At 69.9% G+C, this 111,674-nt stretch carries 121 protein-coding genes, 1 tRNA gene and 1 pseudogene (1 of these 123 cut by a window edge); 41 read left to right on the forward strand and 82 right to left on the reverse strand.

Features of this window, described 5'->3' with window-relative positions:
- Nucleotides 1-37 precede the first annotated feature (37 nt).
- Nucleotides 38-577, forward strand: coding sequence for a CGNR zinc finger domain-containing protein (locus HC028_RS03835; RefSeq protein WP_168072813.1), 540 nt, complete (start codon nt 38-40; stop codon nt 575-577).
- Between the two features lie 15 nt (nt 578-592).
- Here the strand turns inward: HC028_RS03835 and HC028_RS03840 are convergent, their stop codons facing one another.
- On the reverse strand, nt 593-1,390 hold the full coding sequence (locus HC028_RS03840) for a sugar phosphate isomerase/epimerase family protein (RefSeq protein ID WP_168072815.1): 798 nt from the start codon (nt 1,388-1,390) through the stop codon (nt 593-595).
- 78 nt (nt 1,391-1,468) lie between these two features.
- Nucleotides 1,469-2,392 carry a Ppx/GppA phosphatase family protein gene (locus HC028_RS03845; protein WP_168072818.1) on the reverse strand — a complete coding sequence of 308 codons (924 nt, stop codon included), beginning with the start codon at nt 2,390-2,392 and terminating at the stop codon, nt 1,469-1,471.
- A 60-nt stretch (nt 2,393-2,452) separates the two neighbouring features.
- Between HC028_RS03845 and HC028_RS03850 the strand changes: the two genes are divergently transcribed.
- Nucleotides 2,453-3,247 carry a DUF3109 family protein gene (locus HC028_RS03850; RefSeq protein WP_168073368.1) on the forward strand — a complete coding sequence of 265 codons (795 nt, stop codon included), beginning with the start codon at nt 2,453-2,455 and terminating at the stop codon, nt 3,245-3,247.
- Nucleotides 3,248-3,259: 12 nt separating this feature from the next.
- Here the strand turns inward: HC028_RS03850 and HC028_RS03855 are convergent, their stop codons facing one another.
- A complete protein-coding gene (locus HC028_RS03855) occupies nt 3,260-3,943 on the reverse strand; it encodes a response regulator transcription factor (protein ID WP_168072820.1) in 684 nt (227 codons plus the stop codon).
- A 12-nt stretch (nt 3,944-3,955) separates the two neighbouring features.
- Nucleotides 3,956-5,239: an ATP-binding protein gene (locus HC028_RS03860; RefSeq protein ID WP_373313834.1), complete on the reverse strand. Its 1,284-nt coding sequence runs from the start codon at nt 5,237-5,239 to the stop codon at nt 3,956-3,958.
- Nucleotides 5,240-5,432: 193 nt separating this feature from the next.
- On the opposite strand from HC028_RS03860, the gene phoU reads away from it, so the two are divergent.
- Nucleotides 5,433-6,077 carry a phosphate signaling complex protein PhoU gene (phoU, locus tag HC028_RS03865; RefSeq protein ID WP_168072830.1) on the forward strand — a complete coding sequence of 215 codons (645 nt, stop codon included), beginning with the start codon at nt 5,433-5,435 and terminating at the stop codon, nt 6,075-6,077.
- Nucleotides 6,078-6,219: 142 nt separating this feature from the next.
- Here phoU and HC028_RS03870 read toward each other — a convergent pair whose 3' ends face one another.
- Complete coding sequence (locus HC028_RS03870) at nt 6,220-6,972, reverse strand: phosphoglyceromutase (protein WP_168072832.1); 753 nt, start codon at nt 6,970-6,972, stop codon at nt 6,220-6,222.
- A 159-nt stretch (nt 6,973-7,131) separates the two neighbouring features.
- On the opposite strand from HC028_RS03870, the gene HC028_RS03875 reads away from it, so the two are divergent.
- On the forward strand, nt 7,132-8,388 hold the full coding sequence (locus HC028_RS03875) for an MDR family MFS transporter (RefSeq protein ID WP_168072834.1): 1,257 nt from the start codon (nt 7,132-7,134) through the stop codon (nt 8,386-8,388).
- Between the two features lie 30 nt (nt 8,389-8,418).
- Nucleotides 8,419-9,546, forward strand: coding sequence for an MFS transporter (locus HC028_RS03880; protein ID WP_373313828.1), 1,128 nt, complete (start codon nt 8,419-8,421; stop codon nt 9,544-9,546).
- On the opposite strand, the gene HC028_RS03885 is transcribed toward HC028_RS03880, so the two are convergent.
- The 4 genes from HC028_RS03885 to mshA all read right to left on the reverse strand — a co-directional run bounded on the left by HC028_RS03885 (nt 9,547) and on the right by mshA (nt 14,499).
- Nucleotides 9,547-11,112: a beta-N-acetylhexosaminidase gene (locus HC028_RS03885; protein WP_168072836.1), complete on the reverse strand. Its 1,566-nt coding sequence runs from the start codon at nt 11,110-11,112 to the stop codon at nt 9,547-9,549.
- 76 nt (nt 11,113-11,188) lie between these two features.
- A complete protein-coding gene (locus HC028_RS03890) occupies nt 11,189-12,322 on the reverse strand; it encodes a CaiB/BaiF CoA transferase family protein (RefSeq protein WP_168072838.1) in 1,134 nt (377 codons plus the stop codon).
- Nucleotides 12,323-12,664: 342 nt separating this feature from the next.
- The gene (locus HC028_RS03895; RefSeq protein WP_168072840.1) at nt 12,665-13,165 is read right to left on the reverse strand and encodes a type III secretion system chaperone family protein; all 501 of its coding nucleotides are present in this window, start codon (nt 13,163-13,165) and stop codon (nt 12,665-12,667) included.
- Entirely contained in the window at nt 13,162-14,499 is a 1,338-nt protein-coding gene (gene mshA / locus HC028_RS03900; protein WP_168073374.1) for a D-inositol-3-phosphate glycosyltransferase, read from the reverse strand. The genes HC028_RS03895 and mshA overlap by 4 nt, the downstream gene beginning before the upstream one ends.
- Before the next feature lie 157 nt (nt 14,500-14,656).
- Here mshA and HC028_RS03905 point away from each other — a divergent pair, with 157 nt between their 5' ends.
- Complete coding sequence (locus tag HC028_RS03905; RefSeq protein ID WP_168072842.1) at nt 14,657-15,424, forward strand: SDR family oxidoreductase; 768 nt, start codon at nt 14,657-14,659, stop codon at nt 15,422-15,424.
- The gene (locus tag HC028_RS03910) at nt 15,421-16,215 is read left to right on the forward strand and encodes a class I SAM-dependent methyltransferase (protein ID WP_168072844.1); all 795 of its coding nucleotides are present in this window, start codon (nt 15,421-15,423) and stop codon (nt 16,213-16,215) included. The genes HC028_RS03905 and HC028_RS03910 overlap by 4 nt, the downstream gene beginning before the upstream one ends.
- A gap of 38 nt (nt 16,216-16,253) precedes the next feature.
- Here HC028_RS03910 and HC028_RS03915 read toward each other — a convergent pair whose 3' ends face one another.
- The gene (locus HC028_RS03915) at nt 16,254-17,339 is read right to left on the reverse strand and encodes a UDP-N-acetylmuramate dehydrogenase (RefSeq protein WP_373313830.1); all 1,086 of its coding nucleotides are present in this window, start codon (nt 17,337-17,339) and stop codon (nt 16,254-16,256) included.
- Between the two features lie 66 nt (nt 17,340-17,405).
- Between HC028_RS03915 and HC028_RS03920 the strand changes: the two genes are divergently transcribed.
- Nucleotides 17,406-18,167 carry a maleylpyruvate isomerase family mycothiol-dependent enzyme gene (locus HC028_RS03920; RefSeq protein WP_168072847.1) on the forward strand — a complete coding sequence of 254 codons (762 nt, stop codon included), beginning with the start codon at nt 17,406-17,408 and terminating at the stop codon, nt 18,165-18,167.
- Nucleotide 18,168: 1 nt separating this feature from the next.
- On the opposite strand, the gene HC028_RS03925 is transcribed toward HC028_RS03920, so the two are convergent.
- The 12 genes and pseudogenes from HC028_RS03925 to HC028_RS03980 form a co-directional block, all read right to left on the reverse strand.
- On the reverse strand, nt 18,169-18,693 hold the full coding sequence (locus HC028_RS03925) for an O-acetyl-ADP-ribose deacetylase (RefSeq protein WP_168072849.1): 525 nt from the start codon (nt 18,691-18,693) through the stop codon (nt 18,169-18,171).
- Nucleotides 18,686-19,459 carry an EI24 domain-containing protein gene (locus HC028_RS03930; RefSeq protein ID WP_168072852.1) on the reverse strand — a complete coding sequence of 258 codons (774 nt, stop codon included), beginning with the start codon at nt 19,457-19,459 and terminating at the stop codon, nt 18,686-18,688. The genes HC028_RS03925 and HC028_RS03930 overlap by 8 nt, the downstream gene beginning before the upstream one ends.
- 66 nt (nt 19,460-19,525) lie before the next feature.
- Complete coding sequence (locus HC028_RS03935) at nt 19,526-20,428, reverse strand: alpha/beta fold hydrolase (protein WP_168072855.1); 903 nt, start codon at nt 20,426-20,428, stop codon at nt 19,526-19,528.
- Nucleotides 20,428-20,739: a DUF2516 family protein gene (locus HC028_RS03940; RefSeq protein WP_168072857.1), complete on the reverse strand. Its 312-nt coding sequence runs from the start codon at nt 20,737-20,739 to the stop codon at nt 20,428-20,430. The genes HC028_RS03935 and HC028_RS03940 overlap by 1 nt, the downstream gene beginning before the upstream one ends.
- Before the next feature lie 84 nt (nt 20,740-20,823).
- Entirely contained in the window at nt 20,824-21,330 is a 507-nt protein-coding gene (locus HC028_RS03945) for a hypothetical protein (protein WP_168072859.1), read from the reverse strand.
- On the reverse strand, nt 21,327-22,010 hold the full coding sequence (locus tag HC028_RS03950; protein ID WP_168072861.1) for a helix-turn-helix domain-containing protein: 684 nt from the start codon (nt 22,008-22,010) through the stop codon (nt 21,327-21,329). The genes HC028_RS03945 and HC028_RS03950 overlap by 4 nt, the downstream gene beginning before the upstream one ends.
- A gap of 106 nt (nt 22,011-22,116) precedes the next feature.
- The gene (locus HC028_RS28650) at nt 22,117-22,356 is read right to left on the reverse strand and encodes an asparaginase (protein ID WP_344121124.1); all 240 of its coding nucleotides are present in this window, start codon (nt 22,354-22,356) and stop codon (nt 22,117-22,119) included.
- A pseudogene (locus HC028_RS28355) lies at nt 22,307-22,444 on the reverse strand (asparaginase); the annotation flags it as partial. The pseudogene HC028_RS28355 and the gene HC028_RS28650, both read right to left, overlap by 50 nt.
- 37 nt (nt 22,445-22,481) lie before the next feature.
- Nucleotides 22,482-23,315, reverse strand: coding sequence for a beta-keto acid cleavage family enzyme (locus HC028_RS03965; protein WP_168072863.1), 834 nt, complete (start codon nt 23,313-23,315; stop codon nt 22,482-22,484).
- Nucleotides 23,312-23,746, reverse strand: coding sequence for an NUDIX hydrolase (locus tag HC028_RS03970; protein WP_168072865.1), 435 nt, complete (start codon nt 23,744-23,746; stop codon nt 23,312-23,314). The genes HC028_RS03965 and HC028_RS03970 overlap by 4 nt, the downstream gene beginning before the upstream one ends.
- 3 nt (nt 23,747-23,749) lie before the next feature.
- A complete protein-coding gene (gene ygfZ / locus HC028_RS03975; protein ID WP_168072867.1) occupies nt 23,750-24,829 on the reverse strand; it encodes a CAF17-like 4Fe-4S cluster assembly/insertion protein YgfZ in 1,080 nt (359 codons plus the stop codon).
- A complete protein-coding gene (locus HC028_RS03980) occupies nt 24,826-25,302 on the reverse strand; it encodes a Fur family transcriptional regulator (protein ID WP_239075298.1) in 477 nt (158 codons plus the stop codon). Before HC028_RS03980 ends, ygfZ begins: the two co-directional genes overlap by 4 nt.
- 33 nt (nt 25,303-25,335) lie before the next feature.
- On the opposite strand from HC028_RS03980, the gene HC028_RS03985 reads away from it, so the two are divergent.
- On the forward strand, nt 25,336-26,175 hold the full coding sequence (locus HC028_RS03985) for an aminotransferase class IV (protein ID WP_168072869.1): 840 nt from the start codon (nt 25,336-25,338) through the stop codon (nt 26,173-26,175).
- Between the two features lie 13 nt (nt 26,176-26,188).
- Here the strand turns inward: HC028_RS03985 and HC028_RS03990 are convergent, their stop codons facing one another.
- Both HC028_RS03990 and mtfM read right to left on the reverse strand, forming a co-directional pair.
- Nucleotides 26,189-26,785, reverse strand: a complete 597-nt coding sequence (locus HC028_RS03990) for a heme-binding beta-barrel domain-containing protein (protein WP_168073380.1) — start codon at nt 26,783-26,785, stop codon at nt 26,189-26,191.
- A 38-nt stretch (nt 26,786-26,823) separates the two neighbouring features.
- Complete coding sequence (mtfM, locus tag HC028_RS28055) at nt 26,824-26,928, reverse strand: small membrane protein MtfM (protein WP_275408218.1); 105 nt, start codon at nt 26,926-26,928, stop codon at nt 26,824-26,826.
- A 62-nt stretch (nt 26,929-26,990) separates the two neighbouring features.
- Between mtfM and HC028_RS03995 the strand changes: the two genes are divergently transcribed.
- Entirely contained in the window at nt 26,991-27,353 is a 363-nt protein-coding gene (locus HC028_RS03995) for a DsrE family protein (RefSeq protein ID WP_168072872.1), read from the forward strand.
- A gap of 19 nt (nt 27,354-27,372) precedes the next feature.
- Here HC028_RS03995 and HC028_RS04000 read toward each other — a convergent pair whose 3' ends face one another.
- The 6 genes from HC028_RS04000 to HC028_RS04020 all read right to left on the reverse strand — a co-directional run bounded on the left by HC028_RS04000 (nt 27,373) and on the right by HC028_RS04020 (nt 31,779).
- A complete protein-coding gene (locus HC028_RS04000) occupies nt 27,373-28,233 on the reverse strand; it encodes a hypothetical protein (protein WP_168072874.1) in 861 nt (286 codons plus the stop codon).
- Between the two features lie 180 nt (nt 28,234-28,413).
- Nucleotides 28,414-28,725: a DUF1416 domain-containing protein gene (locus HC028_RS04005; RefSeq protein WP_239075299.1), complete on the reverse strand. Its 312-nt coding sequence runs from the start codon at nt 28,723-28,725 to the stop codon at nt 28,414-28,416.
- 11 nt (nt 28,726-28,736) lie between these two features.
- On the reverse strand, nt 28,737-29,585 hold the full coding sequence (locus HC028_RS04010; RefSeq protein WP_168072876.1) for a sulfurtransferase: 849 nt from the start codon (nt 29,583-29,585) through the stop codon (nt 28,737-28,739).
- A gap of 194 nt (nt 29,586-29,779) precedes the next feature.
- A complete protein-coding gene (locus HC028_RS28360; protein WP_338091265.1) occupies nt 29,780-29,884 on the reverse strand; it encodes an Ms5788A family Cys-rich leader peptide in 105 nt (34 codons plus the stop codon).
- An 86-nt stretch (nt 29,885-29,970) separates the two neighbouring features.
- Nucleotides 29,971-30,753, reverse strand: coding sequence for an LmeA family phospholipid-binding protein (locus HC028_RS04015; protein WP_168072879.1), 783 nt, complete (start codon nt 30,751-30,753; stop codon nt 29,971-29,973).
- A 48-nt stretch (nt 30,754-30,801) separates the two neighbouring features.
- On the reverse strand, nt 30,802-31,779 hold the full coding sequence (locus tag HC028_RS04020) for a hypothetical protein (protein WP_168072881.1): 978 nt from the start codon (nt 31,777-31,779) through the stop codon (nt 30,802-30,804).
- A 191-nt stretch (nt 31,780-31,970) separates the two neighbouring features.
- On the opposite strand from HC028_RS04020, the gene HC028_RS04025 reads away from it, so the two are divergent.
- The 6 genes from HC028_RS04025 (at nt 31,971) to pstB (ending at nt 38,084) form a co-directional block, all read left to right on the forward strand.
- Entirely contained in the window at nt 31,971-32,702 is a 732-nt protein-coding gene (locus tag HC028_RS04025) for a winged helix-turn-helix transcriptional regulator (RefSeq protein WP_168072884.1), read from the forward strand.
- 30 nt (nt 32,703-32,732) lie between these two features.
- Nucleotides 32,733-33,701: a mycothiol synthase gene (mshD, locus tag HC028_RS04030; protein WP_239075300.1), complete on the forward strand. Its 969-nt coding sequence runs from the start codon at nt 32,733-32,735 to the stop codon at nt 33,699-33,701.
- Nucleotides 33,702-34,020: 319 nt separating this feature from the next.
- Nucleotides 34,021-35,130: a phosphate ABC transporter substrate-binding protein PstS gene (gene pstS, locus HC028_RS04035; protein WP_168072886.1), complete on the forward strand. Its 1,110-nt coding sequence runs from the start codon at nt 34,021-34,023 to the stop codon at nt 35,128-35,130.
- A gap of 17 nt (nt 35,131-35,147) precedes the next feature.
- Nucleotides 35,148-36,146: a phosphate ABC transporter permease subunit PstC gene (pstC, locus tag HC028_RS04040; RefSeq protein WP_239075301.1), complete on the forward strand. Its 999-nt coding sequence runs from the start codon at nt 35,148-35,150 to the stop codon at nt 36,144-36,146.
- 76 nt (nt 36,147-36,222) lie between these two features.
- Entirely contained in the window at nt 36,223-37,296 is a 1,074-nt protein-coding gene (gene pstA, locus HC028_RS04045; protein ID WP_168072888.1) for a phosphate ABC transporter permease PstA, read from the forward strand.
- 11 nt (nt 37,297-37,307) lie between these two features.
- Nucleotides 37,308-38,084, forward strand: coding sequence for a phosphate ABC transporter ATP-binding protein PstB (pstB, locus tag HC028_RS04050; RefSeq protein WP_168072891.1), 777 nt, complete (start codon nt 37,308-37,310; stop codon nt 38,082-38,084).
- A 62-nt stretch (nt 38,085-38,146) separates the two neighbouring features.
- On the opposite strand, the gene HC028_RS04055 is transcribed toward pstB, so the two are convergent.
- The 4 genes from HC028_RS04055 to HC028_RS04070 all read right to left on the reverse strand — a co-directional run bounded on the left by HC028_RS04055 (nt 38,147) and on the right by HC028_RS04070 (nt 41,421).
- Complete coding sequence (locus HC028_RS04055) at nt 38,147-38,947, reverse strand: NUDIX hydrolase (protein ID WP_239075302.1); 801 nt, start codon at nt 38,945-38,947, stop codon at nt 38,147-38,149.
- 65 nt (nt 38,948-39,012) lie between these two features.
- The gene (locus tag HC028_RS04060; RefSeq protein ID WP_168072893.1) at nt 39,013-40,020 is read right to left on the reverse strand and encodes an inorganic phosphate transporter; all 1,008 of its coding nucleotides are present in this window, start codon (nt 40,018-40,020) and stop codon (nt 39,013-39,015) included.
- A gap of 3 nt (nt 40,021-40,023) precedes the next feature.
- Complete coding sequence (locus tag HC028_RS04065) at nt 40,024-40,650, reverse strand: DUF47 domain-containing protein (RefSeq protein ID WP_168072904.1); 627 nt, start codon at nt 40,648-40,650, stop codon at nt 40,024-40,026.
- Nucleotides 40,651-40,887: 237 nt separating this feature from the next.
- Nucleotides 40,888-41,421 (reverse strand): DUF402 domain-containing protein, encoded by a 534-nt coding sequence (locus HC028_RS04070; RefSeq protein ID WP_168072907.1) that lies wholly within the window; start codon nt 41,419-41,421, stop codon nt 40,888-40,890.
- Nucleotides 41,422-41,784: 363 nt separating this feature from the next.
- Between HC028_RS04070 and HC028_RS04075 the strand changes: the two genes are divergently transcribed.
- Nucleotides 41,785-43,650: an ATP-dependent DNA helicase gene (locus HC028_RS04075; protein ID WP_168073390.1), complete on the forward strand. Its 1,866-nt coding sequence runs from the start codon at nt 41,785-41,787 to the stop codon at nt 43,648-43,650.
- On the opposite strand, the gene HC028_RS04080 is transcribed toward HC028_RS04075, so the two are convergent.
- On the reverse strand, nt 43,643-44,923 hold the full coding sequence (locus HC028_RS04080; protein WP_239075303.1) for an AI-2E family transporter: 1,281 nt from the start codon (nt 44,921-44,923) through the stop codon (nt 43,643-43,645). The genes HC028_RS04075 and HC028_RS04080 overlap by 8 nt on opposite strands.
- An 85-nt stretch (nt 44,924-45,008) precedes the next feature.
- On the opposite strand from HC028_RS04080, the gene HC028_RS27315 reads away from it, so the two are divergent.
- Entirely contained in the window at nt 45,009-45,353 is a 345-nt protein-coding gene (locus HC028_RS27315; protein ID WP_239075304.1) for a GroES family chaperonin, read from the forward strand.
- Here the strand turns inward: HC028_RS27315 and HC028_RS04090 are convergent.
- The 5 genes from HC028_RS04090 to HC028_RS04110 form a co-directional block, all read right to left on the reverse strand.
- Entirely contained in the window at nt 45,344-46,783 is a 1,440-nt protein-coding gene (locus HC028_RS04090; RefSeq protein WP_168072912.1) for a PrsW family intramembrane metalloprotease, read from the reverse strand. The two genes, HC028_RS27315 and HC028_RS04090, sit on opposite strands and share 10 nt — an antisense overlap.
- Nucleotides 46,784-46,847: 64 nt before the next feature.
- Nucleotides 46,848-48,257 carry a DHA2 family efflux MFS transporter permease subunit gene (locus HC028_RS04095; RefSeq protein ID WP_168072921.1) on the reverse strand — a complete coding sequence of 470 codons (1,410 nt, stop codon included), beginning with the start codon at nt 48,255-48,257 and terminating at the stop codon, nt 46,848-46,850.
- A gap of 52 nt (nt 48,258-48,309) precedes the next feature.
- Nucleotides 48,310-48,855, reverse strand: a complete 546-nt coding sequence (locus HC028_RS04100; RefSeq protein WP_168072923.1) for a TetR/AcrR family transcriptional regulator — start codon at nt 48,853-48,855, stop codon at nt 48,310-48,312.
- 32 nt (nt 48,856-48,887) lie between these two features.
- Entirely contained in the window at nt 48,888-49,787 is a 900-nt protein-coding gene (gene ligD / locus HC028_RS04105) for a non-homologous end-joining DNA ligase (RefSeq protein ID WP_168072925.1), read from the reverse strand.
- Complete coding sequence (locus tag HC028_RS04110) at nt 49,780-50,772, reverse strand: ATP-dependent DNA ligase (RefSeq protein ID WP_373313833.1); 993 nt, start codon at nt 50,770-50,772, stop codon at nt 49,780-49,782. Before HC028_RS04110 ends, ligD begins: the two co-directional genes overlap by 8 nt.
- A gap of 196 nt (nt 50,773-50,968) precedes the next feature.
- Between HC028_RS04110 and ku the strand changes: the two genes are divergently transcribed.
- Nucleotides 50,969-51,958 (forward strand): non-homologous end joining protein Ku, encoded by a 990-nt coding sequence (ku, locus tag HC028_RS04115; RefSeq protein WP_168072927.1) that lies wholly within the window; start codon nt 50,969-50,971, stop codon nt 51,956-51,958.
- Nucleotides 51,959-52,035: 77 nt separating this feature from the next.
- On the opposite strand, the gene HC028_RS04120 is transcribed toward ku, so the two are convergent.
- Complete coding sequence (locus HC028_RS04120) at nt 52,036-53,676, reverse strand: fatty acid--CoA ligase (RefSeq protein ID WP_168072929.1); 1,641 nt, start codon at nt 53,674-53,676, stop codon at nt 52,036-52,038.
- 12 nt (nt 53,677-53,688) lie between these two features.
- Between HC028_RS04120 and HC028_RS04125 the strand changes: the two genes are divergently transcribed.
- Nucleotides 53,689-55,104: a PQQ-dependent sugar dehydrogenase gene (locus tag HC028_RS04125; RefSeq protein ID WP_338091266.1), complete on the forward strand. Its 1,416-nt coding sequence runs from the start codon at nt 53,689-53,691 to the stop codon at nt 55,102-55,104.
- A gap of 4 nt (nt 55,105-55,108) precedes the next feature.
- Here HC028_RS04125 and HC028_RS27320 read toward each other — a convergent pair whose 3' ends face one another.
- Nucleotides 55,109-55,504: a DUF4190 domain-containing protein gene (locus HC028_RS27320; RefSeq protein WP_203981152.1), complete on the reverse strand. Its 396-nt coding sequence runs from the start codon at nt 55,502-55,504 to the stop codon at nt 55,109-55,111.
- 426 nt (nt 55,505-55,930) lie between these two features.
- On the opposite strand from HC028_RS27320, the gene HC028_RS04135 reads away from it, so the two are divergent.
- Nucleotides 55,931-56,104 carry a hypothetical protein gene (locus HC028_RS04135; protein WP_168072931.1) on the forward strand — a complete coding sequence of 58 codons (174 nt, stop codon included), beginning with the start codon at nt 55,931-55,933 and terminating at the stop codon, nt 56,102-56,104.
- 55 nt (nt 56,105-56,159) lie between these two features.
- Here the strand turns inward: HC028_RS04135 and HC028_RS04140 are convergent, their stop codons facing one another.
- The 4 genes from HC028_RS04140 to HC028_RS04155 all read right to left on the reverse strand — a co-directional run bounded on the left by HC028_RS04140 (nt 56,160) and on the right by HC028_RS04155 (nt 60,126).
- The gene (locus HC028_RS04140; protein WP_168072933.1) at nt 56,160-56,414 is read right to left on the reverse strand and encodes a Smr/MutS family protein; all 255 of its coding nucleotides are present in this window, start codon (nt 56,412-56,414) and stop codon (nt 56,160-56,162) included.
- Nucleotides 56,415-56,706: 292 nt separating this feature from the next.
- Nucleotides 56,707-57,060, reverse strand: coding sequence for an STAS domain-containing protein (locus HC028_RS04145; protein ID WP_168072935.1), 354 nt, complete (start codon nt 57,058-57,060; stop codon nt 56,707-56,709).
- A 254-nt stretch (nt 57,061-57,314) separates the two neighbouring features.
- Nucleotides 57,315-59,210 (reverse strand): bifunctional sugar phosphate isomerase/epimerase/4-hydroxyphenylpyruvate dioxygenase family protein, encoded by a 1,896-nt coding sequence (locus HC028_RS04150; protein ID WP_168072937.1) that lies wholly within the window; start codon nt 59,208-59,210, stop codon nt 57,315-57,317.
- Entirely contained in the window at nt 59,197-60,126 is a 930-nt protein-coding gene (locus tag HC028_RS04155; RefSeq protein WP_168072939.1) for a shikimate dehydrogenase, read from the reverse strand. The genes HC028_RS04150 and HC028_RS04155 overlap by 14 nt, the downstream gene beginning before the upstream one ends.
- A gap of 152 nt (nt 60,127-60,278) precedes the next feature.
- On the opposite strand from HC028_RS04155, the gene HC028_RS04160 reads away from it, so the two are divergent.
- From HC028_RS04160 to HC028_RS26965, 3 genes are all read left to right on the forward strand, one after another.
- Nucleotides 60,279-60,953: a TetR/AcrR family transcriptional regulator gene (locus HC028_RS04160; RefSeq protein ID WP_239075306.1), complete on the forward strand. Its 675-nt coding sequence runs from the start codon at nt 60,279-60,281 to the stop codon at nt 60,951-60,953.
- A gap of 279 nt (nt 60,954-61,232) precedes the next feature.
- A complete protein-coding gene (locus tag HC028_RS04165; RefSeq protein WP_203981153.1) occupies nt 61,233-62,600 on the forward strand; it encodes an MFS transporter in 1,368 nt (455 codons plus the stop codon).
- A gap of 119 nt (nt 62,601-62,719) precedes the next feature.
- On the forward strand, nt 62,720-63,046 hold the full coding sequence (locus tag HC028_RS26965; RefSeq protein WP_203981154.1) for a hypothetical protein: 327 nt from the start codon (nt 62,720-62,722) through the stop codon (nt 63,044-63,046).
- On the opposite strand, the gene HC028_RS04175 is transcribed toward HC028_RS26965, so the two are convergent.
- Together HC028_RS04175 and HC028_RS04180 are read right to left on the reverse strand one after the other, a co-directional pair.
- Nucleotides 63,034-63,405: an avidin-fold protein gene (locus HC028_RS04175; RefSeq protein ID WP_205861014.1), complete on the reverse strand. Its 372-nt coding sequence runs from the start codon at nt 63,403-63,405 to the stop codon at nt 63,034-63,036. The genes HC028_RS26965 and HC028_RS04175 overlap by 13 nt on opposite strands.
- 70 nt (nt 63,406-63,475) lie before the next feature.
- Nucleotides 63,476-64,324 carry an SDR family oxidoreductase gene (locus tag HC028_RS04180; RefSeq protein WP_168072946.1) on the reverse strand — a complete coding sequence of 283 codons (849 nt, stop codon included), beginning with the start codon at nt 64,322-64,324 and terminating at the stop codon, nt 63,476-63,478.
- A 107-nt stretch (nt 64,325-64,431) separates the two neighbouring features.
- Between HC028_RS04180 and HC028_RS04185 the strand changes: the two genes are divergently transcribed.
- On the forward strand, nt 64,432-64,824 hold the full coding sequence (locus tag HC028_RS04185) for a winged helix-turn-helix transcriptional regulator (protein WP_168072948.1): 393 nt from the start codon (nt 64,432-64,434) through the stop codon (nt 64,822-64,824).
- Nucleotides 64,825-65,007: 183 nt separating this feature from the next.
- Here HC028_RS04185 and HC028_RS04190 read toward each other — a convergent pair whose 3' ends face one another.
- Nucleotides 65,008-65,742, reverse strand: a complete 735-nt coding sequence (locus HC028_RS04190; protein WP_168072950.1) for an HU family DNA-binding protein — start codon at nt 65,740-65,742, stop codon at nt 65,008-65,010.
- 161 nt (nt 65,743-65,903) lie between these two features.
- Between HC028_RS04190 and HC028_RS04195 the strand changes: the two genes are divergently transcribed.
- Entirely contained in the window at nt 65,904-66,086 is a 183-nt protein-coding gene (locus HC028_RS04195) for a GntR family transcriptional regulator (RefSeq protein WP_168072952.1), read from the forward strand.
- A 326-nt stretch (nt 66,087-66,412) separates the two neighbouring features.
- Here the strand turns inward: HC028_RS04195 and HC028_RS26970 are convergent, their stop codons facing one another.
- From HC028_RS26970 to HC028_RS04210, 3 genes are all read right to left on the reverse strand, one after another.
- The gene (locus tag HC028_RS26970; RefSeq protein ID WP_168072954.1) at nt 66,413-66,775 is read right to left on the reverse strand and encodes a nucleotidyl transferase AbiEii/AbiGii toxin family protein; all 363 of its coding nucleotides are present in this window, start codon (nt 66,773-66,775) and stop codon (nt 66,413-66,415) included.
- A complete protein-coding gene (locus HC028_RS04205; RefSeq protein WP_168072957.1) occupies nt 66,772-67,371 on the reverse strand; it encodes a type IV toxin-antitoxin system AbiEi family antitoxin domain-containing protein in 600 nt (199 codons plus the stop codon). Before HC028_RS04205 ends, HC028_RS26970 begins: the two co-directional genes overlap by 4 nt.
- A 153-nt stretch (nt 67,372-67,524) precedes the next feature.
- A tRNA-Thr gene (locus HC028_RS04210) sits at nt 67,525-67,600 on the reverse strand.
- A 226-nt stretch (nt 67,601-67,826) separates the two neighbouring features.
- Here HC028_RS04210 and HC028_RS04215 point away from each other — a divergent pair.
- Complete coding sequence (locus HC028_RS04215; RefSeq protein WP_239075445.1) at nt 67,827-69,488, forward strand: metallophosphoesterase family protein; 1,662 nt, start codon at nt 67,827-67,829, stop codon at nt 69,486-69,488.
- A 1-nt stretch (nt 69,489) separates the two neighbouring features.
- Here the strand turns inward: HC028_RS04215 and HC028_RS27325 are convergent, their stop codons facing one another.
- The gene (locus tag HC028_RS27325) at nt 69,490-69,681 is read right to left on the reverse strand and encodes a hypothetical protein (protein ID WP_240939808.1); all 192 of its coding nucleotides are present in this window, start codon (nt 69,679-69,681) and stop codon (nt 69,490-69,492) included.
- A 4-nt stretch (nt 69,682-69,685) separates the two neighbouring features.
- On the opposite strand from HC028_RS27325, the gene HC028_RS28655 reads away from it, so the two are divergent.
- A complete protein-coding gene (locus HC028_RS28655; RefSeq protein WP_420850166.1) occupies nt 69,686-69,907 on the forward strand; it encodes a recombinase family protein in 222 nt (73 codons plus the stop codon).
- Here the strand turns inward: HC028_RS28655 and HC028_RS04225 are convergent.
- The 6 genes from HC028_RS04225 to tmk all read right to left on the reverse strand — a co-directional run bounded on the left by HC028_RS04225 (nt 69,810) and on the right by tmk (nt 75,403).
- On the reverse strand, nt 69,810-70,643 hold the full coding sequence (locus HC028_RS04225) for a PSP1 domain-containing protein (protein ID WP_168072963.1): 834 nt from the start codon (nt 70,641-70,643) through the stop codon (nt 69,810-69,812). The genes HC028_RS28655 and HC028_RS04225 overlap by 98 nt on opposite strands.
- 66 nt (nt 70,644-70,709) lie before the next feature.
- Nucleotides 70,710-71,348: a hypothetical protein gene (locus HC028_RS04230; protein ID WP_168072965.1), complete on the reverse strand. Its 639-nt coding sequence runs from the start codon at nt 71,346-71,348 to the stop codon at nt 70,710-70,712.
- Nucleotides 71,345-71,647: a hypothetical protein gene (locus HC028_RS04235; RefSeq protein ID WP_168072967.1), complete on the reverse strand. Its 303-nt coding sequence runs from the start codon at nt 71,645-71,647 to the stop codon at nt 71,345-71,347. Before HC028_RS04235 ends, HC028_RS04230 begins: the two co-directional genes overlap by 4 nt.
- An 11-nt stretch (nt 71,648-71,658) precedes the next feature.
- Nucleotides 71,659-71,973 carry a YbaB/EbfC family nucleoid-associated protein gene (locus HC028_RS04240; RefSeq protein ID WP_168072969.1) on the reverse strand — a complete coding sequence of 105 codons (315 nt, stop codon included), beginning with the start codon at nt 71,971-71,973 and terminating at the stop codon, nt 71,659-71,661.
- Nucleotides 71,974-72,098: 125 nt separating this feature from the next.
- Nucleotides 72,099-73,286, reverse strand: coding sequence for a DNA polymerase III subunit delta' (locus tag HC028_RS04245; RefSeq protein ID WP_168073401.1), 1,188 nt, complete (start codon nt 73,284-73,286; stop codon nt 72,099-72,101).
- A 14-nt stretch (nt 73,287-73,300) separates the two neighbouring features.
- Nucleotides 73,301-75,403 (reverse strand): dTMP kinase, encoded by a 2,103-nt coding sequence (gene tmk, locus HC028_RS04250; RefSeq protein WP_168073400.1) that lies wholly within the window; start codon nt 75,401-75,403, stop codon nt 73,301-73,303.
- Between the two features lie 408 nt (nt 75,404-75,811).
- Here tmk and HC028_RS04255 point away from each other — a divergent pair, with 408 nt between their 5' ends.
- Together HC028_RS04255 and HC028_RS04260 are read left to right on the forward strand one after the other, a co-directional pair.
- Nucleotides 75,812-76,783, forward strand: a complete 972-nt coding sequence (locus tag HC028_RS04255) for an SAM-dependent methyltransferase (protein ID WP_168073402.1) — start codon at nt 75,812-75,814, stop codon at nt 76,781-76,783.
- Nucleotides 76,784-76,847: 64 nt separating this feature from the next.
- Nucleotides 76,848-77,933: an NADH-quinone oxidoreductase subunit D gene (locus tag HC028_RS04260; RefSeq protein ID WP_239075444.1), complete on the forward strand. Its 1,086-nt coding sequence runs from the start codon at nt 76,848-76,850 to the stop codon at nt 77,931-77,933.
- A gap of 5 nt (nt 77,934-77,938) precedes the next feature.
- Here the strand turns inward: HC028_RS04260 and HC028_RS04265 are convergent, their stop codons facing one another.
- The 4 genes from HC028_RS04265 to HC028_RS04280 form a co-directional block, all read right to left on the reverse strand.
- Nucleotides 77,939-79,243, reverse strand: coding sequence for a hypothetical protein (locus tag HC028_RS04265; protein ID WP_168072971.1), 1,305 nt, complete (start codon nt 79,241-79,243; stop codon nt 77,939-77,941).
- A gap of 153 nt (nt 79,244-79,396) precedes the next feature.
- On the reverse strand, nt 79,397-80,383 hold the full coding sequence (locus tag HC028_RS04270; RefSeq protein WP_373313903.1) for a glycine betaine ABC transporter substrate-binding protein: 987 nt from the start codon (nt 80,381-80,383) through the stop codon (nt 79,397-79,399).
- 187 nt (nt 80,384-80,570) lie between these two features.
- A complete protein-coding gene (locus HC028_RS04275; RefSeq protein ID WP_168072975.1) occupies nt 80,571-81,239 on the reverse strand; it encodes an ABC transporter permease in 669 nt (222 codons plus the stop codon).
- Nucleotides 81,236-81,919, reverse strand: a complete 684-nt coding sequence (locus HC028_RS04280; RefSeq protein WP_168072978.1) for an ABC transporter permease — start codon at nt 81,917-81,919, stop codon at nt 81,236-81,238. Before HC028_RS04280 ends, HC028_RS04275 begins: the two co-directional genes overlap by 4 nt.
- A gap of 2 nt (nt 81,920-81,921) precedes the next feature.
- On the opposite strand from HC028_RS04280, the gene HC028_RS04285 reads away from it, so the two are divergent.
- Nucleotides 81,922-82,908 (forward strand): ABC transporter ATP-binding protein, encoded by a 987-nt coding sequence (locus HC028_RS04285; RefSeq protein ID WP_168072988.1) that lies wholly within the window; start codon nt 81,922-81,924, stop codon nt 82,906-82,908.
- Nucleotides 82,909-82,927: 19 nt separating this feature from the next.
- On the opposite strand, the gene HC028_RS04290 is transcribed toward HC028_RS04285, so the two are convergent.
- The 7 genes from HC028_RS04290 to folP all read right to left on the reverse strand — a co-directional run bounded on the left by HC028_RS04290 (nt 82,928) and on the right by folP (nt 87,439).
- Nucleotides 82,928-83,383, reverse strand: coding sequence for a hypothetical protein (locus HC028_RS04290; RefSeq protein ID WP_239075439.1), 456 nt, complete (start codon nt 83,381-83,383; stop codon nt 82,928-82,930).
- Nucleotides 83,384-83,472: 89 nt separating this feature from the next.
- Nucleotides 83,473-83,769, reverse strand: a complete 297-nt coding sequence (locus HC028_RS04295) for a hypothetical protein (RefSeq protein WP_168072992.1) — start codon at nt 83,767-83,769, stop codon at nt 83,473-83,475.
- A 24-nt stretch (nt 83,770-83,793) separates the two neighbouring features.
- A complete protein-coding gene (locus tag HC028_RS04300) occupies nt 83,794-85,029 on the reverse strand; it encodes an ABC transporter permease (RefSeq protein ID WP_168072994.1) in 1,236 nt (411 codons plus the stop codon).
- A 106-nt stretch (nt 85,030-85,135) separates the two neighbouring features.
- Nucleotides 85,136-85,687, reverse strand: a complete 552-nt coding sequence (locus HC028_RS04305; protein WP_168072996.1) for a DUF3180 domain-containing protein — start codon at nt 85,685-85,687, stop codon at nt 85,136-85,138.
- A complete protein-coding gene (gene folK / locus HC028_RS04310) occupies nt 85,684-86,220 on the reverse strand; it encodes a 2-amino-4-hydroxy-6-hydroxymethyldihydropteridine diphosphokinase (RefSeq protein ID WP_168072998.1) in 537 nt (178 codons plus the stop codon). The genes HC028_RS04305 and folK overlap by 4 nt, the downstream gene beginning before the upstream one ends.
- Nucleotides 86,217-86,609, reverse strand: coding sequence for a dihydroneopterin aldolase (gene folB, locus HC028_RS04315; protein WP_168073000.1), 393 nt, complete (start codon nt 86,607-86,609; stop codon nt 86,217-86,219). Before folB ends, folK begins: the two co-directional genes overlap by 4 nt.
- On the reverse strand, nt 86,606-87,439 hold the full coding sequence (gene folP / locus HC028_RS04320) for a dihydropteroate synthase (RefSeq protein WP_203981307.1): 834 nt from the start codon (nt 87,437-87,439) through the stop codon (nt 86,606-86,608). The genes folB and folP overlap by 4 nt, the downstream gene beginning before the upstream one ends.
- Nucleotides 87,440-87,727: 288 nt before the next feature.
- On the opposite strand from folP, the gene HC028_RS04325 reads away from it, so the two are divergent.
- From HC028_RS04325 to HC028_RS04355, 7 genes are read left to right on the forward strand one after another with little or no spacing between them, the layout of a single operon-like run.
- Nucleotides 87,728-88,024, forward strand: coding sequence for a hypothetical protein (locus HC028_RS04325; protein ID WP_168073002.1), 297 nt, complete (start codon nt 87,728-87,730; stop codon nt 88,022-88,024).
- 43 nt (nt 88,025-88,067) lie between these two features.
- Nucleotides 88,068-88,433, forward strand: coding sequence for a hypothetical protein (locus HC028_RS04330; protein WP_168073004.1), 366 nt, complete (start codon nt 88,068-88,070; stop codon nt 88,431-88,433).
- Nucleotides 88,430-91,480, forward strand: a complete 3,051-nt coding sequence (locus HC028_RS04335) for an ATP-binding protein (protein ID WP_239075438.1) — start codon at nt 88,430-88,432, stop codon at nt 91,478-91,480. The genes HC028_RS04330 and HC028_RS04335 overlap by 4 nt, the downstream gene beginning before the upstream one ends.
- Before the next feature lie 3 nt (nt 91,481-91,483).
- Nucleotides 91,484-93,415 carry a DMT family transporter gene (locus tag HC028_RS04340; protein ID WP_168073006.1) on the forward strand — a complete coding sequence of 644 codons (1,932 nt, stop codon included), beginning with the start codon at nt 91,484-91,486 and terminating at the stop codon, nt 93,413-93,415.
- A 6-nt stretch (nt 93,416-93,421) separates the two neighbouring features.
- Nucleotides 93,422-93,955 carry a hypothetical protein gene (locus HC028_RS04345; RefSeq protein ID WP_168073008.1) on the forward strand — a complete coding sequence of 178 codons (534 nt, stop codon included), beginning with the start codon at nt 93,422-93,424 and terminating at the stop codon, nt 93,953-93,955.
- Nucleotides 93,952-95,121, forward strand: coding sequence for a M23 family metallopeptidase (locus tag HC028_RS04350; RefSeq protein ID WP_168073010.1), 1,170 nt, complete (start codon nt 93,952-93,954; stop codon nt 95,119-95,121). Before HC028_RS04345 ends, HC028_RS04350 begins: the two co-directional genes overlap by 4 nt.
- The gene (locus tag HC028_RS04355) at nt 95,118-95,729 is read left to right on the forward strand and encodes a hypothetical protein (RefSeq protein WP_373313901.1); all 612 of its coding nucleotides are present in this window, start codon (nt 95,118-95,120) and stop codon (nt 95,727-95,729) included. The genes HC028_RS04350 and HC028_RS04355 overlap by 4 nt, the downstream gene beginning before the upstream one ends.
- On the opposite strand, the gene HC028_RS04360 is transcribed toward HC028_RS04355, so the two are convergent.
- The 7 genes from HC028_RS04360 to HC028_RS04390 form a co-directional block, all read right to left on the reverse strand.
- Nucleotides 95,730-96,278 (reverse strand): hypothetical protein, encoded by a 549-nt coding sequence (locus tag HC028_RS04360; protein ID WP_168073012.1) that lies wholly within the window; start codon nt 96,276-96,278, stop codon nt 95,730-95,732. It lies immediately after the preceding gene.
- Between the two features lie 90 nt (nt 96,279-96,368).
- Nucleotides 96,369-96,575 (reverse strand): hypothetical protein, encoded by a 207-nt coding sequence (locus tag HC028_RS04365; protein WP_168073015.1) that lies wholly within the window; start codon nt 96,573-96,575, stop codon nt 96,369-96,371.
- 91 nt (nt 96,576-96,666) lie between these two features.
- The gene (locus tag HC028_RS04370; protein WP_168073017.1) at nt 96,667-97,005 is read right to left on the reverse strand and encodes a hypothetical protein; all 339 of its coding nucleotides are present in this window, start codon (nt 97,003-97,005) and stop codon (nt 96,667-96,669) included.
- A gap of 172 nt (nt 97,006-97,177) precedes the next feature.
- Nucleotides 97,178-97,795 carry a GTP cyclohydrolase I FolE gene (folE, locus tag HC028_RS04375; RefSeq protein ID WP_168073406.1) on the reverse strand — a complete coding sequence of 206 codons (618 nt, stop codon included), beginning with the start codon at nt 97,793-97,795 and terminating at the stop codon, nt 97,178-97,180.
- A 104-nt stretch (nt 97,796-97,899) separates the two neighbouring features.
- Complete coding sequence (ftsH, locus tag HC028_RS04380) at nt 97,900-99,921, reverse strand: ATP-dependent zinc metalloprotease FtsH (protein WP_168073020.1); 2,022 nt, start codon at nt 99,919-99,921, stop codon at nt 97,900-97,902.
- Between the two features lie 253 nt (nt 99,922-100,174).
- On the reverse strand, nt 100,175-100,747 hold the full coding sequence (gene hpt, locus HC028_RS04385) for a hypoxanthine phosphoribosyltransferase (RefSeq protein ID WP_168073033.1): 573 nt from the start codon (nt 100,745-100,747) through the stop codon (nt 100,175-100,177).
- A gap of 64 nt (nt 100,748-100,811) precedes the next feature.
- A complete protein-coding gene (locus HC028_RS04390) occupies nt 100,812-100,964 on the reverse strand; it encodes a hypothetical protein (protein ID WP_168073043.1) in 153 nt (50 codons plus the stop codon).
- 143 nt (nt 100,965-101,107) lie between these two features.
- Here HC028_RS04390 and HC028_RS04395 point away from each other — a divergent pair, with 143 nt between their 5' ends.
- Nucleotides 101,108-102,064: a GlxA family transcriptional regulator gene (locus tag HC028_RS04395; RefSeq protein ID WP_168073045.1), complete on the forward strand. Its 957-nt coding sequence runs from the start codon at nt 101,108-101,110 to the stop codon at nt 102,062-102,064.
- Here HC028_RS04395 and HC028_RS04400 read toward each other — a convergent pair.
- From HC028_RS04400 to dacB, 4 genes are read right to left on the reverse strand one after another with little or no spacing between them, the layout of a single operon-like run.
- Nucleotides 102,061-103,719, reverse strand: coding sequence for a gamma-glutamyltransferase family protein (locus HC028_RS04400; RefSeq protein WP_168073047.1), 1,659 nt, complete (start codon nt 103,717-103,719; stop codon nt 102,061-102,063). The two genes, HC028_RS04395 and HC028_RS04400, sit on opposite strands and share 4 nt — an antisense overlap.
- 9 nt (nt 103,720-103,728) lie before the next feature.
- Nucleotides 103,729-104,715: a tRNA lysidine(34) synthetase TilS gene (tilS, locus tag HC028_RS04405; RefSeq protein ID WP_168073060.1), complete on the reverse strand. Its 987-nt coding sequence runs from the start codon at nt 104,713-104,715 to the stop codon at nt 103,729-103,731.
- A gap of 5 nt (nt 104,716-104,720) precedes the next feature.
- Nucleotides 104,721-105,782, reverse strand: a complete 1,062-nt coding sequence (locus HC028_RS04410; RefSeq protein ID WP_168073062.1) for a zinc-dependent metalloprotease — start codon at nt 105,780-105,782, stop codon at nt 104,721-104,723.
- A gap of 49 nt (nt 105,783-105,831) precedes the next feature.
- A complete protein-coding gene (gene dacB, locus HC028_RS04415) occupies nt 105,832-107,244 on the reverse strand; it encodes a D-alanyl-D-alanine carboxypeptidase/D-alanyl-D-alanine endopeptidase (protein WP_168073073.1) in 1,413 nt (470 codons plus the stop codon).
- 120 nt (nt 107,245-107,364) lie between these two features.
- Between dacB and HC028_RS04420 the strand changes: the two genes are divergently transcribed.
- A complete protein-coding gene (locus tag HC028_RS04420; protein ID WP_168073075.1) occupies nt 107,365-107,913 on the forward strand; it encodes an inorganic diphosphatase in 549 nt (182 codons plus the stop codon).
- A gap of 67 nt (nt 107,914-107,980) precedes the next feature.
- Here HC028_RS04420 and eccD read toward each other — a convergent pair whose 3' ends face one another.
- Entirely contained in the window at nt 107,981-109,366 is a 1,386-nt protein-coding gene (eccD, locus tag HC028_RS04425) for a type VII secretion integral membrane protein EccD (RefSeq protein WP_168073084.1), read from the reverse strand.
- Nucleotides 109,367-109,506: 140 nt separating this feature from the next.
- Between eccD and eccCa the strand changes: the two genes are divergently transcribed.
- A protein-coding gene (eccCa, locus tag HC028_RS04430) for a type VII secretion protein EccCa (RefSeq protein WP_168073086.1) crosses the window boundary here: on the forward strand, nt 109,507-111,674 show its 5' portion. Its footprint extends 1,801 nt past the window's final position; only the first 2,168 of its 3,969 coding nucleotides appear in the window; its start codon is at nt 109,507-109,509; its stop codon lies beyond the right edge, outside the window.

Genomic DNA, 111,674 nt, shown 5'->3' on the forward strand with positions numbered 1-111,674 from the left:
ACTAGGGCCTGGCGTATTTCTTGTCTACCTTTGTCGCGTGGACTTCGACGCGTACGCCCGGACGGCCGTCGACATCGTCAACACACCGCTGACGGAGTTGGCCGACCTGACGGAGTTGTTCGGCGAGCAGGAATGGATGGCTGAGGAAGCCACCGAGCGAGACTTCAACGTGATCAAACGCGCCCAGAAACGCCTGCGGGACGTGTTCGAGCACGGCTCCGCCGGCCGCGACGGCGAAGCGGTGAAAGAGCTGAACGCGCTGCTCGAGGCGTACCCGATCCGGCCGCGGATCTCCGGCCACGACAGCAATGACTGGCACATGCACGTGACGGGCCGGGGCTCGGCGGTCAGCTCCGAACTTCTGGCCGGCGCGGCGTGGGGCCTCGCGGTCTGGCTGTGCGAGCACGGGAGTTCCCGATTCGGCATCTGCGCCGACGAGCGCTGCGGCAACGTGTACCTCGACACCTCGTCGAACTGCTGCCGCCGCTTCTGCTCCGAGCGCTGCGCGACGCGCTCGCACGTCGCCGCCCACCGGGCCCGCAAGCGGGCCGCCGAGTCGGAGCCGATCCCCGCGTAGCTCGACCGAAGGGGCTCAGGCGTCCACAACGGACGGCGTGCCCAGGTGCTGGCGGGCGAACGCCAGCGACTCGGCGAGGTCGGCCTCGCGCTCGGCACGGCTGGCGGCCCGGCGGGTGGAGACCTCCACCGCAACCGATCCGGCGAAGCCACGCCGGACGAGCGACTCCAGCAACTCGGCGCAGGGCTGGCCGCCGCGGCCGGGCACCAGGTGCTCGTCGCGACCCTCGCCGGTGCCGTCACCGAGGTGCACGTGGCTGAGCTGGTCACCCATGGCATCGGCCAGCACGAGCGCGTTCGTCCGCGAGGCGGCGCAGTGCGACAGGTCGAGGGTGTAGTCGTCGAACCCGGCGACCGTCGGGTCCCACCCCGGCGAGTAGGGCACGAACTCCCGGCCGGCCATCCGCACCGGATACATGTTCTCGACCGCGAACCGGATCGACGGATGGTTCTTCGCCGCCCGGCGGATGCCGGTCTCGAACCCCCGGGCGTACTCGCGCTGCCAGGTGAAGGGCGGGTGCACCACGACCGTCGGCGCATCGAGGGTCTCGGCCAGCTCAGCCGCGCGCCGAAGCCGCTCCCACGGGTCGGCGCTCCACACCCGCTGGGTCACCAGCAGGCACGGCGCGTGCACCGACAGGACCGGCACCCCGTAGTGCTCGGACAGCCCGCTCAGCGCCCCCGCGTCCTGGCTGACGGCATCGTTCCACACCATGACTTCGAGCCCGTCGTAGCCGAGCGTGGCCGCTACCTCGAATGCCGCGGCGGTGGGCTCGGGGAACACGGACGAGGTGGAGAGCAGGACCGGGGTCACCGCTTCAGCCTAGCCGCCAATACGACAACCGAACCCAAACGCACCCACTAATGACTGACCCCGGTCGGGTATCCGCGCTCAGGAAGAGAGGATGTCGAGGCGGCGTAAAATCACGCCCTCGCGCAGCGCCCACGGGCACATGTCGACGGCTTCGATGCCCAGCCTGCGCATCGCCGTCTCGGCGACCACCGCTCCGGCGAGTAGCTGGTGCGCCCGACTGGCGCTGACCCCCTCCATCTCGGCCAGCGCGGCGGACGGCATCCGCCGGATGAAGCCGAGCACCTGGTGCAGACCGGTGAGCGCGAGCTCCCGGTGCACCCACCGACCGGCGCTCGACGGGGCAGCGCCGGCGAGGCGGGCCAGCGTACGGAAGGTCTTGGAGGTCGCGACCGCCCGGTCCCAGCGCTCGGGCAACTGCCCCAGCGCCTTGCCGATCTGCTCGTCGACGTATTCGTACAGCTTCTCGACCTGTGCCGCGGTCGGCGGATCCCCGCGCAGCCATTCACGGGTGAGCCGACCGGCGCCGAGCGGCAACGAGAGCGCCACGTCAGGCTCCTCGTCGATGCCGGACGCGATCTCCAGCGAGCCGCCGCCGATGTCGAGTACGAGCAGTCGCCCGGCCGACCAGCCGAACCAGCGGCGCACGGCGAGGAACGTCATGATCGCCTCGGCTTCGCCCGAGAGCACCTGAAGGTCGACGCCGGTCTCATCGCGTACCCGGCGGAGGACCGCCGCCGAGTTGGTGGCGTCCCGGACCGCCGAGGTGGCGAAGGCCAGAAGATCTTCCGTCTCGTACGTCGCGGCGGCGTCCCGGGCCTTGGCGACCGCCTCGACCAGCGCGTCGGCGCCGGCCCGGCTCAGCTTGCCGTCCGCGCCGATCTTCTCGGCGAGCCGTAACTCGGCCTTCTCCGAATACGCCGGCCACGGGTGCGCACCGTGGTGAGCATCGACTACGAGGAGGTGAACGGTGTTAGAACCGACATCAAGTACGCCGAGTCGCATCCGCATACCGTAATTCCCACCGGGTAGCCGCGTACCGTAGGTCACGTGGTGGTGGAGATTATGGTCCAGACAGGCAAGCCGGACGACCCCCGCAGCCGTGAGGTCGAGCTTGACTTCCCGCGTGAGTGGGTGGAGTTCGTGGACCCGGCCGACGCGAAGCACCTGATCCGGGCCGACCTGACCTGGCTGCTGTCCCGGTGGACCTGCATCTTCGCCCGCGGCTGCCACGGCGTCGTCGGCGGGCGTGCCGCCGACGGCTGCTGCTCGCACGGCGCGTTCTTCACCGACCCCGACGACGAGAAGCGGGTACGGGCGGCGGCGAAGAAACTGACGCCGGAGACCTGGCAGCACTTCCGGCGCGGCTTCAAGAACTACACCGAGATGGACACGATCGACGGAAATACACCCGCACGGCGTACCGCCACCCGCGGGCCGGACCAGCCGTGCGTGTTCCTCAACGACGCGTCGTTCCCCGGCGGGGGCGGCTGCGCGCTGCACGGGCAGGCGCTGCGCGACGGCGTGCACCCGCTGGAGTACAAGCCGGACGTGTGCTGGCAACTGCCGATCCGCCGGGAACAGGAGTGGATCAAGCGCCCCGACGGCACGAAGATCCTGCAGTCCGTACTCGGTGAGTTCGATCGCCGCGGCTGGGGCGAGGGCGGCCACGACCTGCACTGGTGGTGCACCTCGTCACCCGAGGCGCACGTCGGGACCAAGCCGATGTACCAGGAGTACGGGCCGGAGCTGACGGCCCTGATCGGCAAACCGGCGTACGACAGGCTGGCCGAGATCTGCGCCCGCCGGCTCGAGCTGGGCCTGGTCGCCAAGCACCCGGCGTCGCCGCCCGACGCCTGAGCGGTTCGCGGCTTACGGCTCGAACTTGTACCCGAGGCCGCGCACCGTGACGATGTAGCGCGGCGCCGACGGCTCCGGCTCGATCTTGGAGCGCAACCGCTTGACGTGCACGTCCAGCGTCTTGGTGTCGCCGACGTAGTCCGCGCCCCAGACCCGGTCGATGAGCTGGCCACGGGTGAGCACCCGACCGGCGTTGCGCAGCAGCAGTTCGAGCAGCTCGAACTCCTTGAGCGGCAACTGCACCGCCTCGCCACTCACGGTCACCACGTGCCGGTCGACGTCCATGCGTACCGGCCCGGCGGACAGGGTCGGCGGGGTGAGCTCCGTGGCGTCGCCGACCTGCCGGCGCAGCACCGCCCTGATCCGCGCCACCAGTTCACGGGGCGAGTACGGCTTCGTCACGTAGTCGTCGGCGCCGATCTCCAGCCCGACGACCTTGTCGATCTCGCTGTCCCGGGCGGTCACCATGATGATCGGCACGTGCGACTTGGCCCGCAACTGCCGGCAGACCTCGGTCCCCGACATCTCCGGCAGCATCAGGTCCAGCAGCACGATGTCCGCACCCGTACGGTCGAACTCGGTCATCGCCTCCGTGCCGGTCGCCGCCACGGAGACCTCGAAGCCCTCCTTGCGCAGCATGTACGACAGGGCATCGGAGAACGACTCCTCGTCCTCAACCACCAGCACTCGCGACAACGTACGTCCTTCCTAAACAACCGAACTCGGTTTGATCTCAACCGACTGCGGTAGCGGCACGGAGGCCTCTGGCGGACGGCCAGGAAGCCGCAGGGTGAACGTAGACCCCACACCGGGGGTACTGCTCACATCGACCCGACCGGCGTGATTCGTGGCGATGTGCTTGACGATCGCCAGGCCGAGGCCCGTGCCGCCGGTCGCCCGTGAGCGTGCCCGGTCGGCCCGGTAGAACCGCTCGAAGATCCGGTCCAGGTCCCGCGGCTCGATGCCGATCCCCTGATCGACCACGGAGATCTCCACCGTGCCGACGGTCGTCTTGGTGCCCAGGGTGACCCGGGTGTTCTCTGGGGAGTACGCGATGGCGTTCTCCACCAGGTTCGTCACGGCGGTCACGAGCTGACCCTCGCTGCCGTACACGGTCAGCGCCCGGTCGCCACTGACCAGCACTTCGATGTTCTTGGCCGAGGCCGGCGTACGCGTACGGTCGATGACCTCGGCGATGATCCGGTCGACCGCGACCGGCTGCGGCTCGGGCAGCGGCTCGGCGCCCTGCAGGCGCGACAGCTCCAGCAGTTCGCTGACGAGCCGCCCGAGCCGGGTCGACTCCTTCTGGATGCGCTCGGCGAACCGGCGGGCCGCCGCCGGATCGGGCGAGGCGTCACCGCCTTCGGTGTCGGTCGCCTCCAACAGCGCCTCGGCCAGCAACTGCAGGGCCCCGACCGGCGTCTTCAGCTCGTGGCTCACGTTGGCGACGAAGTCGCGGCGCACCCGGGCCACCCGGTGCGCCTCGGTCACGTCGGCGGCCTCCACCACCACGTGCCCGTCCTCGGCGGCCGACGCGCGCACGTGCACACCGAGCAGTTTTGCGCCGCCACCCTCGATGCTGCGCGGACGGGGCAGGTCCAGCTCGACCTCGCGGCACTCCCCCGTCCGGCGCACCTGGCCGGCGAGGGTACGCACGATGCTGTGCGCGTCGGCTCCGGCGTCGCCGCGCCCCCGCACGAGCCCCATGTCCCAGGCTGCGGGATTGGCCAGCACGGGACGGTCGTCGGCGTCGAGGACCAGCACGCCCACCCGGAGCGCCTCCATGGCAGCCTGGGCCAGTGGAACGCCGGCGGGCTGCAGGATCGGGAGGTCGAGAGATTCAGGTGATTTCGCCAGCGGGCCGCCATCGGAGCCGAGTCCCGCGGGCTGCCCATCCTTTGCAGCTGGTGACACGACCATGAGGGTACGCCGCGACCGGAATGCCGCCATGACGACGGCCGCTGCGACCAGGCAAAGTAGCGCAGCACACATCGCGAGGAGCTCATTGGACGGCACACGCCGATCGTAGGTGCCCGGTACGCCTGCTGATCAGGTCTGATGCCACAATCCCAGCACAGCTTCGTCGACTGTTCACCGACGCGCCCGGACCAGTTCACATATCTATCGCACGAGATAGCCGACCCGACACATAATGTGGGCGGCCAGCCCCAGTGTCAGGAGTGTAATGCGCGAAGAGTTCCGGTCCGACCTGACGCAGGTCGGCCGCACGTTGGTGGCCATGGCGGAGGCGGTCCAAGTGGCCATGCGTCACGCCACCGGAGCACTACTCAAAGCTGACCGGACCGAAGCCGAGCAGGTGTGCGACCGGGACGCCGAGATCGACGCCCTGTACCGCATCGTCGAAGACAAGGTGTACGACGTGATCGCCCGGCAGGCGCCGGTCGCGTCGGACCTGCGGGTCGTCCTGACCGCGCTGCACGTCGCCGGCGATCTGGAGCGGATGGGTGACCTGGCCGAGCACGTGGCGAAGGCCGCCCTGCGCCGACACCCGGCACCGGCGATCGGGCCGGAGCTCACCTCGGTGGTCGAGCGCATGGGCGAGGTGGCCGACCTGCTGGCCGGCAAGATCGCGAGCGCGCTGACCAATCTGGACGCCGTCATGGCCGCACAGCTGGAGCGCGACGACGACGAGATGGACGAGCTGTACCGCCAGCTGTTCAAGATCGTCCTCAAGGCCGACTGGCCACACGGTGTGGAGTCCGCGGTGGACGCCGCCCTGCTGGGCCGCTTCTACGAGCGGTACGCCGACCACGCGGTCAACATCGGCCAGCACGTCATCTTCCTGGTCACCGGCGAGAACGCCCCGTAACCGCTTTGCGAAGGGCGCCCCTGTTCGGGACGCCTTCGGGAAGATGGCGCCCCTCTCCCGGAATAGACCGTAAGACCGGAATAGACCGTAAGAGGGGCGCCCTCCGCAGAAACAGGGGCGGTTTCCTCAGAAACCTGGATCGTCAGCGGCCCTGGTTCGCCACCGCCGCAGCGGCCTCCTTAGCCGCCTCCGGGTCGAGGTAGGTACCGCCGGGCGTGATCGGTCGCAGGTTGCGGTCGAGGTCGTAGCGCAGCGGGATGCCGGTGGGGATGTTCAGGCCGGCGATCGCCTCGTCGGAGATGCGGTCGAGGTGCTTGACCAGCGCGCGAAGCGAGTTGCCGTGCGCGGCGACCAGGACGGTCTTGCCCTCCAGCAGATCCGGCACGATCTGGTCGTACCAGTACGGCAGCATCCGCTCGACCACGTCCTTGAGGCACTCCGTCCGCGGCATCAGCTCCGGCGGCAGGTACGCGTAGCGCGGGTCCCCGAACTGCGAGTACTCGTCGTCGTCGGAGATCGGCGGCGGCGGGGTGTCGTAGGAGCGCCGCCATAGCATGAACTGCTCTTCGCCGTACTGCTCGAGGGTCTGCTTCTTGTTCTTGCCCTGGAGCGCCCCGTAGTGGCGCTCGTTGAGCCGCCACGACCGGCGCACGGGGATCCAGTGCCGGTCGCAGGTGTGCAGGGCGATCTCGCCCGTACGGATGGCACGGCGCAGCACCGAGGTGTGCACCAGATCGGGAAGTAGGTCGTGCTCGCGCAGCAGCTCGCCGCCGCGACGCGCCTCCGCCTCTCCCTTGGCGCTGAGGTCGACATCGACCCAGCCGGTGAACAGATTCTTGGCGTTCCACTCACTCTCGCCGTGGCGCAGCAGCACCAGCGTCCCGACTTCGCTCATGCCCACATCTTCGCCTACCCGGGCGGGCGGCTCTGCGCGTACCCATAGGGCGGGCGCGGCAGTGACCGCCGCCACGGGAAAAGCAGTGTCGTGACGATCTCGCACCACTCTATGGTGTAAGGCACGCACGGGCGTGCGGGCATTACGAGGGGATGTCACATGGAGCGGCTGCGACGGGCGGCACGAGGCGCGACCGGCGGGCTCCCGAGCCAGTTCTGGGCCATCTGGGCCGCGACGCTCATCAACCGGGCGGGCAGCTTCGTCATCCTCTTCCTCGCGCTCTACCTGACGACCCAGCGCCACTTCTCCCCTGGTGTAGCCGGCTTGGTGGTCGGGCTCTACGGGGCCGGCGGCGCGGTCGGCGTGACCATCGGCGGGTTCCTGACCGACCGGTGGGGCCGGCGCCCCACGGCGCTCCTGTCACTGGGTACGGCATCGGTGCTCATGGTGCTGCTCGGGCTCGCCAACCAGCCGCTGACGATCATGGCCGCGGCGACGGCGCTCGGGTTCGCGGCCGAGGCCGCCCGCCCTCCCCTGGGCGCGATGATCGCCGACATCGTCCCGGACGCCCACCGCATGCGCGCCTTCTCCGCCTACTTCTGGGCGGTCAACCTCGGCTTCGCCGGATCGGCCATCCTCGCCGGATTCGCCGCCCAGGCGGGCTACCTGATGTTGTTCATCCTCGACGCGGTGACCACCGCGGCGGCGGCGATCCTGCTCGCCGTCAAGGTGCCCGAGACCCGGCCCGCCGCCCAGACCGGCGGCGAAGACAAGGCCGGCAGCCTCCGCACGGTCCTCGCCGACCGGACCTTCATGAGCTTCGTCGTCTGCAACCTGATCCTCATGGTCGTGCTGATGCAGCACGCGTCGATGCTGCCGATCGCCATGGGCCGGGACGGGCTGTCGAGCCGGACCTTCGGTCTGGTGATCGCCCTCAACGGCATCCTCATCGTGCTCGGCCAGATGTTCGTGACCCGCCTGCTGCGTGACCGGCGACCCGCCCGGGTGATCGCCGTCTCCGCCGTTGTGATGGGCGCCGGCTTCGGGCTGACCGCCGTCGCACACACGCCGCTCTGGTATGCGGCCACGGTCGTGGTCTGGACGTTCGGCGAGATGCTCAACGCGCCGTCGAACGCGACGCTGCTGGCGTCCCTGTCACCGGTCGCGATGCGCGGGCGCTACCAGGGCGTGTACAGCCTGTCGTGGCAGATCGCCAGCTTCGTGGCGCCGGTGCTCGGCGGTTACGTGCAGCAGGAGGCGGGCGGACCGGCGCTCTGGCTCGGCTGCCTCGCGCTCGGCCTGATCGCGGGGGCGTGGAACCTCGCCGCCGCGCCCGCCCGCGAGCGGCGCGGCGACGCGCTCCGCGTCGCGACCGCCGCTGGCGTCGGGCCCAACACGGAACTCGCTAGGATCTAGCTTTTAGTACTCCTAACTAAAGGAGTTTCCGTGCGGACCTGGTACCGGGCGAACGTGGGCGGCCTGCCCCGCACCTACTGGTACCTGTGGACCGGCATGCTGATCAACCGCCTCGGCGGCTTCGCGGTGCTGTTCCTGTCGCTGTACCTCACCAGCGCCCGGGGCCTGTCCCCGACAACCGCCGGCCTGGTCGTCGGCGCACACGGCCTCGGCGGGGCCGTGGGCGTACTGGCCGGCGGGGTGCTCGCCGACCGGTGGGGCCGGCGCTCGACCCTGCTCACCTGCCACGCCGCCGCGGCCGTACTGCTGTTCAGCCTCGCGTTCGTGACCTGGCTTCCACTGCTCGCGGCGATCACGGCACTGGTCGGCTTCGCCCAGCAGATGGCCAGCCCGGCGCTCGTGGCCGCGATCGTCGACGTCGTACCCGAGCCCGACCGCACCCGCGCGTTCAACCTCCAGTTCTGGGCGTTCAACCTCGGCGTGGCGGGCGCCTCGCTGCTCGCCGGCATCGTGGCCGAGGTCAGCTTCACGCTGCTGTTCACCATCGACGCGGCGGCCACGCTGATCGCGTTCCTGCTCCTGCTGCTGCGGGTACCGGAGACCGGCGCCACCCGGGACCCGGGAAGAGCACAATCCGGCAGCCTGCGTACCCCGCTCACCGACCGGACCTTCCTGACCTTCGTCGGGCTGACGTTCGTCCTGGCGGTGCTCAGCATGCAGGCGTCGACGATCCTGCCGCTCGCGATGCGCGCGGACGGGCTGCGACCGTCGGCGTACGGGCTGCTCGGCCTGGGCACCGGCGCGGTGGCCGTCTCCGACACCGTGCCGGCGTACCTCGTGGCCGCGGCGGTGTGGACGGTCGGCCAGATGCTCGCCGCCCCGCCGAACGCCGAGATCATCGCCGAGCTGTCCCCTCCGGCGCTGCGCGGCCGCTACCAGGGCGTGTTCTACCTGACGTTCCCGGCGGCCGGGTTCGTCGCGCCGGCCGTCGGCGGGTGGGGCCTGCAGCACCTGGGTGACCGGTTCTGGGCGCTGGGTGGCCTGACCGGCGTGCTCGCGGCCGCCGGCCATCTCCTCGCCGCACCGGCCCGCGAGCGCCACCTCCAGCGCATGCTCACCGAGAGTTCTCGGGCCTATAGCACCCAAGAGTCTCGGTGATCATGGGAAGACTTGGGATGAGCGGTAGAAGTTGATGCCCTGCGCCTCCCACCGTGGGCCCTGGGTGGCCAGTCGGGCACGGAAGGACGTCCAGTCGTGCGCCGACGCCGGCGACCACCCCAGCTCGGCGATCGCCGGCAGCCGCGGGAACGCCATGTACTCGATGTCGGCCAGCGTCGCGATCGTCTCCGTCCACAGCGGAGCCTCCACGCCGAACACGGACGATTCACTGACGCCGTCGAGGTACGCGCCCGGGTCCCAGTCGTACGCGTCCTTCACCTCGACGTACCCCGCCCAGCTCAAGCCCAGCGGCGTGCTGGGGTCGTACTTCATGTCCAGGTACGCCTTGTTGGCCGGCGAGAGCAGCAGTTTCGTCCCGCGCCCGGCGGCGGCCGCGACGTCCGGCGCCGACCGGGTGGTGCCCCAGTACTGCCCGACCGTGGACGGCAGCGGCGTCGCGTTCACGACCTGGTGCCAGGCGAGCGCCGACTTGCCGTGGGCGGCCACGATCTTCTGCACCCGATCCATGAAGGTCGCGTAGTCGTCGGGCTTGGTGGCGTGCGCCTCGTCCCCGCCGATGTGCAGGTACGGCCCTGGCGTCAAGGCGACCAGCTCACGCACCACGTCGTCGATGAACCTGTACGTGATCTCCTTGGACACGCACAGGGAGCTGAAGCCCACGTCGATCCCGGTGTACAGCGGCGGGGCCTTACCGTCGCAGTTCAGCTCGGCGTACGAGGCGAGCGCGGCGTTGACGTGGCCCGGCATGTCGACCTCGGGCACGACCGTGATGTAGCGGGACTTCGCGTACGCGACGATCCGCGCGTAGTCCGCCTTGGTGAAGTACCCGCCCGCGCCGCCGCCGACCTGCGTGCTGCCGCCGTAGGCGGACAGCCGCGGCCAGCTGTCGATCGCGATCCGCCAGCCCTGGTCGTCGGTCAGGTGCAGGTGCAGGTGGTTGATCTTGTACAGGGCGAGTTCGTCGATATAGCGCAGGACGGTGCCGACCGGGTGGAAGTGGCGGGCCACGTCGAGCATCGCGCCCCGGTAGGCCAGCCGTGGGCGGTCGACGATCTGCCCACCGGCGATGACCCACGGCCCCTTGCGCACTATTGCCGACTCGATGGCCGGCGGGAGCAGTTGGCGCAGCGTCTGGACCCCGGCGAACAGGCCCGCCGGCCGCTGCGCCCGGATGACCACCGCCTTCGACGTGACGTCGAGTCGGTACCCCTCGTCGCCGACGCTCGGGTCGGCGCCGGTGAGCAGCAGTGAGATCCCCGGCCCGGAACCGGAGACCACCGGCAGCCGGTACCCGGTGGAGCGGCGCAGGACACCCGCGAGATAGCCGCCGATGTCGCGGGCGTCACCCGAGGCGAAGATCGGAGTACCGGGCCGGAGAGTAAACGTCGTGCCGCCCGCCGGCTTGACCGTGAGCGGGGCCGGGACCACGTCCCGCATCGAAGACACTGCCGGGGCGGCGGCAGTCGCCGCCTGCGGACCGACCAGCGCGACGGCTACCGCGAGGACAACTGTCAGGACGGCAGCGCGAACCCGTGATCCACCCATAGCGCCTCCCAGCCAGAGCTACTGTTAAGAAAGCAGGCCAATAGGCTATGGTCTATGCGGCGGTGCGGACAAGAGCTCAGGCTTGAATCGCCACAGCTGCCGCGATGAGCGCGTTGACGTCGTCCACGCCCCAGTCGGCCAGCGCCTCCCGGGTGTGCTCGCCCGGGTGCGGCGGCGGCGCGGTCAGTGCGGCCGGCGTGGCCGAGAACCGGGGCGCCGGGGCAGGCTGGGTGACCCCGTACGACTCGACGAACGTGCCCCGCGCGGCGAGGTGCGGGTGGTCGGCCGAGGCCGCCTCGGACAGCGAGAGCACCGGCGCGACACAGGCGTCCGAGCCGTCGAAGACCGCCAGCCACTCGGCCCGGGTACGCGTCGCGATCCGCTCGGCGATCCGCTCCCGCAGTGCCGGCCAGCCGGCCGGGTCGTACGGGTCACCGTCCACCCCGACCCGCGCGGCGAACTCGGCCCAGAACTTCGGTTCGAGGGGCCCGACCGCGAGGTGGCGGCCGTCCGCCGTGGTGTAGACGCCGTAGTTCGGGGCGCTGCCGTCGAGCAGGTTGCCGCCCCGCCGGTCGGCCCACAGGCCCTGGCGCATCAGCCCGTGCACCTGCGCCGAGAGCAGGGCCGCGCCGTCCACGATGGAAGCGTCGACGACCTGGCCGACTCCGGCCTGGCGCGCGCTCAGCAGCGCCGCGAGGACGCCGAACGCGAGCAGCATCCCACCGCCGCCATAGTCACCCACGACGTTGAGCGGCGGCACCGGCGGCCCGTCCGCCGGACCGATGGCGTGCAACAGCCCGGACAGCGCGAGATAGGTGATGTCGTGGCCGGCGGTATTGGCGAGCGGCCCGTCCTGCCCCCAGCCCGTCATCCGCCCGTACACCAGAGCGGGGTTGACCGCCTGGCAGTCCTGCGGGCCGATCCCCAGCCGCTCGGCGACGCCCGGGCGGAAGCCCTCGATCAGGATGTCGGCGCGGGCGGCCAGGTGCCGGACGACCTCCGCCGCCCGTGGCTGCTTGAGGTCGAGCGCAACAGAGCGCTTGCCGCGGCCGAGCACATCGAGACCCGGATCGCCGGGGTGCCCGTGGACGCCGGGCCGGTCCACGCGCAGGACCTCGGCGCCCAGATCCGCCAGCAGCATGCCGGCGAACGGCCCGGGGCCCATCCCGGCCAGTTCGACAACCCGTACACCGGTCAGGGGTCCAGCCACGTCGGGACGGTAACACCGTCGACGGCGGGCGGTGCGGACCCCCACGTCCGCGCCGCCCGCCTGCGCCCGGCCCCCGTATCACCGGCGCGGGTCCTCCGCCGTCGACCCATCCCCCAGGGATCCCCAAAATGCGGGTCGATCTGCGGATCACCGTCGGATCAAAGCATCGACGGTCGTGCGCGTTACGTCTGTCATCCGGCTCACAGTGTGAGTGACCGCTAATGGACAGGTGACAGTGGTCACTTCCCGGCTCAGCCGAAGTGCTGGAACTCCGGCCACAGCTGCGCCCACGCGTCGACGGGAGTTGGTGCGTACGCCGTCGACTCGGCCACGAGAGCTACCTCAATCCGTACGTTTCACGAAGTGTTCGAATGCGCGCAGGTTGTCCAACGGCTCGCCGCGCTTGACCCGCCACTCCCACTCGCGCCGGATCGCCGTACCGAAGCCAATCTCCAGCATCGGATCGAAGCTCTCATCCGCGTAGGTGAGCACCGAGCCGAGCAGCCGGTCAAGCTCGTCCGCCGTGATCGCGCGAAGCGTGATCCGGCCGGTCAGGTAAATGTCACCGACGTCATCGATCGCGAACGCCACGCCATACATCCGGGCATTTCGCTTCAGCAACCAGGCCCACAGCTCTTCGCGGTTCTCGTCGGGCTGGCGCATCACGAACGCCTCGACCCGCAGCGCGTGCTCGCCGACGATCAGGTTGCAGTTCGTCTTCAGCTTGTGCGCGCCGGGCAGCGTCACCACAAAGGAGTGGTCGCCGGTGCGCTCGACCGGCACCTCACGCTCGGCGCAGACGGACTCGATCAGATCGCTGACCCGCTTGCGTTCGTCACTCATGAGCACACTCCGGTCGAGATGGCAGCGGCCCGACGGTCCCGGTGCTCGCTCAACGCATCGCGGTAGACGTCGAGCAGGCCGCAGGCGGTGCGGTTCCAGGAGAAGTTGCGGGCGTGCGCGACCGCGCCGCGCGCAAACCGCGCCCGTTCGCCGGGCGCCCGCAACAGACGCCCGATCGTACGGGCCCAGTCGGCCGGGTCGTGGCCGTCGACCAGCACGCCGGAGACGCTGTCCCGTACCGCGGTCACCAGGCCACCCACGGCGGCGGCAACGACCGGCGTGCCGCACGCCTGCGCCTCCAGGGCGACCAGGCCGAAGGACTCGTTGTAGCTGGGCACGGCGACCAGGTCGGCGGCCCGGTACAGGTCGGCGAGGGCGTCCCGGGGCTGCGGCTCGATGAACCGCACGGCGTCGGAGATGCCCAGTTCGGCGGCGAGTTCGATGAGGGCGGTGGGCCGTTCGAGGCCGGTGCCACTGGGCCCGCCGCAGACAGCGACCACGAGCCGCCTGGCCGTCTCGGGGTCGTGCGTACGCAGCTCGGCGACCGCGCGCAGCAACACATCGGGGGCCTTGAGTGGCTGGATGCGCCCGACGAAGGCCACCACGTGCGCGTCCGGAGGCAGGTTGAAACGGCGTCGTGCGGTCGCGCGGCCACCCTCCGATGGGCTGAATCGGTCGAGGTCGACCCCGGGCGCGACGACGGCGACCCGGCCGAGGTCCGCGCCGTAGAGGTCGATCAGCTCGCGCGCCTCGGTCGGCGTGTTGGCGACCAACCGGTCGGCCTCGGCCACGACCTGCTCCTCGCCGATCACCCGAGCCTTCGGCTCGGGGGTGTCACCCTCGGCCAGCAGCAAATTCTTTACTTTCGCCAGGGTATGAGCGGTATGTACGAACGGGACGCCCCAGCGGTCCTTGGCCAGCCAGCCCACCTGACCGGACAGCCAGTAGTGGGAGTGGACCAGGTCGTACCAGCCCGGCGCCTGGGCGGCCTCGGCGCGCAGCACCCCGTTCGTGAAGGCACACAGCTGCGCCGGTAGCTCCTCCTTGGCCAGCCCCTCGAACGGGCCGGAGATCACGTGCCGGACGAGCACGCCGGGCGCCATCTCCACCACCGGCGGCAGGTCGCTCGCGGTCGCCCGGGTGAAGATCTCCACCTCGACGCCGGCCTCGGCCAGGCGCTTGGCGACCTCGACGATGTAGACATTCATCCCGCCGGCGTCCCCGGTGCCCGGTTGGTCCAGCGGTGAGGTGTGAACCGAGAGCGTCGCCACCCGCCGGGGCAGCCCCGAACGAGCAGGTCGGCGGCATGGACCGAAGTTGTGTAGCGAATCCACCCGCGCCACATGTACTCCCTCTGTCGTTGCCCGTGCCGCTCCACACAACCGCCCCGATCAACACGCCGGGGCTGCTCCATCTTCCCAGGAACCGTGATACGCCTCTCCGGTGTACCCCCCGTTGGGGTGAAGATGCGATCGGCGAGAGGATCGGTACATGCCACAGAGGATCGCCGTGATAACGGGAGCGTCCAGCGGAATCGGGGCGGCGACCGCCCGCAGACTCACCGCCGAGGGGTTCCACGTCGTGGCCGCCGCGCGCCGCGCAGAGCGCCTCGACTCCCTGGTCAAAGAGGTGACGGACGCCGGCGGCAGCGCCACCGCGGTGCCGGTCGACATCACCGACGACACCTCGGTGGCCGCGCTGGCCGAGACCGTCGCGGGCCTGCCCGGGCGGCTGGAACTCCTGGTGAACAACGCGGGCGGCGCTCGCGGCGGCGACTACGTGGAAGCGGCGGACATCAGCGACTGGCAGTGGATGTACGACGTGAACGTCCTCGGCACGGTACGGGTGACCAAAGCGCTCCTGCCGGCTCTCGAGGCGTCCGGCGCGGGCACCATCGTGATCATGAGTTCGACCGCCGGCCTCATCGTGTACGAGGGCGGCGGTGGGTACACGGCCGCCAAGCACGGCACGACCGCCGTCGCCGAGACGCTGCGCCTGGAACTGTGCGGCCGGCCGGTGCGCGTCATCGAGATCGACCCCGGCATGGTGAAGACCGACGAGTTCACGCTGAAGCGCTTCGGCGGGGACGCCGAGAAAGCGGCAGCCGTCTACCGCGGCGTAGCGAAGCCCCTGACGGCCGAGGACATCGCCGAGTGCGTGGCGTGGAGCTCGACCCTGCCCCACCACGTCAACATCGATCGGCTCGTGGTCCGCCCGCTCGCCCAGGCCGCCCAGCACAAGGTGTGCCGGGTGGAATGAAGCCTTTAGGGTCGATCACCCGCGGCACCACCAACCCCAACCGGTTGCGCCGCGTCGACAACTGGATCGCGGTACACCTCGGTGGCCTGCTCGGCGGGGCCGAGGACCCGCTCGTGGTGGACCTGGGGTACGGCGCGAGCCCGGTCACCGCGGTCGAACTGCGCTCCCGGCTGAGCCGGGTGCGGCGTGACGTTCGGGTCGTCGGGCTGGAGATCGATCCGGAGCGGGTCGCCGCGGCGGCCCCGGCCGCCGACCCGCCCGCGCTGGAGTTCCGGCGCGGCGGCTTCGAACTGGCCGGCCTACGGCCGGTGGTGGTACGGGCGATGAACGTGCTCCGCCAGTACGACGAGTCCGAAGTGAAGCAGGCCTGGTCGACCATTGCGCAGCGGCTCGCGCCGGACGGCGTGCTGGTGGAGGGTACGTGCGACGAGTTGGGGCGGCTGGCCTCCTGGGTCACCCTGGACGCCGCCGGCCCGCGTACGCTCACCCTGGCCGCCTCGCTGTCCACCCTGGACAGTCCCGCGACGCTGGCCGAGCGGCTACCGAAGGCGCTCATTCACCGCAATGTGTCCGGCGAGCCGATCCACGGCCTGCTGCGGGCGCTGGACGAGGCGTGGCGCGCCAACGCCGCGTACTCGGCCTTCGGCCCACGCCAGCGGTGGCGCAACAGCGTCGAGGCGGTACGCGCAGCGGGGTGGCCGGTGCTCGACCGGCCCGCGCGCTGGCGCCTCGGCGAGCTGACCGTCCCCTGGTCCGCCGTCGCCCCGCGCCTCTCCTCCCCATACTCATGAAGACTTCGGGGTGTCATGGCGCCCCGAATCTTTCATGATCACGGGATAGCGCAGTTGATCAAGACTGGCTCGGGGTGCAGCACCACACCAAACCGGTCCCGCACGCCGTCCCGGATCTCGCGCGCCAGGTCCAGCAGCTCGGCCGTCGTGCCCGTGCCACGGTTGGTCAACGCGAGAGTGTGCTTGGTGGAGATGCCGACGCCGGTGCCGACCTGCGCGTACCCGCGAGCGAAGCCGGCACGCTCGATCAGCCAGGCGGCGCTGACCTTGACCGAGCCGTCCCCGGTCGGCCAGGCCGGCGGCTCCACCCCGGCCTGCGCCCGCACCGCCGCGTACTCGTCGGACGTCAGCACCGGGTTGGTGAAGAACGAACCCACCGAGTAGGTGTCCGGGTCGCCCCCGTCGAGCACCATGCCCTTGCCCGCACGCAGGGCCAGCACGGCTTCGCGTACCCGCGCCGGCTCGACCCGATCCCCCGGCGCCACACCGAGGGAGCGCGCCAGCTCCGCGTAGCGAATGGGCATGGACCGAGCCGACACCGCGAGCGAGAAATCCACCGAAAGCACAACAAAGCGGTGGTTGTGCTTGAAAATGCTTGTCCGATAGCCAAAACCGCACTCGTCAGGCCGCATCACAACGGTTTCGCCGGTCTGGCGGTCGTAGACGCGCACGGCCGTGATCGTCTCCGCGACCTCCTGCCCGTACGCCCCGACGTTCTGAATCGGGGTGGCACCGGCCGAACCGGGGATTCCGGACAGGCACTCCAGCCCGGCCAGCCCCTCGGCGACGGTGGCCGCAACCAGCTCGTCCCACTTCTGACCAGCCTCGACGCACACGATCGCCCGCTCGCCCTCGCGGCGCACACTGAACCCGCGGTTGCGCAGCAGGACCACAGTGCCCGGAAAACCGGCATCCGCGACAACGACATTGCTGCCGCCGGCAAGCACCAAGGCGGATATGCCTGCATCATCAGAGGCGGAGTCACCGGCGTCGGCCTTCCTGAGCGCGGCGACGATCTCCTCGGCGCTCGCGGCCTCGATCAACTCCGTGGCAGGGCCGCCCAGGCGCAGCGTGGTATGCGCGTCGAGCATGGCGCGATGGGTACGTTCAGGCACGTGTTTCACCCTAGGCTGGATGCCGACGGGACATCCCACCGGCGCGGTCAGTTATGTGTGAGGAGGGGATGGGGGATGGGTAAGCCGCACTTCAACAAGGAGTTCTGGGTGGCCGGCCTGCGCGCCGAGGGTGCCGCCTTCCGCGCTGCCGTCGGGCAGGAGGGCGTGCTCACAGCACCCGTACCGAGCTGTCCTGACTGGACGATCGAGGACCTCGTGCGCCACTTGGGCGGCGTCTACCGCTGGGTCGCCGGACATGTCGGCCGTGGCACGACAGGTCATCCGGGCCAGCTTGACGTCAGCGACACGCCGACCGGACCCGCCGTGCTGTCGTGGTGGGACGACCAGTTTGCAAAAACTCTCAAACTCCTTGATTGGCTCGATCCTGCTTTACCAGCGTGGAACTGGGCACCACAGCCGAAAAAGGCTGAATTCTGGCATCGCCGGTTGGCCCACGAGACCGCCGTGCACCGCTGGGACGCGCAGATCGCCGTCGGGCTCAGCGAGCCGATCGAAGCCAAACTCGCCGCGGACGGCATTACCGAAGTGCTCGACTCCTGGCTGCCGGCGGGGCGGCGGCGAGGGCCGCTCGACCGTCACGGCGTCATCGCACTGCGCGCCACCGACCTCGCCGAGGTGTGGAACGTGCGGCTGCGGGGCGAAGGGATAGCGCTCCTCGACACCGACACCCTTCTCGACCACGACCACCACAACGAGCGCGCGGTCGCCTGCGGAACAGCCAGTGACCTGCTCCTCGCGCTCTACGGACGGGTGCCGTTCGAGGTGCTCGACACAGCCGGCGACGGGAGCCTGCTGGCCGCGTTGCGCACCGGCTGACTCAGCCGAATACTTCGGCGTACACCTCGTCCGCGATCGCCCGGCTCGCGTCGTCGAAGAGCACCAGCCTGACCTCGTCCACGCCGGCAGGCGCCGTGCGGATGGCGTCCAGGGCCTGCACCACGGCGTCCCGCTTCGGCCACCGGTACACCCCCGCTGAGATCAGCGGAAACGCCACCGACACGGCGCCAAGCTCAGCGGCGACCCGCAGCGAGTTCGTGTAGCAGGCCCGCAGCAGCGGCGTGCGGTCCTCGCGCTCAGACCACACCGGGCCTACGGTATGGATCACCCACCGGGCGGGCAGCCGGCCGGCCGTGGTCGCAACCGCCTCGCCGGTCGGCAGGCCACGGCCGTACCGACTGGCCCGCAGCGCCCGGCACTCCGCTCCGATCGCAGGCCCACCCCGCCGGTGGATCGCTCCGTCTACCCCTCCCCCGCCCAGCAGCGACGAGTTGGCGGCGTTGACGACCGCGTCGACCTCATGGGTCGTGATGTCACCGGTGACCAGTTCGATCCGTCTACTCATGGGGCTGTCCGAGTACGCGCCGGGTCAGCAGGGTGGCGCCGGCCACCGCGCCCGGCATCACCAGTACCGACATGAAGGGCACCAGAAAAACCAGGAACACCGGTACGCCGAAGCCGAGCGCCAATGCCCGATTGGCCCGCAGCAGCCGACGCCGGTCGCCCAGCCGTAACCCGCGACGGTTGAAGGGCACGCCCGAGATCTCGACCGTGAGCAGCCACCCACCGACGAACGCGCCGACCACGGGCACGACCGTCTGCCCGACGACCGGGATGAAGCCGAGGACGAACAGCGCCACGCTGGCGGCGAGCGACAGCAGGAGCAGCCGCACCGAGTCGGCCAGATTCCACCGGAGGGTGCGGTGCCACGGCGCGTCGGACTCCTGCGCGCCGCCGAACCGGTCGTCGACCCGCTTCGAGATGGCCTCGTAGAACGGGTCGCCGATGGTGAGGGTCAGCGCCGTGAACGTGACCACCGCGAGGATGATCCCGGCCACGTCGAGCGCGATCGTGACCAGCCAACGGAGGGCTTGGCGCACCGGCTCCGACCAGTCGTTGGCGAACCAGGTGAGGAGCGCGGCGAGGTCGCCGCTGAAGACGAACAGCGTCACCAGCGCGGCCAGCACGACCGCGAACGAGACGACGCCAGGCACGATGCCGAGCAGCAACAGGCGCGGGCTGCGCACGACCACACCGAGGCCGCGAACCAGCAGGCCGGCGCCGGTGAAGAACTCTGACAGGGCGCTCTGTTGTCGCACGATGGGGGCCACGGCGGCAGCCTAATCGGTCAGTTCAACCCGTCCGGCGGCACTTCGGGCAGGTTGAAGTCATCCTGCTTAGTCGTCAAGGCCCTGCCCGTTTAGGAACGCCGCTATCCGCTCCCGCAGGTCGGCGCGCTCCGTCCACAGCACGCCGGGCCGGTCGTACACATGCAGCGTCGCCCGTGGGAGGGCAGCCGCGAGCTCCTCGGCGACCTCGACCGGGTGCAGGTCATCACCGCGACAGGCGAGTACGAGCGCTGACGCCGTGACCTCCCCCAGCGCGCGGCGGTCAGGGAGCGCCACCTGGTCGGGCAGTTCGGCCAGGGCCTGAGCGAGCCCGTCGCGCATGAGCTGCTCCAGCCGCTGCCGCAGGTAGGCCCACCCGGCCGGCGTGTTTCGCACCTGCGCCGGCGCTTCCAGGGAGATGACTTCCGCGACCCCGGCCGCGTCCCCGGCCTCGACCGCCGCCAGCAGTTCGGTCAGCCGAGCCGCGGCGGTCCGTTGACGGGGCTGGTCGAGCACCGCGGGCAGGAAGAAGACGGCCTTCTCGAAGCGGTTCGGATTGTCGGCGAGCAGTCGGCACAGCGCACCGGCGCCGAGACTGACCCCGAGCGCGCGGGTCGCGCCGTGCAGATCGGCGATCGCCCGGAGATCCCGGGCCAGGTCGAGGTACGTCCAGTGGCCCGGTGGCGCGGCGGACCGGCCGTGGCCGCGGAACTGGAAGAAGACCCGGCGGCCGCGTACGCCGCTGCCCAGGGGGCGGGTCTCGGCGATGCCCCCGGCCAGTCCATGAGCGAACACCGTGACCGGGTGTCCCGACCCGGTGGTCAGGCACTCCAGTTCCACCCCGTGCGGGGTGGCCACCAGCTCGGTCGGTGGCGTCGGCAGCGTCGGCCGACCGGTGTGCGGGCCCCGGTTGACCGGCGGCCGGTATCGATCAGGGCGTCCGTCCGGCGGTGGCGGCCAGCGGAAGTCCATTACCAGGATCCGCGGCCGTCGATCACATCACGCAGAGCGGGCCGAACGTCGAGCAGGTAGACAGCCGCGATCGTGATAGCGATCAGCGCGAGCATCAGGAAACCAGACCCGATGACCGTCAGGAGCGCCGAACCGCCAATCAAGGCGAGCCAGGCCCCCTTGGGCAGCGTATTGATGGCCGAAAACGCGTCGGGCCGCTGGAGCAGGCAGTGCCCAAACGCGACCACCTCGATAAGGAGGGCGAAGATGACCAAAAGCAGGTCCACCCAGCGGATGACCTGGGTGTAGAAGATCGGCGCGGCTATAGCCATGCATTGAGCTTAGGCGCGGTCCCCGGTGCCGTGTGTCGACACCGGGGGACCGGGCGTGTCTTGCCGTCTGGTTGTTACTCGTTGTTACTTGTTCGTGGCGGCGCGGGTGCGCTTGGTGGGCTTGGCCGGCACCGACGGCAGCGGCTGCTGGGCGTCCTCGGCGTGCCGCTCGATCAGGGCCTCGGCCTCGACCTTCGCCTCGGTCTTCTCCGCGTCCTTGATCTCGGCCTTGGCCGTGGCGAGCTGCGCCTTGGCCTGCTCGGTACGGGCACCGGCCACGATCCGCTCGCCGCGGGCGACCAGCTCGTCGTAGACGGCGGCGGCCTGCCGCTGCGCGATCTGGGCGCTGCTGACGAACGCCTGGGCGTTCCGGCGGGCGCCATCACGCAGCTTGTCGAGATCAGCGCGTAGGTTACGCTCCGATACGCGCTCGGTCACGGCCTCGGCGACCGGACGGAGCTCGAACACGCGTCCGCGTAGCTCGGCGACGCGCTCCGGAAGCCTGCGCAGCTGCTCGTAGGCCAGTTCCCCAGCACCGGCGGCGGCGTAGAGCGGGGTCGGGATCTTCCTGGGCTCGGTCTTCGCGTTCATGCTGTCTCCTCGGTCCTTTCCTTCGCGTCCTTCGTGCCGGAGCCCTCCACGCTGGGGGCCTCGGAGTCTGGCTTGGATCGGGTCGGGCGTGGCTGCCGCTTGGCGACCTTGCGTGGCTTCCGCGCCGGGGTGGTCTCGTCGGCACCGTCGGCCGGCCTCGGCTCCCCGGTCGCCGCGGCCTTGCGAGTCGCAGCCGTTTTACGGGCCGTACGGGTCCCTGCAGCACCCCGTTCCGCTGCGGACTCGTCCACCTCGGAGCCGGCCACTCTCTGCGTACCCTCGCTCGCCGGCGGGTCAAACGTGAGCGGATCCGCATCTTCCCCACCGGTCGCGCTCCGCAGGTTCTCGCGGCGGAACGTCTCATAGATCTGGGTCAGGGACTGCTTCTGCGCGATGGTCAGGTCGTCATCCGCGGCGATCGCGGCGAGCACTCCCTGGCCTCCGCTGGCGTCGAGCAGCCCAGCACGCAGGTACATCAGCGGAGTAGACACCCGTAGCGCATGCGCCAGTTGAGAGAGGACCTCGGCGCTCGGCTTGCGCAACCCGCGCTCGATCTGGCTGAGGTATGGGTTACTCACCCCGGCCTGCTCGGCGAGCTGACGCAGGGAGATCTGCGCGCTGCGGCGCAGGTCACGGATGAATCCACCAATGTCACGCGGCAGATCTCGATCGGTGTTCACCACTCGAACGTACGCCGCCCTGCTTGCTCTTGCAAGCAAAGCGCTTGCTCGAGTTAGCGTGACTCCCTGCACACGTCAATTGCATCGCGCGGAGGTTCCCGGCGCATTACGACGCCGTGTCTGTTGATGAGAAAAGGGCGTTACCAGACGGAACGCACCGAACCCACCCGCCGGCCGCCGCCGAAGATCGGCGACTCCGCGTACGCGTCCAGCACCTCACCGGTGACGGAACGCCCCCGGCGCCGCCCTTGGACAGCAGCCCCGGCACGGCACGTATGAGCCGGGTGTCCGCACCCTCCGTCCCGGAGACCAGCTCCGGGTACGCGCGCCAGGTGGAACGGCTCACCCTGGTGACTGGCGCAGACGAGAGCCAGGTCGGCGTCGTCGGTCAGGTCGAGCCCGGCGCGGAGCATGCCGACCGCCTGGAGCGGACGACCTCGGCCAGCACTTCCCCGCCGGCGTACAGATCACTCACGCTCGGATCCCCAGCAGTGCGCGGGCCTCGGTGACGGCCATCGGAGGGCGCTGGGCAAGGCGAGCGAACCCGGCCGCACGGGCGACGAGCTGCGCATTGCTCTCCACCGGCTGACCCTTCGCGTACGTCACCGTGTCCTCCATGCCCACGCGCAGGTGGCCGCCGGCCGACAGCGACGCGAGCAGGACCGGCAGGGTGCTGCGCCCGATGCCGGTGGCCGAGAACGTCGTGCCGTCCGGCAGGTCCCGCAGCGCGTGCTTGAACGCGACGACGGTCTCCGCCGTACCCGGCGCGCCGCCCGGCACCCCGAGGACGAAGTCGACGTGCACGTGCCCGCCGAATGGCAGCCCGTGCTTGTCGAGCAGGCGCTGCAGCGAGGTCAGGTGGCCGAGGTCGAAGATCTCGTACTCCGGCACGATGGCCCGCTCCCGCATCTCCTCGTGCAGCGCGACGATGAACTCCCACCGGTTGAGGAACACGTCATCGCCGAAGTTGACCGTGCCCATCGTGCAGGAGGCCATGTCGGGCGCGGCGTCCAGTACCCGGATGCGGTCGTCCTCGGGGTCGGTGACGGCGCCGCCGCTGGACAGCTGAACGATCAGCCCGGTCTCGGCACGCAGCGCGGCGACGGTGTCCCGCAGCCGGCCGAGGTCGAGCGTGGGCCGGGCAGCGTCGTCACGGAGGTGTACGTGAATGATGCTCGCACCGACCGCCTCGCACTCCTTGGCGGTGGCGACCAGCTCGTCCAACGTCACGGGCAGCGCCGGCACGTCGGTCTTACTCGACTCGGCCCCGGTCGGGGCAACCGTGATCAACGTCGTTGTCGTCACGCCGGCCATCCTCGCACGTGGGCGGAGCGGTACTCCGGTGACGTGAGGAACCCGGGGAGCAGCAGAGCCGCGGTGCCGGCGAGGTCGCGGCTGAGCGCCTCGTCCGGCGGCAGGAACACCATCGCCTGCCCCTCGCCCAGCACCACGTCGTCCTGCGTCGCGGCGGTCACCCCGTGGAACGCCCAGACCTCTACCGGCAACTCCCCCGGCTTCGCGCCCCGCCACCACAGGTCGAGCCGGTCCACCGTGAGGCCGGTCTCCTCCAGCAACTCCCGGTGCGCGGCAGCCAGCGGCTCCTCACCGGGCTCCACGTGCCCGCCCGGGAAGCCCCACAGGTTCGGCGAGACGGGCGCGTCAGCCGTGCGGTGCTGCATGAGGAGCCGCCCGTGCCGGTCCACCAGCAGGACGAGCGCGACCCGGGTGCCGGACACCGCTCAGACGCCCGGGTCGATCGCGGCCGCCGCCTCGCCCACCCGCAGTTCCGCGTCGTCGGGCACGTTCTGCCGGACCAGCGCGAGCGCGATCATGCCGAGCTCGAAGTGGCGCGCCGCCGTGCCGATGAACCCGACCTGACGCCCCTCCGGGGTGGTCACCGCCGTGCCGTGCGCCGGTAGCTCCTCGGTGGTGATCCCGTCGAGGTGCAGGAGTACCAGTCGACGCGGCGGCCGGCCGAGGTGATGCACCCGGGCGACCGTCTCCTGACCCCGGTAACACCCCTTCTCCAGGTGCACCGCCGGGGCGGTCCAGCCCACCTCGGCGGGCAGCGTGCGGTGGTCGGTCTCGAAGCCGAAGCGCGGCCGGCGGTCGGCCACCCGGAGTGCCTCGAACGCCCAGGTACCCGCCACCGGCACCCCGGCCACCTCGACCAGGTCGGCCTCGGTCCCCCGGCGTACCAGCAGGTCCGCCCCGTACGGCATGCGCCGGACCCAGCCGCCCAGGTCGGGCAGGCTCGCGGCCGAGTACTGGACCGTTGGCCGAGACGGCACGGAGCCCGCGGCGAACTTCGGGCCCGGCACCGCGACGGCGTCCGGGGACAGCAGCGGGCCGACGCCCAGCGCGGTGAGCGCCTCGTCGGTGTCCGGCCCGACCAGCGACAGCAGCGAGAAGTCAGCGCTGACATCCGCCGGCTCGACGCGCATCAGGAAGCGCATGCGCATCAGGAAATCCAGCAGCGGCCGAGCCTGCCCGGCCTCGACGTCCAGCCACGTCGTCGCGCCGTCGTCGGTGACCGCCGCGTGGTGCTCGACGTGCCCGTGCGGCGACAGGACGAGCAGCTCGGTGCCGGTCATGGCGGGCAGGTCCGTCAGGTGCTGGGTGGTCAGGCTGTGCAGCCAGCCGAGCCGGTCCTCACCCGGGAGGGCGAGCACGCCGCGGTGCGACCGGTCGACCAGGCCGACCGAGGTCGCGAGAGTGCGCTGTTCGCGCATCGGGTCGCCGTAGTGGGCGACGACGCCGGCGTCGGGGCTCTCGGGGTCGAGCGCGGCGACAGGGACCGCGCCGGATGCCGTGATCACAGATTCTCACTCTCGCTTGCGGGTTGGTCGGCGCATTGCCGGCAGATGCCGAACAGCGCCACGTGGCCGACGTCGACGCGGAACCCGCGGCTGCCCCGCAGGTCCGCAACGAGTCCGTCCAGCACCGACGGTGACACCTCGTCGACGCCACCGCATCCCCGGCAGACCAGATGTACGTGCTGCTCTTCGCCGACCGCGTGGTAGGTCGGCGCGCCGTGCGAGAGGTGGGTGTGCGTCACCAGGCCCAGGTCTTCGAGCAGCTCCAGGGTCCGGTACACGGTGGTGATGTTCACGCCTGCCGCCCGGCGCGCCACCGCCTCGTGCACCTGGTCGGGGGTGGCGTGGCCGAGCGCGTACACGGCTTCCAGCACGAGTTGGCGCTGGGCGGTCAGCCGCAGCCCGCGGGCGCGCAGTATGTCGGCTAGCGACGCGTCCTGCTTTTCCTGACCACTCAACCTCGGCGACGACGACACAAGCTCGATCCTAGGCGACGTAGGCTGCACCACATGGCTCGTGTACTCGCCGTCCTCGGCGTCGGAGTGGTACCCGCCGACACCCCCGTCCTGCGCGCCGACGATCTTGGCGTCCTCCGTGGCGACGGCGTCTTCGAGACGATGCACGTCCGGAACGGCGAGCCCTGGCTACTCAACGAGCACCTGGACCGGATGGCCCGGTCCGCCGCGCTGCTGGCGCTCCCGCTGCCGTCCCGCGCCGAGTTGGTCGAGCTCGCCGGTCAGGCGTGCGCGGCGTGGCCGGCCGAGACCGAAGGCGCGCTCCGGCTGGTCTGCACCCGCGGGCCCGAGGACGGCGGCCCGGTCACCGCGTTCGCCACCCTCGCCCCGATCGCGCCCGCTTCGATCGCAGCGCGCCTCGACGGCGTGGCGGTGGCCACGGCGACCCTCGGCGTGCCGGCGGAGGCGCGCACCGAGGCCCCGTGGCTGCTCGGCGGCGCGAAGACCCTGTCGTACGCGGTCAACATGGCCAGCCTGCGCTGGGCGGCCCAGCAGGGCGTCGGCGACGTGCTGTGGGTCTCGGTCGACGGGTACGCCCTGGAGGCCCCCACCGCGACTCTGGTCTGGCTCGCCGACGGGGTCCTGTCCACGGTGCCGGCAGCCACCACCGGCATCCTCGCCGGTACCACCGCCGCGTACCTGCTCTCCCAGGCCGAGGAGCTAGGCATGCGGGCGGCCGAGCGGCTGGTCCGCCCGGCCGAACTGCACACCGCCGACGGCGTGTGGCTCGCGTCGTCGGTACGCGGCCTGACCGAGGTACGCAGCCTCGACGGTGTCCCGCTGGGGCCGTCACCGGAGACGACCCGGATGCAGAAGCTGCTCGGGTACGTCTGACCGGCGATTGGCGTCAGCCGGCGACCCGCTCCAGGCGCGCTGACATGTGCGGCGACATCGGCTGGCCCTCCGCCGCCATGTCGTACGCGTACAGCAGCGCCCCCTCGACGATGCCGTACAGGCGCTGGCCCGCCCGGACCTCCTTGGCGGTCGCCGTACGCACCACGGCGTCGGTCGCCATCTCCACCCGCGTGCCGTTGGCCTCCACCTTGCCCAGGTAGAGCTCCATGAAGCCGGTCGGGTGGGTCAGCAGCACCTCGATCTCGTCGCTCGTCGTCGGCACGGCCTCGGCCGCGTGCTCGACCGATGGGTCGGTCTGCACCGGCCGCCACCAACCCACCTCACGCGCGGCCGGGCGGATCGGGGTGCCGTCGGGCTCGATGAGCCACGACCTCGACTCGTAGAACAGGAACGGCCGGCCGTCGTGGCTGAAGCGGACCTCCTGCGCGAACTCGAAGTCCTGCTCGAGGGTCGGGTAGCCGCCCTGGCCCCGGCCCCGCCAGACCCCCACGAACGGCAGCAGCCCCAGCAGGGCCGGGTGCAGATCCGGACCGGAACGCAGGTCGTGGGTCTCCTCGAAGGGATACGGGCCAACCGCGGTCTGCCCCATCCACACCGGGTTGACCTGACTCTCCTCGCTACTCACGCCTACCAACGTCCCCTCGACACCCGTACCGCCAAATAACCCAGCCCGCCGGCCAACCCGCCGAAGCCGGCGACCAGCAGGCTGATGAATCCGATCTCGGTGACCATGGCGTGGCTACCCGGACACCCGTCGCAGAAGCATGGTCACAACGAGATCTTATGCTGCCACCATGGGCCGTACTCTCGTCGTCAAGGTAACCGCAGGAGCAGAGGCGCCGGAGCGCTGCGCACAGGCCTTCACCGTCGCGGCGACCGCGGCCACGGCCGGCGTGCCGACCTCGCTGTGGCTCACCGGCGAATCCACCTGGTTCGCCCTACCGGGCCGGGCGGCCGAGTTCGAACTACCGCACTCGGCGCCGCTGCCGGTCCTGCTCGCATCCGTGCTCGCCGGCGGCCAGGTGACCGTCTGTACCCAGTGCGCCGCCCGGCGGGGCATCGGCGAGGCCGACCTCATCGAGGGCGTCCGTATCGCGGGCGCGGCGGTCTTCGTCGAGGAGAGCATGGCCGAGGGCGCACAAGCGCTGGTTTACTGAGCGTCACACCCGGTCGTCTTTACTGGGCGTCACACCCGGTCGTCGCGCTCACCGTCACCACACCCTCCCGGGTACGCACGACGACGCCGACCGGGCCGCTGCGGTACACGTACAGGTCGGGCCGGGCCACCAGGGCGTCCGACGAAACGGCGCGCAGCGCGTCGACCAGTGCCGGCGGCGCGTTGCCCGCCGCTCCAGCGGCCTGCACCGTCCGTACCGAGCCACCCCGTACGCACTCGACGCGGTGTGTCTGCCAGCGCACCTGGGTGACCTTCAGCGTGGCGAGCACCGCCTGGACGGGCACCTGCGTAGGGGCCGCGGCGGACGGCGCGGCCTCGCTGACCGGACCGGTGAGCGGCCGGCAGCCGGTGTCGGCGGTGAACCGCACCTCGCCGGGGCCGACGGGGCGGCCCTGGAGCGCGACGAAGTCACCCGCGTCAGCCGTGAACGGGTAGTCGCCGGACTTGCGCACCCGGGCGTCGTAGTCGTGGGGCAGCTTGGCGGCGATCCCGTCCAGCAGCGCGCGCTCCTGGCCGACCGGCACGTACAGGCGGGCGGTGCGTTCGTAGCGGGCGCCGTCGCGTACCGCGGTGATCGAACACTGCGCGGTCACCTCCCGGTACCCGCCGACCTCCGCCACCGCACCGGCGGACGCCGCCGCGGCGATGACCTCCGACAGTGCCCGGTCGACGGTGGGCAGCGCGTGCGCGACGCTGCTCTGGGTTCGCACCGTCGCCCCACCTTGGTGTACTGCGTACACAGCGAGCACGACCACTAGCGCCGCCCACACGGTCGTCACGGCGACCAGCAGGCGACGGCGGCGCGGGGCCCTCGGTACGGGACCGGGGGCGGACTGCGCGGGAACGCCGTCGAAAGTCACGAGACACATCGTGGCAGGTGGCCCGATCGCGACCGCGCCGGAGTCCGGGAGCCGTCCCGAAGACCAGAGTTTGACAATGCGAACGGCCCACCCCTCGTCAGGGGCGGGCCGTTCAAATGATCCTGGGGAGGATCCGTTTTCCGAATTTAATCAGGCGCTGACAGGCCCCGCAATGGGCAATCAGGCGCCGACAGACACCGCGACGTTGTTGATGCCGCGGTCCGCGGCCACCGTGGCGTCGCCGTTACCCGCGCGGGACAGCGCGCGGAGCGTCCAGGTGCCGGGCGCCGCGAAGAAGCGGAACTCGCCGGCCGGCGAGGTCACCACCTCGGCGGTGAACTCACCGCTGGAGTCGAGCAGCCGCACGTACGCACCCGCGACCGGGCCGCCTTCGGCGGACACGACGCCGGTGATGACGGTCTCCTTCTCCACGTCCACGCTGGCGGGTAGCGGGGCGCCCTGCTCCGGGGCGCCGCAGCCGTCGATGCTCACGCTGTCTCCTCTCAGGCCTGGCCGGGCTCGTCGCCGAGCGCGATCGGAACGCCGATGAGCGAGCCGTACTCGGTCCAGGACCCGTCGTAGTTGCGAACGTCCGAGTAGCCGAGCAGCTCGCGCAGCGCGAACCAGCTGTGCGAGGAGCGCTCACCGATGCGGCAGTACACGACCGTCGGCTTGTCGTCGTCGATACCGGCCGCGACGTAGAGCGCCTTCAGCTCCTCGTTCGACTTGAAGGTGCCGTCCTCGTTGGCGGCCTTGCTCCACGGCACGCTGATCGCGGTCGGGATGTGACCGTTGCGCTGCGCCTGCTCCTGCGGGAGGTGGGCCGGGGCGGCCAGCCGGCCGGCGTACTCGTCGGGCGAGCGCACGTCGACCAGGTTGTGCGAGCCGATCGACGGGACGATGTCGTCGCGGAACGCGCGGATCGCCAGGTCCTGGTCCTTGGCGACGTAGTTGGTGGCGGGGCGCTGCGGCACATCCTTGGTGTAGGGGCGGCCGTCGAGCTCCCACTTCTTGCGGCCACCGTCGAGCAGCTGGACCTGCTCGTGGCCGTACAGCTTGAAGTACCAGTACGCGTACGCGGCGAACCAGTTGTTGTTGCCGCCGTAGAGGACGACGGTGTCGTCGTTGGCGATGCCCTTGGCCGACAGCAGGGCCTCGAACTGCTCCTTGTTCACCATGTCCCGGCGAACCTGGTCCTGCAGCTCGGTGCTCCAGTTGATCTTGATGGCACCGGGGATGTGGCCCCCGTCGTACGCGGTGGTGTCCTCGTCGACCTCGACGAACACCACCTTGTCCGCGCCAAGGTTCTTCTCGGCCCAGTCGGCCGTTACGAGTACGGAGTCACGACTCATGTTTGAGCTCCCTCGAAAAGCAATTCGGATTGAGAGCCGCCGCACGCGTTGACGTTTCACACCACACGCCACGGACGACCCAGAGGACGGATCACGGGGGGCGGGTCCGGGCCCTGACACGGACGTAGCCCGCGTCAGGCGGGGCCTCTAGTCAGCGACAAGGACGCATGAGGGCATGCGCGATCGGCCCGCCGTCAGGCGAGGCAACACAGACAGGCGGCGACACGGCAGAGATCGACCGTGCGCCTTTTCGTGAGCAGCGTGCCCATGGTCAGGGAGCGTAACATCGCGAAAACCATCAGCGCACAGTTGACCGATTACCGAGACGGTACTCACCTGACCAGCGCCGCCATTCACCCGATTGACGGTCGAACATCCGATTCAGTCAGGCCTGACCGGCGATAACGACATCGGCGGCCGTGGCGATGATGACGATGCCGTTGGCGTTGCTCTCCACCTTGTTGACCACCAGGCTGTACGGAAGCTTCGGTACGGCGATGTTGACCCCGAGCTGACTGCGGTACTGGTCGACGAACGACGGCGGGACCGGCAGCGACGCCCCGTTCCCGGACGCGGCGCGCAGGTCGTCCAGTTGCAGGTGCACCTGGCCCTTGGTCACCGCCAGCGTGCCGGTCGCCTGGAGCTGGAGGTTCAGGCCGGCGAACGTGATCGGAGCGGCCAGGTTCAACTTGTTGTCCTTGGCCGTGATCTGCAGCTTCGAGACGTCCAGGCCGGGCACCTGGCGCAGCGGGGTCGTGTCGACGAGTTGTTTCACAGCGTCCCAGCCGATGGCCGCCGTGCCCTGGACCGTGTCGGCCGTGACCCGGCCCCGGCCGGACCTGATCGTGTCGAGCGGGGCGTGCACCTGGTTGGCGGCGAGTGTGATGTGGTCGAGCGTCACCTGACCGGTATGGGGTTTGTCGACGTCGATGGTCACATTCTGGTACGTGCCGCTCAGCACCTGCGTCAGGAACGGGAACCCGGAGATGCTGGCCCGGGGCTTGCTGTCCGAGGTGATGCCGCGGTTACGCATCTCGCTGGCAGCCTGGTCGGCGATCCGCTTCTCGGCCATGTTGACCGCCACCCGATCGACCACGGCGAAGAGGCCGACCAGCACCACCACGACCACGGCCAGCGCGACCAGCCATCGACGTCCGCGTCTCGCCACACCAACCTCCTTGATGGACCGTCTTGATGGACCGTCTTGCGATGTCGACTACGGGTAGTTCAACAGCAGCAGCGCGCTCGCCATGTACGCCACCGGTGCAGCCAGCGCGAACGCCGTTACCGGGCCCTGAATCAGCCCGGCCGGCACCGGCGCCGGGGGTTCGCCGGCCAACTGCCGGCCGGCCTGGACGTAACTCACCGACAGGTCCACCACGAGCGCGATGAGCGCGGTCACCAGACCCGCCACCGCGGCCGCGCCGGCTGTCAGGCCGGCCGAGAGCGAACCGATGACCGCCGCTGTGGCCGCGCCGGCCACCAGGCCGAGCAGCGCACCGAGCCCGCCGCGCGACACCTGCGACGCGAGGCGCGGGTACGGCGCGATCAGGTCGATGAGTCGCGCCACCATGACGGCGACGCCAGCCGGGACGACACAAGCCACGATCGATTGGGTACCCCACGGGTGCCGACTCAACACGACCAGACTGGCGAGGGCGACCACACCGACCGTCACGGCGAGCGTGGCGCCGAGCGACTCGGTCACCCGCTCCCGCCCGGCCGGACGGGTCAACTCGCCCACCACGGCCGCCACGAACGCGGCAGCCGTCACGTACGCCAGCCACGCGAGCGACGGGGGCTCGGCCCATATCGCGACGAGGTCCGCGGCGACCGCCGCGGCCAGCCCCACACCGGCCACGATCCTCGGCGCGGGCGGCCGGTCGACCTGGGTCCACGTGATCGCGTACCCGACCTGAATCGCGAAGATCACAACCGCGTACAGGCTGGACGGCAGCAGCGCGCCGAGCCCGAGCACGAGGGTGAGCAGCCCCGCGAATCCGACCGCCGCCAAGGAGGGCTTCCGCGGCGTCCCCGACCCCTGGTCGGCGTGTGCACGGCGGTGCCCCACGCGAGGTCGATCGTCGGCGGAACCGGGCTGGACCTCACCGTGCCCGGACTCGCCGTCGCCGTACGCCGGCTGACCGTGTGACCGGTCGTCGTGGGGGTCGTCAGCGGGAGGCGTCGCAGGCACGCCACGATCGTGCCAGAGCGCCGCTACCGGAGCGAACTCCGACCCACATAGATCCACTGCATTCGTCGGATGACTGTTTGTGCAGGTTCTCCGGTATTCTCTGAAGCTACCCCGCCCGTCAGCGACGCCGGACGATGGCGTGACGAGACTGCACGGCGCCCACGACGCGCGGCAGTGATGGAGGTGAGCGCGTGGAGATCCTGCTCCTGACGACTGCGCCGACCGGCCAGGTGGTACTTCCCGGTCTCGACCTCCTACCGCACTCGGTCCGCACCGCGCCGCGCGACGTCCGCACCCTGGTCGGCGGTCCGAGCCCGGACGTCGTCCTCGTCGATGCCCGCACCGAGCTCGCCGAGGCCCGCGCCACCTGTCGCATGCTCCGCGCCACCGGCCTCGGTATGCCGCTGATGGCCGTGTTGGCCGAGGCCGGACTGGTTGCTCTGCACGCCGACTGGGGGGTCGACGACGTCCTGCTCGCGAGCGCCGGCCCAGCCGAGGTGGAAGCGCGGCTGCGGCTGGCGGTCGGCAGGCTCACCCAAGCCGCCACCGGAAGCGCCGGATCCCTGGTGAAGGCCGGCGAGCTGACCATCGACCCGGACACCTACGCCGCGAAGCTCAAGGGACGCCCGCTCGACCTGACCTACAAGGAGTTCGAGCTGCTGAAGTTCCTGGCACAGCACCCGGGCCGGGTCTTCACCCGCGACCAACTGCTGCGCGAGGTCTGGGGCTACGACTACTTCGGCGGTACCCGTACGGTCGACGTCCACGTCCGGCGGCTGCGCGCCAAGCTCGGCTCAGAGTACGAGTCGATGATCGGGACCGTCCGCCAGGTGGGGTACAAGTTCGTGGTGCCCCCGACGCGCCCGTTGCCCGAGGTGGCGACGGAGGAGATCGCCGAGTACACGCGCAGTCCCCGTGCATGACCGCAACCAGCAGCAATTACGGTAATCGGCGTGACGGCGGTGGTGCGCGTACAGCGAAATGACCGGTTGACGGCCGATGAGGTGATCGAGGTACTCGACCTCATGCGGGCCGCCGGCGACGCTGACGGCGCCTACCCGCTGTCCGAGCACGTCGTCCTTCACCTGCGCCACGGTGGCGGCGACGTGCGCGCCGTACACCTGCTGGCCCGGCACGACGGCCGGCTTGTTGGTTACGCCCACGTGGACACCACCGACCCCGTCGAGGGAGCGTCCGCGGAGCTTGCCGTGCACCCCCTGCACCGCCGGCGCGGCCTGGGGCGGGCGCTGGTGACTGAGGCGATGGCCGTGGCCGACGAGCGGGCCGGCGGATCGGCCCCGGGCCGGCTGCGCCTGTGGGCGCACGGCGACCATCCGTCGGCGTCGGCCCTGTCGCTGTCGCTGGGGTTCGAGCGCTGGCGGGTCCTGTGGCAGATGCGCCGTTCGCTGCGTACGCCGATATCCGAGCCGGCCCTCCCCCACGGCGTGAGCCTGCGGGCGTTCCGCCCCGGCAGCGACGACGCCGCCTGGGTCGCGCTGAACGCGGCCGCCTTCGCCAGCCACCCGGAACAGGGCAAGTGGACGATCGACGACCTGCACGTACGGATGAAGGAGCCCTGGTTCGACCCGGCCGGGTTCCTCCTCGCCCAGCGGGACTCCGACGGTGAGCTGCTCGGCTTCCACTGGACCAAGATCCATGGCGCGGCGCCGGGCGCCGGCGAGGCGTCCGAGCACGCGCACGAGCCGATCGGCGAGGTGTACGTGCTCGGCGTCGCACCGTCGGCGCACGGTACCGGGCTGGGCACCGCGCTGACCCTGGCCGGCCTGCACCACCTGCGTAGCCAAGGCCTCGACCAGGCAATGCTCTACGTGGACGAATCGAACACGAGCGCCGTCGCGCTGTACCGGAAGCTGAGCTTCGCCCGCTGGGTGACCGACGTGTGCTTCCGGCGACAGGTCTGACCGGATACGCCCGACAGATCCGCCCTGACGGGATGAGACGCACGCCTCATAAGCAATTGCCAAGAGGCAGTCATACCCGACGCCAGCGCATTATACGGACAGAAGCGGGCCGTGACCTGCGCGTTTACCCATCAGCCACTTCGCGGCAGGTGAGACGTTATTCAAGTCGATAAGGCTATTCACCCGTCGTTCATGTGAGGCGGATCGACCGGCAACCTCGCCCTCATAGCGTTCCGATCAGTTGATGGCCAACGTCAACTCCGCAAACTCGCGTCGGTCACAGGATCGGACGAGACGGACGTACCCCGAAGGGACAGCAGTGAAGCTGAAGCGTCACGGCATTCTGGCCGCCGTCGCGGCCGCGACGCTCGCGCTTGCGGCATGCGGCTCGGACAACACGAGCACCACGCCCGAAAACAGCGAGAGCAGTGCCGCGAAGCCGACTATCGATTGCAAGACCGGCTCGTTGACCGCACAGGGCTCGACCGCGCAGAAGAACGCGATGGACGAGTGGGTCAAGGCGTACGACCAGGCCTGCAGCGGTGCCCAGATCAACTACCAGGGCACCGGCTCCGGCGCGGGTATCCAGGCGTTCACCGCCAACACCGCCGACTTCGCCGGCTCGGACTCCGCCCTCAAGGCCGGTGACGAGCAGACCAAGGCCGACGCGCGCTGCCCCGGCGGCAAGGCGATCAACCTGCCGATGGTCATCGGCCCGGTCGCCGTGGCGTACAACCTCAACGGCGTGAAGGACCTGCAGCTCAAGCCCGCTACGATCGCCAAGATCTTCTCGGGCGCGATCAAGACCTGGGACGACGCCGCGATCAAGGCGGACAACCCGAGCGCTTCGCTCCCCTCGACCCCGATCACGGCCGTGCACCGGTCGGACTCGTCGGGTACGACCGAGAACTTCACCAAGTACCTGAAGACCGCCGCCGGTGCCGACTGGGCCACCGACGCCAGCAAGGACTGGAAGGCCGCGGGCGGTCAGGGCGCCAAGGGCTCCGACGGGGTCTCGGCCACCATCAAGCAGACCGCGGGCGCGATCGGCTACGTCGAGTACTCGTTCGTCCAGACCAACAGCCTCTCCGCCGCCAAGATCTACAACGGTGCCGGGGAGTACGTCGCGCTGGACGAGAAGTCGGCTGGCAAGGCCGTCGCCGGTGCGCAGATCACCGGCCAGGGCGACGACCTGAGCCTGAAGCTCGACTACAACACCAAGGAGGCGGGTGCCTACCCGATCGTCCTGGTCACCTATGAGATCGTGTGCAGCAAGGGCACCCCGGCCGACAAGCTGCCGCTGCTGAAGTCCTTCCTCGGCTTCGTGGCCAGCAAGGACGGCCAGGCCAAGTTGAGCCAGATCGGGTACGCCCCGCTCCCGGACACGATCCAGACCAAGGTCATGGCCTCCATCAACAACATGGCCTGACAGACAGGACATACACAGTGAGCCAGCAATCGCTCACCACCACCCCCGCCAGCCCCTCGGGTGCCGGCGGGGGTGGTGCCCTGCCCAGGGGCAGTCGCTTCGGCGCGGAACGGGCGTTTCGCATCCTCGCCACCGCCGCGGGCTCCACGGTTCTCGTCATCATCGTGGCGATCGCGGCGTTCCTCATCGCGAAGGCCATACCGTCGCTGCGCGCCGACAGCGAGAACTTCCTCACATTCAAGGACTGGTTCGCCAACGAGAGCCCGCCGACGTTCGGAATCGCCGCGCTCGCGTTCGGCACGGTGGTGACGTCGGCGCTGGCTCTGATCATGGCCGTCCCGGTGGCGCTGGGTATCGCGCTGTGCCTCACCCACTACGCCCACCGCCGGGTGGCCAGCACGCTGGGCTTCTTCATCGACCTGCTCGCCGCGGTGCCGAGCGTCGTCTTCGGCCTCTGGGGACGTGACTACTTCCGCGGCCCGGTCAGCGACCTCTCGACGTTCCTGCACGACAACTTCGGCTGGATCCCGATCTTCGGCAGCAAGGGCCCGTACGGCGCCTCGATCCTGCTCGGATCGATCGTGCTCGCCATCATGGTGCTGCCCATCGTGACCTCGCTGTCGCGCGAGGTCTTCCTGCAGACTCCCAAGCACAACGAGGAGGCGGCGCTCGCCCTCGGCGCTACCAGGTGGGAGATGATCCGCACCGCGGTCCTCCCGTACGGCAAGCCGGGCATCATCGCCGCCGTCATGCTGGGCCTCGGCCGGGCACTGGGCGAGACCATCGCGCTCGCGCTGACCCTCGGCGCGGTCTACAACGTCTCGTTCGACCTGCTGGGAATCAGCGGCAACACGATCGCCGCGAACATCGCGCTCAAGTTCGCGGAGGCGAACCCGACGGGTCGCAGCGCGCTCATCGCGTCCGGTCTCGTGCTCTTCGCCATCACGCTCGTGGTCAACGTGACGGCGCGCGCGATCGTCTACCGCCGCCGCGAGTTCCTGGGAGGTGCGGCATGAGCGAGCACAGCGAGCGAATCGGACAACTCAGCGCGGTGGAGCCTCATGCCGCCGCCGAGCGCAGCGAGGTGGCGGCATGAGCGTCGCGTCCCACTCGGCCAGGAGCCGGGTCACCCTGAAGGCCCGGCGGCTGCCGGGATGGGCGCCAGCGGGCGTCGGCGCGGCAGCGATCCTGATCGCCGCCCTGGCGGTCTACCTGCCGGGCGCCGGCGGCCCGGTGCTCACCAGCGTCGTCGCGGCGTTGCTCTTCCTGGTCGGGCTCGGTGCCCTCTCCACGGTCGTCGAAGGCGGGCGGGCCGCGCGTAACCGCGTCGCGACGTCGCTGGTCTACGCGGCGTTCGTGCTGGCGCTGGCGCCCCTGCTCTCGGTGGCGCTCACGCTGGTGACCAAGGGCAGCGAGCGGCTCAACGGGTACTTCCTGGGCGTGTCGATGAAGGGCGTCAGCGCCTTCGACAACAAAGGCGGCGCCTACCACGCGATCATCGGCACGCTCGAGCAGGCTGGGATCGCCACCCTCATCACGGTGCCGCTGGGCGTCCTCGGCGCCGTCTACATCGTCGAGTACGGGCGCGGCCGACTCGCCGCGCTGATCCGCTTCTTCGTCGATGTGATGACGGGTATCCCCTCGATCGTGGCCGGCCTGTTCATCCTGGCGTTCTGGGTGCTTGTCGTGTCGCCGATGTTCAACAACGGCCGGCCGGAGTACTCCGGCTTCGCGGCGGCGCTGGCGCTATCGGTGCTGATGTTGCCGACGATCGTGCGCTCAACGGAAGAGATGCTGCGGTTGGTACCCGGCGCGCTGCGTGAGGGCGCCTACGCGCTGGGCATTCCGAAGTGGAAGACGATTACGAAGATCGTGCTTCCGACGGCGGCGCCCGGCATTGTGACGGGGGTCATGCTCGCCGTGGCCCGTGCGTGCGGCGAAACTGCGCCGGTGATCCTGGTTGCGCTGGGTAACCCCGCGATCAACTTCAACCCATTCTCGGGTGGCCAGTCGTCACTGTCGCTCTATGTGTACGAGCAGGCCGGTACCGCCTCCAAGTACGCGCCCGGACGCGCATGGGCGGCGGCACTGACCCTGGTCGTCCTCGTCCTGTCTCTGACCGTCGCCGCGAAACTGCTGGCCCGGCGCAACAAGCTGGCGCGTTAGGAGTGCGAACCATGGCCAAGCGCATCGAAGCCGTCAACGTATCGGCGTACTACGGCGCGTTCCGCGCGATCGACAACATCAGCATGACGATCGAGCCGAAGTCCGTCACTGCCCTGATCGGGCCGTCGGGCTGCGGAAAGTCGACCTTCCTGCGCTCCATCAACCGCATGCACGAGGTGCTGCCCGGGGCGAAGGTCGAAGGCCAGCTGCTCATCGACGGACAGAACATCTACGACCGGGACATCGACGTGACCGCGGTACGCCGCACGATCGGCATGGTGTTCCAGCGGCCCAACCCGTTCCCGACGATGTCCATCTACGACAACGTGGTGGCCGGACTGCGGCTCAACGGCGTGCGCAAGAAGTCGCTTTTGGACGCGGCGTGCGAGAAGGCGCTGCGCGGCGCGAACCTCTGGAACGAGGTCAAGGACCGGCTCAACCGCCCGGGTGCCGGCCTTTCCGGTGGTCAGCAGCAGCGGCTGTGCATCGCCCGGGCGATCGCGGTCGAGCCGCAGGTCGTGCTGATGGACGAGCCGTGTTCGGCGCTCGACCCGATCTCGACGCTGGCGATCGAGGACCTCATCGCCGAGCTGAAGAACGAGTACACGATCGTGATCGTGACGCACAACATGCAGCAGGCGGCGCGGGTCTCCGACCGGACCGGCTTCTTCTCGATCGACAAGACCGGCGAGCCGGGTCGCCTGATCGAGTACGACGACACGGCGAAGATCTTCACCAACCCGTCGGTGAAGCGCACCGAGGACTACATCACCGGCCGCTTCGGCTGATCGGAAGAAGACCGCGGCGGGGAGTGCGTTGAACGCACTCCCCGCCTTCGTTCTGCGGGCCCTCAGCCGATGACCAGCCGTGGCGGCTCATCATCCACCACGATGCGTGGCATGACCGCCGTCGTCACGTCGCACTCGGCGAGCATGGCGGCGTCCATGTCCGGGTACCCGGCCAGCCGCCGCAGCGCCGCCTGGGTCGGCGGCAGCATGGGCAGGTCCGCGAGCTCGCCAGGGTGTCCCCAGACGACGTGGTCGGCCTCCCCGCCGACGTCCCGCGTCACCTGCCGCTCGGGCAGGCGGGCCAGGAAGAAGTACGTGTCGTAGCGGCGCGGCTCGATCTCCGGCGTGAGCCAGCGGGCCCACGGCGTCAGCAGGTCACTGCGGACGACCAGGTCGCGGTCGGCGAGGAACTCGGCGAAACCGATCTCGTGCGCGATGAGCGCCACCCGCGCCGCCTCCCACTCCGCACCGGAGACGTCACCGACGACGGTCGAGACGTCCGGGCCGGCCAGCAGGACGCCGGACTCCTCGAAGACCTCCCGGACCGCGGCGCTGACCACGGCACGGGCGTACGCCTCGTCGAGGCCCAGCCGGACGGCCCATTCGGCGGGCGTCGGGCCGGCCCAACCAGGCTGTACGGCGGCGTCGCGCGGGTCGACGGTACCGCCGGGAAACGCATGCATACCGGCGGCGAACGCCATCGTCGACGCCCGTCGGATCATGTACACCTCAGGGCCGGGGCGCAACAGGAGGACGGTGCTGGCCAGCTTCGGCGTCGCTGGCGTCGCGCCGGACGCGTAGAACTCCCGGGCGTGCTTGAGCAGGCTGGCGGGCACGGGGAAGGACCGGGTCAACTCGTCCACGCTGCCGAGCCTAACCCCGCCAAGATCGTGCCTACACCGTCCGCGCCCGGATCGGGCCGAGTACCTCAGCCGAAGATCGGGCGGACCAGCAGATACGCCAGGACCGCGATCGCGGCCGCCGCCGGGAAGGTCAGGATCCACGCCAGCACGATGTTGCCGGCGACGTTCCACTTCACCGCCGACAGCCGCTTGGTGGCGCCAACCCCCATGATCGCCGAGGTGATCGTGTGCGTGGTCGAGATCGGCGCCTTGAGCACCAGCGCGTTGAAGTAGAGCACCGAACTGGCGACGGTCTCGGCGGCGAAGCCCTCGGCCGGGCCGAGGTCGATCACCCGGCGGCCGAGGGTACGGATGATGCGCCAGCCGCCCGAGTAGGTACCCAGCGCCAGCACCGTGGCGGACGTGAAGAACACCCACCCTGGGATGTGGGTCCGGCTCTCCTGAAAGCCGCCGGTGTAGAGGGCCAGCACGACGATGCCCATCGTCTTCGCGGCGTCCTGCATGCCGTGGCCGACCGCCATCGCGGTCGCCGAGATGGTCTGCGCGACCCGGAACCCGCGGTTGAGCTTGACCGGGTGGCCCTTACGGAAGATCCATAAGACGGCGAGCATCACCAGGAACCCGAGGATGGCGCCGACGACCGGCGACAGCACCATCGGGAGGATGACCTTCTGGCCGATCGTGTCCCAGTGCACGACCCCGCCCGCGGCGAAGACGGTCGCGCCGACCAGGCCGCCGAACAGCGCGTGCGACGAGGACGACGGCAGCCCGAAGTACCAGGTGATGAGGTTCCACGCGATGGCGCCGAGCACCCCGGCGAACACCACGCCCAGGCTGGCCGTGTCCTTGGGCAGGGTAACCAGGCCTTCACCCACCGTCTTCGCGACCCCCGCGCCGAAGTAGGCGCCGACGAGGTTGCCGACGGCGGCGACGCCGAGGGCGACTCGCGGTGTCAGCGCCCGCGTCGACACGGAGGTGGCGATCGCGTTGGCCGCATCGTGAAAGCCGTTGGTATAATCGAAAACCATCGATACCAAGATGACCGCGAGGACCGCTACAAGTTCGGCGGACACGCGTCAGGACTCCTTCACGGCGATGGTCTCGACGGTGTTCGCCACATGCTCGAACGCGTCACAGGCCGCCTCCAACTCGTCGGCGACCTCCTTCATCTTCAGGACGGTCAGCGCGTCGTACTCGCCGGAGAACAGGCGCACCAGCAGCATCCGGTACACGCGGTCACCCTCGTTCTCCAGCCGGTTGCACTCGACCCAGTACTCCCGCAGATCCTTCATCGACTTCAGTCGCGGCATCGCGTCGGCCGTGAGCTTGGCCTGCTGGTCGAGCACGTTGACCATCTCGTGCACCTCGCGCGGCAGCGACGGCAGCTTGGTCAGCCCGTACAGGTAGAGCAGGCTGCCCACACCCTCCAGGTGGTCCATGATGTCGTCGAGCTGCGAGCCGAGCCGGTAGATGTCCTCCCGGTCGAACGGCGTGATGAACGACGTATTGATCTTGTTGTACAGCTCGTGGGTGATCGCATCGCTGTCGTGCTCGACCTCGACCAGGCGCTCACTGATCGACTGCACATCGGCGCCGGGCAGGGCCAGCTCGTTGAGCAGTTCCGTGCCCCGGACGAGATTCGCCGCAGCCTTGCTGAAGAACTCATAGAACGCGTCGTCGCTGGGACGCAGCTTGAATCGCACGGGCTAACCTCGTCACGGCCGATGGGATGCGTTGTACTGATGGAGCTGCACGAATGCTAGGCAATGCCAAATCCCGCCCTAGCGCCGACCTTCACTAACCCGCGCGTCAGGCTGTTGACACAGGCAGTTACCGAGCCAATCGTCCACCTTTGCACACCGCGGTTCGCGGATGCGCCCCACCACGGGTGGTACCCCACCACCGCGCGGGGTCCGCCACCGACGGACACGTGATCCGGGTCACGCCACGTTGATCTGCCCGAGATTCCGCGCGACAACGTCCAGCCATCGCAGATAGACCCTGTCGAAGGGTTCGATGCGATCGGTCAGCGCGGCGGCCAGCCACTCGGCGGCCGCCCAGGCCTGCGTGACGACCTCGGGCGGGTACTGGTAGCGAACCTGGTGGACGGCGAACTCGTCCTCGTCGAGCAACTGGACGACGCCGGCACGACGGCGCCGGACATCCAGGTCGAGGTCCACCATGGTGACCACGTCGGGCGTGGGCCACGCCGGCACGGTGGTGATGTCGCAGTACACGTCGGTGCGGTGGGGTGCGGCGTTGAACAGCGCGGTCCACCAACCGTTACGCGGAAACAGCATCACGTGGTCGTGCTCGGCCGGATTGACCCGCTGTTCGCCCCGTGACACCGGCGTGCCTGCCGCCCCGCCCACCCAGATGCCGAACTCATCCTCGCCGATGAGACGGCCCGGCTGATTCCAGTGCAACGAGCCGTCGTACTTGCGATACACCACCCGTACGAGATCGCCTGTCACGAGACCACCCTATCGATCAGCATGGCTGGACGGACACGCCACGAAAGCGCAGATCGACCGCTGTCGACTTACTGTGCCAAATCACGGTTACGCGCACATGGACACGACCGGAAGACACCATGCCAAGCGTACGCGGAGCGCACAACCCGGTACCGAACGTGGAGTGGTTCCTGTGGATAACAGGCGCCACGCTGTGGACAAGCCGCGATCGGTCATACGGAGCGGGTAGCCTGCCTTCCCGTGACCGCCGCGACCGCCACCCCCGCCACCCGCCGTGCCCGTCGCGAGCGGCCCAGCGTCCCCGAACTCCTCGCGGCCGCGGTAGGCGCGGTGCCGGGCGGCGCCGAGCGCCCTGGCCAGCGGATGATGGCCGAGGCGGTGGCCCACGCGGCCGAGTCCGGCGAGCACCTTCTCGTCCAGGCCGGCACGGGTACCGGCAAGTCGCTGGCGTACCTGGTGCCCTCACTGCTCGTCGACGGGCCGGTGGTCGTGTCGACCGCGACCCTCGCGCTGCAGTCCCAGCTCGTCGACCACGACCTGCCCCGGCTGGCCGATGCGGTCGAGCCGCTGCTCGGCCGACGCCCCACGTTCGCCGTGCTCAAGGGGCGCCACCACTACGTGTGCATGGCCCGGCTGGACAACAGCTCGGTCGATGAGCCCAGCGACACGCTGTTCGGCGACGACAGTGGCGGCACCAAATGGCTCGGCGAGGCCGGCCGGCTGGGCAAGCAGATCCAGCGGCTGACCGAGTGGGCCATGGAGAGCGAGACCGGCGATCGCGATGAACTGGACCCGGGCGTCGACGACTCGGCCTGGCGACTGGTGTCGATGCCGGCACGCGAGTGCGTGGGCGTGGCCCGCTGCCCATACGGTTCGGAGTGCTTCGCGGAGTTCGCCAGGCAGCGGGCGCGTGAAGCCGACATCGTGGTCACCAACCACAGCCTGCTCGCCATCGACATGCTGGCCGAGCGGAAGATCCTGCCCCCGCACAAGCTGCTCGTCCTCGACGAGGCGCACGAGTTGGCCGACCGGGTCTCGTCGGCCGCCCAGGCCGAACTGTCCCCCGAAGCGCTCGACCGCGCGGCCCGGCGGGCCCGCCCACAGGTCGACGACGAGGGGTACGAATTGCTGGTCGAAGCGGGCGACGCGCTCGCGGTCGGGCTCGCCGACGTGCCCGCCGGCCGGCTCACCGCAGGGCTGCCGACGCCCGTCGCCGAGGCGTTGACGCTGCTCGACGGCGCGACCCGGCGGTGCCTCCACGGCATCGGCGAGGTCAAGGCCGACGATCCGGACCCGGTCCGCAAGCAGCAGGTGAAAGCGTTGCTGACCGACCTGTCGAACACCGCTCAGCGGCTGCTGGCGTTCTCCGCACAGGATGTGGCCTGGGTCGAGAAGGACGAACGGGGCCGGCGGGCGGTCGTGGTCGCCCCGCTGTCGGTCGCCGGCACCCTGCAAACCCACCTGTACGAGGAGCGCACGGTCGTCGCCGCCTCGGCCACGCTCGCCCTGGGCGGCAAGTTCGACACGGTGGCCAAGGCGCTGGGCCTTGACGACGAGACCGACTGGACCTCGCTCGACGTCGGTTCGCCGTTCGACTATCCCCGTCAGGGCATCCTGTACGTGGCCGCGAAGCTGCCGCGCCCGACGACCTCCGGGCTGTCGGAGGCGGCCGCCGAGGAGATGGTCGAACTGGTCCAGGCTCTCGGCGGCCGGACTCTCGGGCTCTTCTCCAGCCGGCGGGCGGCCGAACGCGCCGCGGAGGTCCTACGCGAACGCACCGACCTGACGATCCTGCTGCAGGGCGAGGAGGCACTACCGCTGCTGGTCCGCCGCTTCCGCGAAGACCGCAACAGTTGCCTGCTCGGCGTCATGTCCCTGTGGCAGGGCGTCGACGTGCCGGGCGACGCGTGCCAACTGGTCATCATCGACCGGCTGCCGTTCCCCCGCCCCGACGAGCCGCTCGCGGCGGCCCGGGCCGCCGCCGTCGACTCCGCCGGCGGTTCGGGCTTCGCGGCGGTCAGCGTTCCGATCGCCGCCGTACGCCTGGCGCAGGGCGCCGGCCGGCTGATCCGGGCCGCCGGCGATCGCGGCGTGGTGGCCGTACTCGACTCACGCCTGGAGACGGCGAAGGGCTACGGCGGATTCCTCCGGCGTTCGCTGCCACCGTTCTGGTACACCACGAAGCCAGCGGTGGTGCGGGCGGCGTTGAAGCGGCTCGCCGCTAGGTAGCCGACGGCCTCGGTGTCACCGGCTCCGGCTCTGGATCCGGAGCCGGAGCCGATGACACCGCCCGATGGCTGATGAGCCGGCGGATACCGGTGTTCAGAACGGCGAGCAGCGGCACCGCGATCAGCGCGCCCATGATGCCGGCAAGGATGATGCCGGTCGTGATGGCGAGGATGATCGCGAGCGGATGGATCGCGACCGCCCGACCCATGATGATCGGCTGGAGGATGTGCCCCTCCAACTGCTGGACGAGGATGACGGCGGCCAGCACGATCAACGCGGTCACCCAGCCCTTGGTGACCAGCGCTACGAGGACGGCGACCGCGCCGGACACGGCTGCGCCGACGATGGGTACGAACGCGCCCAGGAAGACGAGCGCGGCGAGCGGGAACGCCAACTGCACCCGCAGCAGCGACAGAGCCAGGCCGATACCGACCGCGTCGATGAACGCCACGAGAACAGTGGCCCGCACGTACGACACCAGCGTCGACCAGGACGCCTCACCCGCCGCCCCGAGCGGCGTCTGGGCACCTGCCGGCATGAGGCCGACCAGGAACTGCCAGATGCGCCGGCCGTCGCGCAGGAAGAAGAACGTCGTGAACAGCACCAGGATCGCGGTGACGACCACGTCGAGCGCCGTGGTGGCGGTCGTCACAGCGCTGCTGGTCACCACGTCGCGGTGACTGTCCAGCCACTGCTGCGCGGCGTCGGCCATACCGGTGAACTGGGTGTTGGACAGGTGCAGCGGTCCGCTCCGCAGACTGTCCTGAATGGTGCGGATACCCGCGGTCGCGTTGGCGGCCAGCGCCGGGAAGGAGTTGACGAACTGCGTCACCACGAGCGTGAGCACGCCCACGACCGCGGCGATACCGCCGATGAGCACGACGGCGACCGCGAGCGACCGCGGCAGCCGGGCCGAGCGGCGCAGCCACCCGGCCGCCGGCGCCAGCAGCGCGGTGAGCAGCAGCGCGATGCTCACCGGAATCAGGACGTCTTTGAGCCGGCCGACCAGCCACAGCACCAGCGCCGCGGCGGCGGCCAGGACGAGCAGCCGCCAGGACCACGCGGTCGCGACCCGCAGGCCTCGGGGCACGTCGACGTCATCGTGGCCGGCCAGCGGCCGGGCAACGGGCGGCGGTTGCGGCGACAGCGACGGCGTCGTCTCGTCCAGTTCCACGATGCGCTCCTGGCGGTCGGCGATCGGCATCTTCGAAGCGGTACGCCGTGCGGCGTACGCCCGGCGGATGTTCCTGCGCACGTGCTCAATCGGGCCCACTCAGACCTCCTCCCGGGTACACCGTAACGGTTGGAGGCACACCTACCGGATCGTGAAACACCCCTGGCGAGGTACCGTCACCCTCGTGACTGCACCATCGCCATCCGACACCGACAACGGCCTCCCGATCCGGTTACTGCACGACCGCGTCCTCGTCCGCCTGGAAGGCAGCGAGGGAGAGCGCCGGTCGGCGGCGGGAATCGTCATACCCGCCACCGCCGCCATCGGACACCGATTGGCGTGGGCCACGGCCGTCGGGGTCGGGCCCAATGTGCGCTCGATCGTCAACGGCGACCGGGTGCTGTTCGACCCCGATGACCGTTCCGAGGTCGAACTGCACGGCGAGGCGTACGTGCTGCTGCGCGAGCGCGACGTGCACGCGGTGGCCGCCCGCCGGGTGGAGAACGACGGGACGGGTCTCTACCTGTAGCCCGGGAACCCGGGTCCTGGATGACTCGGCCAGGGGTAGCCCGGGGCCGGATGACCCGGGGGCGGCGCGGCCGGGACCAGGACGACCGGCACCGGCACGACCGGCTGCTGCGGGGCGTCGAGCGCCCGTACCGCACCGTCGGGGAAGGTCACGTGGTAGCGCCCGCCGTCCCACACGGCACGGGGCGCGTACGGGTCACGGCCGGCGAAGACCTTGCGGTAGGCGTCGATCGCATCGAGTAGCCGGCGCTCCTCGGCCAGGGTGTCGGCGACCTCGTCGGGCGCAAGGCCCACGCCCCGGTTCATGCCGTCGCGCAGGAGCGCCAGCCGGGTGGCGTCGAACTGGTACGCCCGCATCGCCTTGGCCCCGGCGTCGCCGGCGACCCGTTTCGCCCAGCGGCGGGCGGCCAGCCGCCGCCCCAGGGTGCCCAGCGCCGCGGCCTCCGGCGGGGAGAACCAACCCGACCGGGCGTACTCGCCGACGATCCGCTCGGTCAGCCGGCCCTCCGATCCACGCAGCCACAGCGCGAACCCGACCATGCCGAAGAAGATCGGCATCATCACCGCGAAGTACCCGTACAGCAGCACCCACCCCTGCTGCGACTGCGCGGCGAGGGTGGACATCAGGTTCCAGGTGCCGTGCAGCATCATCGCGACGATGAGGCCGGCGAGCGGTGCGAGCCAGCGCACCCGCCGGTCGCCGGCACGGGCGGCGACTCCGAGCCCGATGCCGGTCATCGAGGTGAACAGCGGATGGGCGAAGCCGCTCATCAGGATCCGGGCGATGAAGATGGCGACCACGGCGCTGGCCCCAGCGAGGGGCCCGTTCTCGTCAGCGTTCGCCGCATAGCCGTGTCCACCGAGGTAGAGGATGTTCTCCACCATGGCGAAGCCGGTGGCCGACAATCCGCAGTAGACGATCGCGTCGATCATCCCAGAGAACGCCCGTCGTCGCAGGGCGAACAGCAGGATCGGGCCGAGCGCCTTCATCGTCTCCTCGATGAACGGCGCGATGAACACGGCGACCAGCGCGTCCGGGAGCCCCCAGCGCGTGAACAGCCGGCTTGCTCCGGTGTTGACCAGGATGGCGGCGCCGGTCGCCACGCAGGCGCCCCAGCCGAAGCAGAACGCGAGGTACTTGACCGGTTCCGGCTCGTAGCGGTCCAGCCAGAGGAAGCAGAAGGCCAGCAGCGGTACGGGCAGCACCGCCGCGACGATGCCGATGGCAAGCGCGACCGGGCCGATGTTCCACCCGAGCCAGATCAGCACGGCGAGACCGCTGAGCGCGATCAGGGCGATCACGCCACCGAGGAGGGCACCCCGGCGCCAGTCCAGCCGCCTCGGCGGCGGAGGTGCGGCCGCGAGGACCGCTCCCGGGCTCGGGTACGCCTGGGTGGGGTCGGGGTTCCCGGCGGGTGGGAGCTCACTCATGCCGTCAGCCTAGCCAGGGCGGCCGCGCGGTAGGTGTCCCGCACGGCCGCCCCTTGATCGCGCCTTAGACGGCAGCGGAGACCGGCACCCGGCGATCCTCGGCCGCCACCGGGGCCACCTCGGTACGGGGCCGCGGGATCGCGAGCGCGACGACCGCCCCGGCGGCGAGGACCACCGCACCGACCGTCGCCGCCGGCGCGACCCCGTCGACGAACTGCTGGCCGCTGGCGTACCCGCCCTGCGCGGAGAAGATCGCACCGAGCACGGCGATGCCGAGGACCGTGCCAAGCTGCCGGATGGCGTTGGAGGTACCGGAGGCGACGCCTTCGAGGTGCGCCGGCACGAAGCCGAGGACCAGCCGGGTGATCGGGGCGAAGAACAGCCCCATACCGAGACCGGCCAGAACAAACGGGACGATCATGTGTGAGTACGGCAGGGTCGGCGACGTGATCGCGGCGAGCCAACCGATGCCGGCGGCCTGCAGGGTGAGCCCGACGGCGACGATGCGCGCCGCGCCGATCCGGTCGGTCAGAATCCCCGCCACGGGCGCGGCGAGCGCCGGCATCGCCGTCCAGGGCAGCGTGCGCACGCCCGCCTCCAGCGGCGAGTAGTGCTGTACGCCCTGCATGAACTGGGCGAGTAGGAACACCGTGCCGAACATGCCGAACGACATCAGCAGCCCGATGACGTTGGAGAGGGTGAAGCCGCGCGAGGCGAACATGGCGAGCGGCATCATCGGCGCGCTCGCGCGGGCCTGCCAGGCGATGAACGCCACGAGCAGCACGCCGCCGACGGCCAGCCCGGCCAGCACCGGCCCGCTGGTCCAGCCGTGGCCGTTGCCCTGGACCAGCCCGTACACGATCCCGAACAGACCGGCGGTGACCAGCGCGGTTCCGATCAGGTCGAGGCGACCGGCACCGCCCCGGCTGTCGCGTACCAGGGCGACCAGCGGCAGGAGCATCAGACCAACCGGCACGTTGATCCAGAAGATCCATTCCCAGGACGCGTACTCGGTGATCGCGCCGCCGATGACCGGGCCGAGCGCGACGCCCAGGCCGCTCATGGCTCCCCACAGGCCGAACGCGAGCCCGCGCTTGGCCGGCGGAACGACGCTCGCCAGCAGCGTCAGCGTCAGCGGCATGACGACCGCCCCGCCGAGGCCCTGTACGGTCCGCGCCGCCACCAGTACACCGATGTCCGTCGACAGCGCGGCGGCGGCGGACGCGGCGGTGAAGACCGCGAGTCCGGCGGCGAGCAGGCGCCGGCGACCGAACCGGTCCCCTAACGCCGCGCCGGTCAGCAGGAAGACCGCGAAGGTCAGGGTGTACGCGTTGACCGTCCACTCCAGGCCCTCCAGTCCCGTGCCCAGATCGAGGCGGATCACCGGCAGTGCGTTGGTGACCACGAGGTTGTCCATCGCGACCATGAACACCGCTACTCCGGTCACGAGGTAGGTCCACCAGGCCTTCGACATCCTTCTCTCCTTTGTAAGTAATCAGTCACTAACTATCGAACGCAAAAAAAATTCAGTCCGATCCGCCGTTCAGCGCCTCGCCCAACTGCTCCTCCATCCGCGGCAGCCCGACGGCGGCGAGCACGTTGAGCAGCATCCCGCGCCCCATGAACTCGATGACCTGCTCGGAGCCGGCACCCGAGATCCGCTCGACCTGCTGCCACAGCTCGGACAGGCGCCGCCGGGCCAGCGCCCGCACGTCGGAGTCCTCACAGGCGGTCGCCCACGTCTGCAACTGCATCTGCAGGATCTCGCGGTTGTCGAGGAGCGAGTTGTACGCGTGCCCCATCGCCTCGAGGGCCTCGTCGCCGGTGCGGTCGCCCGCGGCGCGGTCGAACAGGTCCCGCATGTCGTCGAAGCAGCGGTCGACCGTGGCCAGGAAGAGCGCCTTCTTGGACGGGAAGAGCCGGAAAAGGTACGGCTGGGAGACCCCGACCCGGCGCGCGATCGCCTCGGTGCTCGTGCCGGCGTACCCACCCGACCCGAACTCGATCTGCGCCGCGCGCAGCACCAACTCACGCCGCTCGGCGGCGCTCATGCGGGTGCTTCCGGAACTCATGACCCTAGGTTAGTGGTCAATAACTAACGTCGTCAAGTCGGCAGTCTTGGACCCGGCTCGCACAGGCCGGCCATCAAATCGCCGTACTTCTCGACCCGCTCCAGTACGGCCGGGGCGGTCAGCTTGGCCGGAACGACCTTCTTCGACTCGACCTCTTCCCAATGCAGCGGCGTCGACACCGTCGGCGTCGGCTGCGCGCGCAGCGAGTACGGCGTGACGGTCGTCTTCGCCGCGTTGTTCTGGCTCCAGTCGATGAAGACCTTGCCGGAGCGCAGGCTCCTGGTCATCCGGGACACGATCAGATCCGGCTCGGCGCGCTCCAACTCCCGGGCGATGCGATGCGCGTACGCGCTGACCTCCTCATCCGACTGCTCGCCCGAGATCGGGCACGCCAGCTGCATGCCCTTCTTCCCGGAGGTCTTCGGGTACGCCTCGATGCCGTCGGCCGCGAGGCGCTCGCGCATGATCAGCGCCACCGTGCAGCACTCCTGGATGCCGGCCGGCGGGCCCGGGTCCAGGTCGACGATCAGCCGGTCGGGGCCGGCCGAGCCGATCGTCCACTGCGGAGTGTGCAGCTCCAGCGCGGCCAGATTGGCCAGCCAGATCAGGGTCGGCAGATCGTCGCAGACGATGTACTCGACCATCTCCCGGTCCTTGGTCGACCCCGGCGACGGCAGCGTCGCCGTGCGGACCCAGTCCGGGGTGCCGGCGGGGGCGTTCTTCTCGAAGAATCCCTTGGCCTGCACGCCGTTGGGGTACCGGATCCGGGTCACCGGGCGATCGCGAAGATGCGGCAGGATCGCCGGAGCGATGCGGGTGTAGTAGTCGATGACCTCGCCCTTGGTGAAACCGGCCTCCGGATAGAGCACCTTGTCCAGATTGGACAGCTCAAACTCCCGACCGTCCACCTTGACCAGCACCCGTTCACTCATCGACCACTTCTTCCACAGTCTTGTCCGGCCGCAGCCGGAGGAACCGGGGGAACCGCAGACGGCCGTCGCGGGTACGCTCCGCGAACTTCACCTCAACCACCACCTCTGGGCGTACCCACACCGCGGTGCGCGAATCCTCCCGCGGAAGCGGCTGTGCGAACGGCGAACCGGTCACGACCAGGGGCTCCAGCGCGGCCAGCAACTCCCGCTGCGCCGCGGCGGAGATGCCTCCCCCGACCCGGCCCCGGAAGACGAGACCGCCTGCGCGGCCGTCTGCGGGGCCGTCTGCGGGGCCGCCTGCGGGGCCGCCTGCGGGGCCGCCTGGCGCCGGCACGCCGATCAGCAGACCACCGATGGCCCGGGCGCCGGGGCGCCAGCCGCCGACGACGAAGTCCCCCGTGTGCTCCGACTTCACCTTGACCCAGTCCGGTGAGCGCAGCCCCGGCCGGTACGGGGCCGCCAGCCGCTTGGCGACGACGCCTTCGAGGCCGTGCTCGCGGCTCGCCGCCTGGGTGGCTGGCCCGTCGTCGAACGCCGGGGGCACCAGCCACCGCTCGCCCGCCACGCCGAGTTCCTCCAGCAGGCCGCGCCGCTGGGCGTACGGGACGTCGAGCAGGTCCACACCGCCCAACCGGAGCACGTCGAAGACCAGGTACGTGACCGGGATCGTGGCGGCGAGTCGGGTCGCCTTGTGGCTGTCGCGTACGTGCATCCGCTCGGCCAGATCCCGGAAGGAGGGCCGACCGGCGGCGTCCATGACGACGATCTCGCCGTCGAGAACCGCGTCACCCACCCCGGCGAGGCCGGCCAGCTCCGGATACCCCGCGGTGATGTCGTTACCTCGGCGGCCGTAGAGCCGGGCGGCACCGCCACCGCACGCGGCGATCGCGCGGACCCCGTCCCACTTCAGCTCGTACCCCCAGCCCGAGCCCACGGGCAGCGCGCCCGCGGTGGCGAGCATGGGCGCGAAAGGTGAGCCGGACACGCATCCGATGCTAAGGCTTCACCACCATCTGTCGATGAGGTATCGAAGCGGAACAGCTCGCGCGCAGCGCACCATCGATGCGATCATGGACATGTTGCCTGGTCAGCGGAGGTATCGCAGCATCTTCGCGGGGGTACGTTGCCATCGACGGCCACCACGGGGAGCGTACGGGGGCACTTTTAAGGGGGTTTGGGGTATGCGGTCCATCTGGAAGGGTGCGGTCTCTTTCGGGCTGGTGTCCATCTCGGTGAAGCTGTACTCGGCCACCGAGGAGAAAGACATCCGCTTTCACCAGGTGCACCGTGAGGACGGTGGCCGGATCCGCTACAAGCGGACCTGCTCGGTGTGCGGGCAGGAGGTCACCTACGACGACATCGCCAAGGGGTACGACCTCGGCGGCGGCGAGATGGTCATCCTGACCGACGAAGACTTCGCCGACCTGCCGCTGACCACCAGCCACGCGATCGACGTGCTGGAGTTCGTACCCGTTGAGCAGGTCGACCCGATCCTCTACGCCAAGGCCTACTACCTGGAGCCCGACGGCTCCGCCACCAAGCCCTATGTGCTGCTGCGCGACGCCCTGAGCCGCACCGACCGGGTGGCCATCGTGAAGGTGGCGCTCCGCCAGCGCGAGCAGCTGGCGACCCTGCGCGTACGCGACGACGTGCTGGTCCTCAACACCATGCTGTGGCCCGACGAAGTACGCAAACCGACCTTCGAGTTCCTCGGCGAGGACGTGGAGGCGCGCCCCGCAGAGCTGGCGATGGCCGGTTCGCTGATCGAGTCGATGGCGGCGGACTTCGACCCGACCGAGTACACCGACAACTACCGGGCGGCGCTGCAGGAGGTCATCGACGCCAAGGCGGCCGGCCGCGAGGTGGTCGCCCCCGAGGAAGAAGCGCCCGCACAGGGCGGTGCCATCGATCTGATGGCCGCACTGCGCGCCTCCGTCGAGCGCGCCCGGAGCGCCCGCGGCGAATCGGATGGCGACGGCGCCCAGCCAACCCCGATCGACTCGGCCCGGTCCGGGGCTAAGAAGGCCCAGCCGGCGAAGAAAACGGCGCCTGCGAAGAAGGCCACCCCGGCTAAGAAGACGGCAGCCAAGAAGACGGCAGCCAAGAAAGCGGCCGAGCCGGCCAAGAAGGCAGCAGCGAAGAAGACCACGCGCGCGAAGAAGACCGCCTAGCGCTCTCCCATGATCCTGAAGAGTTTTCCGTCCTAGGGCGGAAAACTCTTCAGGATCATGAAACAGGAGGGAGCAGGCTACTCGCCGAGGTTCACGACGGTCAGCTCGCCGTCCGCGTACCGCGCCCTCACGACCTTCTTGTCGAACTTGCCCACACTGGTCTTCGGCACCGCCTCGATGAACGCCCACCGCTCCGGCAGCTGCCATTTGGCCACCCGGCCGGCGAGGAAGTCGCGCAGCTCGTCGACGGTCGCAGTCGTACCCTCCTTGAGCACGACCGTCGCGAACGGCCGCTCGCTCCACTTCTCGTCGGGCACGCCGACGACGCACGCCTCCAGCACCGCCGGGTGCGCCATCAGCGCGTTCTCCAGGTCGACGGAGCTGATCCACTCGCCGCCGGACTTGATGACGTCCTTGGCGCGGTCGGTGAGGGTGAGGTAGCCGTCGGGCGACAGGGTGCCGACGTCACCCGTACGCAGCCAGCCGTCGCGGAACTTGTCCGGGTCCGGTTCGCTCTCCCCCACGTACCGATCGGTGATCCACGGCCCACGGACCTCGAGCTCACCCACGGACTCGCCGTCGGCGGGCATGACGTCGCCGAGTGGGCCGACGATGCGGGCCTCGACCGAGGCCGGGACCCGGCCCTGGGTGTACCGGTAGGTCCAGCTCTCTTCCTCGCTCACCCCGGCCGGCGGGCGGGCGACCGAGCCCAGCGGGGACATCTCCGTCATGCCCCAGGCATGGATGATCTCGATGCCGTGGCGCTCGGAGAACGCGTGCATGAGCGCGGGTGGGCACGCCGCGCCGCCGACCACGACCTCCTTCATCGACGAGACGTCCGTCGGGTGGGCGTCGAGGTAGGCGAGCAGGTCGTTCCAGATCGTCGGGACGGCGCCGCCGTGGGTGGGCCTGACCTGCTCGATCATCGCGGCGAGCGGGGCAGCCTGCAGGAAGCGGTCCGGCATCAGCAGTGACGCGCCGCCCATGAAGGACGCGTACGGCAGGCCCCACGCCATCGCGTGGAACATCGGCACGATGACCAGCTCCGTGTCGGCCGGGCCGAGCCCGAACGTCTCGGCCATGCACACCTCCATCGAGTGCAGCCAGATGGAGCGGTGCGAGTACGCGACGCCCTTGGGGTTGCCGGTGGTGCCGGAGGTGTAGCACAGCGCGGCAGCGTCGTTCTCGTCGAGAACCGGCCAGTCGTACGTGTCTGGCTTGCCGGCGAGCAGGTCGTCCCACCGGTGCAGGCGGACGTGCGAAGCGGCCTCGAGGGGCGACGTGTCGCCGGCCCCGACCACGACCACGTGCTCGACGGTCGTCATCTGCGGGAGCACCCGTGCCAGCAGCGGGATCAGCGTGCCGTCGACGATGACGACCTTGTCCTCGGCGTGGTTGGCGATGTAGGTGACCTGCTCCGGGAAGAGTCTGATGTTGAGCGTGTGCAAGACGGCGCCCATGCTGGGCACCGCGAAGTACGCGATGAGGTGCTCCGCGTTGTTCCACATGAACGTGCCGACCCGCTGGTCGCCGGTCACGCCAAGGTCCTCGCGGAGCGCGTGGGCGAGCTGCGCCGCCTGGCGGCCGACCTCGGAGAAGGCGGTCCGGCGCGGGCCCGCGTCGGTCCAGGTGATCACCTCGGCCCTGCCGTGAACGGTCCTGCCGTGCTCCAGAAGCCGCGACACCAGCAGCGGCGTCGCCATCATCGTGCTCTTCATACCCAGACGCTAGTGCTCACCATCACAGTGACGGAAGAGCATCTGGCCGGCGTCTACCGAACGGTAACCAAACAGCCGATGGGCCACCCCGACCGGAAGGCGATCGGGGTGGACGTGCCTCATGAGGTGCGGCTGCCGTACCCGGACGTTAGCGTTCGGTACGTGCGCGCCGCGCGAGTCCTGCCACCGGCCCGACTGGCGGTTGGCGCGCTCGTCTTTGTCATGACGATGGGCCTACTGGGTGTGCTGACGTCGTCCACCCACAGTTCACGGTCGGCCCCCAGAGACCCCACACCGACCGACTTCTCGTTAGGGCCGAGGGACAAGACGGCCCGCGGGGACGATCTGGTGTCCGTCACCACCCTGGCCCGCAACCTCGACGTTCCGTGGGGCATCACCTTCCTGCCCGACGGGGGCGCGCTGGTGACCGAACGGCAGACGCTGCGGATTCTCCGGGTCGGTCCGGAGCGGGGACCGACCGGCGACTTGACCGTGACCCGGGTAGCCACCATCACGGAGGCGTACTCCAACAACGAGGGGGGCCTACTCGGGATCGCCGCCTCGCCGAACTTCGCCCGGGACAACACGGTCTTCCTCTTCTACACGACCAGGGTCGACAACCGGATCGCGAAACTTCGGCTCGGCGGACGGCCCGTGCCGATCCTCACCGGCATCCCGCACGCCGGGGTCCACAACGGCGGCCGGCTCATGTTCGGCCCCGACGGCTACCTCTACGCGACCACCGGCGACGCGTCGCGGGCCGGGCACTCGCAGGACCTCGGCGACCTCGGCGGAAAGATCCTCCGGATGACCACGGACGGCAAACCCGCTCCCGGCAACCCGTTCCCCCACTCGCTGGTCTGGACGTACGGCCACCGCAATCCGGAGGGCCTGGCCTGGGACCGCGAAGGAAACCTGTACTCCGCCGAGATCGGTGAAGCGGTGTGGGACGAACTCAACGTCATCGTGCCGGGCCGGAACTACGGCTGGCCAGAGGTTCAAGGGATCGGCAACGATCCGCACTACGTCGACCCGATCGTGACATGGCGCCCCGAAGTGGGCGTCTCCAACGGCGTCGTGATCGTCGGCCGGGTCGCGGTCGTCACCTGCCTGCGCGGCCAGCGGATCTATCTGGTGCGCCTCACCAACGCCATCACGACCGGGCTGGGCAGCCGGCGGGTCGATGGCGAAGGAGTCGGCACGTCCAGCATCCGGTGGCGGCCCGGTGCCGGCGTCGCGAGCCGCCCCATCGAGGCGCTGACCGCCAAGTACGGCCGCCTCCGCGCCGCGATCCAGGCACCCGACGGCAGCGTCTGGCTGACGACGTCCAACCGGGACGCGCGAAACCAACCGGTCCCGGAGGACGACCGGATCCTGCGGCTCACCCTGCACCCGCCGAGCGCGAGCCCGACCGGGAACCCGCCGTGATCGGCTACGGCGTGGTGCCACCGCTGACGGCGCCGATACCGCCCATGAGGACGACCCAGACCGAGATGAGGATCGCGGGCAACATGACGACGTATCCCATCACGAGGCCGGCAACCGCCATGCCATGACCGGACTTCCGGCCACTCCTGGTCTCGCCGAGGGCGACATGCCCGAAGATCACGGCGAGGATCGACGGGACACCGAACGAGCAGCAACCGGATACCAGGCCGATGATGGCCAGGACCATCGAGGCGACCGCCATTCCGGACGTCGGCAACTGCTGCTGAATCACGTACACGGGCTGTGGGCTGTACGGCGCCGGCAATGTGGGCTGGCCGGGCGGAGCCTGGTGTGGCGGCGGACCCTGTGGTTGGCCCGGCTCGAGGTGCGGAGCGGTCACTGGTACGAGTGTCACCGTGCGTATCCAGATCGTCGCCGGGCGATCGGTCCTATTTGTCAGTCATTGTGCGGACACACTTCCGTCGGGAAATCGCGCCACCAACAGTGCTCGGATATATGGGAAAGCCCGGCCAAGAAAGGCCGGACGCGCCCTGACCAGACCAGGCTTGTCGACTGTGCGCCGGCGTCAGGTATAAGCCGTTTGCCCCATATGGAGGCAGTCGTCCGTCAGGCGTACGGCTCGGATTTGCGCCGACCAAGCCCGGTTCTCTATCTGGTCTCGTCGCTATGCCGATCTACGGGGAGTAAGCCGATGCCGCAGCGACACCCGCCCGTTGGATGGTGTGGCTGCGAATGGATGGACGAGGCCCGACCGGCGCGGATGAGTGCCGCCGATGCGTCGTCCGCCCATGACATGGAGGTGGTTATGAACGTTGGTTCCGCATCCAGTCAGTCTCCGATAGCGGAGCTGACCCGCCTTGCGGTGGCTGCTCGTACGGCCAAGCACGCAGAGCAGCAGGCAACGTCGCCGGCAGTACAGGCGCTCCAACTGGAGAACGTGAAGGCGATCGCGGCCGGAAAGATCGACACCTACGCCTGACCGAGAGTCAGGACGGCGCGCCGCCGCACCGCTCCGCCGGTGCGGCGGCGCGCCGTCACTTCCACTTGAAGTGCACGAACAGCCGCCCGAAGTTCTTGGAGTCCTTCTCGACCCGGTGGTACAGGGCCTTGATCTCCTTCTGATCGAGAAACCGCAGCACCCGCTTCTTGAGCTGTCCGGACCCCTTCCCGGGAATGATCTCCACGAGGGTGGCCTTCTTCTGGACCGCCTCGGCGATGATCCCGTTCAGCGCCCGTTCGATGTCGCCGCTGCGGTTGTAGATGTCGTGCAGGTCGAGCTTGAGCTTCACGTGCGTCCTCTCCGGTATCAGCCCAGCCCAGCGTACGTGTCTGCCGGATCACCCGAAAACCGTTGCAGGGTCTCGGAACCGCTCCTAAGGTGGGCGGTACACGTGAAAGGAGGTGGTCCAAAGTTGTGTAGTTCTTGGACTCGTGAGGTGACTGTCCGCTAGTCGCCGTCCTCTGGACTCTGAGTAGTCGAGGCCGCACGGCGGCTCGGCGAATCCCAGACAGTTACCCGACCCCCGGGGTCCGGCCTAGTCCAGCCGGTCCACGCGAACGCGTGGAACCCCGGGGGTCGTCCTATTTCTGGCCGTCTACGCCCAGGACGTCGTACACCCCGGTGACCTGGAGGACGTTGCGGACGGTGCCGTGGCAGTTGACGACGTCGAAGGCGATGCCGTGCCGCTGCGCGGTGCGGTAGCCGCCGATGAGGGCGGCGATGCCGCTCGAGTCGAGGAACCGCAGGGACTCGAAGTCCAACAGCAACCGGTCCACACCCTCCTCGCTGAGGATCTTGTCCATAGCGGCGCGCAACTCGTCGACGGTGCCGATGTCCACCTCGCCGCTGACGGCAAGGCAGATCACGCCGGGGCTGAGGGTGGACCGGATCAGGCCCAACCGCCCCGACTCCATACCGTGATCCGCGGCAACCATCGACACTCCTCGGGTGAGCGGCGGACCGCCCGGGTGCAACCGTTACGCGTGCGTACAGTACCGGTTAGCCCCGGCGCTGTTGAGCCTATCGGCGAGGCGCGTTCGGGTGTTGCCAGCGCGGATGGGCGGTGACCGGCACCCATGCGTCAGCGACCGCCCGATTTGCCCCGACTCGGCCGGATCGTGGCCGGCGAAGCCGACGCTGAGCGACAGCGGGTGCGCGGAGTACGCACGTGAGCAGCGTGGCGGTGTCGTCAGGCCGGGCCGCTCCCGGTTCGGGCCATCCGCAGTCTGCGGTGCGCCGCCATCCGCACCGGAGCGTTGGCGGCGCCGTAGCCGGCGTACCCGCCGACCCGCTGGACCACCTCGAAGAACACCCGCGAACCCAGCACCTCGGTGTAGAAGTGCAGCAGCTCGCCGTGCTCGTCGCGGTCGTAGAGCACCGAGTACTCCCGCAGCGCGGCGAGCAGGTCCGCCGGAAGGTTCAGCCGTGCGTCGAGATCGTCGTAGTAGTTGTCCGGAATCTCCAGCAACGGCGCGCCGAGGGCGCGCATGGCCCGCGCGCTGGCGATGGCGTCATCGGTGACGAAGGAGATGTGCTGCGGGTCCGGGACGCCCGGCGCCCAGTCACCGCGGCGCAGCAGCGCGACGCTTAGCGCGATCCGGACCTGGTGGCTCGGGTCGGCGACCGCACGGCTGCGGATCAGGCCGAACGGCGCGGCGAACTCCGTCACCGGCTCCGGGTCGAGCCCGAGCACCGCACGGTAGAACAAGGCCGCCTCGTCGAAGTGATCGAACGGCTGGGTGAGCGCGACATGATCGGTCCTGATGAGACCGGCGCCGGCGCCCAGGGCGGTGCCGGTGGTGGTGAAGTCGGACACCCAGCTGGACGCGTCGTCGGCACCCGTACGGCAGAAAAATACCGAGGTACCGTCGGGCGCGGCGACCGCGGAAAGGTTCGCCTCGTCCGCGCCACGCGTACGCGGGAGCACCGGCGCGAGCAGCGCCTCGGCGCGGCGTGCGGAGCGGGCCGGATCGGCGCTCTCCACCGCCAGCGCGCTGACCGCCGCACCACCGGGGCACCCCGTGCCCTGCGAGGCCGCGTTGAGCAGCACTCGGGCGCTGCCCTGCTGCCACAGCTGTACCGGCTTGGAGCGGTGCTGCCCGGTGTGGGTGAAGCCCAGCGCCGCCAGCGCGCCCGCGACCTGCGGGCCGGAGACCTCGTCGACAGCCAGTTCGGTGAAGGCGTATCCGCTCAGGTCGGGTGCTGGTGGCAGGTCGGCGATGCGCACCCGCTCCCGTACCGCCGCCGGGCCACTCCCGCTCAGCCGCTCCTGCAGGTCGATCAGCGAGCGCATCGCGTCGACCGCGGCGCGCTCGGGATCGGCTTGCCGGAACACGTCGTTGAAGACTTCGAGGGACAGCGGGCCGCCGTACCCGGCCGCGAGCACGTGGCCGACGAAGGCGGGCAGGTCGAAGGCGCCCTGGCCAGGGAAGAGCCGGTGGTGCCGGCTCCACTGCAACACGTCCATCTCCAGCCGGGGTGCGTCGGCCAGCTGAAGGAAGAACAACTTCGCGCCGGGGATGTCGCGGATGGCGGCCGGGTCCGAGCCGCGGGAGAGCACGTGGAAGCTGTCCAGGCACAGGCCCAGCGCGGGATGGTCGGCGCGCCGCACGATCTCCCACGAGTGGTCGTACGTGTTGACGAACCGGCCCCAGGCCAGCGCCTCGTACGCGATCCGCACGCCCCGCTCGGCCGCGAGCGCGGCCAGGGCGTACAGCTGCTCGGCGGCGAGGTCGTCGTCGTCCACCGCGGCCGGGGAGACCGACGAGCACACCAGCATCGTGTCGGCGCCGAGCTGCTCCATCAGGTCGAACTTGAGCGCAGCCCGCCGCAGGTTCGCCGCGAGCAGCTCCCCGGGGACCGCCTCGAAGTCACGGAACGGCTGGTAGAGGTCGATGGACAGGCCCAGGTCAGCGCAGCGCTCGCGGACCTGCTTCGGCGACAGCGGCGAGGCGATGAGATCGTTTTCGAAGATCTCCACGCCGTCGAAGCCGGCTGCGGCAGCGGCCGCCAGCTTGTCCTCCAGCGTGCCGGACAGGCAGACGGTCGCGATTCCGCGGCGGATCCACTTCTCACCCTCGGACATCGGCGGTACGCCCTTCGGTCGTGGGGTCGGCTTCTGTCGCCACGTCGGCGACGAGCGTCGCGAAGTGACGCAGCATCCGGCCGGCGTCTGGCTCGACGCCGGTGAACAGCCGGAACGCGTCCACCGCCTGGAAGACGGCCATCCCGCCGCCGTCGAGGACGCTGCAGCCACGGGCTCGCGCGGTGGTCACCAGTTGGGTGTTCAACGGCCGGTACACGACGTCGGCCACCCAGAGCTCCGGCCGGAGCAGCTCGACCGGTACGGGTAGCCCCGGGTGGGCGGCCATGCCGGTGGGCGTCGCATGTACGAGGCCGTCGGCCTCAGCCAGCGCGGTGGCCAGTTCCGCCCCGCCGTCGTCCAACCGGTCCGCGACGGCCCGGCCGGCACCGAAGCGCGCGCACAGCGCGGCGGCGAGCGCCGCGGCGCGCTGTGCGTCGAGGTCGAGGATGCGAACCACGCCGGCGCCCAACGTCAGCAGCGCGTGGGCGACGGCCGCTCCGGCGCCACCGGCCCCGAGCAGCACCACCCGGTCCAAGGTGGCGTCCGGCAGCCCGCGGGCGATGCTGCGGGCGAATCCCGACCAGTCGGTGTTGTGGCCGACGGCCCTGCCTTCGGTGAAGACGACGGTGTTGACCGCCCCCATGGCGGCGGCGTCGGCGGACAGCTCGTCGAGGTGCTCGATTACCACCTGCTTGCACGGGTGGGTGATGTTCAGCCCGTCGTAGCCGGCCAACCGGGCGGCGGCCAGGATCTCACCGATCGCCGTCGCCGGCAGTCCCAGCTCGTCGAGGTCAAGCCGCCGGTACAGGTAGCGAATGCCGAGCTCGTCGGCGGCGCGCTCGTGCATCGCCGGGCTCAACGACGGGCCGATGCCCGCCCCCACCAAGCCGATGAGGTAACTCCGCTGGCCGCTCATGACCTCTCCTCCGGAAATGCTGGCAATGAACGAACCAGCTAGTTAGTTGTACCGCATGAGGTGAAATGAGGGAATAGCCTCGGGTCAAACGAACGGCGCGCCGCGGCCCCCTACAGTGGGGGATCAACATGTCCGTTGTGAGAGGAGCCCAGGTGGGCGCACCGCTGTCCAAGGAAGCGCCGGCCGACCACTCCCCCGGCGGCCCGGAGCGGCAGCGCGATGCCGAGCGAACCCGCACCGAGATCCTCGACGTAGCCACCAGGGAGTTCGCGGACAAGGGCTACAGCGGCGCCCGGGTGGACGAGATAGCCGCCAAGACCAGCACCACCAAGCGGATGATCTACTACTACTTCGGGGGCAAGGAACAGCTCTACGTCGCCGCGCTCGAGCGGGCGTACGCCCTGATCCGCTCAATCGAGCAGGAACTCGACGTCGAGCACCTCGACCCGATCGACGCCATTCGGCAACTGGCCGAGCTGACCTTCGACCACCACGAATCGCACCCGGACTTCATCCGGCTCGTCAGCATCGAGAACATCCACCGCGCCGAGCACATCGCGACGTCGTCTGCCCTGTCCAGCCTGGCCAATCCGGCACTGGAGGTCCTCGCTCGCATCCTCGACCGGGGACGCGCGGCCGGCCACTTCCGCGGCGACGTCGACGCGCTCGACGTACACATGATGATCAGCGCGTTCTGCATCTTCCGAACGGCCAACCAGCACACGTTCAAGGCCATCTTCGGCCGGGACATGCTCGACCCGGAGCGCCGCGCCCACTACCGCACGATGCTCGGCGACATGGTCCTGGAGTACCTGACCGCACGCTGATCCGGAGGACCCGACGCGGCGGTGAAATTCGGGCGCGGCCCCACTTGACAGGTGTCGGCCGTCACTTCACCATCTGGTTAGTTACCAGCGCATTACCTAACTGTTTCGTTCATAGCCCCGTCGCCGCTCCATCGGGAGACCCCACGTCGAGCGACGCCGCCCTGCCGACTGCGCAGCGGTGCCAAACCAACGGCACAGCGCGGTCACCCGAGACGACACCGGGAATCCGGCCCGATCGCCCGCCGTTCTCGTACCGAAGCAATGACCGAGGAGCACCACGTGACCGCTGAGCCAGCCGTCCCCACCGCGGGCGCCACCGTCCCAGAGGGCAAACCCCGGAAGGCGGCCCTCGCCGCCTGGATCGGGAGCGCCCTCGAGTACTACGACTTCTTCATCTACGGCACCGCAGCGGCGCTGGTCTTCGGCAAGATCTTCTTCCCCACGTCGGCCCCCGCGACCGGGACGCTGCTGGCTCTCGCCACCTTCGGGGTTGGCTACCTGGCCCGGCCCGTCGGCGCGTTCATCCTCGGTCACGTCGGCGACAAGTTCGGCCGCAAGCGCATCCTCGTCTTCACGCTCCTGTTGATGGGCATCTCGACCTTCCTGGTCGGCTGCCTGCCCACGTACAACCAGGTGGGGGCGGCCGCGCCGGCCCTACTGGTGGCACTGCGGCTGTTGCAGGGCCTCTCGGCAGCGGGTGAGCAGGCCAGCGCGAACTCCATGACGCTCGAGCACTCGCCGCAGAACCGGCGCGGGTACTACACGAGCTTCACCCTCAACGGCACCCAGGCCGGGCAACTCCTCGCCACCGCGGTGTTCCTGCCGATCGCCGCCCTCCCGAAGGACGCGCTGCTCAGCTGGGGCTGGCGGGTCCCGTTCTGGCTCAGCGCCGTCGTCGCGGTGGTCGGCATGGTCATCCGGCGCACGCTCGAGGAGACGCCCGTCTTCCAGCAGGCGGTCGCCAGCAACACCGTTGCCAAGCTTCCGCTGGCCGTACTGTTCCGGGACCACTGGGCCGACGTGCTGCGCGTCGTGGCGGCGGCGATCATCGCTTCGGTCAGCACGATCTTCACGGTCTACGCACTGTCCTACGCGGTGAACACGGTCGAGCTGCAGAAGTCGACCATGCTCTGGGTCGGTGTCGCGGCCAACGCGGTCGCACTCCTGGCGATCCCGCTCTGGGCGAGCCTGTCGGACCGGATCGGGCGTAAGCCGGTGTTCATCACCGGCGCCGCCGGCTGCGCGGTACTGATCTTCGCGTACCTGTGGTCGATCTCCACGGGTAGCTACGCACTGATCTTCGTCTTCGGCGTCCTCATGCTCGGGGTCGTCTACAGCGCGTCCAACGGGATCTGGCCGTCGTTCTACGGCGAAATGTTCAGCACCCAGGTCCGACTGTCCGGCATGGCCATCGGTACCCAGATCGGCTTCGCCATCGGCGGCTTCTCCCCCACCATCGCGACGGCCCTCGCCGGGCCGAGGGGAGACAACTGGCTCGGGGTCGCCATCTTCACCGCCGCGCTATGCGCGATCGCGGCCGTCGCCGCGGCGACCGCCCGCGAGACCCACAAGGTACCCACGGAGGAGCTGGGCACGAAGCCGGCGGCCGTACCGCCGGTAGCCGTCGCGGCGACCGCTGAGGCCTGACGGCGCCTACATCTCGCCTGCGGCGCCCGTCCCGTCATTCGGGGCGGGCGCCGTCGCGTTCTGTGGAATAGATCACGACGAGATTGACGGCAGCTGGTCCGAAGTCGACCGTGACGGTTATGACCAGCCGTCCTCAACCGGACGTGACCGACGAGACCTCGGCGGAGTTGGCTCGACTCCGCAACGCCATCGCGTGCGAGTTACACGCCCAACTCGCCCTGCGCGGCGAAACCATCAATCTGGCCGAGGTCACCGAAGTCGCCTACGCCGTCGCCATCCAGCTCGGGAAAGCATTTCGGATCGAGTGGGCGCCCGGGCAGGAATCCGATCGGGACGACGACGACCCTCTCAGCCTGGACGCAGCGGTCTTCTACGGGTCGGCCATGCCGACCGAAGGCAACGAGCGGTACCCGATCTTCGACCGGGAGTGGCCCTACCGCTCCTGACGCACCTCTTCGATGAGACTTTCACCGGAGCCCTGCCGCGACTCCCACGACCAAGCCTCGTGCATCCGTACCCGCCCGTCCGGCAGTACGACCATTCGCGAGGTGCAGCGACCGCTCGCCGTCTCGCCGCTGGTGTTGAGGTGTACATAGCGGAAGTCGAGGCGGTCGAGGGTACGCGTCCCGACGAGGTAGCCCCGAACGATCGCCCCACCGCCGTAATCCGCCCAGATCGTCTCGCCGTCCTGCCGGTACCTGAAGCGGGTCGCGCCATCGACCTCGCCGCTGGCGGTGTTGCTGATACTGGCGAACGTCTTGCCGTCGATCCCAACGTGGGCAGCGGCGCCTGGACCTGTCGTCACCGCACCATGGTCACATGGGCCCGGGACCGCCACCGCGCGACGCCCCGATCGAGGCGTCGCGCGGTGAAAATCAGAGGGCGGTGCGGATCGTGTCGGCGAGCGACGTGGGCGCGCGACCGATGAGCTTCTCCAGGTCGTTGCCCTCCACGTACAGCTCCCCCTGGGCGAGGCCGCGGTCGCCGTCGGCGAGGACGGCGGCGAACGGCTCGGGCAGACCGACGCTGATCAGGACCTCGGTGTACTTCTCGACCGGCAGGTCGGTGTACGTGACCTGCTTACCGCTCTGCTTCGACACCTCGGTGGCCAGCTCCGCCATCGTGAACGGCGCGCCGCCCAGCTCGTAGACCTTGTTGGTGTGGCCCTCGCCTGTGAGCACCGCGGCGGCGGCCTCCGCGTAGTCGGCGCGGGTTGCGGCGCTGACCTTGCCGTCGCCGGCCGCCCCGACGATCCCGTGCTCGAGGTAGGTCGGCAGCTGGGGGGTGTAGTTCTCGATGTACCAGCTGTTGCGCAGGAACACGTACGGCAGGCCGGAGGCGATGATCTCCTGCTCGGTCGCCTTGTGCTCGACGGCGAGCATCAGGCTGGAGGTGTCGGCGTTGGCGATGCTGGTGTAGACGACCAGTCCGACGCCTGCGTCCTTCGCCGCGGTGACGACGTTGCGGTGCTGCGGCACCCGCTGCCCGGCCTCGCTACCGGAGACGAACATCAGCTTGTCGGCGCCCGCGAACGCGGCCCGCAGCGAGTCGACGTCGTTGTAGTCGGCCGGCTTCACGACCACCCCGCGCTCGGCGAGGTCGGCGGCCTTGGCGACGTCCCGGCCGAGCGCCACGATCTGGTCGGCCGGTACGCCGCGGCGCAGCAGCGACTCGACGATGAGGCGGCCGAGGTGACCGGTGGCGCCGGTGACGACGATGGACATTTGGGGACTCCCTCACAGGCTGTCGGACGATCCGCCTGTGAGCAACGGGAAGGCGCTCCGCTTACTTCCCGATAGCGAGTAGGCACCTTGAAGTTTGTTACATACTGATGGAGAGTAAGCAGGTGGAGCCTAATCCGTACGCCAAAAATTGTGGAAGCCGACAGGTCATCGACCGGATCGGCGACCGGTGGAGCGTCCTGATCGTGCTCACGCTGGCCGACGGCGTGAAGCGGTACAGCGAACTGGCCCAGCGCATCGAAGGGGTGAGCCAGAAAATGCTCACGCAGACGCTGCGCGGACTGGAACGCGACGGGCTGGTAACGCGTACCCCGCACGCCACCGTGCCGCCGCGGGTCGACTACGCACTGACCGACCTCGGCCGCAGCCTGCTCGGCCTCGTCTCCGGACTCGAAGCGTGGGCGACCAGCCACCTCGGCGACGTGGAAGCCGCCCGAGCCCGGTACGACGCGCGCGAAGGCCGCCACGGGTCAGCCGCGTGACGCCTTTTCCTGGTACCGGAACCGGTCGACGATCTGTTGCAACTGCCTGGCCATGCCGCTGAGGCCGGCGCGACGTCTCGCACGATCGTGGCCGTTCAGCTCTGTCCTGCGGGCTCGATGCGACTGGTAACACAAAGAAAAAGAGGGCCGGGTCAATGCCCGGCCCTCTTTTCGCAGTACGGGTTAGCGCTTCTTCGCCGCAGCCTTGGTGGCCTTGGTCGCGACCTTCGCCGCCGACTTCACCGGAGCAGCCTTGGCAACCGACTTCTTGGCCGGAGCGGCCTTGGCGACCGTCTTCTTCGCCGGAGCAACCTTGACGGTGCTCTTGGCCGGAGCGGCCTTGGCGACCGTCTTCTTCGCCGGAGCGGCCTTGGCGACCGTCTTCTTCGCCGGAGCAACCTTGACGGTGCTCTTGGCCGGAGCGGCCTTGGCGACCGTCTTCTTCGCCGGAACGGCCTTGACGGTGCTCTTGGCCGGAGCAGCCTTGGCAACCGTCTTCTTCGCCGGAGCAACCTTGACGGTGCTCTTGGCCGGAGCGGCCTTGGCGACCGTCTTCTTCGCCGGAGCAGCCTTGGTCGCAACAGCCTTGGTCGCGGGGGCGGCCTTGGCCGTGGTCTTCTTGGCAGCGGCGACCTTCGGCAGCTTGCCGCTGGCCACAAGCTCACGGAATCCCGAGCCCGGCCGGAAAGCCGGAACGGAGGTCTTCTTGACCTTCACAACTTCGCCGGTGCGCGGGTTGCGCGCCGTCCGAGCTGCACGAGCCTTCTTCTCGAAGACACCAAAGCCGGTGATGGCAACCTTGTCGCCCTTGGTGACAGCGCGCTGGATCTCGGTCAACACGGCGTCAAGCGCCTGCGTCGCCGTACGCTTGTCACCAAGACGAGCCGTCAGCGCATCAATAAGCTCGGCTTTGTTCACGTTTTCCTCCTGTACCTGAACCCCTGGGTAAACCGATCTGCATGCAACATCGGTTCTACTTGTCCGGATACAAGTACTTTTGGAAAAAATCCGTTGCGGTACAACAGATCCGGCCGGCGACCTAAGTCCTGGCACGACATGCGCGTCAGCCCTGACAGGACATGCGCGTTGCCGAGCGCAGCGCGTCCGGAGAGTTCGCGCCCGGCTCCAAGCTACCCAGCCGGCGGGAACTCATTGAGCACTATGGCGTCACCGAGCCGGTGATCGACCGAGCCATGCAAATACCGCGAATCAAGGGGATTACCGAAACATTGCCCGGCGTGGGAGTGTTCGTCGCCGAATAGGCAAACCGGCCCGGTTCAGAGTTGACCGAGGGCTTGGTACGCCGTCGATGGAGTCTGCGGGCGGCCGTTCCCGAACCCGGAGAAACTGAGCCACAGCTTGTTCAGCACCCGTTCGCCGCACGCCACGGTCTCGATCGGCCTCAGCGCTGACTGCACAGCCTTAGCAGGGCCGCGGGCGCTTACGCCCAGATTCGCTCATCGGGTCGCCAGGTCGCGTCGTCGAGTTGTCCGTTGAGGACAGGGTCGGCGAAGTCAATCACCGCAGAGAGGACAGCGGCGAAGGACGCCGGCAGCTCATCACGACGGTGCTTACGCCGCCAGGCCGATCAGCGGCTCTGCGCGAGAACGTCGTAACCCTCGAGCACTACCGTCAGCGACCACAATTCCACGCCACGGTGGCCAGCGACGGCCATCATCGCTTGGCGGAGGTCGCTCGCGGTCACCGTGTGGAGGCCGGAGAGAACGTATATGTCCCCGAAGTCGCGCCAACGTGTGTTGGCAGTGCCGCGGCTGATTGCAGTGACGACTTTCTCGGCATGCACCATCGGGATCGGGTAGCCCCGCAACTGAATTCTGCCGCCAAGCAGCGGGGCAGCTGCACCTGAGCGCGTGCAGTTCGTCAGTGGGCCGCCGCTCGCGCCTAGCCTTGTTCTGCAGGTCCAGGTAGGCGCGACCGCCCGGAGTTTCACGGGTGGGCCTCACAAGAGGACCTGAAGGGACCGGCGGAGCGACGTCTCGGCCCGCGGCAGCTGCGCAGCGCCTCGTTGCCGAGTTCGGGTCCCTCGATGCCGCTCAGTCGGAAGGCGTCGACGATGCAGCGCTCGGCGTTGTAGATACCGATCTTCTGGCCGGCGGCGAGGTCCAGCCGGTCGCGGCCGAGATCGAAGGTGGCCGCATCGAAATGGTGCCAGCTGATCGGGCCGTCGAGCGCTGGGGTACGGGTACCGCGCGGCAGGGCGATGTCGATCGTGGCTGGGATGTCGTCGATGAGGCCGTGGCGGGCCAGTGCCGACCGCAGACACAGGGTGGCCCGCGACGCGCGGGCCGCGATGGCAAGCAGGTCCTGATCGCCCTCAGCGAGATCAGCTCGCTCATACAGGCCGCGGCCTAGCGGCTCGATCAGGCGCTCGTCCCGCAGTCGGTACAGGGTCCAGTCGCTGATCCCGAGTCGACGGGCCTGCGAATAAGTAAACGTCGCCGGCAGCCGCTTCAGGCAATCTTGCTGGGTCGTCTTAGCAGCGCGCGCAGTCCACCTCCCCTCCACAAGAAATGCACACAGCAACATCTTGCTGTCAACAATTCCATCGGGGAGCTGGTGGCACCACTTGAACCCGGTCGCCGGAATGATGGGCTGCCCGGTTGGCCGCTTCGGCCTACCTGATCATGACGAAGGCCCAGGTCAAGATCCCTGATCAGGGTCCTGGCCTGGGCCTCCGGGTGGAGCCGCCTGACAGAATCGAACTGTCGACCTACGCATTACGAGTGCGTCGCTCTGCCAACTGAGCTAAGGCGGCAACGGTACGCAAGTGTACGCGACGATTCGCCGAACCGTACGGGGGGTTTGGCAGACACGCCGGGCATCGATCGTCGTACGCACCGGGTAACGTCCCGCCCGTGGATCCCGACAAGACGCACCGCGCCCCCGGGGAGCTCACCGCCGACCCCGGCGACCCGACCCCGGTCGAGCCCGAGCTGAAGCCGCAACCTCCCGTCGACGACGTCCACCCCCGCCCCACCTCGATGCGGCCCGAGCAGCTCGGATTCACCCCGCGCCGGGGAGTGCCGTGGCTGAGCCCGACCTTGCTCGCGGGCACCGCGGTGCGGGTCGTCATGGCCGGCCTGTTCGGCGCCTACCTCGACAAACGGGAGCTGCAGAGCGCGCTGCACTCCGAGATCTTCCATGAGCCGGAAGGCGTCGACCAGGACGGCGAGCTGTGGCTGGACTACGTGGCCGACCTGGGCGACGGGTTCAACGCGACCTACTCGATCGCGTACCTGCTGGCCCAGCCGCAGCTCAAGGTCGGCGGTGAGGCGCTGCCGCGGGGCCGGGCACTCGTGATGGGCGGCGACCAGGTGTACCCAACGGCGAGCGGGCAGCAGTACGAAGACCGGTTCAAGGGACCGTACGAATCAGCACTGCCCCAGCCACCGCTGGAGGGCGTACAGCCCGGTCTGTACGCCGTACCGGGAAACCACGACTGGTACGACGGGCTGACCGCCTTCCTCCGCCTGTTCACCAGGGGTCACGGGAAGATCGGTGGCTGGCGGACACCGCAGACACGGTCCTACTTCGCGATCGAACTGCCCCACCGCTGGTGGCTGTTCGCGATCGACGCGCAACTGGACGCGTACATCGACGATCCCCAGCTGAGCTACTTCCGGGAGGTGGCCAGCCGGCTACAACCGGGTGACCGGGTGATCATGTGCCTGCCCAACCCGACCTGGGTCGCGGCCACGCACGACCCGCACGCCTACGACACCGTTGACTACTTCATCCGCACGGTCATCGCCCCGACTCGGGCGCAGGTGCGCCTGATGCTCTCCGGCGACCTGCACCATTACGCCCGCTACACCCACCCGGACCGGGAGCTGATCACAGCCGGTGGCGGTGGTGCCTACCTGTACGCGACCCACCGCTTGCCGGAGCGGCTCGACGTGCCGCCGAAGGCGACCCTCGTGCGCAAGAAGAGCCCGAGCCAGGAGTACCGGCTGGCCGCGACGTACCCGACGAAGAGCCGTTCCCGGCAGCTGGCCGCGGGCGTCTTCGGCCGCTTGCCCTGGCGGAACCCTGGGTTCGCCAGCCTGCTCGGCATGCTTCACCTGTTCCTCATGCTCGCATTCACCGGGGCTGCCCAGCGGCTGTCCGGCCCCTTGCAGCGGCTGTCCACCATCCCGGTCGTGGTGATGGCCATCATCGTGTTGGGCGCCACCGTCGCTTTTGCGATGCCGCCGACGGCGGGTCGGAGACGGCCCAAGCACTGGGCCTTGGGGATCGGTCACGGTGTCGCGCAGATCGGGCTGGGCGTTCTGGGTGCGTGGACCTGGCTCGCGCTGCCGTTCCACAACCTGTCGTGGCCGCTGCCGCTGGTCGTCGCGGTGCTCGTCTACGTACCGGTCAGCGGACTGCTCGCCAGCGAGATCGTGGCCGGGTACCTGTTGGTGGCCAGCGTGTTCGACGTCAACCTCAACGAACTGTTCGCCGCGCAGGGCATCGTCGACTACAAGTCGTTCCTGCGACTCCACTTCGACGTCGACGGGACGCTGACGATCTACCCGATCGCCGTCGACCGGGTGGGCCGTAGATGGCGAGCGGCGCCGGACACACGGGCGGACAAACCGTGGATCGAGCCGGTCCGCCCGCTGACCGTGCGCTTGGCCGAGAAACCGATCCGGCTGAGCTGAATCAGCCGTAGCGCTGGTCGTGCGTCTGAAACTGCTGGTACAGCGGATGTCCACTCTTGATCGAAGGCGGCACTATTTCCACATTGATCCGCATGCCCAGTGCCCCCCGCATCAAGAGCGCGGCCAGACGCCGCGCCATGAAAGCCACATCGCCAACTGCAACTGCGCTGCGCGCCGTGCTGTACCTGCGCATGAGCATGGACCGAACCGGTGAGGGTGCGGGCCTGGAGCGTCAAGAACAGGCATGCCGCGCGCTTGCGCTGGCCCGAGGGTGGGAAGTGATCGACGTAGTCGATGACACGAACGCCGCCAACATGCGCGCTACGTCGAGGAGCGGCCCTCGTAGGCTTGCCGCGATCCGCACACATCGGACAGGGCACACCGACGGATCTCTCCGTCGGAGTAGCTCCGGACTGTGACCGTCTCGCTAGGCGGGTGCCGGGCCACGACCCGCCCCTCACCCTCCGGTGTACTGACCCGCTCGCCGCTCCTCGGATAATTGCCGCCTTCGGTATAGAGAGGATGCTCGTACTTCAGGCAGCACATCAGCCGGCCGCACGCCCCGGAGATGCGCAACGGGTTGAGCGGCAGGTCCTGGTCCTTGGCCATCCGGATCGTGACCGGCTCGAAGTCGGTCAGGAACGTTGCGCAGCACAGGTCACGCCCGCACGAACCGATCCCGCCCTGCACCCTGGCCGAGTCGCGCGCCGACAGTTGGCGCAACTCGACCCGGCAGTGCAGGGTGGCGCCCAGGTCACGCACCAGCGACCGGAAGTCGACCCGGTGCGGCGCAGTGAAGTAGATCGTCGTACGCGGGCCCTGGCCGCCCGAGTCGAGGACATGGTCGACGGCGACCACCTTCATCGGCAGCGCGTGCTCGCGGATCAGTTTCTTCGCCGCCACCTTCGCCTCGGCCTTGCGCTTGCGCATCAACTCGTCGCGGCGCAGGTCTTCGTCGGCGGCGAGGCCGACGAGTTTGGGGAATCCGTCGGTGTCTTCGGAGACCCACTGTGCGGCCCAGACGCACTCGGCGACCTCGGGGCCGTCGTCGGTGGGGACCAGCACGCGGTCACCTACCTGGGGCGAGAACCCAGCCGGATCGAAGTAGTACAAGCGGCCGTACCGGTTGAAGCTCACCGCGCACAGCATGCCCATCCGCCCACCATACTGACCGCCACCGCTGTGTACGAAATGCCGTTCAACGCACCATTCGCGCACGCGCTACAGGGCCACCCGGATTTCATTTGGCAGTGCCGCGGTGGACGCAGGCGGGCGGTACGAGATCTCGTCGAGCCGGCCCGCCCACCGATCGGCGATCTCCTGTCCCCGGTCGTACGCCTCGGCCGCGGCCTCCAGGATCCGGGTGGCGATCGCCACTGCCGCCTCGGCGTCGCCGCTCGCGTGCACCCGGACCGCTTCGGCCGAGCCCAGTGCGTCGGCGACCGAGCGGGCCAACTCGCCACGGGACCGGTCCAGCCACTCTGCCACCTCGTCGAGGTATGCCGCGGTCGCCAACAACCGACCTTCAAGCCCCGGCTCTCCCAGAAACTCCGACAGCGCCGCCTGATGCGCGGCGAACCCCTCGAAGGTGGGGCCGGCCCATCCGGCCGGCGCGGTGAGAAGGCCGTGCAGTGACGCGTACTCCTCGGCGGTCTGGCGAAGGTCGGCGGCGGCGTCGCGCAACGGCGCCGGCCGCCATGCGGAGATCGCGTCCAATACATCGGCCGGTAGCGCGCCGAGCTTGCGCAACAGCGCGGTGACCGGATGCGCGGGCGGCACGCCGTGTGCCACCAGAACGGCGTCGACGCGCGCCAGGAGCGTGGCGGCCGGCGGGAGCAGACGGTCGAGCCCGTCACTCACGATGCCTCCCCGTGCCGACGCCGTGCGGAATCATCGGCCTCCGCATAGCGGGCGGCCGTGCGGGTGAGGGCGTCGGCCGTGGCGGACAGGCGGGCAGCGTGCGCGGCAGCTTCCCGTACGCGCGAGTCCAGGGCCGACAGGTAGATCCGGTGCAGTTCGCGCCCGAGGGCACCCAGTTGTCCGGTGACCACGGCCCCGAACGCCCCGGCGCCCGGGTCATGCCGGGGCAGCGCCGCGGCGGCGTCAGCCAGGTCGGTGCCTGCGGTGTCGAAGCGGGCGGCGAAGTCGTCCAGCGCCATGTTCGGTCCCCCTATGCGAGCGGCTGGTATGCGCCGAACGCCTCGGCGTGCAGCTTCTGGCGGGCCCAGGCCGCGGCGTCGGCGGCCGCGGTGACCGCCTCGCGCACCGCCCGCGACAGCTCGTCATTGGAGCGTGCCTGGCCGCGGATGCGGACGTCCCGCACGGTGCCGTCGGCGGCCACGACCACCTCGACCAGCCCGTCGGACGAGCTGACCGTCACCGTGACGTCCTTGACCACCCGGTCGAACTCGGCGAGCCGCGCCTCGATGCGCTGATAGCGCTCGATCGCCTCGTCGATCCACGCTTCGTCGATCTCCCGACCCATCCCCAGCGCCTCCCGCGCAGGAACTTACGGCACCGCGAGGTACCCCGGGAATGACGAATTGCTACCTGTGGATAACTCGTTGCGCGATCGCGTCGGCAGCGGCCAGCCGCGACGTACGCTCGCGCTCAGCCTCGCCACAGGGCCAGCATCATCGCCTCGACGGCGATGCGCGGCTTGACGTTGGTCTCGATCGCGGTCCGGCAGGCCAGCACGGCTTCCAGGCGGCGCAGGGTGCTCTCCGGGCCCCACCGCTCGGCCGCCGTCGAGGCCAGGTCGGCGGTGTCGACGTGGACCGGCGCGACCGGCGCGCCGAACGACCGGGCCAGCACGTCGCGGTAGAAGCCGGCCAGGTCGACCAGCGCCCGGTCGAGCGCGTCCCGCTGCGCCCGGGTCGCCCGCGACTTCTGCCGCTTCTCCAGGTCTTTCAACTGCCCGGCGACGCCGCGCGCCGCGCCCGCCGCGCCGCGGCCCGTACCGCCGGCGCCCAAGGCGGTCTCCAGCGCCACGCGCTCCGAGCTGTCGAGTTCGGACACGCTGGCCGCGGCCTCCGCCTCCGCCGCCTCGATCAGGGCGTTCGCGGCGTCGAAGCACGCGCCCACACCGGTCAGCCGGCGCGGCAGCGCGAGGACGGCCTCCCGGCGCGAGCGGGCCTGTGGATCACGCGCCAGCCGGCGGGCCCGACCGACGTGCCCCTGCGCCGCCGCGGCCGCCCACTCCGCGGTCGAGCCGTCCGCGCCGTCGCGCTGGCGAAGCACCGCGGCGACCGCGTCCGGCGCGGGCTGGCGCAACTGCACCACCCGGCAGCGCGACCGGATCGTCACGGAGATGTCGTCGGGGTGCGTCGACGGGGTGCAGAGCAGGAAGACCGTACGCGGCGGCGGTTCCTCGACCGCCTTCAGCAGGGCGTTGCCGGCGGCTTCGGTGAGCCGGTCGGCGTCCTCGATGAGGAGGATCTGCCAGCGCCCCTGGCTCGGCGAACTGGCTGCGCGCAGCACCAGCGCGCGCATCTCGCTGACGCTGATGGTCAGGCCCTCGGGTACGACGAACCGGACGTCCGCGTGGGTGCCGCCGAGCACGGTGTGGCAGGCCTGGCAGGTGCCGCAGCCCCCATCGGGGCACTGAAGCGCGGCCGCGAACGCCCGCGCGGCGACGGACCGCCCGGAGCCGGGCGGCCCGGTGAACAGCCAGGCGTGCGTCATCGCGGCCGGGTCGGTGGGCGTACCCGCGACCAACGCGCCTGCGGCGGCAGCGGCCCGCGCGAGGGTCGCCGTCGCGTCCTCCTGCCCGACCAGCGTGTCGAAGACCGGTGGCACCGTCAGAGTGTCCGTCATGTCGCCTGTTCCTTGACCGTCTCGACGGAGTCGGAGGTCGACGAGGTCAGGCGCTCGGTCGCGTCCGCGACCTCGGCCAGTCCGGAGGTCCGGGGTTGCGGCGGCAGCAGTTCGGCGACCCGCTCGGCAACCACCGCCGCGATCTCCTCCGGCGGGCGGCTGGCGTCGAGGACCAGGTACCGGCCGGACTCGGCGGCGGCGAGGTCCAGGAACGCGTACCGGACCCGCTCGTGAAACGCCTCCGACTCGCTCTCGATGCGGTCGGCGGTGGCACTCCGCGCGCCGGCCCGGGCGAGGCCCACCTGCGGCTCGACGTCGAGCAGCACGGTCAGGTCGGGCTTGAGCCCGCCGGTGGCCCAGGACGACAGCCAGGAGACCTCGTCGACCGGCAGGGTGCGCCCGGCGCCCTGGTACGCCAGGGAGGAGTCGACGTACCGGTCGGAGATGACCACCTCGCCGCGGGCGAGCGCCGGACGGATCACCGCGGCCACGTGGTGGGCTCGGTCGGCCGCGTACAGCAGCGCCTCCGCCCGCGGGGTGAGCGCGCTGGAGGCGGGCGCCTCGTGCAGGAGGAGGTTGCGGATCCGCTCGCCGACCTCGGTCGCGCCCGGCTCTCGGGTGACGAGGACGTCGCGCCCCTGCGCGTGCAGCGACTGGGCGAGGCGCTGCACCTGGGTCGACTTGCCAGCCCCCTCGCCACCCTCGAAGACCACGAACAGGCCGCGGCGCGGGGCGGGCTCGGCGGGGCTGAGCGGGCGGCCGCGCAGCGACCCGAGGAGGTCGGCGAGCAGGGGTACGCCCGGCTTGTCGTCCATCTGCCGCAGCGCCGCCAGGCCGGCGACGACGCCGAACACGCCGGCCACGCCGAGCAGCAGCCGCGTGGTGGAGATCGGAATGGCGATGCCGGGCAGCGCGAGCAGGCGCGATCCACCGGCGCCGACGACGAACCCGGAAAGCGAGATCGTCAGCATCAGGACGACGCGGGTGCCGGTCTGCACGACGGCGAACGCCCGCCCGCGGACCTCGTCGTCGACCTCGCTGCCGAGCAGCGTGGTGCCGGACAGGAACGCCATGCCGGCGCCCACGCCGACGAGCAGCGTGCCGACCACGGCGACGGTGAGGTGCGGGGCCAGGGCGAGGATCGTCACCGACCCGGCGGCGAGCACGATCGACACGCCGAACATCCGCCGCCGGGACAGCCCGCCGACCAGGCGCGGACCGAGGACGATGCCGATGCCGAGCCCGATGAAGAGCATCGCGAACAGGATGAAGAACGTGGAGTCGCCGCCGCCGAGGGACTTCGCGTAGGTCTGGCCGCTGCCCACCACGACGCCGCCGCCGGCGAAGGCGCCGAAGATGCCGAGGACCAGACCGCGAATGAGCGGCGTCTTGCCGACGAACGCCCAGCCGTCGAGGAACTCCCGGAACATGCCCGGCTTGCGCTGGCCGTCCTGCCGCGCACTGCGCCCGCTGATCTCCGGGATGCCCAGCAGCACCGTCAGCGCGGTCGCGAGGAAGGTCAGGGCGTTGAAGTACAGCGCGGCGTTGGTGGGCTCGATCCAGGTGTGGCCGATCTGCCGGTACAGCGAGGCCAGACCGGAGTTCAGGCCGGCCAGTACGAGACCGGCGGCCACCGGGGTGATCCCGTACGTCGTGGCAAGGGTCAGCTGGTTGGCCGCCTCGAGCCGGGCCCGCGGTAGCAGGTTGGGTACCGACGCCTCCTTGGCCGGCACCCAGAGCATCGCGACGGTTTCGATGACGAACGTGGCGATCGCGGCCCACCCGACGATGAGCTTCGGGTCATGAGTGACGAGGCTCGCGGCGGGGATCGAGGCGAAGAAGACGAACCGGATCAGGTCGCAGACGACCATCGTGTACCGGCGGTCGAACCGGTCGGCGAACACACCGGCGAGCGGGCCGAGGACCAGGGCGGGCAGCAGGCGTACGGCGATGACGGTACCGAACGCGGCGCCCTTGGCTGCCGAACCGCTGACGTGCCCGGCGGCGAACGTCGAGGTCGCCAGCAGACCGAGCCAGTCACCCAGGGACGACAGGCCGAGGACCGCCCACAGGCGGCGGAACGGCCGGATGCGCACGATCGCCTTGAGCTCCGCCACGCCGGACAGGTCCACCTGGCTGGACGCGGATGGCTTCGTCCGGCCGGCCGTCCCGGACTCCGGAGACGCCGGCGACGCCGTCTGCTGCTGGCCGCTGCCGGCCGGATTCTCGGTGCTGATCAGCGCTCCTCCACCCCTGACCACCCCGTCCGGGTGGCTACCCACAGGTCACTGTAACCGCGCGACCCCTTCCCGACTGCCCGTTGTCACCTGTGTTCACCGGGGTCCTCGTCACTGTGGAGCCATTCATCGCCGCCTGAACGTCATACGCGAGGATGCTTCGCATTGATCCGGGGACCGGTCACCGTGCACCTGTGCCCACCTACCGGGGCGAGGGCAAGGCGTTCCTCGGGCAGTCCGTACGGTGATCTAGTGCGATGGCGGGATGCGATGCAGCGGAACCTGTACGGGCCGGAGGGCTTCTTCACCAGCCCGGGGCCGGGGCCGGCCGGGCACTTCCGCACCAGCGCGCACGCCTCCCCCGCGTTCGGTGGCGCCATCGCGACCCTGGTGAGCCGCGTCGACACCGCGCTCGGCCAGCCGAACCGGCTGGACGTGGTCGACTACGGCGGGGGCCAGGGTGAGCTGCTCACCTCCGTGCTGGCCGCCCTGCCCGAGGACGTCGCGGCACGGGTACGGCCGGTCGTGACGGAACTCGCCCCGCGTCCTGCCGGGCTCGTGGACGGGATCGAGTGGACCGCCACGCTGCCCGACGACATCGTCGGAGTCGTGATCGCCACCGAACTGCTCGACAACGTGCCGATCGACGTGGTCGAGGTCGACGACGTCGGCGCGGTCCGGTACGTGCTGGTCGACGCGGGCGGCGAGGAGCGCCTCGGGCCGGAGGTCGAGCCGGCCGACGCGGCGTGGCTCGACCGGTGGTGGCCGCTCGACGAGGCCCCGCCGGGTACCCGGGCCGAGATCGGCGCGCCCCGCGACGCCGTCTGGGCCGGCACGGTCGGGGCGCTACGGCGGGGTCTCGCGCTGGCCGTCGACTACGGGCATCTGCGTGAAGGCCGGCCGGCCTTCGGCACGCTCACCGGCTTCCGCGACGGCCGTCAGGTGCTGCCGGTACCCGACTGCACCCGTGACCTCACCGCACACGTCGCTTTCGACTCGGTCGCGGCGGCGGGGACGGCCGCGGCGGGCGTACCCGCGCGCCTGTCCAGCCAGCGCGACTCGCTGCGGGCGCTCGGGATCGGCGGCGAGCGGCCACCGCTCGCCCTCGCGTACCGCGATCCGCAGGGCTACCTGCAGGCCCTCGCGCAGGCCGGCGCCGGCGCCGAGCTGACCGACCCGGCCGGCCTGGGCGGGCACTACTGGCTGCTCCAGCCGGTCGGGCTGGATCCCGCCACGTTGTGAAACTATTCAAGGCGTGACTCGTGAGCTGACCATCGGCACCGGTACTGGCCTGGAAACCAGCGACATGGTGCTCAACATCGGCCCGCAGCACCCGTCGACCCACGGGGTGCTGCGCCTCAAGCTCGTCCTCGACGGCGAACGGGTGGTCCACTGCGAGCCGATCATCGGGTACATGCACCGCGGCGCGGAGAAGCTGTTCGAAGCGCGTGACTACCGGCAGATCATCGTGCTCGCCAACCGGCACGACTGGCTGTCGGCGTTCAACAACGAACTCGGCGTGGTCCTCGCCGTCGAGCGGCTCATGGGGCTGGAGGTCCCCGAGCGCGCCGTCTGGCTGCGCACCGCCCTCGCCGAACTGAACCGGGTGCTCAACCACCTGATGTTCCTCGGCTCCTACCCCCTGGAGATCGGCGCGATCACCCCGGTGTTCTACGCGTTCCGTGAGCGCGAGACCCTCCAGGCGGTCATGGAGGAGGCGTCCGGCGGCCGGATCCACTACATGTACAACCGGGTCGGTGGCCTGAAGGAAGAGGTACCCGCCGGCTGGACCAAGCGGGCCCGGCTCGCCATCGACGAGGTCCGCCGGCGCATGCCCGACCTCGACAACCTGATCCGGCGCAACGAGATCTTCCTGGCCCGTACGTCGGGCGTCGGCGTGCTGACGGCCGAGGAGGCGGCCGCGTTCGGCGCCTCCGGGCCGGTCGCGCGGGCCAGCGGACTCGACTTCGACCTGCGCCGCGACGAGCCTTATCTCGCGTACGACCAACTCGACGTCCCGGTCGTCACGCGTACCGCCGGGGACTGCCACGCCCGTTTCGAGTGCATGCTCGACCAGGTTTACGTGTCACTGGACCTGGCGCAGGTCTGCCTGGACCAGGTCGACCGGATCACCGGGCCGGTCAACACCCGGCTGCCCAAGGTCGTCAAGGCGCCGGAGGGGCACACGTACGCGTGGACCGAGAACCCGCTGGGCATCAACGGCTACTACCTGGTGTCCCGGGGCGAGCGGACACCGTGGCGACTGAAGCTGCGCACCGCCTCGTACGCCAACGTGCAGGCGCTGTCGAGCCTGCTCCCGGGGTGCCTGGTGCCGGACCTGATCGCGATCCTGGGGTCGATGTTCTTCGTGGTCGGCGACATCGACAAGTAACGCCGTCAGCGCCAGCGATCGTCGCCGGTGGCGCGGGGCGAGCGGGCCCGGCGCGCCTCCTCCTCCCACTCCTGCAACCAGCTCGAGGCGCTCGGCTCCGACGGTGTGGCCGGAAGGGCGGCCTGCGCGCCGCGCCGCTCCTGGCTCGGGGCGGGCCGGCTCCGGGTCGGCTCGCCGGGCGACTGCCCGAACCGGTCGGGCTGCGCCTCCAGGCCCCAGTACGGGTCGGAGCCCCCGCCACGTTCCCACTGGCTCTCGGGTGCCCGGTGCGGCTCGGGACCGCGGCCCTCGTCGCGGCGCACGGCCGCCCATCTGCCTTCGACGCGCAGTTCGGTGCCTGACTCGTCGCTGTGCATCGCGGCCCGCCGCTCACCCACCCGAAGCTCGTGGCCGTGCTCGTCCCTGCGCGCGCTCGCCCAGCGGTCCCCTGCGTGCACTCCGGAGATGAAGCCGGAGCCGTCGCTGTCCGGTTCCGGAGCCCGCCAACCGTCCTGGCTCCCGCCGCCCCAGGCATGCGAACCCGACCGGGCGTCGCCGTACCGGGGCTCGGAGTAGCGCGCCTCGGCGTGCCGGTCACCGCCCCGGTGCTGCTCCTCGTCGAGGCGCTGGCGCAGCAGCCGCTCGCTCCAGGACTCGCCGGACTCGGCGTCGCGCGACTGGGCCGCCCGATCCGGGCGCCGTTGGGCTGGCACGACCGGGGGCGGTGCCATCCGGTTGCCGCCGTACACCGTGCCGGTGCCGCTGTCGTTCTGGTCGACGATCGTCTGCCTGGTGACCTTGACGGTCTCGGTGTGCCGGACGACGCCGTGCGGCGCGGCCATGGGCGGAACGCCGCTGGGAGTGGAGGTCATCGGTGGGGGCGGCGCCGTCATGGGCGGAACCGGCGGCGCGATGCGATGCGCCGGCGCGGCGTCCCGGTCCACCCGTACCCGAAGGTTCTCGACCTCGCCGCGCAGCGAGTTGACCGACTCCTGGAGGGTGACGACCCGCTCGCCGAACGCCTTGTGCGTGGCGCGCGCGGCCGTCGTGATGTCCTCGCGCACGTCGTCGCGGAGGATGTCCAACTCCTCGAAGAGCATGTCCTCGATCTCGCCGCGGACCGAGTCGGAGTCGCGGCGCAGCACCAGCGCGGTACCGATGAGCGCGACCGCGATGACGGCGAGCAGCACGGCGAACCGCAGGAGACTGGGGTTGTCGCCGACGAGAAGAACCAACAGCGCGGCGACCGGGGCCAGCCCGACTCCGGTCCACAACAGACCCGGCACCAAGGGCAGCCCGGCTCGTGGTTGCTGGATGTCCGCAGCCGGCATGGCTGTAGACCTTACTCAAGAGCGGGGCTGTATGAAATGGCCGGACGCAATCGCCGGCGGCGATGGCCGGACGACAAATCCGCCCTGGTGGCAACGGATTCGCGCGCCGGTCATCGCCGCCGGCGACAACTACGTCAATTCACAACGAACGCGTCAACTCGTGGCGAACGCCGCGTCTGAGGACAGTACAAGTCCGATGGAGACGGCCCCGGTCCGCAGCGCGTTCTTGGTCTGCGGACCGCCGGCGTCCAAGCTGGCGAACTTGCCGAACTGCATCTTGTACGTCTGCTCGAGCCCCGGCTGGCAGAACGGCCGCTGCGGGCACTCGGCCGGCCCGCCCAGCACGGTCGCCCTCCCCGAGCACTTGTCGGCGAACTCGGACAGCGTGCTGACCTTGTACTTGTCGGCGAAGGCCTTGGTGACGGCGAACGCGTTCTGGTCGGCGGCCTGGGACGGCTTGCCGAACTTCAGCCCGACCTTCGACCCCAGGTCCGTGAGCGCGGCGACCGTCTTGTCCAGGTCACCACTTGCGAGCGGAGCCGGGGACGCGCCGTTGGCCTTCTTGTTGAGGAACTCGGTCAGCGTGCCGACGTACTCGGGCACGACCTGGATGTCGCCCTTCTCCAGCGCGGGCTCGTACAGTTCCCGGTTTCCGATCTTCTGAACGGTCGCCTGGTAGCCGGCGGCCTCCAGCGCGATGCGGTACAGCTCGCCGAGGGTCTCGTTCTCGCTGAAGTTCGCCGCGCCGATGGTGATCTTGCCGCCAGCCCCCTTGGCGATGCCGGCGAGCTTGCCGCTCGCCGCGAACTCCTCGGCCGCCGCCTTCGGGGTCTTGCGGTCGACGTCGGTGGCCTTGTTGAGCGCGACCAGTTCCTTGGCCCCGACCGCGGTGGAGACCTTGTCCAGCGCGGCGACCAGCGTCGGGTCGGCGGCCTTGGCGTTGATCGCCGGGATCAGGTTGTCGACCGCCTGCAACTTCTTGTCGTCGGTCAGCATGACCAACTGCTCGCCGGCGACCGGCACGCAGCCGGCCCCCTGTACGTCCTTGGCCGCCTGGGTGCCCGACGATCCGGCCTTGCCGCAGCCGGCCGCGAGGCCAACCGTGGCCAGCCCGACCGCGACGCCGAGTGCAGCTCGCATAACGGTACGCATATAAAGCCCGCCTTCCGTGTCCCGGCGCGGCTGTCGCAGCCGGCCGCGTGTCCGACGGGCGGAAAGATCATTTCCGCCGCCCGTTCGACCTTAGACAACCTGGTGATCTTTACATCGGCAAGCAGATAAGTCCGGATGGTGGTGTTCGCCACCTAACACTTTGACAACAACCCCGTTAAATGCGGCGGAGCGAGCCCGGCGTGACGAGGCGCTGCACCCCGGCCAACAGCGCCTCCACCAGCAGCGCAAGCCCGGCGATGAGCAGCCCCCCGGCGAGGATCTGCCCCGCGCTCTGCAGCCCGAACCCGGCCGCCACGATCATGCCCAGACCCCCGCCGTTGACCAGCGCGGCCAGCCCGGCGGTCGCCACGACCTGGACCGCCGCCGTACGCAGCCCGGCGGCGAGGTACGGCACCCCGAGCGGCAGCTCCACCCGCCACAGCAGTTGCCACCCCGACAGGCCCATGCCGCGGGCCGCGTCGCGCACCTCCGCGTCCACCTCGCGCATCCCGGTGTGGGCGGTGGCCAGCAACGGGGGTGCCGCGAACACGGCCAGGGCGAGGATCACCGGCCGGGCGCCGAAGCCGACAGCCGTCAGCGGCAGGATCGTCAGCAGGGCGACGACCGGGATCGCCTGGGTCGCGTTCGACAGCGCGACAACCAGACCGCTGCCCCGGCCGCGCCGGCCGAGCGCGATCCCGGTCGGCCATGCGACGAGGCAGGCCAGCAGCAGCGCTCCGCCGCACAGCCGCAGGTGCTCGAGCAGCCGAGCCACGATTCCGTCGGGATTTGTCCAGTTCAACGGGTCGTTGAGCCAATTCATCATCTGCTGGACGCTGTTCATGCGCCGGCTCCCGTCCGCCGCCACGGGGTCAGCAGCCGGCCGACACCGGCGAGCAGCAGGTCCAACAGCACGGCCAGCAGGATGCAGAGGACCGCTCCGGCCGCGATCGGCGCCTTGTGGAAGTTGTTCCAGAAGCCGCCGATGATCAGTTGCCCGAACCCACCCCTGCCGACCAGTACGCCGACGGTGACCAGCGCCACCGTCGACACCGTCGCCAGCCGTACTCCGGTCACCACCGCCGGCAGGGCCAGCGGCAACTCGACCCGCAGCAGGCGGGACAGGCGGCCGTACCCCATCGCCGACGCCGCCTCCTTGACATCCGCGGGCACCTGGGACAGGCCGGTCACGGCGCTACGGATGACGAGCAGCAGCGCGTACAGCACAAGGCCGGTGAGCACCGTACGCCGACTCAGGCCGAAGATCGGAACGATGAACGAGAACAGCCCCAGGGACGGGATGGTGTACAGCACCCCGGCCGATGCGAGGATCGGGCCGGTGAGCGGCCGTACCCAGTACGCCAGGACGGCGAGGGGCATGCCGATCACCACGGCCAGCGCGACCGCTTCGACCGTGAGGGAGAGGTGCTCCACGGCGAGCGCCCGGATAGTGTCGGCGTTCGTACGCAGGTACGCCCATGAGAACCACGGGTTGGCCGCAGCGGACTGGGCGAGGAAGGACATGAGTGGACGGTACCCGGACTGACGACAGCGCCGCGCCTATCCTGTTCGAGGGTGTGAGCAAGCGGTACGCCGACGGCACGGTCGCGGTGGAGAACCTGACGCTCGACCTGGCCGCCGGCGAGTTGACCGTTTTGATCGGGCCGTCCGGATGCGGCAAGTCGACCGTGCTTCGCATGGTCAACCGGCTCGTCGAGCCGACGGCCGGGCGTGTACTCGTCGACGGCGAGGACGTGATGACGGCCGACCCGGTCGCCCTGCGCCGGCGGATCGGGTACGTCATCCAGCACGTCGGGCTGTTTCCGCACCAGACCGTACGCGCGAACGTCGGCACCGTGCCCCGGCTGCTCGGCTGGCCGAAACCACAGGTCACCGAACGCACCGATGAGCTGCTGGAACTCGTCGGGCTGGACCCGGCGCGCTTCGGTCCCCGGTACCCACATGAACTCTCCGGCGGCCAGCGCCAGCGGGTCGGGGTGGCCCGGGCCCTGGCTGCCGACCCGGTCGTGCTGCTGATGGACGAGCCGTTCTCGGCCGTCGACCCGATCGTGCGGGGCCGGCTGCAGGACGAGTTCCGGCGGCTGCAGGAGACCGTACGCAAGACGATCCTGCTCGTGACCCACGACCTGGACGAGGCGGTGCGACTGGGCGACCGGATCGCGGTGCTCGCGCAAGGGGGCCGGTTGCAGCAGTACGAGCGGCCGTCGGCGCTGCTCGCCGCGCCGGCCAACGAATTCGTCCGGGAGTTCGTCGGTACCGATCGCGCGATCAAGCGCCTCGGGGTGACCCCGATCCCCCGGGACGCGCTTCGCCCGCTACCTGCCGCCGTCGACGGCGCCGCCGTGATACCCGCCGACGCGACGCTGCAGGACGCGCTCGCGGCGCTGCTCGAGTCCGAGACCGGGTGGGTCGTCGTCAGTGACGGCACCACACCACTGGGCGTACTGACCCCCGACGACATCCACCGGGCCCTGCGGCAGCCCGGGGCCTAGCCGTCGGGCGGCCCCGGGCCTACGATCGCCGGGCGATCAACTGGGCCAGCCCGATGATCCATCCGGCCAGGAAGCCGTAGCTGGCACCTGCCGTGGCCCACACCAGCGCGACGTGCAGCGCGATCTGAGCCGAGAAGAGCGCGGCGACGAAACCGGCGAGCGCACCCGCGAAGATGCACGCGGTCCAGCCAAGGATAAAAGCGGCGAAACCACCTCGGATCCGCCCGAGTTCCGCCCCTGCCACGAGGGTGAGGAAGGCCGCGATGAGGACGACGACCAGGATCGCCTTGAGGTCCTGCGCCAACAGGTCCCGAGCCGGGGCCCCGCCGTCGAAGGACCAGTGCGGCCAGGCGAGCGTGCGGAAGAACAGCCCGCCGGCGGTGGCGCCCGTGGTGTTGCTGTTGACCCAGTCCGCGAAGATCGGACTACCGCACACCACCACGAGGGTCAGCGCGGCGAGCGTACCGACACCCACCGCGCCACGATGACGCGCCCCAGCGAAAGCCATGAATGAGTAATGCCCTGTCTTCGAAAGCCAGCCGAAGGCAGCATCATATCGGGCATTTAGGGCGCATCCGAAGATCGGGACAGGTAGTCGATGAACGCGGCGCGCAGCAGCGGCTCCGCGTCGCCGTACCCGTGACCGGTGAACTCGCGCCAGAGCGCCACCGCGTCCTCCACGGAAGCGCCGACGGCCCCGAGCGAGGCGTCCAACTCCTCCGTGTCGTCGGCATGTGGCAGGTGGCGCAGCACCGACCAGAAGAAGCCGAGATCCCGGCGCTCGACCGCGCGCACGAAGGCTCGCTTGCGCAACTCTTCAGTGGACAGCGCGTCCAGCTCAGCGAGGCGATCGGTGGTCATGACACACCAGCCTAATCGCCGACGTCAGCGGCCGCTCCAGTCATCACGCCAGCGGTCGTCCGCGCTCGACGCCGGCAACGGACTGGTCCACCCCATCGACCGGGGACCGCTCCAGCCCTCATCGTCGCCGGGCCCGGTCGCGGCCGTCGGGCTGACCGTCCGCCACCGCTCGGACTCGTCCGGAAAGGTCGGGTGTGGCCGGCCGAACGCCTCGACCAGCCGGGTGGCGACCAGGCCCACGCCGATGGCACCCGCGGCGATGGCCAACTGCGACACTCCCGGATGAGTGATCCGCAGGTACCGGATGACCAGGGCCAGCAGCACCGCGGCCAGCAGGGTCCCGAACAGGCCGCCCCGGCGGCCGAAGCCACTGGTACCGCCGAGCAGCGCGCCACCCAGCGCGAGCCCGGTGAGGACGAGCGACGTGTCGGCCGGCTCGACCCGGCGGTCCTGCATTGCCGTCAGCACCCCGGCGGCTGCGGCGAACACCGACGACCCGAGCAGCGCGGCGACGCTGACGGTGGCGGCCGCGCCACCGCGCCGGTCCGCCGGGTCGCCCACCGGGCGGACCCTACCGAGCGTGCGGCGCACCGGCCTGATCGAGCCGAGCAGGCCCCCCACGACAGCGAGCGCCGCGAACCCGGCGAACCAGTAGACCGCATGGGACACCGGCTGGTACGACCCGCGCGGCAGTTCCAGCGTCTGGTGATGCCGCTGGATCCAGAGCACGACGCCGAGGCCGGCGCCGAAGCTGGCCGCCCACGCCGGTACGTGCAGGCCGACGGTCACGAGTGCGATCAGGGCGCCGACGGCGAGCGCGAACGCGCCGGCCTGCGCCGCTGACACGAGGACCCCCCGATTGGCGTGCTCGGCGAAGTACAGCGCCGACGCGAGCGCGACGGGCCCGATCGCGAGGTTGGGCGAGGCGGCGCGCAGGCTCAGCCCGGCACTGACGGCAAGCAGTCCGAGGATGGTCGCGGAGATCATCAAAGTACGCAGGCCGTCGCCGGTCACGGCGAAGCGGCTGTCCCGGTACAGCACGTACCCGATGACGCCTACGCCGAAGAGCAGCAGCAACTCCCACACGAGATGTACGCCCAGACGGTCCCGCCCGGGCTCGCCGTGCGCCGGGTCGTCGAACACGTCTTCGAGATTCGCGAGACCGTAGCCGCGCCCCGCGACGCCGTCCTCCTCGCCGCGGTAGTCCAGCCCGCTGCGCTGGTCCCGGTCGCTTCGAAAATGCGAATCGTCGTAGGCCATGAGCAGTGCCTCCTGCTGCGTCGCGGCGGCCGGCCGCCCGCCACAGCCACTGCGACCGGTTCCGGTGCACGGTACTCGCGCAGGTGCGCGCGCGACAGCCCCGACGTCAGACGCCGCCGGACCGGCCGCCCGACCGCTCGCCGCCGGGCCGGTCCTCGCCGATCCGATCCTCGTCGGGCGGAGTGGGCGGCACACGGCAGGCGCGCTCCAGCCACAGCCCGGCGAGCGTGAGGCCGAGCGCGCCGACCAGGCCCACGATCGCCGGCGGCAGATCCTGGCCGACGTGGGCGATCTGGGTGCGCTGCGGCAGCAGCCACGCCAGCAGACCCGCGTACACACCGGTGAAGAGGGCGCCACCGAGCGCCGAAGCCTTGGCGAGAACCACGTACCAGGCCACGGTCAACGGGTTGACCGGCAGTGTGCCGTCCTTGCGGTCGATGCGGGCTTTCGTGCTCGGCGCGAGCACCGCCTCGACGAGAGCCAGCCCGATCATGACGAACGGCGGCAGCCACGGCAGCGTCGGCATGTCGCCGTAGAAGTGGCTGATCACCAGCCAGGCCACAGCGGCCATCGCCAGCGCCGCCACGAACAGGGTCGATGGGTTCGTGGGCCGCATTCGCGGCTCGGGCGTCCGCTCTGGAGGCGTGCTCATCGTCATGGCTCCAAGGACAGCTCAGCGCATGGGCGCAAGGTCGGCAGATCGGCGGCGACGGGGTCGGCGCGAACAAGGTCGTAGACCCAGCCGTGCCCGGGCAGTTGCGCGTACGGCTGAATGTCCAGCCAGGGCCTGAGCACGAACGCACGCTGGTGCGCCCGAGGATGCGGCAGCACGAGGTCGGGGTCGTCGGAGACGACTGACGCCCCTTCCGCGGTCCAGACCGTGATCACGTCAACGTCCAGCGTACGCGGCGCGTACTGCCATCCGGGGTCCCGAGCCCGACCGGCGGTCTGCTCGAGTTGACGGGCTCTGGTCAACCAGGCATACGGGTCGTCATCGTCGTCAACGGCCAGTACGACCGCATTGAGGTACGGCGGGGACTCACGCCCGTCCGGCCCCGGCCCGCCCCAGGGTGGCGTCTCGTACACGCCGGAGACCGCCATGACGACGTCGCCGAGCGCCGCGACCGCCTCCCGCAGGTGCGCTGCCCGATCGCCCAGGTTGCTGCCCAGCGAGAGAACGGCCCGGGTCATGGCCGCTCCCCCGCGCGGCGGCTCGGTTCTCCCGCGCCACGGCGCAGGGTGACCGCGACATCCGCGAACTCGTGCGGGATCGGAGCCTGCGGTTTGTGAACCGTGACCGTCGCCGCCGACACCCGACCATCGAGCAGGCATGCCGTAGCCAAGCGGTCGGCGAGCGTCTCGATGAGGTTGACCGGCTCACCCTCGACGATCTTCACCAGCCGCTCGGCCAGCTCGCCGTAGTGGACCGTGTCGGCGACGTCGTCACTGGCCGCGGCCGTGGAAAGGTCCAGCTCCAGGACCACGTCGACCACGAAGTCCTGGCCCTCGGCACGCTCGAAGTCGTACACGCCGTGGTGTCCCCGTGCCCGCAGGCCGGTAAGGGTGATTCGGTCGTTCATCGGCAAGCCTCCACGGTCTGCCATACCCGGATCGCGTCCACCGTGTCGCGGACCTCGTGCACGCGTACCCCCCACGCGCCGGCCGCGACCGCGAGCAGCGAGGTGGCGGCCGTGGCGGCATCCCGCTCGGCCGGCGGCCGCGGCGTTCCGTCCGGCCCGCTGAGCAACCTGCCGAGGTACGACTTGCGGCTCGCCCCGACGAGAACCGGCAGCCCCAGCGCCACCACGGCGTCGAGGTGCGCGGACAGCCGCCAGTTGTGCTCAGCCTTCTTGGCGAAGCCGAGACCGGGATCGAGGATGAGCCGGTCGCGTGCGACGCCGGCGGCCACCGCCGCGTCCACCCGCTCGGACAGTTCGGCGCACACCTCTTTCACCACGTCGTCGTAGACGGCGAGTTCGCCCATGCGCCGCGAGTGGCCCCGCCAGTGCATCAGGATCCACGGGCAGCCGGCATCCGACACCACCCGGGCCATGTCCGGATCGGCCAGGCCGCCGGAGACGTCGTTGACCACGCTGACGCCGGCCTCCAGCGCCGCCGCGGCCACGGTCGCGCGCGTGGTGTCGATGCTCATGGACACACCCGCAGCGGCCAGCTCGCGGATGACCGGCAGAACGCGTGCGAGCTCTGTGGCGGCGTCGATCCGCGCGGAGCCCGGGCGGGTCGACTCCCCACCGATGTCCACCAGGTCGGCGCCGTCGGCGATCATCTGCCGGGCGTGCGCCACGGCCGCGTCGACGTCCGCGTACCGCCCGCCGTCGGAGAAGCTGTCCGGAGTCACGTTGAGGATGCCCATGACAACGGGGTGTCGTGCGGCGAGCAGGTCAGTCACAGTGATGACGTTACCTACCGCTGCTCACGCCTGTCGTGCGGCCGTCGTGGCAGCCGGCGCTACTGGCAACGTATCGGTCAGCTTGTTGATAAGAGGGCCTTCAACGTACTCTCAGCGAGTGGGCGCTATTCAGTCTGTTTATGGCACCGAACGCCTCCTACCAGGGCAAAAGCCTGGATAGCAATGCACGTCCGGCCCCGTTCCAGGGGGCGGGATGAGCACCACCAGCGCCCCATCATCGGCAAGGCTGTACACGCGGCGGCGAACGCGCACCGGGAAGGTTGATCGATGATGCTCATAGAGGTTGGCCAGGCGATGTGGGGACACGCTCTGGCGCCACCGAGCGCCGTCCTCGCGGCTCCTGGCGAGATCAACACCGAGGGAATCCTCTCCTTCTTCGCCAGCAAGATCGCACCGATCCTGCTGGCCGTCCTCGGCGTGATCTTCATCGGCCGAGCCAGCAAGGGTGAGGTCTCGCGCGTGCTGACCAGTTCGGCGATCGCCATCATCGGTCTCGCGTTCATCGCGGGCGCGGCCACGCTCCTCGTCGTCGGCGACTCATTGATCAAACTATTCTTCAAATAGGCCGAGACGGGACTGAAACGACCTGCGAGACAAGTAGGCGACGATGCGGCTCCGTACCGACGACGACATCTATCGGGCGAGGCTCGTATACCTGGGCCCGCCCGGGTACACCTTGCCGGTCCAACTCCCGTACGCCCAGTACGGGCTCTTCGTCCTGCTAGTGCCGTTCTATATGTTTCTGCACTGGCTCCTCACCTTCCAGGGACCCGATCTCTTCCCAGCCTGGGAGATCGCGCTCGCGATGGTCACCACATCACTGGTGTTCCGCTACGTCGACCCCGATCGGCCGGCGCGGATGGTCATCCGCACCGCGCTGACCGACTGGCGGCACACCCGGGAACCACGCCACGAGCAACGCGATGCGCGCTTCGTCGCGCGTCGGATACGCATCCGTGAGGAGTTGGGATGACGCGGCGAGGTTTCGATGCCGAGACAGCCGGAGTCGACGACGACCAGGCAACCTGGATCGACTACGACGGTGGCCTGCAAGCTGTCGCCGAAGGCGGCCGGGTCGCCGTCCTGCACGGCGGCGGATCGGACGTACCCGACGATGTCGACTCGCCATTCCTCGGCCTGGTCGAGGCGCCGAGCGGCCCGCGGGAGGGGAAGAACGGCAGCACCGCCCGGCGCGACACCACCCAGCTCACGGTCGAGCCCACCGGCCGGATCCTCGCAGCCCCGAACGCCGACAGCGACCGGAACGGCGCCGCGTTACCGGGCGCGGACGCCCTCGACCCGCCGACCGGCGCGAGCCGGGTCCGCGAACCCGGCGATCGGCCCGCCGCAGACCGTACCCTCCCGGCGCAGCCCACCCGCAAGACCGAACGTGCGGTGGCGCGCACCCAGGAAGCTCCGCCGCCCCACGGACGCAGCCCCCTCGGCAAGATTCCCCGGCCCCGGCACCGGGACCGTGACCCCGCCGTCGAACTCGCGATCACCGAGATCGCCGGGCACCTGACGTTCACCCCGAACTCGGTCACGGCGTGGTACTGGCTGCCCGAAGTGCGGTGGGCGTTCCGTCCCGACGCGGAGCGCGAAGCGCTGCTGTCGGCCATCTCCGAGCAGTACGCCGGCCTGGCCGGTTTCCGCATCCACCTGCGCCGGACGACCCGGCCGTTCCCTGCCGACCAGTGGGCCCGCGTGGTCGACGCGCACGCGCCGAACCCGCTCCCGGCCGTACCCGGCGCACCGTCCTGGTCGGACCACCTCGTCGCAGCCCAGCGGCACCTGCTATCGGTCAACCATGCCGAGGGCCAGACCTACCTGGGCATCACCTTCGCGCGGCGCACCCTCGGCGACACTTTCTCCGAAAAGGTCGGCCGGCTGTTCGGCAAGGGCGTCAGCGGCGGCGAGCGCCGGCGGATGGCCCGGACCATCGAGCAGTTCGACGAGGTGCTCGGCGCCTTCGGCATGCGCGGACGGCGGGTGACCGTCGAGGAACTGGAGTGGTTGCTGTACCGGTCGGTCGCGCTCTGCATGCAGCCGCCGGTCGCCCTGTCCCCTGTGGACAACGGCACCTGGGAACGCGGCGATCTGCTCGCCCTCACCGAGCAGATCGAGCGCTACCGCACCCCGTACGGCTCGACCGTCAAGCTCGTCAACCGGATGACCGGCGAGGAGCGGCACGTAGCCGTACTGACGGTGGGCCGGATGGAGCCCCTCGACATCCCGGAGCGCCACGAGCCGTGGATGCACTTCCACGAACGGCTGCCGTGGGCGATGGAGCTTTCCTCGCGCGTGGACATCCTCGGCCCCTCCGATTCGTTCCGTAACCTCGAGCACCGGCTGCGCCTCATCCGCTCCCAACAGGTCGACTACGCCGAGCACGGCATCGACGCGCCGCCGGAGCTGGAGCGCCTGGCCAAGCGCGCGCTGACCATCGGCGACGACATCACCACCGGGCTGCCGGTGGACTCGTCCCGGGCACACGGCTGGCACCGCATCGCGGTCAGCGGCCGTACCCGCGAGGAGTGCCTGGAGCGGGCGCGGCGGTTGACCCAGCTCTACTCCCGCGAGATGCGCATCTCGCTGCAGCACCCGAAGAACCAGGACTGGCTGGCCCGGGAGTTCATCCCCGGCGAGCCCCTCGCCAACACCGGCTACCTGCGGCGGATGCCCATCAAGCTGTTCGCCGCGGCGCTGCCCCAGGCCGCCTCGACCGTCGGCGACCGCCGCGGCGACCTCATCGGGCGCACCGCCGGCACCTGCCGGCGCCCCGTGTTTCTGGACCTCCACTTCCCGATGGAGGTGCGGGAACGGTCCGGCCTCGCCGTATTCGTCGCCGAGCCCGGCGGCGGCAAGTCGACGCTGCTGGGTGCGCTGGGCTACCTCGCCGCCCGCCGCGGCGTACAGGTGACGCTGCTCGACCCGTCCGGCCCGCTGGCCCGGCTGTGTTCGATGCCGGAGCTCGCGCCGTACTCCCGGGTGCTCAACCTGACCGGTTCGGAGCAGGGCACCCTGGCCCCGTACGCGCTGATCCCGACCCCGCAGCGCTCACACTTCACCACCGGGCCCTCCGGAGACCGCGAGTTCGAGATCGCCGTCTCCAACGCGCGGGCCGAGCGGCGGATGCTCGTACAGGACATCTGCATGATGCTCGTACCGCCGCAGGTTGCGCGGGAGGCGTCAACCGCCACCCTGCTGCGCCACGCCGTACGCCAGGTTCCGGCGGAAGAAACGTCCACGCTGGACGACGTGGTGACGCTGCTGCACAGCATCGGCGACGACGAGTCGAGAGAGTTGGGCAACCTGCTCCTGGACACCGCCGAGATGCCGCTCGCGACGCTGTTCTTCGGCTCCCCTGCGTCCGGCGCACTGTCGTCGGACACGGCGTTGACGGTCATCACCATGGCCGGGCTCCGGCTGCCCGACCTGAAGATCGAGCGCGAGTACTGGTCGGCCGAGGAGTCGCTCGCCCTGCCGATGCTGCACACCGCGCACCGGCTCGCCGTACGCCGCTGCTACTCCGGCGAGATGCACCGGCGCAAACTGGTCGGCCTCGACGAGGCGCACTTCATGGAAGGCTGGCGGTCCGGCCGCTCCTTCCTGGTCCGCCTCGCCCGGGACAGCCGGAAGTGGAACCTCGCCGCACTGGTCGCCTCGCAGAACCCGCGCGACATCCTCGGCCTCGACGTGCAGAACCTGGTATCCAGCGTGTTCGTCGGCCGGATCGCCGAAGACACCGAGATCGCCGCGGAGGCGCTGCGCCTGCTGCGCGTACCGACCGGAGTCGGGTACGAGCAGACGCTCGCCGCGCTGTCCCAGGTGGACGCCTCGTCACAGGCGCGACTGGGGTTCCGCGAATTCGTGATGCGGGACGTCGACGGACGCGTACAGAAGCTGCGCGTCGACGTGTCGTACGTCCCGGACCTGTTGAAATACCTGGACACCACGCCTACGGCCGCCGGTCCCGCGCCGGTGTTGCCACCTATCCAGCCCCACGACCCGGAGGACTGATCGGTGGAGGCGAAACTCCAGCACCGGGTAGCGTCCCTGGTGCTGGCCGTGTTCGTGGGTGCCGTGGCGACGCTCTTCGCAGGCGTGGGACCGGCCACGGCCGCGCCCGTCCCTGTCACGGAGGGACCGAGTGGTCTGTGCACCACGGACGAGTGGCGCAACCCCGCCAACTTCGACAAGTGCGTCGGTGGGCTGAAGGATCTGAGCCAGTCACGGATCCAGTGCGTACAGGCACCGACGCCAGGAGCGCCGGACTCGGGAATGGCCGGCTGGTTCGCGTCTCCATCGGATGAACGGCTACGCAAGCTCGGCAAGCCACATCTGTATACCGACTACGGCTATGCCGGCTACGACTACACGACTTACGACATTGGCTGCGCCCAAACGGTTATGCACCCGGACTACAAGTTCGAGAACACAGTGGCCAATGGCGAATTCATGGTGGCAACGGCGATTATCGGCGCATCCAACGCACTACGCGAACGGGCGTGGGACCCGAAGACTATGTGGGGATGGGCCGACCCTCTCGTAGAGAAGGCGACAAAGGGGGTTTATGACCGAGTCTTCACTGTCTTCGGCGCGATTACGCTGGCAGTCATCGGCCTCTACCTCTTGTGGCGTTCCCGCCAGTCCGACATGTCAAGCGCGATGACAACAGCTGGTTGGGCTGTCTTGGTTATGGTGGTCGTAACGGCTCTCGCGCATTGGCCAACATGGTCCGCCAACATAGCTGACAAGACTCTGATCGGATCGCTGAACGTCATCCACGAAGCCGTAGGGCCGCCGAGCGATGTTCCTCAGGGCCCGTGTCCCGATCCTGCACCAGGGGCGTGCGATGACCATCGACCGCCGGCCGTGAGAGCAAGCGATACTGCAGCCGAGGGCATGCTTTACCGAAACTGGTTGCGCGGCACGCTCGGTTCAGCTGATAGCCAAACCGCACAGAAGTATGGACTTGTTCTTTACGACGCTAAGTCGTTCAGCTGGGGCGATATCAAGAAGATCCGCGAGCACCCTGATGTTCGTCAAGCGAACATAGACCGCAAGCAGAAGAACTGGATGAAGGTCGCCGAACAGATCAAAGAGGAAGACCCGGAGGCGTACGAGTACCTCCAGGGCACTAAAGGTATGGAGCGCATCGGTGCCGGCTTCATCGCAATCCTGGCGTCCTTGTTCTTTGCGATGTTTGACATCATCGCCTCGATCCTGGTGCTTCTGGGGTTCCTCATCTTCCGGTGGGCCGTCATCGCCACGCCGATTCTGGGCACTGTCGGCCTGCTCCGCCCGGCCGCCGGCGGACTTCGCCGGTTGGCCAACGCCGTGGTCGCGGCGATTTTCAACATCATCATTTTCGGCACCGGAGCGGCTATCTACCTGTTCGCCGTTGACCTGGTGATGAGCACCGCGTCGCTTCCCGGTTGGCTTCAGGTCGTGCTGATCTGGCTTACCGGCGTGGTCGGCTGGCTGCTGCTTCGGCCGTACCGGCGGATCACCCAACTCGGCGGAAAAGACTCCTCACGAGCCGTCACCTCGGTCGGCAGTTGGCACCGACTGTTCTTCCGGGACGTGCGGACCGCTGCCGCACTGAAAATCATCGAGGAAGGCGGCACCAACGAGCCGGTCGGTGGTCGAGGAGGTGTACTGGCACAGACCAGCCAACGGCCCGAATCGCGCAGCGAGTCGGTGGTGGCCGCCGGAGGCAGCGGTGCCGACGTCGCGGAGGCGGGACGTCCGGAGCGCACAGCCAGCCCGGAGCCGGCGACCAGCGCGCCGGCAGCCAGCCAGCGCCGCCGGGCCGAGGGTGGTCAGCGCTGGACTGAGCCCGACGTCGTGGACGGGCCACCGACGTACACCGTGTATCGGCCTGATTCCGGGGACGTGACGGTGCCCGCGAACTCGGTTCATCGGCCAGAGTCGGCACCGATGCCCAGGTGAGGTGAGATGCGCCCGGTCCTGCGACTGCTCGGTACACGTTACGGCGTAGCCCTCGTGCTCGCCCTGCTCGTCCTGGGCATCGTCGGAATCACGCGCGCAGTCGCTGGGTCTTACCAGGCGACAACGTTCGGACCCGCGGTCGAGCCATCATTCAGCAGCAGCATCGACCCGACCGCGGGAGACGACAGCGTACTAACTCCCGATAGCCCGGCGCCGCCGAGCACCAGCCCAGGCGCACCGGAGCCCGCGAAGGTCGCGATCGATTTTGTGCAGGCCTGGCTCAACCACACCGGTGTGACAGCCGAGCAGTGGCGAGCGGGCTTCGCCAAGTACGCCACCTCTGCGCTGCGTGACAAGCTCAAGGACACCGATCCGGCGGGCGTCCCGGCGCAGCGGGTGACCGGCTCGGTCGTCCTCGAGAACCGCGCGGCTCAGTTCGTCGAAGCGAGCCTGCCTCTTGACTCGGGCACGGTGCACCTGCGACTCCTCTCTACCAACGGTCGGTGGCTCGTCGATGGGGTCGACTGGGAGCGCACATGACGACCGACTCTCAGGAACCCAGACGGATCCGCATCGGCTTGGTCATCGCGCTGACAGCAGCACTGGCCCTGTTGTGCTGCGGCGGCGGCACGGCCGCGTTCTTCCTGGACGGCTTGAACGGTTCGACCAACTCACAGGCGTTCGGGGCGGACTGCGGTAAGCGCGGGCTGGTCGTCGACCCCAACCGCACCTTCGAGCGGGTCGGTTCGCTCGGCGACGCCCAGATGCGTAACGCGGCCACCATCATCGCGGTCGGCCAAAAGATGCAGGTACCACCGCGCGGCTGGATCATTGCCGTCGCAACCGCACTACAGGAATCCAACCTGAACAACCTGGGCGACCTGGGCCCGAGAAACGACCACGACTCCCTGGGACTGTTCCAGCAGCGGCCCAGCCAGGGCTGGGGAACGCCCGAGGAAATCATGAACCCGGAGTACTCGTCCAGGAAGTTCTACGAAAAGCTGATCACGCTGCGCGACTGGGGGAAGATGCGGTTGACCGACGCGGCGCAAATGGTGCAGCGCAGCGCCTATCCCGACGCGTACGCCAAGCACGAGGGCAAAGCCGCGTTGATCGTCGACAAGCTCACCGACGGAGCCGCCCGAGCGGCAGGATCGCTGGTCGACCTACGCTGTGTCTTCCCTGGTGAGATCTCGGCGTCCGGTTGGACGATTCCGGTACGCGCCCTTGTCGGATCGGGTTTCCGCACCGCCGACCGCCCTAACCACTTCGGCGTCGATCTCGCGGTGGAGAAAGGTACGGAGGTGCACGCGGCATCCGCCGGAGTGGTCATCACCGCCCAGTGCAACGCCCATTCGGCGAACGGTGGGCCGTGGAGCTGCAACGTCGACGGTTCGCCCGCAATCGGGGGCTGTGGCTGGTACGTCGACATCCTGCACGCCGGCAACGTGATCACTCGGTACTGCCACATGGTCCGCAAGCCAGACGTCACGGTCGGCCAGACCGTCACGGCTGGCCAGCGGATCGGGTACTCCGGTTCAAGCGGCAACTCGTCCGGTCCGCACGTTCACTTCGAGGTGCACCTCAACGGCGACTCCAGCAACAACGGCGCGATCAATCCGTTGCCGTTCATGCAGCAGATGGGCGCTCCGCTCGGGCTCAACGAGCCGGTCGCGACAGCACCGGTCGGGACGGCATCGCCGTGACGGATCCACTCTCCGACTGGAGTTTCGATGCCCTGTCCGCCCCGACACCGGCGCCGACACTGCCGCTGCCCGCCGCAGCACATGGCTCCGTCCGGGGCCGTCGCGTGATCATCGGCCTTCCCGGACTCGGCTGGCGCGGTGACATGCGAGCCGACTCACCGGTGATACAGGGCAGCCGCACATACGTGCCGGTACTGGCGGAGCAGGAGTGGTATCGCGCGGAAGCTGAGCAGATCGAGGCGTTCGCTCCCATGGTGCCCATCGAGCGGGTATGGGTGGAGGTGGTCACATCATCGTCCACAATGGCAAAGAACGGTGAGCGCGACCTGATTTCACGGCTCGTGTCTCTCGACGCGCCGCCCCGCCGGGATCCGGTACCGGCGCGTGACGCCGCCTCCCTGACCGGACGACGTGTGATCACTTTTTCCGGCACTGGTGAAAAGGCCGGCCATCAGCGAGACCTCCGAGCGGTGACCGAGCCCTATGCCAGCTCCGACGGAGACATCTCCGTGCGCGTCGCCAGGGAACTCGACTGGTACCGGTGGGCGTGGAGCGGCAATGCACCTAAGACCCTTGAGGTGCCTGTGCATCTGCTGTGGCTGGAGTAGTCAGCCGAGGCGACTCGCCCCGCAGACTCGCCATCCGGATTGATTCTTCATTGCAAAACGCCAGAGCTGAGTCGACCGTGAGACCGGCGTACTGAGCTGGAGGTCTGTTTCCACGGCCGCAGATTCGCCCTTTGTCCGCACGTTCAAGTTCGCAGTCTGCACAGTGAACCGGGTATTAAACTGACCCTCTCGCACCCGGAGGTCCGAGACCACCTGATTAAGTTCACTAAGCTCCGCGTCGCGGCACGTGAACAGAGCCACCCGGCTGTGATCTCTTTCGTTGAACGTCGCTTCCACGAACTGCTCCACAACAACTGCGGGAGTCTTACGATCGGGCTCACTGATCTGACGGTAGAAGACATACCCGAAACCCAGACCACCGACGCACAGCACGGCGAGCGCTCCCAGCACCACCGCCAGGGCGATCGTGACGACTCGCCTCCGGCTGCGACCGGCGGGCACCGCCGGCGCAGCGTCCACCTTGGAGGGCACCACGACGCCGCTCTCCTGCTGCGATGACGGCTCGGGCAGCTTCGGCTCGTCGCTCACCGCATCAGCGTATCCCGATTGGTATTGCTGCGCTCGACCGCGAAGGCGGGGGCGGAAGCGGCAGACCACCTCCCGCTCCCGCCGGTACGCCTACACCCCGCTGGTCACGAACTGGCGGTGCAGCGCCAGCTTCGCCGGCGTCTCGGCCGGCTTCTGCTTGTACATGAAGCTGTGCCGTGCGGCGGCGAAGCCGTTGCGGTCGTCGAACATGTCCCTGGCCATCTCGGCCAGTTCCCGCGTCTCGTAGTACGACAGCGGCTTCGTGGCCCTCCGGGCCCGCTCGGCCTTCTCCTCCAAGGTCGAGCGGAACCCACAGGTGCCGGCCCACGCCGCAGCCTCCTCGTGCAGCCACGTGGCGAACGCGTCAGACTCTCGGGGTCCGACCGCGTCAACCAGGCCGATCGACCGCGCCTGGGCCGCGTCGACCGGAAGCCACTCGGCGGTGAGCCGGGCCGCGGTCGGCGCCGACCCGCAGCGGCAGCGTGTACGTGTGCAGTTCAGAGCCGAACAGTCCCATCTTGCAGTAGGGATTGGGCACGACCCCGTCCCGGGCGAGCACGATGTCGGCCCCGAGACCCAATATCTCCCCGCCTGCGCCTGCGGTTCCGGCGTACGCGGAAATGACCACCTGGTTGGACGCGGTGATGATGCGTCGGCAGACTGTGTTGATCGCGCGGATGTTGGCCCACGCCTCGGTGGCCGGGTCGGCGGCGCGGATGCGGCGCACGATGCTCTCCGCGTCGCCTTTCCATTCGAATGCCCGATCCTCCTGGCGCAGCAGCGGTTGCGCGCCGTCACGTCCGTCGCCAGAGTTCCGAATCGGGCGGGAGTTGGATTGCTGAAAAGAGCAAGGCCGGTACGGCGTGCTCGCCGTACCGGCCTTGCTGTGCTCAGTTGTGTCAGCGCTGCAGGATCAGACCCATGGCCTCGGCGCGGGTCTTGGCATCCTCGCGGAGCAGGCCGCGCACGGCTGACGTGATCGTACGGGCGCCGCCCTTCTTGATGCCGCGCATCGCCATGCACATGTGCTCGCACTCCAGGACAGCGATCACGCCGCGCGGCTCCAGTTGCTTCATCAGCAGGTCGGCGATCTGGGACGTGAGCCGCTCCTGCACCTGCGGCCGCCGGGCGTACACCTCGACCAGCCGGGCGAGCTTCGACAGGCCGGTGATCCGCCCGTCCGTCCCCGGGATGTAGCCGATGTGGGCCACGCCGTGGAACGGCAGCAGGTGATGCTCACAGAGGCTCATCACCTCGATGTCCCGGACGAGCACCAACTCCTCGTGGTTGGCCTCGAACGTCGTGGTGAGCACCTGAGCCGGGTCGACCCGCAGGCCGGCGAAGAGCTCGGCGTACGCCCGCGCGACCCGGGCCGGCGTACGGCGCAGGCCGTCGCGGTCGGGGTCCTCGCCGACGGCGATCAGGATCTCCCGGACAGCGGCCTCGATCCGCGGCAGGTCGACGACGCTCTCGACGCTGGTACCACCCAGCCGCCCGTTGACAAGACGGGCGGCCAGGTAGTCGAGCGAGTCGTCTTCCTCGAGGGAGTCGACATAGCCGTTCGAGTCGTCAGTCTCCGGCTCCGTGCAGCTCCCCGAGGGTCTCGGCTCCAGTAGACCGGTCAGTTTGCGCCGTCCCCATTCGAACGCTCGGCCGGCGTCGCGGCATTGCTGCCGGCGCCCGCACGGGCCTCTTCAGCTTCGTCCGTGTTCGCCGCCGGCTTGCGCAGCGCGTCCAGCTCGGTGGTCGGCACGGCCGGGAACTCCCGGCGGCGCTTGCCGTTGCCGCTGTACGGCGCCATCGGCGGCCGCTTGACCACGCGGGCACAGATCCGGGCCATGTCGGCCTGGGAGAGGGTCTCCTTCTCCATCAGCTCCTCGACGATGTTGTCGAGGACGTCCCGGTACTCGACCAGGATCTCCCACGCCTCGTCGTGCGCGAGCTCGATCAGCCCACGGACCTCGGCGTCGATGTCGGCGGCGACCTTCTCCGAGTAGTTGCGCTCGTGGCCCATCGTGCGGCCGAGGAATGGCTCGCCGTCGGTCTGGCCGTACTTCACGGCGCCGAGCCGGGAGCTCATGCCGTACTCGGTGACCATCGCGTGGGCGACGCTGGTCGCCTTCTCGATGTCGTTGCCGGCACCCGTGGTGGGCTCGTGGAACACCAGCTCCTCCGCGGCCCGGCCGCCCAGCGCGTACGCCAGGGTGTCGATCAGCTCGGAGCGGGTCTGGGTGTACTTGTCCTCGGTGGGCAGCACGAGCGTGTGGCCCAGCGAGCGACCGCGGGACAGGATCGTCACCTTGTGCACCGGCGCGGCGTGCGGCAGCGCGTGGGCGACCAGCGCGTGACCGCCCTCGTGGTAGGCGGTGACCCGCTTCTCGTGCTCGCTCATCACCCGGGTACGCCGCTCCGGACCGGCGATCACGCGGTCGATCGCCTCCTCCAGGAAGTCGTTGGTGATCGCACGCTTGTCGACGCGGGCGGTGAGCAGGGCGGACTCGTTGATCACGTTGGCCAGGTCGGCACCGGTGAAGCCGGGGGTACGCCGGGCCACCGAGTCGAGGTCGACGTCGGGGGTGAACGGCTTGCCCTTGGCGTGGACCCGCAGGATCGCCTTGCGGCCCTCCATGTCCGGACGGTCGACGGCGATCTGCCGGTCGAAGCGGCCCGGGCGCAGCAGCGCCGGGTCGAGGATGTCCGGGCGGTTGGTGGCGGCGATCAGGATGACCCCGCCCTTGGTGTCGAAGCCGTCCATCTCGACCAGCAGCTGGTTGAGGGTCTGCTCGCGCTCGTCGTGACCACCGCCGAGGCCGGCGCCGCGGTGGCGGCCGACCGCGTCGATCTCGTCGACGAAGACGATGGCCGGCGCGTTCGCCTTGGCCTGCTCGAACAGGTCACGGACGCGGGAGGCGCCGACACCGACGAACATCTCGACGAAGTCCGAACCGGAGATGGAGTAGAACGGCACCCCGGCCTCGCCGGCGACGGCCCGGGCAAGCAGCGTCTTACCGGTTCCGGGTGGGCCGTAGAGCAGAACGCCCTTCGGAATCTTCGCGCCCAGCGCCTGGTACTTCGCCGGAGCCTGCAGGAAGTCCTTGATCTCGTGCAGCTCCTCGACCGCCTCGTCCGAGCCCGCCACGTCGGCGAACGTCGTCTTGGGCGTGTCCTTGGAGATCAGCTTCGCCTTGGACTTGCCGAAGTTGAGCACCCGGGAGCCGCCACCCTGCATCTGCGACATGAAGAGCAGCAGGAGGATGACGAGGACGGCGATCGGCAGCAGGTTCACCAGAAGGCCGACGACGACGCTGTCCCTGGTGACCTTGGTGTCCCAGTTGGCGAGCTTCTCCTGAGACTTCAGGGTGTTCAGCTCGGTGTAGATGTCGCGCATGGCAAGCGCAGGAACCTGCGCCTGAATCTTGGTGGTGCCGTCGACCTTCTGCTTCAGGTCGAGGCTGAGCGTCTGCTCCTTGTCCTCGACCATCGCCTTCTTCACGTTGCCCGACTGGAGCTGCGCGAGAGCCTGCGAAGTGTCGACCTTCTTGTAACTCGCCCCACCGGTGAACAGCGTGCTCGCCGCGATGGCACCGAGGATCACAATGATGAACCAGACCACTGGCCGGCGGAAGAAACGGGTCCGTTCCATATCGTTGTCGGGCGCGGAGTGGCGCCCGGCACCTCCTGATCCCAGAAGACAGTGCTCACGCCGGGTCGGTATCGACGCGAGGCCGGGTGCGCCAGGTCGGCGGCACTCCGGTTATTCGACGGTACACCGTGTTTGCAAGAGACGCGGACGAGCACCGCCTCTACCTAGGAGGTGGTGGCAGCTTCCTGACCGGGAAAAGCGATTTGAAACCACGGACGGAAGCTGATTTAAGAGGCAAATCGGAAAAGCCGATTCAGCCCTGGGCGTACACACCCTTCCGCAGCACCCCGACGTACGGAACCTCGCGGTACCGCTCGCTGTAGTCCAGGCCGTACCCCACGACGAACTCGTTCGGGATGTCGAAGCCGACGTACTTGACGGGTACGTTCACCTTCACCGCGTCGGGCTTGCGCAGAAGCGCCACGACCTCGACCGAGGCCGCCCGGCGGCTCTGCAGGTACTTCATCAGCCACGACAGGGTGAGGCCGGAGTCGACGATGTCCTCCACCACGATCACGTGGCGGCCCGCGATGTCGCTGTCGAGGTCCTTGAGGATGCGGACCACGCCGGACGACGTCGTTCCCTGGCCGTACGACGACACGGCCATGAACTCCATCTCGACCGGTGGGCCGTACCGGCCTAGCGCCCGAGCGAAGTCAGCCATGAACATCACGGCGCCCTTGAGTACACCCACCAGCAGCACGGACTCCGCCGTCCCGTAGTCGGTGCCCACCTGCTTGGCCAACTCGTCGATCTTTTCGCGGATCTGATCTTCGCTGACGATCACCCGGTCGATGTCGGCGGCGTGCCAGTTGCCCTCGGCCATGGCGACCAGCCTGCCGCATACCGCCCACGCCGCAAAACTCGGGGGTACCGCCAAGGATCATCGGTCACATCGGCAGCCGTCCCCGGTCACTGCGGGGCTGGCGCCAGCCATCGACGGTCGCCGTCCAGTCCGCGCCGTCCCGGCTGTCGGCGGGCAGACCCACGACGCCCGCGGCGGCGAGCAGGAGGAGAAACAGGAAGAGTACGAGCAGAGCCATGGCGGCCAACACCTCCGGTTCGTAGGTCCTGGCCGGTGCGCACCGGGCTTGGTACGAGCATCTCCCGTCGAGCCGGCTGCACACAGTGGCAGGAATGCCATGGCTAATCAATTTTCTGCCACATTTCGCGGTACGCTCGACACATGCTGAAGCGGGTCGCGGTGATCGTGCTCGACGGTGTCGCGCCGTTCGAACTGGGCGTGGTGTGCGAGGTCTTCGGCACCGACCGGACCGCCGACGGCTTCCCCGGCTACCAGTTCGACACGTGCTCCCCGGACGGCGTCCCGGTGCGCACCAAGTCCGGGTGGCTGCTCACCCCGACCGCCGACCTCGCCCCGGTCGAGCAGGCCGATCTGGTCGCCGTGCCCGCCTTCCCGGTCGGCTCCGATGTTCCGCCGGCGGTCCTCGCCGCGCTGCGCCGCGCCGCCGAGCGGGGGGCGTACGTCTTCTCGGTCTGCTCCGGGGCGTTCCTGCTCGCCGAGGCCGGGCTGCTGGACGGGCGGCGGGCCACCACCCACTGGATGTACGCCGACGAGTTGGCCCGGAAATACCCGAAGGTGTCGGTCGACCCGAACGTGCTCTACGTGGCCGAGGACAACATCGCCACCAGCGCCGGCACCGCGGCCGGCATCGACCTCTGCCTGCACCTGGTACGCCAGGAGCACGGCTCCGCGGTCGCCACGGCGCTGGCCCGGCGCATGGTCGTGCCGCCGCACCGCGACGGTGGGCAGGCGCAGTACGTGGAGGCGCCGCTGCCGCGTACCGCCGACGCCCCGACCCTGGAGCCGCTGCTGTCCTGGCTGATCACCACGCTCCACGCCGACCACACGGTCGAGTCAATGGCCGCCCGGGCCCACATGTCCCCGCGTACGTTCGCCCGGCGGTTCCGGGCCGAGACCGGCACCACCCCGCACGACTGGTTGACCACCCAGCGGGTCCTGCTCGCCCGCCGGCTACTGGAGGACACCGACCTCGGCGTGGACGCGATCGCCGTCCGGGCCGGCTTCGGTACGGCCGCGATGCTGCGCCACCACTTCACGAAGCGCCTGGGCGCGACACCGCAGTCGTACCGGACGACCTTCCGCAGCCGAGCCGCCTAGTACCCCACGGCGCAGCCGTCCGCGCGGGGCTCGCTGCCGGCCACATAGCCGCCCGCCTCCGGCAGCCGCCAGATCGCCTGGCCGAACCCGAATCCGAGGTCGCCGGGATCGGACACGGTCACCTCGTGCCCGCGCCGGCGCAGCCCCTCGACCGCGGCCAGGCCCTCGTCGTCGGCCACCAGGCCCGGCTCGACGCGTACCTCGGCGCCCGTGTGCCAGTACCAGCGGGGCCGGTCGAGGGCCGCCTGTGGGTCCAGGCCGTCGTCGACCGTCGACAGCACCAGCTGTACGTGCCCCTGCGGCTGCATGTGGCCGCCCATCACGCCGAACGGGCCCACCGCCTCGCCGCCGCGGGTGAGGAACCCCGGAATGATCGTGTGGAACGGCCGCTTGCCGGGCGCCGCGACGTTCGGATGCCCGTCCCAAAGGACGAAGCCGGCGCCCCGGTTCTGCAGGTTGAAGCCGGTGCCCGGCACGACGACGTGCGAGCCGAACCCCATGTAGTTGGACTGGATCAAGCTGACCATCATGCCGTCGGCGTCGGCGGTGCAGAGGTAGACGGTGCCACCGCGCAGCGGGTCACCGGGCCCGGGTAACGATGCGCGATCAGAGATCAGAGCACGCCGCCGCGCCGAATATCCTTCATCGAGCAGCGCCGAAACCGGGGCCGCCACGAAATCGGGGTCTGCCACGAAGGCGTGCGCGTCGGCGAAGCCGAGCTTCATCGCCTCGATCTGCCAGTGCAGCCGCTCCTCCAGCGAGGCGGCCGCCAGGTCGCACCCTTCGAGCACGTTGAGCGCGAGCAGCGCGGCGATGCCCTGCCCGTTGGGCGGGATCTCCCACACGTCGTATCCGCGGTAGCCGCATCCGATCGGCTCCAGCCAGGTGGAGGCGTGATTGGCCAGATCCTCGGCGGTGACCAGGCCACCGGTCTCCGCCGCGAAGTCGGCGATCGCCGCCGCGATCTCACCCCGGTAGAACGCCTCCGCGCGACTGTCGGCGATCAACCGCAGCGTCCGGGCGGCGTCCGGGTTGCGCCACCGCTCCCCCACCCGCGGTGCCCGCCCACCCGGCGCGAAGACCCGCGACCATTCGTCAAATTCGGGGCCGCTCAGCCCAGCGTGCAGCAGCCGGACGGCCCGATCCCAGCCGGCGGCCACCGTCGGGGAGACCGGATACCCCTGTTCGGCGTACGCCACGGCGTCGGTGAACAGGTCGGTGAACGGTAACGCGCCAAACCGTTCGTGCAGGTCACGCCAGCCGGCCGGCGCCCCGGGCACGGTCACCGGCAACCAGCCCCGCTCCGGGACCACCTCCGTGGCCTGGGCCTGCGCGCCACCCAGCGCTCCGGACGCGACCGTGCCGGCCCCGCGTTCACGGATCAACTCCGGGGTGAACGCGGCTGGTGAACGGCCGGACGCGTTGAGCCCGTGCAGTTCCCGCCCGTCCCACACCAGGGCGAACAGGTCACCGCCGATGTCGTTGGCGCCGGGCTGCACCACGGTCAGCGCGACCGCCGTCGCGATCGCCGCGTCGACGGCGTTCCCACCCCGGCGCAGGACGGCGAGGCCGGCGGCGGCGGCGAGCGGCTGGCTGGTCGCGACCGCGCCCCGAGGCGCGTAGACGGGCCTACGACCGTGGTGCGACAGCGGCATGCCAGAACCTTAGCCTTGCGAAGCTGTCAGCCGGCCGCCTTCGCGCACCACAAGTAGGGCACCGGGTAGGGCCACCGGCCCCTGCCCGTGCCACCGGGTGACGAGCGCGTCGAGCGCGTCGACGTGCCGGGCGGACAGCGCCGACCCGCTCACGCCCAGCTTGCGGGCCCAGGAGTGCAGCACCCGGGTACGCAGCGCGGCCGGCAGCTCTGCCAGGGCGCTCACCCGTAAGCCGCCGTCGCCGTCGGCGGCGTCAACGGCTGCGGCGGCCGCGAGCCCGTCGAGCAGTTCGGTGTCTGCGGCGGCGAGCGCGGCGGCCCGCGCGAGGTTGCCCACCAGCCCCGGGCCGAGCGCCTCGGTCAGCGACGGGAGCAGCGCCCGTACGCGGGACCGGGCGTACGACGGGTCGGTGTTGTGCGGGTCATGCCACGGTTCGAGCCCGAGCGCCTCGCACGCCGCCGCCGTCTCCGCCCGCGCGACGTCGAGCAGGGGCCGCAGCAGCAGCACACCGTCGACCTCACGGCTGGCGGGCATCGCGGCCAGCCCGCGCGGACCGGCACCCCGCGCCAACGCCAGCAGTACGGTCTCGGCCTGGTCGTCGCGGGTGTGGCCGAGCAGCACCGCGCCGGCGCCCACCTGCCGCGCGGTGTCGATCAGCGCCTCATACCGCGCCTCCCGCGCCGCGGCTTCAGGACCGCCCACTCTCCCGTCTACCTCGACCCGCGTCGAAACCACGGGACTCAGGCCGAAAGCTTCTCCCCACTTGGCCACGGCCTCGGCGCGGTCGGCGGAGCCCAGCTGCAGTTGGTGGTCGACCGTGACCAGGCCACAGCGAAGCCCCTGCCGGGGTGCTACGAACGCGGCGGCGGCCGCCAGAGCCAGCGAGTCGGCCCCGCCCGAGCAGGCCACCAGGACCAACGACTGCGCGGGAAGGCCGGCGAGGGCCCGGCGTACCGCGACCCGCACCGCGGCCACGGACGGCGCGAGCGTAGCCATCTGGGTCAGGCGGCGGATCCGCTGCCGCAGACGCGGGCGATCCAGGCGTCCGGGTCGCTCAGCTCGGCCAGCCTCGGCAGGGTCAGCGGAGACTGCCAGACCCGGTTGAACTCGGTCATCCCGACCCGCTCGACCACCGTGTGGACGAACTTGCGGCCCTCCGCGTACTGGCGCAGCTTCACCTCGATGCCGAGCAGCCGGCGTACCACCCGTTCAAGCGGGTTGGCCGCCTCCCGCCGCTGGTTGAACTTGCTGCGGATCGCGTCGACCGAGGGCACGACCTGCGGGCCCACCCCGTCCATCACGAACTCGGCGTGCCCCTCCAGCAACGTCATCAGCGCCGTCAGGCGGTCGAGAATGCGACGCTGGGCGGGCGTCTGCACCAGATCGAGGACGGATGCCCGGCTGTCCGGATTGCGCACCGACTCGGCCAGCGCCCCCACCGCGTTGCGTAGGCGCTCCAGCAGCTGCTCGCGGTCGAGCTGCGCGGCGTCGACGAACGCCTGCACCTCCCCGAGGAAGTGCCCGCGCAGCCACGGCACCGCGGTGAACTGGGTGCGGTGGGTGACCTCGTGCAGGCAGACCCACAGCCGGAAGTCACGGGGGTCGGCGCCCAGCTTGCGCTCCACGTCGACGATGTTGGGCGCGACGAGCAGGAGCTGCCCCGGGTCGGCCGAGAAGACCTCGTACTGCCCGAGAACCCGGCCGGACAGGTACGCGAGGACGGTGCCGGCCTGCACACCGGTGACCCGGCCACCGATGGCGGACGCGAGCGGGGTCGGTGGGCGGCCGCCGGCCAGGCGCTCCGCGAGCGGCGTGACGACCTGCCGCAGGCCCTCGATGTTGGTCGCCGCCCAGTCGCGCCGGTCGACGACCCGTACGCCCGGATCTGGCCCCACCGGGCGCAGCTGGGTGTACTCGAGCACGTGGCCGGCGGCCTCGTCGGTGAGCCGCCGAAGATCGGCGACGACCTCGCGGGCCTCGTCGTACGACACCTGTGGACCGGTCCGGCCCAGCCTCGCGGCGGTCGCCGCGGCCAGGTCCCAGTCGACGAACTGCTGAGCCATGTCCCCACCGTACCCGCGCCGCGCTCGCCGCGATCTCAACCGGCGATGATCAGTGGCAGCCGCACGACGCCAACCCGGCCGCCACCCGGTCCAGGGCCTGCTGCCCCGATGAGGGGACGCCGTCGGGCGGCGGCGCCGCGGATGCGATGAAGGCAAACACCAGCGGCCGGCCGTCCGCGTCGACAGCGATGCCGGCGATGGCGTTCACACTGCTCAGGCTGCCGGTCTTCGCCCGGACGACGCCGGCTGCGGCGTTGCCGTTCGTCGGCTTGCGGTACCGGTCACGCAGCGTGCCCGACCATCCGCCCACCGGCAGTCCGGAGAAGATCACGCGCAGGTCCGGGTGCTCCGGCTTGACCGCGAGCAGCAGCGCGTCGGTCAGCAGGGCCGGGGTCACCCGGTTCAGCCGGGACAGCCCGCTGGCGTCGCTCAGGGTCAGACCGTCCACCGGCAGTCCCAGCTCGCCGAGGACGGTACGCATCGCTGCGGCGGCGCCGGCGAACGTACCCGGCTGATTGCGGGCGAGCGCGACCTGTCGGGCGAGGCATTCGGCGACGACGTTGTCGCTTTCGGTGAGCATCATCTCGACCAGCCGGTCCACGGGCGGGGATTCGACCAGCCCGAGCTGGGCGGCCCCGGCCGGCGCGGTGCCGGGTACGACCGCTGAAGGCGCCACCCCGAGCGCGGCGGCGAACGCCTTGCCGGCGTCGAGGTCCGGGGTGGGCGTGCGTGGGCTGGTCCCGTGCGGGCCGGCCGGCGTCGTACGGCCACCATTGATCATCAGGGCCGTGATCGGGGACGCGTTCCCACTGGAGACGATGTCGCTGTCCCAGCCGGGGCCGGTGGCCGCGGGACCGAACAGCGAGCTGTCGACGACCACCCGGGCCGGGGCAGTGCCGCCCAGCGCCTGCTTGACCTGGGCGGCCAGCTGGTCGAGCCGGGCGGAGTCGGCGTACGTGCGCTGCTCGCCGGCACCGAGCGTGGGGTCGCCGCCACCGACGAGCACCACTTCGCCCGGGTTCGCGCCCGCCACCGCCCGGGTGGGCAGCCGGTACGCCGGGCCCCGCGCCTTGAGCACGGCCTCCGCGGTCAGCAGCTTCAGCGTCGACGCCGGGATGATCGACGCGCCCGAGTTCTGGTCGAACAGCCGCTGTCCGGTCAGGGCGTCGACAACGGAGACGTTGGTCTGGGCACCGAGCGCGGGGTCGCGCAGCAGCGGGCCCAGCGCAGCTGCGACGCCGCTCGCGGTAGGGGCCACGGCGGCGCTGCCGGCCGCGGCGAGGACGGGCTGAGCCGGCTGGACCGGAGTACCTGAGCGCCAGGAACGATCAGGCGCACCGAGTAGGCGACCGACGGCGTCGGGCGCGAGCTTGACGGCGCCGAGCGCAGCCAGCTCGGCGCAGAGCAGGCATACCACGGTAACGATCAAGCCCCGCAGCAGTTGTGGCCTTCGCCTCGCCATCACACCCTCGCTCCAGTCCCCGGACGACCGTAAGGAGACTAGTCAACAACTAATGCGTGGATACGGTCGTCGCGGGAACTGTCCTGCGAGCGCTACGGCGCGGACTAGAGGGAGCCGATGATGGAATTCGACGTAACGGTCGAAATCCCCAAGGGGCAGCGCAACAAGTACGAGGTGGACCACGAAACTGGGCGTATTCGCCTAGATCGTACGCTTTTCACCGCGACACAGTACCCGGCGGACTACGGATTCATCGAGGGCACCCTCGGCGACGACGGCGATCCACTGGACGCGCTGGTACTCCTGCAGGAGCCCACGTTTCCCGGCTGCCTGATCCGCTGCCGCGCCATCGGCATGTTCCGCATGACGGACGAAAAGGGCGGCGACGACAAGGTGCTCTGCGTGCCGGCCGACGACCCGCGCCAGGAGCACCTGCGTGACATCCACCACCTGCCGGAGTTCGACCGGATGGAGATCCAGCACTTCTTCGAGGTCTACAAGGAACTCGAACCCGGCAAGAGCGTCGAGGGCGCGACCTGGGTCGGCCGCCACGACGCCGAAGCGGAGATCGAGAAGTCGCGGGACCGCTACCGCGAGGGGATCGAGGCCGGCACCTACCACGACCCGGGCGTGCAGACGCTCACCCAACCGGCACCGGCGCACGACTGACGATCACAGACGCTTGCCGCACGATCGGCACTGCTCGCGTCCACCGCGAGCCGTGCCGATCGTCGTTTCATGAGGTCAGGGTGCGCACCAGGCTGTACAGCTCGAGGACCGCGCAGGCGATCGGGAGCACCGACACCACGCACAGCGCATCGAGCACGTCCGCGGCCCGGCCCAGGTAGGGCGACGGAGAACGCTGGGCGTACCGGGCCCCGGCCAGCGCGACCAGTACCGCCAGGACCGCGACACCGAACGCGCCGCCGAGTGCCATCCCTGCGCCGCCGGTGATGAACAAACGAGCGGCCAGTAGGGCGAACCCGGCGATCCCGGCCGCGAGCAGCGGCAGCCGCTGGCGGATGGTCACGAACAGCCGCGCCCGGAGCAGCAGGGCCCCGGAGGCGACCGCGACCAGCAGCCCGGTGGCCAGACCACCGGTGCGGGACAGCAGCAGCGACGCCGCGACGCCCGCAACGGTCAACCCCAGCAGCATGCCGGTGAGGATTTCGTCGGTACGGGCAACAGCCGCGAAGACCCGTTGCCGCTCGGGCTGCGGCTCCAGGCCCTGGCCGCTGGCGGACACGTCCGCCGGCAGCGTGGTGGCCGGCATGGGCAGTTTGCCGAGCCGGATCGCGATCAGCGGCACCACGCTGATGCCCGCGACCAGCAGAGCGAGTAGCGCTGCGGCGGCGCCGGCCGCCGAGGTGAAGTGGCCGATCGCCGCGGCTACCGCACCCAGCACACCCGCAGTCGCGCCGGCGACGAACAGGCGCAGCGCGTACCCGACACCGACCACGCCGATCAGCGCGACAAGCAGCAAGATCGTGGCGCCGACGAGGAGGTTCCACTCGTCCGGGGCTCCCCTGCCCTGCCGCAGCACCAGCAGACCGCCCACGAACGCGAACGGAAGCGCACCGGCCGCCAGCGTCGCACCGACCGGCCCGTCACCGTAGGCCCGGGACGCCACCGCCCCGACGACGAGCAGCAGTACGCAGACGCCCAGGGCGACCAGCCCGGGCACCGTCCACGGCGGCCCGGAGCGCAGCACCGCCGCCAACCCGATCGCCAACGCGATCCCAGCCGCCACCAGACCCGTCGCCCGGCTGGCCCGGTCGCTCCAGCCCACCCCGTACCGGCGGGCCCCGGCGGCGATCGCCTCCACGACGTCGTCGTACTCCAGCTCCGGCCACTCGACGCGGGCCGGCACCAGGTGCAGCACGGCTCCGTCGCGTACGCCCTGGGCCGACAGCGGCGAAGCGGTGGACAGCGCCGTGCCGTCGCCGCGGCGCAGCAGCCACCCGCCGTGGCGCTCGCCGTCGTCGGCGAGGCCCTCCCCGGCGTGGGCGAGCAGCTCCGGCAGCAGCTCGGCGAGGGGCACGCCGTCCGGCAGCGCGACATCGACGCGTCGCTGTGGCGAGCTGATCGTCACCCGGGCTAGACCGGTCGATGGGGCTGGCACCCGGTACTCCTACCACGAACGACCGGCCAGACGAAACCCGCATCGACCGCCTAGCATGCGTGGCGTGAGCGAGCGAAGCGAGCGAACCGGAGGCTCAGTCCGCGGACGAAAGTCGTCACCGAGCGTAGCGAGGTGACGGCATGAGCACGGTTGTCGTCAAGCGTCTGCCGCGTCGCGCCGCCCCCGAGATCCCCACGGGCGAGCTCGCCGTCGACGCGCCGCCGGAGATTCCACCGGCGACGAACGCGCGCCTGCAACAGCTCCTCATGGCGGTTCCGATGCTCGCGGGAACGGTCGCCACCGCACTGCTGTTCGCGGGCCAGAAGGGCGGCCCGTTCTCGTACATCGTGGGCGGAATCTTCGGTATCTCGACCCTCGGGATGCTCGCGACGTCGTGGTCGAACTCCGGCCCGAAGAAGTCCGAGATGATGGCCGCTCGCCGCGAGTACCTGCGGCACCTGGCGATGCTGCGCAAGCGGGTCCGCCAAACGGCCGAACAGCAGCGCAACGGTCTGTTCTACCGACACCCGGACCCCGACCAGCTGTGGTCGACCGTCGACAGCCACCGGCTCTGGGAGCGGCGCTCAGGCGACGGCGACTTCGGCATCGTGCGGGTGGCCCTCGGCCCGCAGACCCTCGCAACGCCGCTGGTCCCGCCGGTGACGCGCCCGCTGGAAGACCTCGAGCCGATGACCGCGGGGGCGCTGCGGCGCTTCCTCGACGCCTACTCCGTCGTGCCGGACCTCCCGGTGGCGGTGTCGGTCCGCGGCTTCTGGCGGGTGTACGTGCGCGGCGCCTCAGCCGACCGGGGCGGCGGCGGCCGGGTCACCGCGGCGTCGGCGGAGGCGGCCCGTGGACTGGTCCGCGCGATGGTCGCCCAGCTGGCCGTGTTCCACGCCCCGGACGACCTGCTGGTCGCCGTGTGCACCGCACCGGAGCGGCGCGCCGAGTGGGAGTGGGTGAAGTGGCTGCCGCACAACCTGCACCCGTCGGCCAGCGACGCGGTCGGTCCGGTACGCCTGGTCGCGACCACCGCCGCCGAACTTGAACACCGCCTCGACGACCTCATCGCCAACCGTCCCCGGTTCGCACCGGGCGGCGGCACCCGTCCGCACCTGGTCGTCATCCTCGACGGCGGTGAGCTGGCCGGCAGTGCCCACCTCGCCACCGACGGCGGCGTGGACGGGGTGACGCTGCTCGACCTGGACTCCCCACCGCCGCGACTGCTGGACCGGACGATGGTCGTCCTCGACCCGTCCGGCCCCGAGCGGCGGCTGCTGACCGTCGCCGCCGACGACGAGGGCGTGGTCGGCACGGCCGACACGCTGTCCCGCGCGGACGCCGAGGCGCTGGCCCGCCGGCTGTCGCCGCTGCGGCTCGCGGCCGCCGCCCGTTCGAGCGACGCGCCGATGAGCCGGGACCTCGGGCTGGAGGAGCTACTCGGCCTCGCCGACCCGTATACGTTCGACATCGCACACGGGTGGGCGCCGCGACCGCACCGCGACCGGCTGCGGGTGCCCCTCGGCATCGGCCACGACGGGCAGCCGGTCGAGCTGGACCTCAAGGAGTCCGCACAGGACGGCATGGGCCCGCACGGCCTGCTCATCGGCGCGACCGGCTCGGGCAAGTCGGAGGTGCTGCGCACGCTGGTCCTGGCCCTCGCCGCGTCGCACTCCTCGGAAACGCTGAACTTCGTCCTGGTCGATTTCAAGGGCGGCGCCACGTTCACCTCGCTGGACAGGCTGCCGCACGTGGCCGCCGTGATCACCAACCTGGCCGACGAGCTGCCACTGGTCGACCGCATGGTCGATGCGATCAACGGCGAGCTGGTACGCCGGCAGGAACTGCTGCGCCGCGCCGGCAACTTCGCGTCGGTGCGCGACTACGAGAAGGCGCGCGCCGGCGGCGCGCCGCTCGCACCGCTACCCAGCCTGCTCATCGTCTGCGACGAGTTCTCCGAGCTGCTCACCGCGAAACCCGACTTCATCGACCTCTTCGTGCAGATCGGCCGGGTCGGCCGGAGCCTGGGCGTCCACCTGCTGCTCGCCAGCCAGCGCCTGGAGGAGGGGCGGCTGCGCGGCCTGGAGACGCATCTGTCGTACCGGATCGGCCTGCGGACCTTCTCGGCCCTGGAGTCACGTACGGTGCTCGGCGTCCCCGACGCCTTCGAACTTCCCCGCGCGCCCGGGCACGGCTACCTCAAGTTCGGCACCGAGCCGCTGGTGCGTTTCAAGGCGGCGTACGTGTCCGGCCCGTACCGGCGCCCCGGTGAGCTGACGACGGCCGACGGCCGCCGCGTCGCGGGACG

The organism is Planosporangium flavigriseum, assembly GCF_011947225.1.
Classification (GTDB): Bacteria; Actinomycetota; Actinomycetes; order Mycobacteriales; family Micromonosporaceae; genus Planosporangium; species Planosporangium flavigriseum.

Coding starts and splice junctions, on each gene's coding strand:
- HC028_RS03845 (WP_168072818.1), bottom strand. CDS start 2,392: ATGCGACTCGGCGTACTTGATGTCGGTTCTAACACCGTTCACCTCCTC.
- HC028_RS03850 (WP_168073368.1), top strand. CDS start 2,453: ATGGTCCAGACAGGCAAGCCGGACGACCCCCGCAGCCGTGAGGTCGAG.
- HC028_RS03860 (WP_373313834.1), bottom strand. CDS start 5,239: ATGTGTGCTGCGCTACTTTGCCTGGTCGCAGCGGCCGTCGTCATGGCG.
- phoU (WP_168072830.1), top strand. CDS start 5,433: ATGCGCGAAGAGTTCCGGTCCGACCTGACGCAGGTCGGCCGCACGTTG.
- HC028_RS03870 (WP_168072832.1), bottom strand. CDS start 6,972: ATGAGCGAAGTCGGGACGCTGGTGCTGCTGCGCCACGGCGAGAGTGAG.
- HC028_RS03875 (WP_168072834.1), top strand. CDS start 7,132: ATGGAGCGGCTGCGACGGGCGGCACGAGGCGCGACCGGCGGGCTCCCG.
- HC028_RS03885 (WP_168072836.1), bottom strand. CDS start 11,112: ATGGGTGGATCACGGGTTCGCGCTGCCGTCCTGACAGTTGTCCTCGCG.
- HC028_RS03895 (WP_168072840.1), bottom strand. CDS start 13,165: ATGAGTGACGAACGCAAGCGGGTCAGCGATCTGATCGAGTCCGTCTGC.
- HC028_RS03905 (WP_168072842.1), top strand. CDS start 14,657: ATGCCACAGAGGATCGCCGTGATAACGGGAGCGTCCAGCGGAATCGGG.
- HC028_RS03910 (WP_168072844.1), top strand. CDS start 15,421: ATGAAGCCTTTAGGGTCGATCACCCGCGGCACCACCAACCCCAACCGG.
- HC028_RS03920 (WP_168072847.1), top strand. CDS start 17,406: ATGGGTAAGCCGCACTTCAACAAGGAGTTCTGGGTGGCCGGCCTGCGC.
- HC028_RS03925 (WP_168072849.1), bottom strand. CDS start 18,693: ATGAGTAGACGGATCGAACTGGTCACCGGTGACATCACGACCCATGAG.
- HC028_RS03935 (WP_168072855.1), bottom strand. CDS start 20,428: ATGGACTTCCGCTGGCCGCCACCGCCGGACGGACGCCCTGATCGATAC.
- HC028_RS03940 (WP_168072857.1), bottom strand. CDS start 20,739: ATGGCTATAGCCGCGCCGATCTTCTACACCCAGGTCATCCGCTGGGTG.
- HC028_RS03945 (WP_168072859.1), bottom strand. CDS start 21,330: ATGAACGCGAAGACCGAGCCCAGGAAGATCCCGACCCCGCTCTACGCC.
- HC028_RS03985 (WP_168072869.1), top strand. CDS start 25,336: ATGGCTCGTGTACTCGCCGTCCTCGGCGTCGGAGTGGTACCCGCCGAC.
- HC028_RS03990 (WP_168073380.1), bottom strand. CDS start 26,785: ATGGGGCAGACCGCGGTTGGCCCGTATCCCTTCGAGGAGACCCACGAC.
- mtfM (WP_275408218.1), bottom strand. CDS start 26,928: ATGGTCACCGAGATCGGATTCATCAGCCTGCTGGTCGCCGGCTTCGGC.
- HC028_RS03995 (WP_168072872.1), top strand. CDS start 26,991: ATGGGCCGTACTCTCGTCGTCAAGGTAACCGCAGGAGCAGAGGCGCCG.
- HC028_RS04010 (WP_168072876.1), bottom strand. CDS start 29,585: ATGAGTCGTGACTCCGTACTCGTAACGGCCGACTGGGCCGAGAAGAAC.
- HC028_RS28360 (WP_338091265.1), bottom strand. CDS start 29,884: ATGGTTTTCGCGATGTTACGCTCCCTGACCATGGGCACGCTGCTCACG.
- pstA (WP_168072888.1), top strand. CDS start 36,223: ATGAGCGTCGCGTCCCACTCGGCCAGGAGCCGGGTCACCCTGAAGGCC.
- pstB (WP_168072891.1), top strand. CDS start 37,308: ATGGCCAAGCGCATCGAAGCCGTCAACGTATCGGCGTACTACGGCGCG.
- HC028_RS04075 (WP_168073390.1), top strand. CDS start 41,785: ATGATGGCCGAGGCGGTGGCCCACGCGGCCGAGTCCGGCGAGCACCTT.
- HC028_RS04090 (WP_168072912.1), bottom strand. CDS start 46,783: ATGAGTGAGCTCCCACCCGCCGGGAACCCCGACCCCACCCAGGCGTAC.
- HC028_RS04095 (WP_168072921.1), bottom strand. CDS start 48,257: ATGTCGAAGGCCTGGTGGACCTACCTCGTGACCGGAGTAGCGGTGTTC.
- HC028_RS04100 (WP_168072923.1), bottom strand. CDS start 48,855: ATGAGTTCCGGAAGCACCCGCATGAGCGCCGCCGAGCGGCGTGAGTTG.
- ligD (WP_168072925.1), bottom strand. CDS start 49,787: ATGAGTGAACGGGTGCTGGTCAAGGTGGACGGTCGGGAGTTTGAGCTG.
- ku (WP_168072927.1), top strand. CDS start 50,969: ATGCGGTCCATCTGGAAGGGTGCGGTCTCTTTCGGGCTGGTGTCCATC.
- HC028_RS04120 (WP_168072929.1), bottom strand. CDS start 53,676: ATGAAGAGCACGATGATGGCGACGCCGCTGCTGGTGTCGCGGCTTCTG.
- HC028_RS04135 (WP_168072931.1), top strand. CDS start 55,931: ATGAACGTTGGTTCCGCATCCAGTCAGTCTCCGATAGCGGAGCTGACC.
- HC028_RS04145 (WP_168072935.1), bottom strand. CDS start 57,060: ATGGTTGCCGCGGATCACGGTATGGAGTCGGGGCGGTTGGGCCTGATC.
- HC028_RS04150 (WP_168072937.1), bottom strand. CDS start 59,210: ATGTCCGAGGGTGAGAAGTGGATCCGCCGCGGAATCGCGACCGTCTGC.
- HC028_RS04155 (WP_168072939.1), bottom strand. CDS start 60,126: ATGAGCGGCCAGCGGAGTTACCTCATCGGCTTGGTGGGGGCGGGCATC.
- HC028_RS26965 (WP_203981154.1), top strand. CDS start 62,720: ATGACCAGCCGTCCTCAACCGGACGTGACCGACGAGACCTCGGCGGAG.
- HC028_RS04180 (WP_168072946.1), bottom strand. CDS start 64,324: ATGTCCATCGTCGTCACCGGCGCCACCGGTCACCTCGGCCGCCTCATC.
- HC028_RS04185 (WP_168072948.1), top strand. CDS start 64,432: ATGGAGAGTAAGCAGGTGGAGCCTAATCCGTACGCCAAAAATTGTGGA.
- HC028_RS04195 (WP_168072952.1), top strand. CDS start 65,904: ATGCGCGTTGCCGAGCGCAGCGCGTCCGGAGAGTTCGCGCCCGGCTCC.
- HC028_RS04205 (WP_168072957.1), bottom strand. CDS start 67,371: ATGTTGCTGTGTGCATTTCTTGTGGAGGGGAGGTGGACTGCGCGCGCT.
- HC028_RS04215 (WP_239075445.1), top strand. CDS start 67,827: ATGCGGCCCGAGCAGCTCGGATTCACCCCGCGCCGGGGAGTGCCGTGG.
- HC028_RS27325 (WP_240939808.1), bottom strand. CDS start 69,681: ATGCGCAGGTACAGCACGGCGCGCAGCGCAGTTGCAGTTGGCGATGTG.
- HC028_RS28655 (WP_420850166.1), top strand. CDS start 69,686: ATGGACCGAACCGGTGAGGGTGCGGGCCTGGAGCGTCAAGAACAGGCA.
- HC028_RS04225 (WP_168072963.1), bottom strand. CDS start 70,643: ATGGGCATGCTGTGCGCGGTGAGCTTCAACCGGTACGGCCGCTTGTAC.
- HC028_RS04235 (WP_168072967.1), bottom strand. CDS start 71,647: ATGGCGCTGGACGACTTCGCCGCCCGCTTCGACACCGCAGGCACCGAC.
- HC028_RS04240 (WP_168072969.1), bottom strand. CDS start 71,973: ATGGGTCGGGAGATCGACGAAGCGTGGATCGACGAGGCGATCGAGCGC.
- HC028_RS04255 (WP_168073402.1), top strand. CDS start 75,812: ATGCAGCGGAACCTGTACGGGCCGGAGGGCTTCTTCACCAGCCCGGGG.
- HC028_RS04260 (WP_239075444.1), top strand. CDS start 76,848: ATGGTGCTCAACATCGGCCCGCAGCACCCGTCGACCCACGGGGTGCTG.
- HC028_RS04265 (WP_168072971.1), bottom strand. CDS start 79,243: ATGCCGGCTGCGGACATCCAGCAACCACGAGCCGGGCTGCCCTTGGTG.
- HC028_RS04270 (WP_373313903.1), bottom strand. CDS start 80,383: ATGCGAGCTGCACTCGGCGTCGCGGTCGGGCTGGCCACGGTTGGCCTC.
- HC028_RS04275 (WP_168072975.1), bottom strand. CDS start 81,239: ATGAACAGCGTCCAGCAGATGATGAATTGGCTCAACGACCCGTTGAAC.
- HC028_RS04280 (WP_168072978.1), bottom strand. CDS start 81,919: ATGTCCTTCCTCGCCCAGTCCGCTGCGGCCAACCCGTGGTTCTCATGG.
- HC028_RS04295 (WP_168072992.1), bottom strand. CDS start 83,769: ATGACCACCGATCGCCTCGCTGAGCTGGACGCGCTGTCCACTGAAGAG.
- HC028_RS04300 (WP_168072994.1), bottom strand. CDS start 85,029: ATGGCCTACGACGATTCGCATTTTCGAAGCGACCGGGACCAGCGCAGC.
- HC028_RS04305 (WP_168072996.1), bottom strand. CDS start 85,687: ATGACGATGAGCACGCCTCCAGAGCGGACGCCCGAGCCGCGAATGCGG.
- folK (WP_168072998.1), bottom strand. CDS start 86,220: ATGACCCGGGCCGTTCTCTCGCTGGGCAGCAACCTGGGCGATCGGGCA.
- folB (WP_168073000.1), bottom strand. CDS start 86,609: ATGAACGACCGAATCACCCTTACCGGCCTGCGGGCACGGGGACACCAC.
- HC028_RS04325 (WP_168073002.1), top strand. CDS start 87,728: ATGATGCTCATAGAGGTTGGCCAGGCGATGTGGGGACACGCTCTGGCG.
- HC028_RS04330 (WP_168073004.1), top strand. CDS start 88,068: ATGCGGCTCCGTACCGACGACGACATCTATCGGGCGAGGCTCGTATAC.
- HC028_RS04335 (WP_239075438.1), top strand. CDS start 88,430: ATGACGCGGCGAGGTTTCGATGCCGAGACAGCCGGAGTCGACGACGAC.
- HC028_RS04345 (WP_168073008.1), top strand. CDS start 93,422: ATGCGCCCGGTCCTGCGACTGCTCGGTACACGTTACGGCGTAGCCCTC.
- HC028_RS04350 (WP_168073010.1), top strand. CDS start 93,952: ATGACGACCGACTCTCAGGAACCCAGACGGATCCGCATCGGCTTGGTC.
- ftsH (WP_168073020.1), bottom strand. CDS start 99,921: ATGGAACGGACCCGTTTCTTCCGCCGGCCAGTGGTCTGGTTCATCATT.
- hpt (WP_168073033.1), bottom strand. CDS start 100,747: ATGGCCGAGGGCAACTGGCACGCCGCCGACATCGACCGGGTGATCGTC.
- HC028_RS04390 (WP_168073043.1), bottom strand. CDS start 100,964: ATGGCTCTGCTCGTACTCTTCCTGTTTCTCCTCCTGCTCGCCGCCGCG.
- HC028_RS04395 (WP_168073045.1), top strand. CDS start 101,108: ATGCTGAAGCGGGTCGCGGTGATCGTGCTCGACGGTGTCGCGCCGTTC.
- HC028_RS04400 (WP_168073047.1), bottom strand. CDS start 103,719: ATGCCGCTGTCGCACCACGGTCGTAGGCCCGTCTACGCGCCTCGGGGC.
- tilS (WP_168073060.1), bottom strand. CDS start 104,715: ATGGCTACGCTCGCGCCGTCCGTGGCCGCGGTGCGGGTCGCGGTACGC.
- HC028_RS04410 (WP_168073062.1), bottom strand. CDS start 105,782: ATGGCTCAGCAGTTCGTCGACTGGGACCTGGCCGCGGCGACCGCCGCG.
- dacB (WP_168073073.1), bottom strand. CDS start 107,244: ATGGCGAGGCGAAGGCCACAACTGCTGCGGGGCTTGATCGTTACCGTG.
- HC028_RS04420 (WP_168073075.1), top strand. CDS start 107,365: ATGGAATTCGACGTAACGGTCGAAATCCCCAAGGGGCAGCGCAACAAG.